This window comes from Phycisphaerae bacterium (genome assembly GCA_017999985.1).
Taxonomy (GTDB): domain Bacteria; phylum Planctomycetota; class Phycisphaerae; order UBA1845; family Fen-1342; genus JAGNKU01.
On record JAGNKU010000004.1, the window covers coordinates 1 to 115,343 of the forward strand.

Consider the following 115,343-nt stretch of genomic DNA (forward strand, 5'->3'; position numbering starts at 1 on the left):
CGTTGGGACACAGGTCGTCGCAGTCCGGTGTGCCGTCACCGTCGCTGTCGGTGTCGGGGATGCCGCAACCGCAGGCGCCGGGATCGGTCTTCAGCGGGTCGTTAGGACACAGGTCGTCGCAGTCCGGCGTGCCATCGCCGTCGCTATCCGTGTCGGGCACGCCGCAACCACAAACGCCCGGATCAGTCTTGTTAGGATCGGTTGGACAGCCATCAAGGCAGTCCGCTACGCCATCGCCATCTGTGTCATCATCCGCCACGCCGCAACCGCAGGCGCCAGGATCAGTCTTTAGTGGGTCATTGGGACAAAGATCGTCGCAGTCCGGTGTGCCATCGCCGTCGCTATCGGTATCTGGCACGCCACACCCGCAGATGCCTGGATCTGCCTTGTTTGGGTCGGCAGGGCAGCCATCACACGCGTCAATGAAGCCATCGCCATCGCTGTCGGCTTGGCACTCGTCGGGGATCCCGTTCGTGTCGCAGTCCTGACTGAAGCCGCTGAGAATGTCCTGCGTGTCGTCAATTTGATTCCCGTTGCAGTCGTTTGAAGGGCAGCCGTTCGGATCGACCGGCGTGCCGGGTGGCGTGTCTGGGCAGTCGTCGTTGCAGTCCGCAACGCCATCGCCGTCCGAGTCATCGTCCGCCACACCGCAACCGCAGATGCCAGGATCCGTCTTCAGCGGATCATTGGGACACAAGTCCGTGCAGTCCGGCGTGCCATCGCCGTCGCTGTCGTCGTCCGCGACGCCGCAACCGCAGGCGCCCGGATCAATCTTGTTTGGATCGGTCGGACAGCCATCGAGGCAGTCCGCAACGCCATCGCCGTCCGAGTCATCGTCGGCCACACCACAACCGCAGACGCCAGGATCCGTCTTCAGCGGATCATTAGGACACAGGTCCGTGCAGTCCGGCGTGCCATCGCCATCGCTGTCGGTGTCCGGTACGCCGCAACCACAAACGCCCGGATCAATCTTGTTAGGATCGGTTGGACAGCCATCGAGGCAGTCCGCAACGCCATCGCCATCTGTGTCATCATCCGCCACGCCGCAACCGCAGGCGCCAGGATCAGTCTTTAGCGGGTCATTGGGGCACAGATCGTTGCAGTCCGGCGTGCCATCGCCATCGCTGTCGGTGTCGGGGATGCCGCAACCGCAGGCGCCGGGATCGGTCTTGTTAGGATCGGTTGGACAGCCATCGAGGCAGTCCGCTACGCCATCGCCATCTGTGTCATCATCCGCCACGCCGCACCCGCAGACGCCTGGATCGGTCTTTAGCGGGTCATTGGGACACAGATCGTTACAGTCCGGCGTGCCGTCCCCGTCGCCGTCATCATCCGCCACGCCGCACCCGCAGACGCCTGGATCGGTCTTCAGCGGGTCATTGGGGCACAGATCGTTGCAGTCCGGTGTGCCATCGCCATCGCTGTCGGTGTCCGGCACGCCGCAACCACAAACGCCCGGATCGGTCTTGTTGGGATCGGCCGGGCAGGCGTCGCAGGCATCAATGGCACCATCGCCATCGCTGTCGAGCTGGCATTCATCGGGAATCCCGTTTGCATCGCAGTCCTGACTGAAGCCGCCTAGGATGTCGAGATAATCGGCGACGCCGTTGGTATTGCAGTCGGGGTAGTGTTCCAGACTAACCGGGTTGAGCAGCACCTGCGCCCACGGAATGATGCTGCGGCCGAGGGCCGCGACTCCCGTGCTGCTCGGCGCGGGCGTATACGTAATGGACCCGGCCTCGTCGGCGGTCACAGTCACGGTGGCAACACGTGCCCACTCCGGCTCGATGCCGTAAGGACTCAGGGTCGAGCCGCCCAACTCGTTGATGAAACCAGGACTGATGGTGCCAGACGGGAACACGGTGTAGATCGACCCGTGGCTGATCGCAGTCGCGGTCGCGGCCGCTGCGGGCCAGCCCAGGTCGACGTACATGGAGGAGACGCCGGTGTTGAGTGTGCCGACGTCGCTGGTCCACAACTCGAGGTAGTACGTGGAGCCGACCACCACCCCCGCGACGGAAGTCGGCAGCGTGACTGTCGTTTCGGCGCCGCTCGGGCTACCGACGGCAATCACCTGCAGAACGACATCCTGGCCCCAACACGCGCCGGCCGCCACGAGCAGCATGAGTACGATCGCAGTCGAATAATGCATGACCAAGTCTCCTCGAAGCCGGCGAACTCGCCGCCCAGACGGTCGGCCAGCCGCCGGTCATTCTCGTCTTCGCTACCTTTCAGTCCCTGGAGCTCCGTCGGTGGTTTCCTGGCCGGGCGCGATCCGGCGCGGGCGGCTCTGCGGATCGCCGGCTGCAGGCGCCTGGTGAGCCACACTGGTACCGGCCACGTTGACCGCGTCCTCAGGAATCTGCCCCATGCCATAGGCGGCCAGGCCAATCGCACCCGGCGCGGGCAGGTACACGGCGGTACCGGGGCCAGCCGCGCGGACACGCACCCAGGCCACCCGCGTCCACTCGCCGCTGCCGGTCCCAGGTTCCAGCGTGGAGCCGCCAACATCTTCAAGCACAGAGCCGGTGGGGCCGCCGCTGGCGAACAGTGGCCACAATGCGCCGACCTCAACCAGCTCCGTACGTGCCGTGTGCGTTGGCGGCAGCTCCACGTCGACATAGACCGACGTCAGCCCCTGCCCGCCGACGGTGTCGTCCCGGATCCAGACTTCCACGTAGTACGACTCACCGACCAGCACGCGGGCCAGAGGCGTCGGCAACTCCGCAGTCGCGTCCGCGCTGGACAGATTGGCCACCGGCACGAGTGCTACGCTGACCGCCGCCGCGCGGTCGCGCAGCCCGCCCTGTACGCCGCACGTACGGCAGGCCGGGAACGCCAGCGCCGGGTCAAGGATCGACTTCAGCCACGCCGTCGCGAAGTAGGACAAATCGCCCACCCCGATGAGCGCGTCGCAGTCGAAGTCATAGCTGGCGTCGGCTGGCGGCACGGTCTGCAGCCACGACGTCGCAAACAGCGAGAGATCACCTACGCCCACCACGTCGTCGCCGGTCCCCGGTGGGTCGATGTCGTACACCAACCGGGCGGCGAACATCTGGCCGGCTTGATCCGCAGTGAGCGGGCCATAGCTGCGTGACGGTGGGTCGAACAAGAAGCCGTCGCGGCAGGGCGTGACCGTCTCGGGCTGGCCATACGGCAGCGCCAGCTCGTAGTGGCCGTTCGCGTCGGTCGTCGCGCACAGGCCGCTGTTTTCGCCGCAGACCTCTACGTCCGGCAACGGCGCGCCGCTCGCCGAGGTAATGTCTCCTGCAACCGTGACGGGCGTCTCGCACTCGTCCGGAATGCCGTTGCTGTTGTCGTCCAGACTCGTGCCCGACGCAATGTCGCAGTCGTCCGGAATCAGGTTGATATTGCAGTCCTGGCTCGTGCCGTTGGCGATATCGCAGCTATCGGCAACGTCGTTGCCGTTGCAGTCCACGGGCGGTGGGGCCTCGTCAGCCCCGATGTCCGGCGGGCACAACGGGGCACGGGGCTGACCGTCGAAGTCGGCGGCCAAGGCCGTGTGGCTCGTCAGCGGCGCGGGCGTCGCCGCGTCAATGGCCGGCGAGCCATTCTCGAGGTGGTAATTGCCGTCACCGAGTTTCAGCTCCAGGAAGCGCACCGAGATGAAGTTGCCACCCTCGTCCAGCACCGCGGCGGTACGCAGCGTATTCTGGTATTCCGCGACCACCAGCGGGTCAGCGGAAATGTTGCTCGCGTCATAGCCCGAGGGGTCGGTCAGAAGGCAGTACTCCGGTTGCAGTTGGCTGCCCGGCACACCGCCGGCCACGTGCAGGTCCCAGTACGGCGGATCCCGCGGCACCAGACCACCGATGAAATCGTTCAACGTACCGTCCCACGAGAATGAACGGTTGTGCCACACAGTGTTGTTGACCAACGTGGGATCAGAGTAGTCTGGGTCGATCAGATTGCGCAACGCAGCGCCGTGTTGCGCGCCCGCCAGACCGGCAGGTTGCGGGTCGGAAACCAGGAGGTTGCCGGGCGGGAACGCAACCGACGCGGTGGCCGTGGAGTCGTTGTTGATGATCGTGTTATGAATGATGTTGGCCCGGGCCACATCTTGAAGCGCGATGCCACCGCCCTGATACGCGGACACGTTGTTCACGATCACGTTGTTGAAGATGTTGAGGACGTTCCACTGGCTGGGATCATTGGGCTCGGCCGCGACGTCGGCGCCGTTCACGCCAACGGCCCGGATTCCGCCGCCGCTGCCCGAGCCAGCCAGGTTGCCCATGAGCAGATTCGAGTTGATGGTGACAGAGCCTGTGCCGGGGCTCAGTCCGTCCGCGGCGAATTGCGTACCGACGTACACGCCGCCACCCTCGCCGCCGATGGGGCCGCCGTAGAAGATCTCGTTGAACGCGAAGGTGTTACGGGCAATGGTGCCCTCGTCGCTGAGACCGATATGCGCCAGGCCACCCCCGACGTTTCGCGTGAAGCACCCGCACACGAAGTTGTCTTCGAAGCGGTACGTGTCGGAGCCGCTGAAGATCGTCACCCCCCCGGCGCCGTTGATTCCCCCGTTTTTGGCGATGATGTTGTGGTGAATATACACGTGGTCATTCAGTCCGTTGTTGTCTGACACGCCACACGCAATGCCGCCCGCGTAGGTCCCCTGGTTATTGACGATCTTGTTGTTGCTGACTTCGAAGTCGTCCGCGAACGCCGCCAGGAAAATACCTCCGCCGGACACACCTCCCAACACCGTGAAGCCGTCGATCTGGCCCGGCCCGCCGGTGTCGTCACCCTCGCGGCCGTGGACCAGGATGCCCGGGGCCTCGGTGGCCTCGAAGAAGTCGCCGCCGATCGGCACGAGATCCCCGGCGGCGATCAGGGCGTTGATCTTGTTGTGCCACTGGATGATGCGCTCGGAAGGCACCGGACTGGCGTTGATGAACGTCGAACCGGCTCCGCTGCCCTGGAGCTTCACGTTCTTCCAAACGATCGGGTTCTCGCGGTACGTTCCGGGCTCGACGATGATCAGCGTGCCCGGTGCTGCGGCATCAATGGCCGTTTGAATGGGGGCGGGTGTTGACACCGGCGGCTGAGTCACGTGCACCACGTTGCCGCAGTCGCCGACGTGCAGCGTGATGCCGATGGGTGATGTGAAACCGGTGTCTTCCCGCGTGATCAGCAGTTCTCCCGTGCTGATCAGGTCTGTGTCGACGAGTGCGACAATCTCCGCGTCGCTCCAGCTTGAGATCAGGACCGGGACGCCGCCGACAGTCACCGTGCCCCCGCCGGCGCCAAATCCGAAGTCACGCGGCACCACCGGCTCGCTTCCGGGAACCTCGGGGTCGTAGTCCGGGTTTGACACCAAGATCGTGCCGACCGACGTGATCGTCAGCCCATCGTTGTCAGCGCATACCAGCGGCCCGCCCTGGGGCCCCATCACCGCCTGGATCATCGGTGTACCGGGCGCGGGTTCGCAGTCGAGCGTCCGGTTTGGATAACCCGCGAACGCCGCGACCGGGATGACGGGCGTATCCAGGTACGTCGTCCGACCGGATTCGAAATTGAAGGTGTAGGGCGTCTGGCTGTAATGCGGGTCGAAATAGGGGTCGACGATGAACTGGTTGGGATTGTTGGGGTCGCGGATCGGCCCCGGATGATTCAGCACGAAGTTGATCATGTTCGGCGACACGCCGGTCGGGGTCGGCACGTTGACCGTAAACGTCGAAGGCAGGAGCGCGTTGTAGACGCCGAACTCGTCGCAATACGTGCGCGTAATCTCGTTACCCGCCCAGTCCTGGAAGGAGATCGGCAGCCACGAGGGGGCCTGCTTCTCTCCGAAGACCGGGCTGGTCGGATCAAACTCGGCCGCCAGGTCATTATTGATGAAACCGACGGCGCGGGCCGCCTTGGGCACCTCGGTGAATACGAAGAAGTTCACCGCGGTGTTCTGGGTACCTGAGTGAAAGACCTGCTTGCGGTCGCACAGCGGGCGCTCTTCGCCGGCGAACGGTGCCTCCACGCCGGGGAACAGCGCCAGCTCGGGAGGGACGAGATGTGCGTCACCGACGCATGCCGGTGGCAGTGCCCGATCGCCGGGCTGGTAGGAATCGCCAAAATCGACGTTCTTATCCTCTTCCTTTACGGTTTCGTAACCCGCGGGCGGGACGGCCTCAACGATATAGGCACCCGGCGGAACTCCTGGGACTTCGACCGAATTGCTGGCCATGCCGCCGGGGAAGTGCGATTCGATGGCGAACCCGCCGTCAAATACTCCGGGGCGGATTTGGTTCCAGGTGCCGAAGTTGTCAAAACACTCCGGCGCTGGCTCGCCGTGCACGACGGGGAGATTCTGGATACAACCGCTGGGCAGGTTGTCATCCCAGCTATCCGTCCACACGATTTGGAGCGCGTCGCCAGGCTCAAACTCGCCGTTGCCGTTCCAATCCACGTCCTCGGGACCCTTCGGGCCGGAACCGTCGGCCCAGCCGAGGGGGTAGTTGTCGCGGTCCGCCCGGGTAGGTCCAGCGTCGCCGTCCAAGTCGTCGATTTGTCCGTCGATCGGCAGCAGGTCCTGGTACAAGACGACCTGTACCCGCGGTACACCAGGCTCCCAATCGTCACCGGCCGCGTACGCCGGATCGTCTTCCGCGCGGGTCACGGCATAGTAGACGATGCCGCTGATGCCACCACTCTCGCCCGGGCCGTAGTTGGTCTTCCCCCAATCGATCACATTCGTCTGGCCGAGATACAATTGCATGCCCTGGAGCAGAAATGCGCCGGGAGCCTCATCCGTCCGCATTGCCGTGCGCGACAGGTTGTTGCCCGTGTTTGGGTTCGCCTCTTCCTGCGGCTGAGGATTGAGCTTGCCGCGCGAAGGCATGTCCCAGCCGTCATCGGGCGGAATGTCGCCACCATAATCAACAATGTTCGTGTATCCGGTGTCTTTGAAGCGCGCGAAGTCCACCTCGACTACAAGCCACTTGAAGAACGGGAACACCTCCTCGAAGCTGTAGTCGCCCATCATCGTCGTCGTGGTTGCCTGGTAGATGGTGCCGTCGCGGAAACGGAGATTGACCGCCTGGTCCGGCATGCCCATCTCGCCCGGATCCCGAAAGCCATCCTGGTCTTCGTCAAAGAAGACACTGCCCTCGAGCGTCCCGAACCACGCGAATGCGAGCACATTGCTCAGATCGATATCCCAGTTCCCTTGGGCATCTGGAATCGTGACGGTGTTGAACCCGAAGATGGAGTCCAGGTACCGGTCCCACGTAACGAGCTGGTACGTTCCGGCCGGCACGCCCGAGATCACGAAGTTGCTGCTGTCGTCGCATGCGGCGGCGTAGACGCCGCGCCGCGAGAAACTCTCGTTCAGCCCGACCCAGGCGTCGCGTACCGGCGCCCCGGGAAAGAAGCCCTGCAGTTGCGGGGGGCGCGAGAAGTGATTGTAAACGACTCGGCCGCTGATGGTCCCCGTGGGCTCACCGGGCTGCTGGAGCTCGGCCAGCACGTCGAACTCACGTACGAAGCCCATGAAGACGTGATACGCGGCGGGCCCAAACTCGACAAACACCGGTGGTTCGTTCGCCTTCACCCAGGCATCAATGGTGGGCGTCCCCTCGATGGTGGTGGTCTGAATCCAGCCCTCACCCGCCGGCGGAACCAGCACGATTCCGTACTTGCCGGGCGGGAGGTACTTGACCAGCGCTTCACCGGACTGGTCGGTCGTAATGATGCCGCTGCCCATCATGTCCACGATGGGCGTACCATCATTCGGATCGAGCAGCGGCTGCCCCGCGCCGTCATATGCGTAGGTCGTGCCGAGCGGGTTGCCGAATGCGTCCTGGCTCAGCGCCCCCAGCAGATCCGAAATGACGACGGTGAATCCTGGCAGACCCTCCTCGGTCGGCACCTCGGGCGCGTTGTTGATGGGCCAGTTGTCGTGGAACGCGAGAATGGAGATCTGGGCGGTCGGGACCGGAAACGCGTTGACCACCACCCGGACACTCGTCTGGCCGACCGCGACTGCGGCCCCGCCCATCGTGAACCCTGCGTCGGGCATCACGGACAGGAAATAGCGGCGGTCCGCCGGCGCGTCGATGGAGACCATGCCGGAATCCGAGTGCCCCGCAGCCACCACTGGCGCGTAACTCTTGTGAATCAGGACCGCCGGCGGGGCAGTCACCAGCGCGCCGGCCACGACCGCATCGGTGTTGTCCTCCTCCAGCAGCCAGCGGAATCCACCAACAGGTATGCCCACCCGATCTGTGACCGTGACCTCCAGGGCGAACGCCGGCACTGCGAGCGCGGCCATTCCCAATGCGACAAGTGCCGCGCACGGCCCACGCGCTCGACGTCCGTGTCGCAGACGTCGTTTCGTTTCGGAGTGCATCACCATTACCATCCTTTCCGCCGTAACTCAGGAACGTCAGTGTCCGGTCCCTGAGCCCGGTCTCCCGTTCTGGGACGCCTGTCCTCAGGCATCCGCGGCACCATCGACATCGCCCCGCTTGAGGTGACCCTCCCATTGCGCCCGAGTATGGTGTGCCCGCGCCAGAGCCGCCAAAACCGGCGCGACCTGCTCCGGACTGGCGTTGGGCAAGTACACCGTCGCGCCGGCGGCGCACGCCCGCCGTTCAACGTGCTCGCTATGTGGGGCGCCAACGGCGATTATGTGGATGGCGCGCCAGCCACTTGCGAGGAACTGGATTAGCCGCACCGCTTCGTCCGCCCGGGTGCCCAGATGTACGATCACCACGCCCGCTTGGAGACGCTTGATGTCTCGGAAGGCCTGCTCTGCGTCGGTCGTGCACACCACAGTGCGATCCGCGGTGGCATCTCGGTTGAGCCCGACGCAATCCAGTCGTACCTCTACGATGGCGACTACATCAGGTCTGTCCTGCACTTGAATGTTCACTTTCTTTTCACCGCCACCCAATACCGTTTGGCCTTTCACACCGGGTAGCGGTGCAGCACACGCTGTGCCAACCGCGCGGAAATTGTCGGCGTTGATGCAAATCGCGTGCATTTAGCTGGTTAGCGCTCGATCGGCGTAGGCCCGTGATGGCGATCCAAGTGCCCGGTTGAGAACGTGATGTACCCTCAGCTCGCGGGCTGATTTGCGGAAGTGCCGCCAGACGTGCGGTTTAGTGTCGACTGGTAGGTTTCGTGCCCGTGGTGCGTTTTGTTCCAGGGGCGGGCGAGCGGGCGCCAGGATGGCTCCCGCGGTCTCGATGCGTCGCGATGTGATCGGCAAACAACCCCCAGAGCAGCCGGACGAAGTACTTCAGCGCCCCCGTGCGCCGCCGGGAGCTAGCTGGACCGCGCGCGGTCCAGGTCCTTCAGTTGATGACGCGCGAGCATACGGGCCAGGCGGTGGCGCTCAATGCCCAGCAGCTTGGCAGCGAGCGACTTATTACCGTGGGTTGTCCGTAGCGCACGACGCAGGAGGCAGCGTTCCGCGGCCTCCAGGGTTACGACGCGTCGCCGCCCACTGCTGGATTCCGCCGCCGCCGGAGCGCTGCGCCGGAATACGTCCCGCAGCGCGCGCGGCAGATCGGCAGCCGTAATACACTCGGACGCGCAGAATGCAACGGCGTGCTCGACTGCGTTCCGCAGCTCGCGCACGTTGCCCGGCCAGCGGTACCCGAGCAAGGCCGCCCGCGCAGTGTCCGCAAGTGATTTGGCGGGCTCGTCATACGTCTGTCCCAGCTCCGCCAGGAAGTGGTTCGCCAGCGGCAGAATATCGTTGGGCCGGTCCCGCAACGGTGGGACATCGAGACGGACAACGTTCAAGCGAAAGTAGAGATCTGGGCGAAACTGGCCACGGGTGACCATTTCGGCGAGGTCACGATTGGTGGCAGCGATGATGCGAACATCGACCGCGATCGGTGCCACGGCTCCGAGTGGCACGACCGCGCCGTCCTGCAGACAGCGCAGAAGCTTGGCTTGCAGGTCCAGCCGCAGCTCACCGACCTCGTCAAGAAAGAGGGTGCCGCCGTCGGCGGCGCGAAAGAGGCCCAGGGTGGCGTGCTCCGCTCCCGTGAAGGCGCCCTTGGCGTGCCCGAAGAGCTGCGACTCGAACAGCGTATCGCGCAGGGTGGTGCAGTCCACCGTCACGAACGGTTTGTCCCGCCGCGGGCCGGCCGCATGGAGGTGACGGGCAGTCAGCTCTTTGCCACTCCCAGACTCGCCGCAGATCAGCACGGTGCTGGAACGACTGCAGACCGCCTTGATCCCTGACCACAACTCCAGTACGCAGCCGTCGCTACCGACCAGCCTCGGCACCACTGGGCTGGACGGTGCGCGGGGCGACTCTCGCTGGGCGCTGACTGCGTACATGGCACCGCTCCTGAAATGTACCTGTGGCCATTGACAAGGGTCCGGACCGATGCTCCGCGGTGTTACCAGACCGCCGGCACCGGCTGAATCGCTGCCTGACCCTGCTGTTTCCTTCGACCCTCTGTATCGTAGCCTGAGCCAGACCCACCTCCACCAACCACCGGCTCGGAATATTGCCTAGGGCAACGCCCTAGCCCGACTACTTGAGACAGCGCGGCCTCCACGGCCCCCAAATCCGCGCCCGCCCGCCGGGACCTCCTCGTCCCCACCGCGCGGGAACCACGGCCAACGGGACGCCGCTTAGTGGATTGGCGGAGGCTGGTCGACGAGCGGGCCGGGCGCGAGGCCGGGGCGGACATCAGCGGCTCGCGACCGCTGCACGAGCTGCCCCAGCTCGATGATGGACTCCGCGCCGAGCTTGAGCATAATGTGACCGCGGTGAACGTCGACCGTCTTGCGGCTGAGGCCCAGCTCTGCCGCAACTCGCTTCGCAGGCATTCCGGTCACCAGCAGGTCCAGCACCTCGCGTTCACGGGGAGTGAGCGACCGCAGGCGCTCGGTCGCCGCCGTCCGCTGGGCTGCGGCCAGTCGCAGGCGCGCGTCGAGTTCCAGCGCGTCACGAACGTGTGTCAAAAGGACCTTGGCCTTGTAAGGCTTCTGAACGAAGTGCACCGCGCCAGCCTTCATGGCCCGGACGACCTGTTCCACGTTACCGTGGGCCGAAATGATGATCACCGGGATCGCTGCGCCGGCGCGCCGCAATACGTCTTGCAGCTCCAGCCCGTCCATGCCTCGCATGCGGATGTCCAGCAGCAGGCAGCCGGGCCGAGACGGATCGTAGTGCTCGAGAAACCTCCGTCCATCCGGAAAGGTTTCGGCGCGCATGTTGGTGGACTCGATCAGCCGCTGCAGTGACTCGCGCACGGCGTGGTCATCATCCACGATGAATACTGTCGCATCAGGACTCATCTATCGCGCCTCCCGCGTCGGCCGGCAACGTGAACCGGAACAGAGCGCCCCCGCCCGGCCGGTCGCACGCCCACAGGCGCCCCCCATGGGCCTCGACGATCGACCGGCTGATCGACAGTCCCAGGCCCATGCCCTCCGGCTTCGTGGTATAGAACGGCTCGAACAAGCGTTCGCGCGTCTCGGGGGGCAGCCCTGACCCTGCATCGCTTATTGCAACCTCGACCAACCCATCGCCGGTCCGCGTGGTCTCAATCGTCAGCCGCCGCGCCGCTTGCGGTAGCTCGGACATCGCCTCGATCCCGTTCTGCATCAGGTTGGTGATTGTCTGAACAATCTGGATGCGGGCGGCATGGACCGCAGGCAATCCCGCGGTCAGCCTCAGTTGCAGCCCCACGTGCCGGTACTGTAGCTCGAAGCTCAACAGCTCGACGGCCTCGCGCACGAGCGCGTTGACGTCGACGCGGCTCACTCTCGTATCACCCTTGCGTATGAAGGCGCGCAGGTGCTCGATGATTCCACCGGCGCGCTCCGCCTGTGCCGCAGCCCGAGCAAGGTCATCGAGCAGAATCTGTGGACGCAGCACCCCGTTCTGGATTCGTGCCCGGCACGCCTCGAGGTAATTCACAATGGCGACGAGCGGCTGGTTCAACTCGTGGGCGAGCCCCGCGGCCATCTCACCCATCGTGCCCAGGCGCGCCACGTGCGCCAGCTCGGCCTGCCGGCGGCGCGCTTCCGCCTCGGCACGCACGCGGGCAGTGACGTCCCGGCCGGAACCGATGATGTGCGTGACCTGCCCGGACTCGTCGCAGACCGGCGCCGCGATCAGTTCGAGCAAGCGCTCGTTGCCCGCGGCATCGGCACACGCGTGTGTAACGGAAACGGGTATGCGTTTTGCCGCTACCTGCGTCGCGAGGCAGGCTCCTTCCGCAGCCTTCGGTCCACCGGCGGAATCCCGCTCTGTGGCGCTGCAGGTGAACCAACGGAGACCCGCTGGCACGCCGCCGGGGAGATTCTGAGCGGCCCGGTTCGCGAGCGTGACGCGGTTCTGGCGGTCGATCACAAGCACCGCCTCCGGGATCTGATCAACGATCATCTGAAGAAAGCGCTGCGAGCGGCGCAGCTCATCTTCTGCGGCCTTACGCTCGCGGATGTCCGTTACCACCGCGAAGCTGCCGCGCCAGCTCCCATCGGCGTCCCACAGTCCGCGCGGCGAGACCAACACCATCACCGGCCGGCCCTGTCTGTCGGCGAGCACGAGTTCGTACGAACGCGACTGCCCGCGCCGGCGATCCTGGAGCTGGTCCGCGAGAATGGCGCGATTGGCCTGGTCGAAAACGATTTCGTCGGCCCGCCGGCCGATCAGATCCTGCGGCCGAAACCCCAACATGTCGCACAGGCGGTGGTTTGCGTAGGTGAGCGTTCCCGACTCGTCTTGCACCGCCAATCCCTCGTTCATCGTTGCTACGAGCGTTTGGAAGCGAGCCTCGCTGGCGAGTAGCTCGTGGGTTCGTGCTTCCGCCAGATGCCGCGCCGTAACCAGAGCCGGGGTCATGCGGCAGAGAAAGGCGATCGCGCCGCCAAGTAACATGACAATCGCGGCGATCCCCCAGACCGACCCACGCCCCGGTGCGCCGACGGCCGCGAGCTGCTCCGCTTCATCGTAGAACAGCGCAACGTACCACGGGTCGCCTCCGGGGGCTTTGACCGGAGCCCAGACCCCGGTGCGTGACTCCGCATGGAACAGCTGCGGCACTCTTGCGAAGAAGGCCCGGGGCCCGTGCTGCCGCAGCTCGTCGCGGAGCCACGTTTCCAGGTCGAACGACAAGCGGCCGTTTTGAAGCAGCGTTCCATCCGCGCCCACCAGCACGCAGGCCTGGCCCCGGTCACCGTGCTGCAGAATTTCCGTGAGGTTCGTCAGCGGCGCCATGCCCGCGACGATTCCCAGCAGCTCTTCCGCCGCGCGCCAGGGGACCGAAACGACGATCCCAGACGCGTCGACACAGAGATTGACCGGCATGCTGATCAGCGTTTCCAGCGTCGGGTCCGCGGCGAAGCGGCGGATGTGCTCAATGTGAACCGCATACTCCTCCTGCTCGCGTTCGAGAGCATGCAATTCTTCGACGCCGCGCAACTCGTCCCCTTTCTCAAAGGTCTTGAAAGGTCGGCGGGTGCCATCGAAGTAACGCTCGATCACGTAGATCTCGGCCAGCCGATGCCGACGGTAGTTGCCCTCGTAGATCGCCTGGAGGTGGCTGTGCGCGGTCGGAGACTGGTGCGCCAACTCAGGGTCGGCGCTGACCAGCCGAAGCCAGAGAACGACTTCATCCAGGTAGGCCGCGACTTCCTGTTGCGTTGCGCTGAGCCGAAGCTGGAAACGTTCTTTCGTTTGGGCCCGGGCGCTGGCACACTCCCGCTCATTCATGATCACGATGACGACGGCGACCGCGGCCGCTGACACCGCGCTGACCAATCCGATGCCGTGCAGCACACGTCGCCCCGCGGCCCGCTTCGCCGCCCCCGACACAGCACCGGTAACTGTGCTCGACGCCGCTACATTCCACATGGTCACGTCCTTCGGCGTGTTGACCGGCGACCGGCCCGGGTCCCGGCAAGGGGTAGAGAACGAAGATGGTGCTCGCACCTTCCAGGGGGCGGCCCCGGAGTCACGCTGTCAAGCCCTTCGACAGAGTATAGTAGCCCAGCCGGTGATGGACGAAGAATGGCGACTCGCTTCTGAGTACAACCGAAGCCCTGGAGGCTGTCGCCAAGCTCGACGAACCCCTGTGCATACGGAAAATGTCATGCGCGTCCGCCAGCCGGCGGACCCGGCGCCGGATGAGTCGCCGCAGCGGCGGCTGGTGTGGCCGTAGGGGTAAGCGTCCGGCGGACCCCATCTTCAATTCGACAATCGGTACGGGCAGGATGTCTCCGTGATCAGCGGAGACCGGTATGGCGCGCGGCACGCCACGGGATCTGAAGAAAGAAGAGTTCTGGCGACGGCGGCTGGGGGCGCAGGCCGGCAGCGGGCTGTCGGTGCGGGCCTGGTGTCGGCGGCACGGGGTGCGGGAATCGGCGTTCTACTGGTGGCGAACACGCTTGGCTCGCCGGGACGCGGCAGCACCGTGCGGGTCAGTCCACGTGCCGCCGCCGCTGGTGCCGGTGCAGGTCATGGCGGACACAGCGCCGGCAGCAGCGCAACGGATTGAGATCGTGCTGCCCGGCGCGCGGTGTGTGCACGTCTTCGGGCGTGTCGAGCGGCAGATGCTCGCCGAGGTCTTGGCGGTGCTGGCCACCAGCGCCCCCGCGGCGGAGGCGTCGGGATGCTGAGGCTGCCCAGCTTCGGAGAACTCGATCAGGGTCTGGGCGTGAGAAACCGGATACGGGCGTCACGACGAGCGGCGCCAGCTTCCATGTTGACGCGTGCGTCGTTTGCGCTCCCGAAACAGCCCCAATCGCAAGTGCCTGCGACAGCGAGAGTTAATCCGCCCGGTACTTGCGCCGATCATCAGAATCATCGGCGCAAGCACCCGCTGCCGGACAAGTTGATACGAGAGTCCGTTTGGACGCCTGTGAGGCCAGCGCTAGAGCCGCGACGGTCTGGACCGTTTCATCGTCACTTGAAGCAGGGCGAGCTGCTGTCAGGGGAGATAGTGCTCGGCCGTCAAGGTCGCGCGCGGAAGGAGGGCAGCGCGAAGAAAACCGAGAACCAGCCCGATCACGTTCGTCACTGCGCCTCCGTTCAGATTCTGTCAGGCGAAACCGTAGCTGATCGGGTAGCAAGAGGCGAAACGCGCAAGTCTCTGCCAGATTACGCGGAGCGAGTTTGGGGGAGGGGCAGGATCGAGACGCCGTCCACCGACACGGGCAGGCAAGCCACTGTCAAAAATGCGGCAAGATCGCTCGGGTGCCGCATAATCCCGAGGACTTGTACAATGTCAGAACATCCCCCGACAGCCTAGCCGGGTGGACGTCAAGTGAAGTGGCGAATCAAGGTTGAGACAAATCATGGCGCGAAGCCTGTCCGTCATCGTCGCGATGAGCGTTCTCGCGGGCGGGCTTGCCAACGCGACTCCACCGACGCCGGCCATAGCGCTGACGCTAATACCGTGCGATCCGCGACCTCTTCGAGCCGTTCCCGTGCCTGTACCTGCTGGAAGGCGGGTACAGCCCACGCAGCGTTGAGCTTGGAATTGACGCCATCTGCGAATAGCCACCGCGGGCGACGAAGACTGCCCCCAACGCCTGTCACCGGGCAGGTCAATTCGATCCTCACGCGCTCTCGGCGAAGGTCGATCGGCAGAACGCCGTAAGTCCTGGCCCACAGACGGGTCCGCAACTCGCGGGCGGGAGGCCGCGCCGGTACCGCAACCGAACTGCCGATTCAGGCAGGTTCCGGGCAATCGTCGGCCGGCCGACGCGCCTTGGCTTCCGGCCTGTACGTAGCTCCTCCACCCAGCGAGAATACGCTTGCGGCGTGACGATGCCGATCAATTCCGCGACGTTGTGGTTGAGCTCCTGGTCAATCGCCAGCAGCCGGGCGCGGTCGTCCGGGCCCGGGATGACCCGGTTGCCGCCCAACTTGCGACGGAGGATCTCGACTTGGGCTTTCAGAAAACGGATGCGGGCGTCCCGACCGGCGGCGCCCGCTTCAAGGGTGACGCGCGAGTCGTTTGCGCTCCCGAAACAGCCCCAATCACAAGTACCTGCAGCAGCGAGAGTTAATCCGCCCGGTACTTGCGCCGATCATCAGAATCATCGGCGCAAGCACCCGCGGCCGGATAGTGAGGTCTTGAAGGACGCCGTCGCGGCGGCGACGGCAGCGCGGTCACCAAGCACCGCCCGCAGGAAGAACGCGATCGCGCTCGCCACGCGCATCACGGCCTCTCCGTCCGGGTGATGTGAGACCGAAGCGTGCGGGGCCTGCCAAGCGCCCCTACCCGAGCAAAATTTGGGCTGATCGGGCTACTCGATCTCCAATATCGCCGCTGTCTCGATTCGCACCGGACCCAGCAAACCTGACTCGAGCAGCGGGGAGTCCTGCCTCCACAGGCGCCAACTGGTGAACGTGTAGCGACCCGTGGGACTTGGCTTGTCACCCTGGAGCCAATCGGGCCAGCGCTTGAGTGTTCCGTCCGGATTGCGCTCGCTGTCTTCGGGCAACTGCTCGTCGCCGATCATGCGGTTAGGCCATAGGTTGGTGACGCGGATTTCCAGTACGTTGGCGCCGGCCTGAACAGATGGCGTGACGTCGGCGCGATACGGTGTCTTCCAGAGCGTGCCGACATCCCTGCCGTTCAACCTGACCTCGGCGACGACGGCTACGCGGCCCAGATCCAGATAGAGCTTCCGGCCCGGGCTCAGCATCTCCGGCGGCACGTCGAAACTGCCGCGATAAATGACGGTGCCCGAGTAGTACCGAACACCCGGGTCATCGTGCAGAGTCCATGACTTCATCTCAGGAAGCGTTAACCGATCCGGAGCTCCCCAGCCCGCCGCAAAGCTCAGGTCCCACGCGCCTGTGACCTCCAGCGGCGGCGTGATGGACGGGACTTCGACCACCTGTGTCCGACCGGATGCCCAGCGCACCTCGTACCGACCCGGCTGCGAGGCCGTGAGCGTCAGGCGACCCTCCGCTGAAACGCTTAAGAGCGCTGGGGTCGGTGGCGGCACAATGAGGCGGATGGTCTCCGGATCGGTCGCGCTTGCCGCCTGCGCGACACCGTCCAACGTGTATTCCACGCGCAGGGTCTTCACGACCATGTACGCCGGGTCATCGCCTTCGGCCATCCGGCTCACGCGGAACTCGTAGACGCCTTCGTTCGCGAGCTGCTGCACCTTGGCAGTCACGTCCCGTGTGCGCTCCTTGTCGCCCGGCACGCCGTAACTCGCGGAGCGCACTGCGATCTCGTGGAGCGCAGTCTGCAATCGGATGGTCTGTGGATCAGTGCCGGTGGCGACGCGCGGCCGGCCGTCGATGGTGTACTCGATGTGCAGGGTCTTCACGATGCCGTAGGCCGGATCGCCATCACGGGCCAGCGAAGCAACCTGGAAGGCGCGCGTGCCGCGCTCGACCAGTTGCTGCACTGCCGCGGTCACGTCGCGGGTCCGCGCGGTATCCCCGGGGACGCCATACGTGGCTTTCTGGACCGTGAGCTTCGCCAATGGTGCGGCGGGCGGCGGAATGGGCTGGCCGTCGCGCGTCAACGCGACGGCGTGGTCGGTGCTGGCGGTGTCAGCCCGGAAGACAACGAACACGGATTCCGCCGGGCCAAGCCAGAGTGGCATGCGTGTCCGGCCGCCGACTTCCTCGTATATCGGTGCCGGCTCGATCAGCCCGGTCTCGGGCTGCCAGAGTTCGGGCCGCCGACCCTGCACGCGGAACGTGCACATCGCCGCGGTCGGGCGCGCGTCACCGTTTGCCACGAAGTAGAGCTCTACGTCGTCGAGCGTGCGATGGATGAAACGCGGCTCGACTGCACCGCCGGCGACCTGTGCCTCGAAGTCCGGCGGTACGCCCATATCGGCGAGGACCGCCTCGGCTGACTGGCCACACACGACCTTGCCGGCACCGACAGCATGCGTCACCTGCGTCTTGCCGTCGCACTCACCCCATAGCTCGCGGGCCAGCTCGGCCACTTCCGCGTCACAGCGCGGGTAGTCCGTCAGGCTCGGCGACTTGAGCGGGCGGTTGCCAAGCACCGTCAGGCCGGCCTCCGCCAGTTCCTTCACACGCCGCAGCAGCGTCGGCGTCATCGTGTCCACCGGCGGCAGCACCAGCAGCCGATAGCGCATGCTCTCGGAAAGGACGAGGCACTTGTCCTCCACCCGGCTGCGTGACAGCAGCACCTCCGGCGGACACGCGTCGAAGTTGTAGCCACGCCGGCGCGGCGGGTTGTCCGGCACCATGGCCGTCGGCGGGACAAAGTGTTGCGGTGAGCCCTCGGGGGCCAGGTAGCAGATGTCGGCGACGAACTGCCCTTGTTGCAGCAGGTATTGGCAGCGCGACAGGTATTCATGCCACGACCTGGACTGCTCCCACCACGTCTGCGTACGTTCATAGTGCAGGCCCCAGGGTCCCATCGACATGCCGGGGCGGCGATCCGCCCACGGCTGCAAGGCGTAGCGGTGGAACACAAACCGGTTAACGCCCTCGCAGAAGGCCCAGTCGCCCATCGCCTTGATCGAGCCGGGATGCTCGCGCCATTTCTCGTTGCTGTCCGCGGTGAACGCCTCGGCCCCCAGAATCGGCTTGCCGTACACGTGGGCCGCCGATGCCATCACCGTGCACGTGTCCGCGGCGCCGTACGGGGCGTAGGACCAGAATTCGCACATCGGTTCATCGGCGCGGCCAGCGTAGGCCATGTCGTCCGCGGGCTCGCCGTACGCTTCGATCGACAAGCGCAGGCCGTGCTGGTGCGCGAGCGTCCGCATGTGGCCGGCGTAGTTCTCCACGAGCAGATCCGAGATCGTCTGGCGCAGGTCCCACAGAAAACGCTCGGAGACCTCGAGGGACTCGACCACGCGGCCACTCAAGACCGGCAGAAATGGGAGCAGGTCGTAGCCGCGGAGGCGCTGGAACTCGGCACGCATGCGGGCCGTCCAGTTCTGCGAGCCCACCTCCCAGCTGTCGATATGCGTAGCCACCAGCGATTTGCCGGTCAACGGCCCAACATCCGCCACGAGCTTCGCCATCAGACCCGCGAAGTGCGCTTCGATCCCCTCCCGGCAGAGCTTGTCACACTCCAGTCCGCGGCCGACCGGCGGCGCGGGCAAGTTGACCGCCCCCGTCGTCGTGTGGCCGAAACGCATGATCAGCCATTTCCCCTCCGGCGCGGCCCAGGAGAGCTTGCCATCCGGTCCGCACTGGCTGGTCAGGTCGATGATCCGCTCGCGCGCGATGACGGCTTCCAGCGGACTCGCTGGCCACGCACTGCGCGGCGGGATTGGCCGCATCGCAAATGCGGCCTTGCCCTCGATGTCCTCGATCCGCTGTGGCGTACTGCCGGCGGCTTCGGCGCTGGGCACGGGAAACGCGAGCACGACGATATCACGATAGAAGTCCGCCAGCGCCTGGGGTTGCGGCAGCACCTCATCCAAATGGCGCGGCCCCTCGACCGGCATTTCCGACCAGACTACCTTCTGCATCGACTGCTCCGGCGTGATCCATGGTCCGCCACTGCCGCACCAGCCGGCGTCGTCGTTCATGTTGACCTCGAGGCCAAGGCGGGCGGCCTCCGCACAGACGTGCTTGAACAGCTCGCGCCAGGGCGGCGTCGCAAAACCCGCCGGCCCCTCCGGCGCGCCTTGATCCACCTCCATGATCAGGACGCCACCGATGCCCACGCGTGCCATCGCCTCCAGATCAGCCGTGATGCCCTCCCGCGTGATATTGCCGTTGAGCCAGAACCAGTAGACCCACGGCCGCGCGGCGGGCGGTGGATGCTGAAAGCCCTGCGCGAGTTGCACCGGGTCCGGCGCCGCGAGGGTGGCGTGCCCCAGCGCGAGACATACGGCCGCAGTGCAGGCGATCCCCAGATCTCGTCGCATTAACGCCATGGCTTGACCCTCGCGCGTGCCCGGGCGGCGGCCCCTGCAAAGCGGGATTGCCGGGAAGATGCCGACCGCGCACTTGGAACCCGGGCGTCGACGCAGTATAGCTGTTGTGGCGCACGTGCGCAAGCGTGATTCGGCGAGGCTATCTTGGCACCGGATGTTTCGGCGTCGCGAGGTGATCGGCATGCGTGATCGACGGAACGAAGTCCGTCCATCCCAATCACCAGCAAGTTGGGGGCATTCGGCGGCCCGGCCGGACGCTGCCCCTGTTCGTAGGCCTGCACGTCGGCGTCCCGCGCCCTGCGGACAACTTCGCTCAACGCCTCCGCCCAGCGTTGGACCTGCTTGCCGTCCAGGTGCGTGTCCCAGTCCTCGTTCAACGCCAACGCGGCCTGATCGAAGGAGTGCAGCGCGCCTTCGCGCGCCAGCCGCCGCGCCGCCCGCGGCGTCAGCGGAACTTCTCCGATCAACCCCCAATCACGCACCTGAGGGGAAAAAAGAACCGCCGCAAGCCCGACAACGCGCGTGCTGCTTACGCACCACCACCCGCCCGTGCCGTGACTGCACCTCCGGCTGTGTCTCTTCTTTCTCCAAGTACACCTGTCGATACTGAAAATGTCATCCGCCCCTTGTGGAGCAACGGACGCTCGGGTCGGCGCCGCGGCGCAGCCCGAGCGCGCCGCCCGGTCAGCGTCTCGAGGGCCGCGAAGCGGCTGTCTCTGCGGCAGAGGCGCGCAATGTCCGCGTGTCCTGACTTCAGGACCGACGAGCGCAGGCTGTGTCAGGCCGCTCGCGTGTACCGATGATGCTGCCCCCCTACCTGCGGAATCGCGATGACGCGCCCACGGCTGGGCAGCTCGACGTTACGCGGTTGGGCGCATTCCGTTCGAGCGACAAGTGGCTTCGCGCTTGGTGATAGTACGCGAAGTAGTCGGTGAGTATCCGCAATAGGTGAGCCTCATTGAAGACGATCACGTGATCCAAGCACTCGCGCCGGATCGAACCAATCAGTCGCTCGACATACGGGGATTGCCACGGCGAGCGGTACGCGATCACGACCTCGTCGATGCCCAGGTGCTTGACGCGCTCGCGGAAGTCTTGGCCGTAGATGCCGTCATGATCCCGGATCAGGAAGCGCGGCGCCTCGTCAAAGGGGAAGGCCTCGACGACCTGCTGCGCGGTCCAGCGCGCGGTCGGACACGGGATGACGTTGAAGTGCACGATCCGGCGCCGGTCATGCCGCAGCACCAGGAAGCAATACAACAAGCGCAAGCTCATGGTTGCGACCACGAAGAATTCGATCGCAACGATGTCCGGCACGTGGTTTTCCAGAAACGCCCGCCAGGTCCGGGAGAACGGCTTGCGGTGGCCGGCGGTGCGATTCCTCACGTTCGAATCGGCCACGTCGTGTTCGAGCAGAGTCGACTCGAACTGCGTCCGCGGCGCGCCCCCACGCGGCGCACAACCTGAATTGGCCGCTCCTTCCAGTTCGCGTCGCCCACGCGGTAGAATCGCCTTTGCCTGTCGTGCTCGATATCGCAGCGGAGGACGATCCGTGAACACTGCGCGCTGCTTGCTCGTTGTATTGCCATTGTTGCCGCCGACAATGGCAGCCGGGATCGAACCGTCATCACCCGCCATAGCGGCCAGCGAGTTTCTTGACGCTGCCCGCTTCGGCTGGCCACTATCAGTCCGTTGTAGAAGTCCTTTTTCTTCGCCGGCCTATGCCGCGCGCACGCGTTCGGCCGTCGGCGCGGGTGGAGCGCCGAACAGCGCCGCGAGTCGGTTCCATAGTCCGTCTGGCCGCCTCAGGGCACGCAGCCAGCCGGCGCAGGCCTCCGCGGCCGCCCGGGCCGCGTCCACCCAGCCACGCGGCGTCCCAAACCCGGTCACTTTCCGCATGATCAGCCCCAGATTGAACGCGGCCGTGTGGATCAGATAGCGTTTTGCGATCTTCACCCGCCCCTTGAGCCAGACCCGCCGCATGCCACCATCATCCAGCGCGTGTTCGAACGTCCGTTCCACATATTCGCCACGCCGGCGATGCAGGCGTTTGGAACGCGCCCGCTTTCGCCGCCGGCGGTTGCGGTACACCGCCTGCTGCCCGCGACGCTTGTATTCCTGCTCATCCGGATCCTCTGCCGTCCAGCGCTGCCGCCCGCGGTCCGGCTCGGCGATGTAGCCGCGGATGTCCAGCTCTTCCAGGTTCACCAGGGTCTGCGCACTGTGGTAACCCTTGTCCTGCACCGTCGCCTGGAGGTGCAGCTCGTCCTGTGGATCCGCCACCCCGTGGGCCTGGCAGGTCGCCTGCACCTGGGCGTCTTCGCGGACGTCCTGCAGCGAGGTCGCCGCCTTTTCCAGCGTACCCCACATCGCGGTCGTGGCCCCCTCGTTGGCCAGGTGAATTTCGGCCGCCACGATCGCCCCCGTGTCCAGGTCCACCGCGTGCTCGTTCTTGTAGGCGAAATGCGTGCGGCCATCCTTCATCTTGGTGATCTTCGCTTCGGGATCGTTCGGATTGAACCAGTCATCATTACTCGCGCTCTTGTCCTTCCGCTGGCGATCGAACTTCGCCAGCTCCTCCGCCGTCGGCGTTTCAATCCCCGACGCCTTCGCCAACTCCGTCAGGAACTCGCGGTAGCTCTGCCCGCTGTCCCGCCGCACGATCGACTTCAACGCCGCATCCGCCTCCAGCGTGCTGGCATCGATGCCCAACGTCTGCCCTTTCAGCAAACCCTGCTCCGTCAGCCGCTTGAGCACCCAGTCGAACACCGCCTGGTGCGTCTCCAGGTCGATCCGGTTCCGCGTCCGCGACAGGCTGGAATGGTCCGGCGCGCCTTCGTCCACCCGGTAGCCCAGGAAGGCCCGCAACGCCAGCGAGTCGGCACAGCGCCAGGCGATCTCCCGCTCGCTGTCGAGCTTCTCGAAATAGCCCAGCATCAGCATGTGGAAGTACACCCCCGGCGGAATCGACGGGCGCCCCAACTTCCGGGCGTAGAATGGCTGACAGGCCGCCGCACAGAACGGGTCGAACCCGGCCGCTGCCCGCAGAGCGTTGAGCTTCTGGTAGAACGGGTGGGCCGGCGCGGGGGCCAGCCGGTCGGTCGCGATCCAAAAGTCCGCCTGCCGCTGCGCGGGCCGCTGTCCCATCGCCATCACGCCATCCTCCGTAACCTTTCGAACGGGCCGCATCCTAGCATTTCTAGTGCCCGCCGTCAAGGGGACTTTTGCAACGGACTGCCTGGCAGACCCTGCAGGGGCGCGGCGAGACGCACGCACCTCTCGATTCATTGGGGAGATTGAGCGGCATCGAGCAGCGCGGTGACCCGCGCCGCTGTCTGCTGCACTTCGAATTCGCGCTGGCCACTTCGTTTTGCCAGGACGCCAAGGGCGGTGCGCAGCCGCGTGGCGGCTTCGTCGCGCTGCCCGGACAGCGCCAGGCATTCGGCGAGTTGAAGCTCGGACAGCGTCGAGGGAACGGACTCGGGGGCCAACTTCTGGCACTGAATCTCCAAGCTGTGGCGCAACAGCTCTTCAGCGGCAGGATACTCTCTTTTGTCCGTGAGCACGCTACCCAGCGCGGCGAGCGCGTCGGCGATGTCGGGATGCGCATCGGGGAGTCGGGCCTGCAAGATGGCGAGTGCTTGGCGCGCATGGGTCTCCGCCTCGGTCGTCTCCCCCTGAGCGCGATCGATCCTGGCAAGCAGCACAAGCGCCGTACCCACTTCAGGATGATCTGCACCCAGTCCGCTGCGAAACAAGGCCAGCCCCTCGGTAGCCAAGGGCGCGGCGCCAAGCACATTCCCTTTCTTGAACAGGATACCGGCCAAGTTCAGCAGGCTCGAAGCGATATCCGGATGCTGTGGGTGAAGCAGTTTTCGGCGAATTTCCAGAGCAGCGCGATGCAAGCGTTCTGCCCCATCCAGATCGCCGCGCGCCGTCATTAGCAGTGCCAAGTTGCTCATGATGGTGGCCACGAACGGATGTTCGGCGCCTTGGGTGCCCTGCCAGGCACCCAGGCCCTGTTCATAAAGCGGCTCCGCTGCGGCGTAGTCGCCACGGGCATACAGCACGGTGGCCAGGCTGTTCAGCGTCCTGGCGACGTCCGGATGCTGTTCACCGAGGAGGCTCTTGCGCATTTCCAGCGTGCGCCGTAGGAGGGTCTCTGCCCGCTCGTACTCCCCTTGGTTGAGCAGGCAGACGGCGAGGCTGTTGAGTGCATCGGCGATGCTCGTGTGCTGCTCGCCCCAGCGCGTCGTACGCAGCGCGAGCACCTGCTCGTACAGCTGCGCCGCCTGCGCGAAATCGCCCCGCGCGTTGCAGACCCGCGCCAGGCTGGCCAGGGCGTCGGCCCGTGCTACCGCGGCGCTGGCGCCAGTGGGGTAGCGTGCCAGGGCCTGGCGCAGCGTGCGCTCGGCCTCGGGGTATCGGCCGTTCTCAATCAACACGTCGCCCAAGTCCTTCAGGACGCCGGCCAAGGCGGCCGCGCCGGCCGCGTGTTCCTGGCGCAGCGCGACACTTTGGCGAAGTTGTCGCTCGGCGGCGTCGTACAGCCCAAGGCGACGGTAGGCCTGCCCCAGAGTCTGCTGCACATCGGCAAGGATCTCGGGCTGACCGCGCAATTCGTCGGTGGCGCGAGCGGCAGCGCGGTCCAGCAGCTCGCGGACCGGCACCGTGTGACCCGATCGCTCGGGGTCAATCGAAGTCAGCGTCTGCTGCAGAAACTGGCTGGCTTGCTGAGCGGCTCGCGCTTCGGACGCGGCGCGCCCGTACAGCCACGCCATGCCCACGCTGGCGACTACCAACACGAGAAGCAGCGCGCCGAGCAGCGCCGCGGGCGCCTTGTGGCGCGCGACAAGCCTACCGAGTAAGTAAAGCTGACCGGGTGGACGGGCCCGAATGGGGAGTTTTGCGAGGTAGCGCTCTAGATCTTCGCGCATGGCAGCCGCGCTGGCGTAGCGGCGCTGTGGTTCCCTTTCCAAGGCTTTTCGCGTGATGGTATCCAGGTCGCCGCGCAGCCGCCGGTCCACGATGCCGGGCGGCACCGGTTCATGCTCGCAGATCAGGCGCAGCGCTTCGCGCAGCGAACAGTCCGCGATCTCGACGGGCCGGTGACCGGTGAGGAGCTGGTAGAGGATCACGCCGAGTGCGTACACGTCGGAGCGCGCATCCACGGAGCCCGAGGTGCCGGCCAGCTGCTCCGGGCTCATGTAGGCGAGCGTGCCAAGGAGCTGACCGTCCTGCGTCATTTCGCCCACCGCGGGGAGCCCGTCGCGGGTTTCCCGCGCAATGCCGAAATCCAAGACCTTGGGCTGCCCAGCCGCATCCACAAGGACGTTCCCCGGCTTCAGGTCGCGGTGAATGATGCCGCGTTCATGCGCGTGTTGGACCGCGTCGCAGACGCGGGCGACCAGCCGAACCCGCTCGGCGAGGCTACATTGCTGGCCCGTGACGTATTCCGTGATGGGAATGCCCTCGACGTACTCCATCACGAAGTAGGGCAGTTGCGCGCGGCCGATCTGGGCCGTGCCGGCTTCGTAGATGTGGGCGACCCCCGGATGGTGCAGGCGACCCAGCAGCTCGACTTCGTGCGCAAAACGCTGTCGCGCCGCGGCCGCCGGCAGGCCCAGCCGGATGAGTTTGAGGGCCACACGCCGATGCGGCTGGTCCTGTTCGGCCTCGAAGACGATCGCCATCCCCCCCTCCCCGAGTTTTTTGATGATCCGGTAGTGACCGATACTCTGGGGTAGCTGGCTCTCGATCTCCTCTGGCGCGGCGGCCAGTCCCAACCACGCCTGAAGGCGCGCCGGGTCGCTCAGCGACGAAGGCTGGGCATCAGCCGCCAGCATCTCCGCGACGCTGTTGCGCATTTGAGGGTCGCGTGCGCTGAGTCGAAGCAGGTATTGGGCCTGACGCTCGGGCGGGAGTTGGCAGGCCCGCAAAAAGGCGTGTTTGACTCGCTGGTAGCGCTCAGGCGTCATCACTGCGGTCCTTGCGCAACTCGGCCCCCAGCCACGCGCGCGCCGTTCGCCATTCACGTTCGATGGTGGCCTTGGAGGACCCGATGACCTTGGCGACCTCGTCGACCGTTAGCCCGGCAAAAAAGCGCAGTTCAACGATTTGGGTTTGCAGCGGGTCGAGCGCCGCGAGCCGCGTCAAGCACTCGTGCAGATCAAGCAGATCGATTTCCACAGCCTCGTCGGGTGAAATCAAGCCTTCGAGCGCGACTCGGCCGCAACGCCGGCCACGTTTCGCCGTGCGTCGGGCACGTACATGATCCACAACGATCTGCCGCATCGCCTTGGCGGCGACGGCAAAGAAATGTCCCCGCCCTTCCCACCCACCCGCAGGCGAGCCAGCCAGCCGCAAGAACGCCTCATGAACAATGGCGGTCGCGTTCAGCGAACGCTCACCGCCGCGCTCGCGCAGGTAACTCTGCGCCAGTGCGCGAAGCTCCTGGTAGACTAGTGGCAAGAGCTCCCGGGCGGCCGCCTGGTCGCCGCGGCTGACCAGCTCGAGGCAGTGGGTCACGTCAGGATTGGGTCGCGGTGTTCCCATCGTCCATCTGCCACGTCGCACCCCGGGCAGCAACCATTTTACAGTGCTGGCCGCTCCGACAGGGCGCGGTTCGCGGCGGCCACTCGCCTCTTCGGAACCGCCGGGGCGACTTCCCGAGTCATTTTTGATGGGGTCTGGGCCTTGTTGACGTGATTGTCCTTGGAGCAGCAAGTCTACGCAGGCTTGGCGTATAAGTGTGTAACTAATTGTTCGTAATTGAGTTACAGCAGAGCGTCGAGGAGAGGAGTTATGAACAAGCGGATTGTTGGAGCGGTCCTCGGTATCGTGGCCGTCGCGTTTTCCTCAAGCGTCAGCGGGTTTGCGGGCCCAATCGGAGCAGTCGGAGACTTGTACCTGACCTCGCCCAACAGTGGGCAGGTCCAGCAGTTCGACGGAACGACGTACGCCTACGTGGGCCCCTTCACCCAGGCCGGCACGCTGAACGCCCCGGTCGGCCTGCTGTTCCGGCCCGATGGGAATTTGCTGGTCGGTGGCGCGGACCCGGTGTCCGGCAATAACGTCGTCAAGGAATACGACAATCTCGGCAACTTCATCCGCACATTCGCACAGGTAAACGGTCGCGACCTCGCCAACGGACCTGGATCGGATGTCCTGGTTGCCGCCGCCAGTGACGGCGTGCTGCGCTTCGATGGCTTGACGGGCGCGCCGCTCGGGTCCTTCACGAGCGGCTACACCTTCACATCGGCCCAGGGAATCGGGTTTGCCGGGCCGAGCGGCAACCTGTTCGCTCTGGACCAGATCGGCACGAGTCCCGCCAGCCGCATCGTCGAGTTCGACGGCAGCACCGGTGTGTACATCCGGACTATCGCGACCAACCTGGTTTTTCCCTTCGACCTGGGCGTCGGGCCGAACGGGAACGTGTTTGCCACGCAGCTTCAGGCGTTCGGCGCACCAGCGGATGTGACCGAATACGACCCTGTCAGCGGGGCCCTCGTCGGCAGTTACGATACGCCCAACAGCACGTTTGGAATTGGCTTGGATTTCAATCCCGCGTCGGGCCGTCTGCTGGCGAGCATGCGCAACCCCGACGGCTTTGCCGAATTCGCCGTCGGTGGCGGGTATCTCAATACGTACCTGACGGCCGGATTTCAGCCGAACAAGATCGCCTTCAAGGTTCCCGAGCCGGCTACGCTCGGTTTGCTGCTGGTCAGCCTGATTCTGGCCGGGCGGCGACACTAGCGGATCGTCGCGTCCCAGCTGCCGCACGGGACAACGCCGCATCAGTATTCGGCAGAGCACGAATGGAGATCTCAGCATGAGTGCGAGAGGAGTCGCTCTTTGCGCCGCTGTGGTTGGTTTTGTCCTCACGCCATCGACTTGGGCCAGCACGGTCGCGCTGTACCACCTGGATGAGCTGACAGGGATGACAGTGAGCGATTTCGTCGGCGGTCATTCGCTGACGCAACTCCAGGACGAACCGACAGAAGGTCAACCTGCGCAGCCGGGCTTCGGAACCGCGGTGGGCGGATGGACGACCTGGGCTGGGGCCTATCGCACGACCACGTTCCCCAACCTCACGGGAAGCTGGACCATTGAGTTCTTTTTCAACTCCTTCGGAAATCCGATCTTCGACCCGAACCCGGTCGAATTTGGTGCCAGCGCGGTCGATCGCTTCCGTATCGCGCCCAACCAGGGGCATGCCTTCGAGTATCGGACAAGCAGCTTCGTGCTTACCACGGGCTACGTGGACTACGACTCCAACTGGCACCATGTCGCGCTGACGTGGGACGCCGCGACCAGCCGTTTCACATTGTTCTACGATGGCGTGCTCAAAGCGTCGCTCATCGGCGTGGTCGCAGACACCACCTTCTTGTCCGTCGGCTGTGCGAATGACAGCCAATGGGTTTTCGCAGGGCGGGTCGACGAGGTGCGCGTCTGCGACACGGTGGTCTACACGGGCGACTTCACGCCCCCGGCCGTTCCCTTCGGAGAAACCGATCTCGGGGCCTGCTGCCACGCGGACGGTTCATGCAGCGACATCGCGGCGGCCGACTGCACGGGAATCTGGCTGGGCGCTGGCAGCGCCTGCGCGACGAATCCGTGCCTCATGACTGGAGCGTGCTGTCAAGGCGATGGCACCTGCATTCTCACCGAAGAATGGAATTGTCCAGGCACGTGGCTGGGGGGTGGCGCGATTTGCGATTCTCTCACGTGCCTGGGGGCTTGCTGTGCCGCGGACTACACCTGCAGCTTGATGCTACAGCCGGACTGCGGCGGGCAGTGGAACGGCGCCGGGAGTAGTTGCGAGCCCAACCCCTGCCTTGAAACGCTCACGGTCGCCCTCTATCACCTGGACGAGCCGTACGGAAGCACAGTCCTGCGGGATGTCCATGGGACTCTACCGCTCTGGCCTATCGCTGCCGGGAGTACTTGTGCTAAGCCCGGACAGCCAGGCTTCGGCACTTCCGTCGGGGTGTGGCAGGCCTATGATCAGGCGTATTGGACCCACGCCTTTCCAAACCTCACCGGCGACTGGACCATCGAGTTTTTTGTCAACGCGCTGGCTGATGGCGGTGCATCGTTTGGCGATCCATGTCCCGTCGAGTTCGGGCCATCGTCGGAGTACCGCTTCCGTTTTGCGCCGAACCAGGGCCACGCGTTCGAGTACCGCGGCAGCGAGTTCGTCGTCAGCACGGGGTACGTAGACTATGACGCCAATTGGCATCACGTCGCGCTGACGTACCGCGAAAGCACGACGGAGTTGTCGCTGTTCTGGGATGGGCAGCTTCGCGGGCAACAGATCGCGATTGTGCCGCAAACGGACTACCTGGCGATCGGAAATTCCGACGGATCGAACGACGTATTCGCGGGGCTGGTGGACGAACTGCGCGTCTCCCAGCTCGTGCTTTACAGTGGGGATTTCGTGCCACCGACGCAGCCGTTTGAGTTCCCTGGGTCCAGTGCTTGCTGCCTCGATGACGGTTGGTGCATGATGACTACGGAGGCCGCGTGCACAGGAACGTGGCTGGGCGCGGGAACCAGTTGCGCTACCAGTCCGTGCCCAGCGCCGACCGGTGCCTGCTGTCTGGTCGACAATACCTGCACGGTTACCACGCAATGGATGTGCGCCGGCGTGTGGCACGGTGCCGGTACTACCTGTGAAACCGTCCTGTGCCCCTTTAGCACGTTCGTGGGCGGCCTGGGGGATCTGCCGGGTGGCAACTCGATGAGCGAAGCCTGGGCCGTTTCCGAGGATGGGCTGGTGGTGGTAGGACGGAGCAGTTCCACTCCTGGGGACGCGGAGGCTTTCCGTTGGACTGCTCAATCCGGCATGTCTGGACTGGGCGCCTTGCCAGGCGGTGGGCTGCACAGTCTTGCCAAGGGCGCGTCGTACGACGGGTCCGTCGTCGTCGGTTTCAGCGCGTCGGCCAACGCATCCGGCGGCACGACAGAAGCGTTTCGGTGGACGGCTTCGACCGGCATGGTGGGCTTGGGCGATTTGCCGGGCGGTCCGTTCGACAGCGAAGCCTGGGGCGTATCCGGCGATGGCGCGATCGTCGTCGGCGGGGCGAACGGCCTGTACAACGGAGGTTCCTTGTCCGGGGAGCAGGCCTTCCGGTGGGCAGAGGCCGACGGCATGGTGAGCTTGGGAAACCTCTCCGGCAACCCATACTTCAGTGTCGCTCGCGCGATCTCCAACGACGGCGTCACGATTGTCGGCCAGAGTGACGAAAGCGATTCATGCCCGTACATGGCCTTTCGCTGGACAGCCCCCGAGGGGATGGTGGGCTTGGGCGATCTGCCAGGTGGCTCATGCCACAGCCTGGCACGCGGCGTGTCCGCGGACGGCGCCGTGATCGTCGGGTCGGGCAACGCCGATGCTGGAAACGGCGCATTCGTTTGGACCGCGGCGAGCGGGATGGTCAGCATCGGTGATTTGCCCGGTGGGTACGTGTACGCCGAGGCTTGGGATGTTTCTGCCGACGGTTCAGTGGTTGTGGGGCTAGGGTCCACGGACGACGGCGAACGGGCGTTCATCTGGGATGCGGCGCACGGGATGCGCGAATTGAGCATCGCGCTCGTCACGGAATTCGGTCTTGACCCGGTGAACTTGGAGGGCTGGACCCTGAACGAGGCCCGCGGGATTTCCGGTGACGGCAAGACCATCGTCGGCATCGGGCACAACCAACTTGGAAGAACGGAAGCCTGGATCGTTCGCCTGCCGGCCGCACGCGGTGATCTGAATTGTGACGGGCGAGTGAGCTTCGGCGACATCAATCCGTTTGTGCTCTTCCTGTCCAGCTACGACGCCTGGTTGAACGCCTACCCAGGCTGCAACCCGGTCAACGGCGATATCAACGGCGACGGCGTCTATCCCAGCTTCGGCGACATTAATCCGTTTGTCGCGCTGCTCGCGGGCGGGTAATGGCGTGGCACGTTCGGCGGGCTGCCGACGGTGGCGCCGCTCACAGACTTCAGGGGCTCATCGTGAAGCCGCAGTACGACCAGGATCACCATGAAACGAGCGCGTCAATTACGTCGGCCATCCTCGCACCGGACCAGGCGACTTCTTCTACTAGCTGCCGGGATCGGAGGGGTTGCCCTCGCCGTACACATGGGGTGCCTCGAGTCACACCCGCGACCGCGCGCCCGCGTCGAAGCGCAGGCGAACCCGCGGGCCGTGGATGTCGAGTCGATCCGCATTTGCTACGACCCACATCGCTACTGCAGCCACCCGCGCGAGGTGCTCTTTCAGTACTTCGGCGACGGCGAAATGATTCTCGGGCATTACCACGCTCCCTGCGCGTACGAGGATCCCGCCGAACTGGATCACTATGCCGTTCAGGACCGGTGCGTCGTTCTGATGCAGCGCAGTCATGACGGCGGACGCACGTGGCCTCAAGAAGACCAGACTGTCTTGTTTGATCAACGCCTGTCGCCGGAACGCAAGCAGGCGTTCCTGTTCCCGGCGCGCGCCCGGCGGCAGACGTTGAACATGTTCCAGCCGAATGCTGTCTTCTTTTTCGGTCGCACCTTCTATCCGCCGGAGCATGTCCAGACGCCAGTCTGTTTTGCGCTGCGTTCTGCCGACCGCGGCCGCAACTGGGAGGACGTGCCCACGATCATTACCTCTCCAAGCGGTCCCGGAGTTTGGGTGCATCGCCACGCGCCGCCGGTCATCCGCATGCCAGATGGCAAGAGGCTGCTGGCGGTCTTTCAGGCCGGAGACCCCGACCACCCGACGCTGGCGGGGGCCGAGCCCGCGATCTTCTCCAGCGTGGACAACGGCGAGTCCTGGCACTATATGAGCCGACCGATCATCGAGCGGTCCGGTGCCGGACGCTTCACATACGCCGCCCTGTTGCTGTTGCCGGGTGGTGCGCTCCATTGCTACACGCTCCACATCGACCCCGACGCTGAAGCAGTTAGCGGGCTCTGCAACGCCATCTGCCTGTCGACATCCTCAGACGACGGCGCTACATGGGCGCCACCGGTCGCCATCACGGACGGCCGTGCACTGTGCTGGGGTCGGCCGCGTACCGGGCCCTACGAGCTGGTGGCCGGCCAGCCACCAACACTCGCCGGCCGTTTCTATCGCTCCCCCTGGCCGATCCGGCTGCACGACGGGCGCATCCTCGTGATTTTTGCCCGGCGAAGAGTACCCTATGGGATTGGCGGCATCGTCAGCGCCGACGAGGGCCGCACGTGGAGCGCGGAGTTTGTGATCCAGGCCGACAGCGCCGGGCCTGACATGGGCTATCCGGTTGGTTGCGAACTCGAGGACGGGCAGATCTTCGTGGCCTACTACGCGCAGGCCGATGACGGTAACCGCCTGGGTGGAACGCGCTACATCGCTGGTGCTCGGTTCCGCATCGAGACGGTATCGGACGCAGGCGCCGTACCGCGCTGACCCGCGCAGGTTCCGGGTGTCACCGGACAGGTTAATTGCGCCACGTGACACATTGGCTTCAGGCAGGACGCCCCACCCCAGTTGTTTGTACACGGTGCGCGGCAGCTCGATGCGCTCGATCCCCGCCCGAAGTTCGACCACGAAGCCGTCCGGATCGTCGAGGTGGCGTCGCAACCAGTGCTCGGCCGTCGTCGCCTCGGCGATCTCCGCCAGGCTGAATCCCTCCAGGTCCAGGAATACCACCGGTCCGGCGAGCGACTCGCTGGCTGACTTGAGCACCGACCCTTGCGGTGAGCCAGTCAGCACGTACTGGCCGGGGGTTCGCTTGCGGTCCACGCGCCGCTTGATCGCCGCCACGAGCTCGGGCGCGAACTGAATCTCATCGAGCACGACTGGCGGAGGGTGGTTACCTGACGTTCGATCATCTTGATGTCACCGCCAGGAGTCCAGGCGTTAATGACAATCCATCAGCGGGTGGCATACCATTACAGAAACCGCTGGTAGCCCAGGGTCACCGAGGGTCCCGTCCGAATCTACCGTGGTGGTTGCCCAGCAGCACAACGAACACGGTCCGCGCCCGTGCCGAGCCCCTGCTTTCGGCCGACACAGTACAGTCGTTGGCTCGTTCGGATGAATAATTGGCCCTGGGCAACGGCGACTGTGGAGCGGACCATGTCCTCCTCATCCTCCCCCATCGGAATCGTCCGGAGGACCACGCCATTCTCGGCGTTCACCACCGACACCGCGCCGCTGGAGTTGATCAAGTAGACCCGCCCATCCGCACCGGTTGGGGAGGCCTCGTACTTGGCGCGCCCCGGTGCTTTGATCGACCACTTGACCTTGCCGGTGGCCGGTTCGACGCGCGAGAGGGTCTTGCGCAGATCGCTGAGCACGAAGAAATCGCCCTGATAGAACAAGGGCGTGGGCACGTCCACCGACATCGCCTCCTCGGCTTTCCAAACCACTTCCGCATCGGCAGTGCCCGTCGCCCCTCTTGCCCTGACGGCATGAACAGCAGCCCTCGGCGGGCAACCCAGAATGACCCCAGTCCCGGCCACGGGCGACGCGACCTGACGCCAAATAGTGCTGCGGTCGGGATTCCAGGAGGCGGAGCGCCAAAGCTCTTTGCCGGTGGCGGGATCATGGCCCGTGAGGCAATCGCCGCCGACCAACAACAACTCCGCCCGATCACCCACCGTAAACGGCAGGGGAGATGCGTACGACTCGCGCGATTCGGCTACGGCGTCGGTCGGACGGATGTGCCGCCAGAGTTCCTTACCTGTGTCGGGATTCATGGCCAACAGGTACGAATCGTTCGGACCATCCGCCCGTCCCCGGCCATTCACTGGGACGTCGCGCTGTAGAACCTGCAGATAAAGGACGTTCCCGAACAGAAGGGGCGTGCTTGAGAAGGCCCAGAGGAACGCAAACTGGCCGTAGTCGGTTTCGATATTGCGGGACCAGAGCTTGACGCCCTGGAAGTCGAAGGCGACCAACTCGCCATTCCCGTAGAAGAAGATGACCCGCTTGCCATCGGTGGAAGGGGATGGATTGGCCAAGGTGGTTCGCTCGTCGCGCCGAATTCCGCTGGCTATTTGACGTTGCCACAGCACGGAACCGGTTTTGCGATCCACGGCCACCGCCAGGAGCGCCTGGTTCTTCAAGTCGGTGGAGGAGACGAATACGTAGTTGTCCCAGATCACCGGTGTCGCGCCGCTGGGCCCGGGCAACGGCACACTCCAAGCGACATTCTCCGTTTTTGACCATTCGGCAGGCAAGCCGGTCTCAGCGCTGGACCCATTGTAGGCTGGGCCACGCCAATGCGGCCAATTCTCGGCCCAGGCCTTCACCGAGGCGAGCGGGAAGCACGCCGCGACCACCAACAGCCAGCGCAAACCGTGTCTCTTCGGTTCCATCAGCCGACATTTTCCATATGACCTGGACCTTTTCAACCTCCGCCTTGTGAGGTCGATGTACTCAATCGCGTGGTCGGTACGGCAGCACGTTTCGGCGATCTCGATGCAGGCCACGGTCCGCCACAACTGAGGTGAGCAGCGAATCCACTGCCGCGACTGGCGCGGGCGCTTGAGCTCGATTCCCGCGGGCCGGACGGAGCTAGTCGGCTGCGTCCGCCCGCGGCTCGGCAGGTGGGAGGAGTGTAGGACTGGGACGAGGCGCCCCCCTTCGTGCCTCCAGATGCGGGTGATACAGACCGGTCCCCAGGAAGCTCTCGGAAGCCACGAGGCCATCATAGAACCGCGCGCGCCGAGCCGCCACCGCTCGTGACGCGGACTTGGCAGCACGGGTGGATTCCATGCGCGCGAAGTCCGCCAGCCCGCGTAGCACATGACGCGTGCGGATCTGCAGTTTGCGTGCCGTGCGCAGGCACGCCCTGACCAGCTTCACCATGCCTGGGCCGGTCTGCGAACCACGCAACGCGAGCTTTTCAACGACCGCGAGCGCGTTCTCGAATACGCCCATGAGACGATTGAGCACGACAAGTTCCTTGGCCAGGGCCCTGCCCGTTTCGCGCGAACTACGCGCGGATACGCTTGGGATCGGCTTGCGCAGCAGTACGTCGGCCTTGCCCGTGGCGGCCTTCGCGCGCTGCAGAATGACCAACAGACGCAGCCCCGTGGGGACGTAGTTATACGTCACCCAACCGGAGCCCGTACAGAAGTCACACGCTGCCACGCCGACGCCGACACAGCGTTCGCAGACCTTCTGATCACGGTGATAGCCGCGACCGTCGCAGGCGTCACAACGATCGAGCCCGCTCTTGCAGTAGAAGCACTCCTTTAGCGCAAACGCCTTCGCGAGCCGCAGTGTCTCGGTCCGCCCAACGACCTTCATGAGCCAGCGCGCCAAGTCTGGGCGATCCGGGAGCAGCTCGTGCGCCACGCCGTCCATGAACAGCCGCACAGCCTCGTTCGAGCGTCCACGCTTGAGGCACGCCTTGAGACGCCGGGCGAATTTCTGCACGGGGTCCTGCCTGGTCGGTCGTGGTGCGTTGTCTGACTGCTCCGCCGACATGCCATGTTCCTCGCCCGCGGCTTGTCCACGATTCTACGAGCCGGCGCCGCGGCGCGGAAGGCCTCGCGCGAACGCTACACAGCCGGGGACCGGTCCGTAACCCAGGCGGGGACGATCGCGAACTCAGGGGAAGCGAGATACCGATCAGGTCGCGCTCCGCACGTCCAGATCGGCCCGGAGTTCGCTCTCCTCGTGTCGGTGATAGACTGTGCGGTGCGGAAACGGGATTTCGATGCCCAGTTCATCGAAGCGCTTCTTGATCCGCCGCAGCAGCTCGCGTTTCACCGTCCACTGCATCATCGGCCTGGTCTTGATGAAGAACTTGATGAAAACGGCCGAGTCACCAAGTTGGTCCACGCCCAGCATCTCGGGACTCTCGAGGATCAGTCCCCGGAAGTTCGGGTCGCGTCGCAGCTCCTTGGCCAGTTCAACCAACTCCTGCATCACGCGGTCCACGTCCTCCTTATAGGCCACGCCGATCTCGAACAAGGCCCGGGACCAGCCGTGTGTCAGATTGCTGACGGTGGTGATGTGGCCATTGGGGATGAAATGCACGACGCCTTCGAGGTCACGCAGCACGGTCATCCGGAGTGTGACGCGCTCGACCAGGCCAGCCGTGTCGGCGATCTTCACGACGTCGTTCACGCCGTACTGACTCTCCAGCAGGATCATGAACCCGGTGAAGTAGTCGCGGATCAGGTTCTGGGCACCGAAGGCAACCGCCAGACCCGCGACGGCCGCGCCGCCCAGGAGGGGCACGATGTTCACGCCGAGTTCCGCGATAATCATGAGAATCCCAGCGGGGATGATGGCCACGCGCACTGCGTTGTGGAACACGTCGAGCAGGGTCTTCGCGCGGTTCTCGCGTTCCTCCTTCGTGCCCTGCTCGCCCCGTCGCGCGACGAGTGCCACGACACGCTTCTCGACCAGCCGCGCCACCCAGAGGATTGCGATCATGCCGGCGATGATCCCCAGTACTCGCGGGCCGTGAACCATGCACCAGCGCAGGAGATTCTGCGGCGACAGCGGGTTTTCGAGTGCTTCGACCTTCTTGCGCGCCGACTCGGCCTCGCTCTGTTTTTGTTCGGCCGCCTGCAGCGCGGCGATCTGGTCGCCCTGAAGCGTGCTAAGTTCGGACTGTAGCTGGCCGATGCGATCCGTGCGCTCGCGGATTTCCGCGCGCGCTGCGCTCAGCCGCTGCCGGGATTCAGCCACATTCTGCCGCAGTTCGCCGAGCTCGGCCTGTGGTACGCCCTCCTCCCATTTGCGCTGCAGCTCTTCGTAAAGCGCACGCTCGGTCTCTTGCGCATTGTCGGCCTGCCGGCGCGCGGTTTCGAGCAACTTGTGCTCCAGCTCGATATTCTTGTGCAGCGCGCCGACGCGTTCGGTGATCGACTGGGCGTCCTGCTCGGCCTCCTGGGCCTCAGCCTCCTTCTGGGTCGCCTGTTCCCGGGCCCTGCGGAGCTCCTTGCTGACCGGGGCGGCGGACTGCGCGGCCGGCGGGTTTGGCCCGGCGTCGGCAGCCGAAGGGCCAGCGGGCGTCTCAGGACTCGCTGTCGGGGCCGTGCTCACCCCCGCCGGTCCGGGCGGCGTTTCTGTCACCGGTTGGGCGCGCTTCCGGTCCTCGGCAAGAGGACCGGCTGGCGGCGTGATCGGCGCTGAAGGCGTACTCTCGGCTGCGGCGGGTGGAGCGACCGTTGGTTGTGTCGACGCCGACGGCTCGGTTTCGCCCTTCAGTTTCTTGAGCGCGTCCACGTCCTTCTGGATCTTCTGCTCCAGCACCGCGAACTGCTGTTGAAGCGTCTTGCGCTCCTTGATCGCCAGATCGAAACGGTCCTTGGCCAGTCGCCATTTCGCCTCGAGAGCCGTCGCATCCGTTTCACGCGCGGTTACGGGCTCCTCAGCCCCGTCGGCGCGGAGGTCCTGCGACTTCCTCTCCTGTTCGAGCTCGCGGTCCAGGGAGGTGAATTCCGTTTCGGCCTGCGCGTATTCTCCTTCGGGGTCGTCCAACCTGGCACGCAAACCGTCCAACTGCGCGCGCGACTCGTCGACGGTGCGCTGCAGGCGGGCGATCCTCTCGGCATCGCTGAGTGGCTGCGCGCGCGCTTCGACGGATTCCTGTGCCACACCCGTCCCGGCCGGCTGCGTTGTGGCCACCGGCGAGCTGGCCGGCTCTTGTGCGCGCCCCGCCGCAGCGTGGAGCAACAGAGGCAGCAGAGACAGCGACATGATTCGGTGGGTCATCCGTTCAGCCCTCACAAGATCGCAGCGACTCAGAGGCCACGTGCTCCAGGCTGGCCGGCGTGCACAGCGCGCGTTCAGCCGGCGGTGGCGCACCATTGGGCATGAACGCCGGCTCACGAGCCCGTGCGGCGCGAACCACCCGCTTGCCGCCCCCGCCGCGTGTTGGACACTTGTGCTGTGATACCGTGCTCAACTCCTTGAGTTTCAGTAGGTCCTGCGGACGCAACGCGCGGTGCTGGACGGCTGTGCCGACGGCCGCACTTGTCCAGTCCCTTCGGATGTCGCTTACTGGGGCGCGGGCGGCGTTGTCTCCGCCGAACGGCGGGTGGCGTCTGCCGCTTTTGGCAGGGCAGCGCTTACGATGGCGGCCAGCCGTTGCAACATCGCGCGCATTAACGTGCGCTCCCACTCATCGAGCTTCGCCAGTTCCCGACGGACGCCCTCCTGCAACGCCGAGGGCGTCCCGCGCAGGACGCGTTTCCCCTCCTCCGTGATGGCAGCCTGCACCGTGCGGCGATCGGCGCCGCCGCGCGTCCGCGTGGCAAGACCGCGCTTTTCGAGTCGGTCGAGGATGCCGGTCAGTGTGGGTTGGCTCATCTGGAGTGCCCGGGCCAGCTCTCCGACCACGGTGATCCCGAGTCGATCCAGCTCCTGCAGCGTCGTGAACTGGGGTCCCGTCACCTGGGTCCGCAGCACGTTGGCGGCCGCAGCAGTGTCGCGCGTGGCAGAGCCCCCGCGCCGAATCAGCGGCTCACCCTGTCCCAGAAGTGCCTTGCGATCCATGCGAATCGAACTCACGCCGCTCGCAGCCAGCTCCGGCAGCTGAAAATCTAACGTCGCCAGCATTTTGGCCAAGATCCGTTCCAGCCCACGAGCGTTGGTGCGGTTGCGAATCGCGATGTCAACGATCGCGTCGAAGGCATCATCGGATAGCAGCAGTTCGACCCCGTGCTGCGCGAACCACCGGCGCTGCCGCACCAAGGGCGATTCCTCCGTGTCGCGCAGGATGCCCACCAGGTCGTCCCGACTCAGCGATGTGACCGTCGAGATCACCGCGAACCGTCCCAGAAACTCCGGGATGAAACCGTATGCCTCCAGGTCCTGCAGCTCACCACGCGCGAGCAACTCGTCGTCACTCAGGGCCGACGGATCCTCCTCGCAGACGCGGAATCCGAACGTGGACCCCGCGCTGATGCGACGCCGAATCAGTTCCGGCAGGCCGCTGAACGCCCCGGTACAAATGAACAGCATCCTGGACGTGTTGAGCGTGCATCCGGATACCGAATCGAAGCGAACCTCGACCGGGCAACCATCCAATGGTGCCAGCAGGCTCGTCTGCACGCCCTCGCCGGCGATGTCCCGAGAATTGACCTCCTGACGACGGACCTTGTCGATTTCATCGAGGAACACGATGCCGCGCTCGGCGAGCTCCGTGCTGCCGCGCGTCGCCGAAAGCAATCGGCGAAAAACGGACTCGAGATGTTCACCGACATAGCCGTTCTCGACCAGACTCGCGGCGCTGCCGAAGGCAACCGGCACGCCAAGATGCTCGGCGAGCGTGGTCACAAGGAAGGTCTTGCCCGCGCCAGTCGGCCCCAGTAACAACACGTGCCGCTTACCGAACGGAGATAGCGAGCCTGGGTGGTTTTCGCCATACGCGAGCGCGAGATAATGGCGGTAGACGCACGACGCGAGGTCGCGCTTGGCCCGCGCCTGTCCGCGTACAAAGCGATCGAGGTGCTGCACTATCTCCGCGGGAGTCGGCAGAGTCTTCCACGCCGGCATGGCCGTTTCCCCTGCGCTGCGCGGCACATCGCGACTCCTCATGGGCCGCCCAAGCCCGCCGAGTACGCGATGGCGAAGCCGCAGATCGCCATCCTACCCGACGCCGCAAGTGGAATTCGGCGCAGATGCTGGGGCTGTCACGGGAGCGCTTGCGTGGTAATTGACAGGCAGCGAAGTCCGAGATGTTCTCGCTTGAGCAACATCAGTTCCTGACAATTGTCCAGAGCGAAATGGTCGTTCAACCCCCTGGGTGTCAACGGCGGTTGCAAAGTGCAGCGCCTAGGGGGTTGCCGATGGTCGGTCGAGCAGTGCGGCGCCCTGGCCCCGTCGGCCGCGTCTGCCATCTCACGGTTGGAACACCGACTCCACTTCGCTCCCACTCTCGGTTGCCCGCCGCACCGTCGCTCGGAGCGCTGCCAGCTTCGCTCGCCAGTCGGCGGCCTTCAGCGCATACCCGCACTCCGGGGCCGCTGCGTTCCACTCCTGGTAGAAGCTCAGCATCGCGCTAGCGACTTGGTGGGCTAGGTCGGAATCAAGCCCGGTGGTTTGCTCGGCCGAGTCCGCCGCCGCCAGGAAATAGGTCTCCGCTTCCGCGTACTTGCGGCGCTGCGCCAGACACATGCCCAGCCCCAGCGAGGCGCGGGTCCGAATGAGAATCTCCCGCGAACCGCTGGCCTCCGCAACATTCTGCCGGAAGGCGTCTTCGGCTTCGTCCAGACGCCCGCGATGCTGCAGCACGACCGCCAGCACGTCGCGGGCATAAAGATTGTTGAAATGACCGGGCTGGAACGCGCGCTCGTAACCCGCCAAGGCGTGCCGCGCCAGGTCTTCGGCGCGCTCCAAGTCGGTGTCCAGGCGCGCCAGGATGCGGGCCAAGCAGCGCTCCGCGCGATACGTATCGAGGTTCTCATCACCGCTGAATCGTTGGTGGCAGGCCAGGGCCTTCTCGGCGACGTCTCGCGCCTCAGTCAACTGGTCGGCCTCACCCAACGAACGCGCCAGATAGACCATCTGGTAGGCGGTGAACGGATGGTCCTCACCGTACTCGGCTATGTAACCGTCCACCACCGCGCGGCTCGCCTCGGCGGCCTCGCGGTAACACCCCAAGTCGTAGAGCGCGTCAGCGGCACCTTCGGCGGCGCGCAGGTACAGAAGCCGCGATTGTGGACGAAGGGCCAAGACGCGCATGACGTCGCGGTTGATAGCCAGGGACTCGGCGGCGCGGCCGATGTCGCTGAATGCCGACGCAAGCTCGAAACGCAGTTCGACCACCTGCTCGTCGTATTCCTCGCGCGCAGCGGCCGCGGCGCTGGAGAGCTCGCGCAGGAATCCCACCGCTGCTTCGAAGCGCCCGTCGGCTGCGAGCGCGCGGGCCACGTGGGTGGCGAAGGTGCGGGTCATGACGTCGGCGGGCCCGCGCGCCGCCCGAACGGACTCGTAGTTCGGGCGGGCCAGCGCCAGGGCCTCGACGGTATGGCCGCTCTGGAACAGGGCGTACGTCAGTCGCTCGACGCTCGCGAGTGTGGCCTCCGCCTGAGGGCCCAACTGCGTCCCCTGAAGCGCGACCGCCTTCTGCAACTGCGTGACCGCCGGCTCAAACTGGCCGCTTTCCGCCAGTGTCTTGCCGAGGACGTAACGCAGCTCAGCCTCGACGAATGGGTCCAGCTCCGCCTCATCTAGACGCCGAACGGCCTCCTGCAGTAGATCCACGACCGTCGCAATCTCTCCGTCTTGGCCGGCATAGAACGTCCTGGTTCCGGCCGACGAGCCCCCGGCGGTACGCCGGCCACTCAGTGGGTTGGCGGAACCAAAAACATCCGTGAGACACGCGAGCACGCGCTGCTTGCGTTGCTCGGCGACCAACGCACGGTCGCGCTCTTGTGCGGCGCGGTGCTGCGCGACCAGCGCGATCGCCAGCGCGATCGTGAGCGTCACGAGCAAAGCGGCCCCAAACGCCACCGGCACACGGTAGCGTCCCAATGTCTTGCGCAACACGTACATCGCGCTATCGCCTTTGGCCTCGATGGGTTCGCCCGCCAAGTAGTGGCGGATGTCGTCGGCCAGGTCGGCGGCCGACTGGTAACGCCGGTCGCGCTCTTTGTGCAAGCACTTCAAGACAATGGTTTCCACTTCGTCGTCGATCTGTTTCGCGACCATGCTGGGGCGCACCGGCTCGGCTCGCAGGATCCGGTCCAGCACGTCGCGCAGGCCGCCCGTCACGTCGTATGGGAACTTCCCGGTCAGCAGTTGATAGAGAATGACGCCCAGCGAGTACACATCGGTGCGCACGTCGATTTTACCGGGTTGGCCTTCGGCTTGCTCGGGGCTGGCGTATGCCAGCGTCCCCTGAAACACACCGGGCTCCGTGAGATCCGTGTAATCCGCGCCAGGCTCCACGATGCGCGCCAGGCCGAAGTCAAGCACCTTCGGCTGCCCATCGGCCGTGACCAGGATGTTCGACGGCTTGAGATCGCGGTGGATGACGCCGCGCTGGTGCGCATAGTGCACGGCGTCGCACACACGCCGAAACAGCTCCAGCGTGTCGCGCGGCGACAGCTGGTGGTCCCGCACATAGTCCGTCAATGCGGTGCCAGCCACGCGCTCCATCGCAAAGTAGTACCAACCTTCCGGACTGCAGCCGGCTTCGTGAATGGCGGCGACGCCCGGATGTGCGAGCCGCGCGAGGGCTTGGCCCTCGCGGTGAAACAGGCGCGGCGTAAGCTCATCGAGGTAAGGCAGTGCCCGCATGACCTTCAGTGCGACGGTCCGGCGAGGGCAATCCTGCTCCGCCTCATAGACCACGCCCATCCCGCCGTGACCGAGAATCCCCTGAATCGTGTAGCCGCCGATGTGCGTACCGGCGGGAGGTGGTTCCGGGGCGGTGAACCAGGATGATCCGCGGGCGGACGACGGCAATTCAAGAAAACTGCCCGCGCGCGAGTCGCTGGCCAGGAGGTCCTGGAGCTCGGCTGCGATGGACGGGTCCTCCGCTTCTGCGTCCGCGAACAGCACTTGGCGCTCCGCGGGCTCGAGCTCGAGCGCCGCATGGTAGAGCTCGCGAATTCGTTCCCAGCGCTGGCTGTCCATGCACTCCTCGAATCCTCAGCCGACAATCAGCCCGCGTCCATCTCGCGCAGCAGCCACGCCCGTGCGAGGCGCCAGTCCCCGCGGACCGTGCGCTCGGAGACCTCCAGGAGCTGCGCGGTTTCCGCTTCGGACAGCCCGGCGAAGAACCGTAGCTCGATGATCTGCACCTGGCGCGGCGCGATCTGCTCGAGCTTCTGCAGCGCGTCGTTAAGCGCGAGCAGGTCGTGGGCGCTGTTCTCATACACGACAAGTTGATCCTCGAGCGGCAACGGTTTCTGGCCGCTACCGCGTTTGATTCGCCGGCGCCCGCGCGCGTAATCGACGAGGATGCAGCGCATGACCGCGGCGGCGGCGCAGAAGAAGTGCCGCCGGTTCTCCCACTGTGGCGGGGATTTCCGTGCGAGGCGCAGCCACGCTTCGTTAACGAGGGCGGTCGGCTGCAGGGTGTGCCGCGCGTCGGCGCGCAGGCGGTCGTTTGCCAGCATGCGCAGCTCGTCGTAGACGAGCGGCAGGAGGCGCTCCACGGCTTCGCGGTCGCCCTCGGCGACGCGCCGCAGGACGGTCGTGATCTCGCCGGGCAACGCAGTCATCTGCACGGTTCCTGAGCAGCCGCGCCACGCAGCCCCGGGGGCGTGACGACCCGAACACTCTTTGAATTATATGCGCTCCCGTCCGAGGCCGGCCCGTTTTGCGCCGTCACTCTTTGCCGCCCAACGCCCGCGACGTCGTCTGTACTGCCGAAGGGACCGCCGGCAGAGCCGTGACGTACGGCGCGAGGCGGTCCGGAGTTTGCCGAAGGGAAATCAGACATGTCAACGAAAGGCTTGTGGCTCGATTGGGGCGCGATTGCGCTCGCGATGGTAGGGGTCGCCGCCAGCGCCCAGGTGCCAGCGGGGAGTGCATTCACGTTTCAGGGGCGCCTCGATGTTTCCGGCGTGCCCGCCAACGGGACCTACGATCTCAGATTCAAGCTATTTGATGACGAGCTGGGTGGCGCGCAGATCGGTGGAAACCAGCTCGCCGCGGACATTGTGGTTGTTGACGGGCTTTTTTCGACGGTGCTTGACTTCGGTGCCTCCGCGTTCGATGGGGATGCGCGCTGGCTGGAGATCGGTGTCCGTGAGGGTTCGAGCTCGGGCGCGTACACGCTGCTGAGCCCGCGCCAACGCATCTACGCCGCGCCACTGGCGCTCAGGGCGCTGTATGAGAACTGGACGCTGACGGGTGCGGACCTGACGAACAGCAACAGCGGCAATGTCGGCGTTGGGGAGACGATCCCACTGGTAGAACTGCACGTGCAGGGGGCCGTGAACCTGTCCAACCTGGATGCGTCCGACCTGGGCAATGAACAAATCGTGATCGAAGGCGGCGAGGCGTGGCTCGGTCTCTACTCAGATGGGCTCGGCACGCCCGGCTCGGGCATCTCGCTCTCCGAGATTGACTCCAGTACCGGGGAGTTGACGAAGTGGTCGCTCATGCAGCGGACGACCACCAACGGCGACGACCTCAGCATCACGTACGGCAGCGATCGCCTGCCCAACAACAACGCGCGCTATTTCGTGATCAAGTCGGACGGGGACGTTGGCATCGGCGTGGAGAACCCGAACTCTCACCTGCATGTAAAGGCGATCGGCACAACGCCGTTCGAGCCACCCAACACGCTGCGGATCACGAGCGAGTTTCCGTCCACAACCGGCAACACGATTGAGTTCATGGACTTGAACGGCAACGAGATCCACGCGGTGCAGGACAACGTGTTCTCAACGCTCGCGTTGCAGCCTGACGGCGGCGACGTCGGCATCGGCCTGACGAATGCCTCGGCCAGACTCCATGTCCGGAATGGCGCCGCGGGCTTCTACAGCAGCGATCTGGCGTTCGAGGACGCGATCATCGAGGACGACGGCAATGCGTGGCTGGGGCTGTACAGCGATGACGTGGGCAACGTGGCCTCGGGCATCACGCTGGCCGAGAAGACACCCAACTCCGCCGGCGCCGATACGCTGCACAAGTGGGGCATCTATGCCCGCACGACGGACAACGTCGGCGACCTGGTCATCACCTACGGCACCGATGTCAACCCGACGGTCAATGAGAAGATGCTCCAGATTGACCGGGACGGCACCACGAAGGTGAAGGTGCTCGAGGTGCTTGGCGCCGACGTCTCCGAGCGTTTTCCGACGACCGAGCGCGTGGAGCCCGGTGCGGTGGTGATGATTGACGCGGACCAGCCCGGCCGGCTGTGCCTGTCGCGCGGTGCCTACAACACGCGGGTGGCGGGCGTCGTGAGTGGCGCGGGCGATATCCCGGTCGGTGCTATCCTCGGCAACCTGGAGGGCCTGGAAGATGCTCCGCCGATCGCGCTCTCCGGACGCGTGTGGACGCGCTGCGATGCGACGGCGGCGGGGATCGCGCCGGGCGACCTGCTCACCACCGCCGACACGCCGGGGCACGCAATGAAGGCCGTCGATGCTCAGCGCCGCAGCGGGGCCGTAATCGGGAAAGCCATGACTGTGCTGCCCAGGGGCGAGAAGGGTCTGGTCCTGGTCCTGGTCAATCTCCACTAGGCACAGCGGCCATCTGAAAGGCAGGTTTGACCATGAAGACGAAATTCGGCAGGGTCTTGGCCGCGCTCGCGGCGCTCACAATCGTGCTGGCCGCCGTCGGGCAGAATCCTGAAGGTCCCCGGACGCGCTACCCGCTGATCGCGGACGCGTCGCTGGCGGCCCGGGCCACGCGCCCCGTTCCGCCTGAAGCGCTGCCCTTCAGCGTTGACTTCGTCGCGTTGCGGGCGGTGCATGCCGGCGACCTGATCGCACTCGATAACCTCGTTCCTGGGTTCTTCGGTGTCGCCGAACGCCGCGAAGATCGGAGCGCAACGTCGTTCAGCATCTTCGGCCGCGTGAACGGCGATCCAGAGAGCCTCATCGTGCTGACCGCACAGGATGATGTAGTTGTGGGGGTCATTCAGTACGTGCACGCTGAAGTGAACTACAGGTTGCGCTACGCCGGCAACGGTGTGCACGTGCTGTTGCCCGCGATTGCGGGCAACGAGGGATGCGGCGCGGGAGATGTGGCGGCCGCCGGAACGCCGTCCCCGTCCGGCGCTCAAGCCCCACACGCCGAGGCCGACGCGGCGGAACGTCCGGGCTCCACGGGTCAGCCGCGCGCCTGCGCCGCGCCGCGCCGGCGGTTTGACCTTCTAATGTACTACACCGTCGCGGCCGCGAATGCCAACGGCGGCACCTCCGCCGCGATCGCGCTGTGCCAGACGGGCGTCGACCTGGCCAACCAGGCGTATATCGACAGTAACATCAGCGCACGCATGTTCCTGCTTGACGCGCGGCAGGTTACCTACACCGAGTCCGGTGATCTCGAAACGGATCGCGACCGTCTCCAGGACGACAACGACGGCTTTCTGGATTTTGCCCCGGTGCAGCGGGACGAGATCGGCGCGGACCTGGTCTGTCTGATGGTCGCGGAATCCGACGCAGCGCTGGCGGGCATCGCGTTCTGCACGCCGAACGAAGCCCATGGGTACTGTGTAATCGAAGAGGACGACGTGGACGACGGGACCCACGTCCTGGCCCATGAGGTCGGACATCTGCAGGGATGCGCCCACAACCACGGCGACGCCGGCACGGGCTGCAACGAGTACTGCTACTCGTTCGGACACCGGTTCACCGGGTCGAGCGGCACGGGTTGGCGCACGATCATGGCGTACGACGATGCCGGCAATAACTTCGCCAACGTTGTGCCGCGCTTCTCGAATCCCAACCAGACCTGGGACGGAGTGTCGCTCGGCGTGGATACATTCCCCTGCGGCGTATTCCCTTCGAACGACGATGCCGACAACGCGCGTTCCATTGACGACAATGCGATGGACGTCGAGGCGTTCCGCGATCCGGCGATCGAAGTCTGGGTCGACAATGGCTACGCCGGAACCGAACACGGCACCTGGTGGGAGCCCTGGTCCACCTTAGGTGAGGGGATTACCGCGATCTACGGCGGTTCCAATGCCCCGGTGATCACGCCGACGCTGAAGGTGAAGGCCGGCGACTACACGGCGACGCCTGTGGTTACGAAGCCGATGCGGATTGAATCGTGCGGCGGCAGCGTGCGCATTGGCGTCTGAGCCGTGGACAAGGAGATATCTTTCATGAGAACTCGCACTCGCGAACTGATCCTCATAGCCGCGGTGCTGGCGATCGTGCTCGTACCAGGCCGCGGATTTGCACAGGAGCTCAACTGGCACACGGTTGATAGCGGCGGAGAGCTCTGGACCGCCGGCGGGACATATGCGGTCTCCGGGACGGTCGGCCAACCCGACGCGGGCACGGTCATGACCGGCGGCGTCTACCAGGTAGTCGGCGGCTTCTGGGCGCTGCCGCTCCCCGCGCCGATCCTGATTGGCGACCTGGATTGCGACGGCGCCGTGAGCTTCACGGACATTAACGCCTTCGTGCTCTACCTGTCGAACAACTCGGCCTGGCAGGCGACGTATTCCGGCTGCCCGCCGCAGAACGGCGACATCGACCAAGATGGGATTTACCCGTCCTTCCAGGACATCAATCCCTTCGTAGCGCTGTTGACCGGCGGCTGATGACGATCGCGCTTTACGACTCCGGCCGGCGCCGGGCCAGCGTGCCCAGCGCCGGCCGTCTCGACGCACTCTGTCCATACGGGAGAATTCCCCCGGCCCTGTTTGGCGCCAGACAGGGGCCAGGACGAATCGATCGTTGGCCAACGCTTGGATCCATGTAACGCGCCACGGTCGACTCGGCGCCGTTGCAGTCGAGCAGCGCCAACTCGGACTGGATCCGCGGCGCGCCCCAGAGCGGGTTCTCCCGCGCCATCCGGCGAATGAGCGCGCGGATCTCCGCCTCGGTCCTCGGCCGAGCGCGCTTCTTGCGCGACTTCCAGCGCCAATGGAGCCAAAAGCCCGCGCGATGCCAGCGAATCACCGTCTCGGGTTTCACGATCATCAGGCACGAACGCCAACCCGACCACAGCCGGGACAGCCAAACCCAGAACAGCCGGTCACACTTCCGGAGCTTGGCCCGCTTCATTGACACCTGGAAAACGGCAAGCTGCCGGCGCAACGCCAGGTTCTCGGCGACTAATGCCGCGCGCGCAAGGAGGACAGCGCGAAGGAAGCCGAGCATGAGCCCGATCACGTTCACGGCGGCGCCTCCGTCTGGGTTCTGTGAGGCGAAATCGTAGCCGATCGGGCAGCGATGGGCGAAGTGCATAAGTGCTCGCGGCGCAACGCCGACAACGTTTTCGATAGGCACAGCCATGGAACGGCCAGCGGGGCCGGTGAACCAGGGAGATTGCCGATCCCGGATGGCCGCCTAGAATACGAGCGGCCGAAGGTTTATAGGCGCTGAAGTCAGGCATTGGGTGTTCGGGCCACGTGAATCGTTCCAGGTGATGGTTGCGCCACGTTGGCGCGCGAGTCGGTTGGTCGGCGGCGCGGCTGAGGGACGTTGCATTCAGTCGTGGCTGTGACCCCAGGAGAAACGTCATGCGGAGTTTCAGGACGGTCATTCGGTACACGCTCTTCACACTTTCCATGTTCTTTCAGATCGTTCCCGCCGGGTGCGTCTTCGGTCCGTCCGAGCCGCAACTAGCCGAGCAGCGGGACAACTTCGATGGGACCGTCGATTTCTCGACGGAGAAGACTTCGTCCTTCACTCTTCAGGGAACAGAGCTGCACATCGGAGAGTACACCGCCCGCGGCGAGGTCACATTTCGTGCCGGCGAGGCAGAAGGGACGTTGATCGGCGAGGGCGTCGCCGTGTTCGAGACCCCCGAAGGCGATCTGCTGGTCGCGGTCGTAACGTGGGACGTCGCCGCCGAGCAGGACGGCAACCGGGCGAGTGAGCTGCGATTCTCCTGGCGCGATTCCGTCGAGTTCAGCGATGGGACCGTCGTCGCGAGTACTGGGCGGTTCGCGGACGCGGAAGACCGTCCGCCGGGCCTAGTGGTCATCGCGATAATCGCAATCCTGATCGGTCTTCTGGTGCCTGCCGTTCAAAAATAGCGAGACATGGTCGCCCCGGCAATTTGAGGTAACCCCGCGCCGGGCCGGGCGAGCCAGCTTGTACGCTAACCGAGAAATCTCATTGACCCGCTGAGCACAACCAAAGGAGAAAGACCGCGATGAGGAAGTTTGGAGTTTAGTGCATCGCCAACGCGTTGCTGGCGATTCTGAGCGTGCCGACACAAGCCCAGACGCCACTGGGCACGCCGTTCGCGTACCAGGACCAGCTCAAGCCGTGCGGCCAGCCCTTCAACGGCAACGCCAACCTGGTGTTCCGACTCACCCGCCCCACCGCACACCGCTCCGACCAGGCCGGATGACATTTTCAGTATGGACAGGAACGGCGGCAGCGCGCACGACACCCGTCGCCAGGCTCCGATTGGAATCTTCTGGGGGGAAATTCGGCCGCCGAGCCTCGACAAACCCACGCTCCACGCTAAGCTGGTAAATAGGACCGAAGTCATCCTATACGCCCGTCGACCTCAAAAGGAGGAGCGGCGGGCGATTGCCAGCGACCGTATGGCACATCGCTGTAAATCCAGACGCGTGCATCCTTCGAGGGCGCAACGACGTTGTTCGTCTGCGCCGTCGGGGGTGGTCCGCTCGCGGTGCTGCGTGAACGCCACCAGCCCGCCGGAACAGTGAATCGAGAGGGTTCGTGGGCAACCCCCCAGCGGGCCCGGTGAACTTGCGTCGCGGCTTGATAGTCGGTCGCTTGGTGCGACCCGAAGGAGACCCCCATGTACAGAAGCGTTCTTTCCTTGAAACCCACGACGCCGCAGTGCGGCCCCTTGGGCCGCACAGCGATTCGGTTGTTCCACGCGTTCCTCTTGGTGCTGTTGGCAGCGCCGGCGTGGGCGATCCATCCGCACGTAGACTTTGCAGAATTGGTGCAGTCGGCCGATGTCGTCTTCGTCGGGACCGTGATTAGCACCGACGCCCACTTCGGGATTAACGACCGGGTGATCGTCACCGATGTCACCTTTCAGGTCGAGGCCCTGGTCCACGCTGGCAGCGCGGTGGCGGTCGACGCTTCCGAGCAGGTCGTCTTGACCTTTGCCGGCGGGCAGGTCGGCGACCGCGGCGTCACCGTCAGCGGCGTACCTGAATTCGAGGTGGGACAGACCTACGTGGTCTTCTCGCGACTGGATGGCCAATCGTACATGAATCCGCTGGTCGGGGGCGCTCAGGGGCTTTTCAAAGTCGCACTGGACGCGGCGACGGGCGAGGCCTATCCCCTCACGCCGGGCGGACTGGGCATCGCCGCGGTCCGCGATTCCGCACTGGAGTTCACCACCAAAGTCGAGCGTATCGAGGGCGGCGTGGCCACGCTTGTGGCGGGGGAATTCGTGATGGCTCCGCCGGGGCAGCCGGCGGCCGGCTCCGGTGACTCGGTGGAGGATTCGCTACGCTCCACCGGACCGACTACGCTCGTCAGCCTGAACCAGTTCATCAGTGAGATTGAGGCGGAACTGCAACAGCCGCCGCCGGCGGACGCCGTTCTCCGCGGTGTGTGGAACGCGATCGAAACGACGCCGAATCAGGGGCAGACGTCCAACAAGGTGCTCGTGGACACCGACCCGGACGAGGCGGTTGGGCACGCGGCCAAGGGGATCTCGCCTGTGCCGGCACTTGTTCCCGTGCCGCAAGATGACACGGTTGCGCCGGGCCCCTGGGAGTCGGGGAAAGCGAAAGGGGCGCTGCCCGACGCGACTGCAGACGCAGCCGTTGAAGGTCAGCCGGGTCAGCCCCCGGCGGGCGACGAGCGTGCGGCGTTGTGCTATTGCGGGGCGTTCAACCTGTTTCTGGTCATGGAGCAGGTCCCCACCAGTTGGTGGGAGTGGGGCGAGAACAACTACGCAATGGCGTTGTACAACTACTTCATGGACATCTACCGGTATGTGCCCGACGACGGAAGCTACGGCAACAATGACGAGAACGAGTTCGGTGGCTATCCTTCCAGCCAGGACCTGATCAACAATTACGGTCAGGGGTGGAACGGCGAGCTGGCCATCACCTGGACGTTCTGGAGTGGCTGCCAGTGCTGCACGATTACCCAGGCAGATGTCTTTTTCAACCCCGCCTATTCCTGGTGGCAGAACTTCAGCGACACATTCAATCAGAGCGGCCGGGTGCTCTACCGGCCCGTGGTGGACCATGAGCTGGGCCACAGTTGGGGCATGCAGCGCGGTTCCTGCACGGAGGACTACAGCTACTCCCAAATCAGCGTCATGCACGCCTACTACTTCAACATCGTGGAGGACGGCTACGGCATCCACCACCCCGAGGCGTATTCCATCCGGCAGACCTACCAGGGGCAGACCGGCATCCTTCCGCTCACTGACGTAGGGGTGGAGTCGTACTATGCCAGCGGCAGCCTGATCAATTCTACGACCGACACCACCTCCTACCAGGCCGGCGACAGCATCACGATTTCCAACGTCACCGTTGAGAACAACTCGCATTCGGCCGTCTACGGCATGCGCATTCGTTTCTATCTCGGCGGTTACCAGATGGGAAGCTACTGGTATTGGGACTCGTTCCCGGCCGAAACCTACAACACGGGCACGTACACGACGACGATACCCGATGTGCCGCCGGGAACGTACTACGTCTGGGCGGTCCTCACGCTCAACGGCGATGCGTATAGCTATGACGACCTCAGCTACAACAACACCACCTATCTGGCCAGTACCATTCAGGTTGCGCCCGTCAACGACTACTGCTGGGATTACACGGCAATCGGCCTGGGGACTTATTACGGTAGTACGAATGGCGCGGACTACGACTACTGGGGGGCCAGTTGTGGCTCCACCGCGTCGACCCCGGACGTGTTCTATTTGTTCACCGCGCCGTGCACCGGGACACTGGCTGTGGATAGTTGCGGCTCGTCTTACGATACCGTCCTTTCCGTCCTCACCACCTGCTACGGTACCGAACTGGCCTGCAACGACGATTGTTACCCTCAGGTTTGCGGCTTACGCGACTCTTGCCTCACGTTGTCGGTGGCTGCCGGTGAGGACTATGTGATCCGCGTCTCCGGCTACAACGGGGCGTCCGGCGATTTTGTCCTGAATCTCAGCTACGCTGCGCCGGCCAACGACGCATGCGCCTCGGCGACGCCCGTTTCCGACGGAACGACGCTGTTCAGCAACTGCGGCGCCACCACCGACGGTCCCGACGAGCCCGCGGCCTGCGATTTCTTCGGTTACACACAGATCGACGCCGACACCTGGTATCTCTACACCGCCTCGTGCACCGGCGATCTGACCGTCAGCCTTTGCGGCAGCACGTATGACACGAAACTGGCGGTGTACAGCGGCTGCCCGACCAACGGCGGCACCATACTCGCCTGCAACGACGACTACTGCGCGTACCAATCGCAGGTCACCTTCCCTGCCGTGGCGTCAACGTCCTACCTGATCCGCATAGGTGGCTACTTGGGAGAAACCGGCGAAGGCACGCTCGCGGTCACGTGTGGCGGCGGCGCATCCCTCGTCGGCGACCTGAACTGCGACGGCGTGGTTGGCTTCGGCGACATCAACCCGTTCGTGCTGTACCTGAGCAACTATGCGACGTGGGAGGCAACGTACCCGGACTGCCCGCCCGAGAACGGCGACATCAATGGCGATGGCGCGTATCCGTCGTTTGCGGACATCAATCCGTTTGTGATGCTGTTGAGTGGCAGCTGACCGTTCGTGCAAACTACAAATCGGGCCAGCGCCAGACCCTCGTGCCTGGCGCTGGTCGCTCTTTGGTGGTCACGTTCTTCTCTGGCACGAGCAGCGGCGGCCATACCGAGTATTCCATCCGCCGTGGTTGAGGCCGCGAGCGCGGGCTTGAACGGGCAGGCTGGGCTGATCGGGTCGCGCGAGAACGGCATCTGAAGACTGTTGGTGCAGGGTCTTTCCCCGCGTCAGCGCATCGCCAGCCCGCGAGACGAGCTCACCGGGCTGGCAGTTGCGGTCGAAACGGCGGGCGCGTCACGCCGCTCGCGTGTACCGGTGATGCAGCCCCCCTGCCTGCGGAATCGCGATGACGCGCCCATGGCTGGGCGGCTCGACCTTGCGGGGGAGCGGCGCGTTTCGTCCGAGCGACAAGTGGCCTCGCGCTTGGTGATAGTACGCGAAGTACGCGGTCAGAATGCGCACCAAGTGGGCTTCATTCAGCACGAGCATGTGATCCAAGCACTCGCGCCGGATTGAGCCGATCACGCGCTCGACGTACGGGCTCTGCCACGGCGAGCGGTACGCGATCACGACCTCGTCGATGCCCAGGTGCTTGACGCGCTCGCAGAAGTCCTGGCCGTAGATGCCGTCATGATCCCGGATCAGGAAGCGCGGCGCCTCGTCAAAGGGGAAGGCCTCGACGATCTGCTGCGCCGTCCAACGCGCCGTGGGACGCGGCGTGACGTTGAAGTAAACCACGCAATGCCGGTCGTGCCGCAGCATGAGAAAGCAGTAGAGCAAGCGGAAACTCACGGTGGCCACGACGAAAAAGTCGATCGCCGCGATGTCCGGCACGTGGTTTTCCAGGAACGTCCGCCAGGTCCGGGAGAACGGCTTGCGGTGGCCGGCGGTGCGATTCCTCACGTTCGAATCGGCCACGTCGTGTTCGAGCAGAGTCGACTCGAACTGCGTCCGCGGCGCGCCCCCACGCGGCGCACAACCTGAATTGGCCGCTCCTTCCAGTTCGCGTCGCCCACGCGGTAGAATCGCCTTTGCCTGTCGTGCTCGATATCGCAGCGGAGGACGATCCGTGAACACTGCGCGCTGCTTGCTCGTTGTATTGCCATTGTTGCCGCCGACAATGGCAGCCGGGATCGAACCGTCATCACCCGCCATAGCGGCCAGCGAGTTTCTTGACGCTGCCCCCTTCGGGTGGCCACTGGCCGAAACGGATGGCAAGTCGTTCGGCGCGCGCTGGGCCGAGCCAAGGAAGATCCGGCAACTGGCGATCGAGTTTGCCGACGGGACCGCGCTGCCGCCGACGGAACGCGTACGCGTCGAATACTGGCAGCGCGCCTGGAACGGTCACGCCGACCTGCCGTTGGGAGAGCGCAATGCCGGCAATGCCGGCTGGGAGTGGATGGATGACTGGTACAACGGTACGTGGAAGACCGCAGCCGCACACATCGTGGTCAAACAGTCCGCGTGGGTTGTCACCTTCGACCCGACGAGCGACCGCGAGTTTGAGCAGTTCACCGGTCCGGGCGTGACTTACCGCCAAACCATGCAGACTCGCCTGGTAGCGGATACGCCGCTGCCCAGGCCCCTGCGGTTCCGGGCCCTGACCGACGCCCGCCTCCAGACGTTGGCCGTGCGTGTGCAGTTCGGTACGCCGTTGGTCCAGGAGCTGCACTTCGGGGACGCGGAGTCCGGCACCGTCGAGGTCTTCAATGGCACACTGGTCGGGCTCAGCGGTCCCGGTGTGACGGCCCCTGGCGATTCCGTGGGCCACTGGAGCCTGTCCACGCCGCCGCGCGGCGAGCTGCGCGCCGACCTGCTCATGGCCGCCGATCCGGTGGACGCACGCTACGACCGCACGATTGTCACGGTCCGGTCGGCGGTGCGGCCGTTTTCGTTCGCGGCGGACGAAGTCGCCCGCGGCGACCGCATCCTGATCGACGACCTGGGAGTGCTCGTAACGCGTGCCGACGACCCCATTACGTTGGAAGAATGTCGTGCCCGGCAGCGCGAGCAGAACCACAAGACGGTCTATGCCCGTGTGTTCGACGAGCCCGAGCAAACACTGGCGCGAGCCTGGGCCGACATGCCGCTCAAACATCCGCTCTGGTTCGTCCACGGCCTGCCCGGCGACCGCAACACGGTCCGCCAGTACCCCGACGGCAGCCTGCTCATCGCGGCCAATCCGCAGTGGTTCAAGAACCCCGCCAGCCCGCGCGACAGCGAGCGCAAGCGCTGGAGTGGCGACCACCTTGGCCTGCACTTCGGCTTCCCAGCCGAGTTCGTCCCTGGCGGTCGCGCGCTGCGCGAGGGCTGGCTGCCCGTGCTGCGGACGTGGTGGCAGGCGGGCCCGCTCTACTATGAGCAAACGACCGTCCTCGACACGCTCACGGGCGACCTGACGCGCATCCCACTCGACGAGCCGACGGTCCTGCTGATGTCGGTGCGCATCGTCAACACGTCCGACACGGCGATCGGCACAGCTCGGCTGCGCTGCACAAGCAAGGGGCAGGACGCGCCGGAGAAGCTGACGCTCGCCGGCGATCGGGTGCTCGCCGATTTCGACGGCCGGCCGCGCGTACGCTACCTCCTGGACGCCGGCGGGCGCGGCGACTTCGCGCCAGACGGCGATGCCATCAGCTGGTCCCTGGCCCTCGCCCCTGGCGCCACCCACGAACTGCAGTTTCGCATTCCGACGATCACGTTGGCCACAGACGAAGAACTGGCGGCACTGCGCGGCACGAAGATCGCCGAGCGAACCGCACGCCTGTGCGCGTTCTGGCGCGACCTCGCTACCCAGGGCACACAGATCACGACACCCGAGCCCTGGCTGACCGACTTCTACAAAGCCCATCTGGGGCACCTGTTGATCAATTGCCTGCCGGAACTCGATTCCGACCGCCTGCACGCACACGTCGGCACCTGGTACTATGGCGTGTTCCCCAATGAGTCGGTCATGATGATCAGCGACCTTGATCGTCGCGGCCTGCACGACCTCGCGCGCCGTTGCTACGACAGCTTTGTGCACTACCAGGGAACCGTGCGGTTCGAAGGCGACTACGAAACGCAGGACGGCCTGTTCTACGGCGCCGGGGGGCACGAGATGGGTTCGTACAACAAGAGCCACGGCTACGTGCTCTGGGGTCTCGCGCAGCACTGGTTCTACACCCGCGACCGTGCCTGGATGGAATGCGTTGCCCCCGCGATGGTCAAAGGCTGCGAGTGGGTGATGCACGAGCGCCGCCGGACGATGACCGACGCGCTGGCCTTGTCCGGCCACACGGGTTTGTCGGAGCCCGCGACCGCCTCCCGGCTGGGAACGGCCGCGAGTGATGCACCGCTCGACTACGGCTGGCTGCCGAAGGGCGCGCTCGAGGATGTCACCGACTACTGGAACTGGCTCGCGACGAATGCGGCGATGGTCTGGGGCTTCGAGGCCGCCGCCGCCGCGCTGGCCGACTTCGGCCACCCGCGCGGCCCGGAAATGCAGACGGAGGCGCGGGCCTATCGCACGGATTTCCTGCGCGGCATGCAGGAAGCCCGCATCCGCGCACCCGTCGTCGGTCTGCGCGACGGTACGTATGTCCCCAAGTTCCCCTCGCGCCTGTACGAGCGCGGCCGGTCCGCCGGGTGGATTCGCGAGACACTCGAAGGGGCCATGTTCCTCCCGGCGTACGAGCTTCTCCCGGCCGACGCGCCGGAGACCCGCTGGATCCTCGCAGACTACGAGGACAACCTCTACATTTCCGACACGTACGGCTATAGCATTCCAGCCTTCGAGAGCTTCTGGTTCTCGCGCGGCGGGTTCTCCATGCAGGCCAATCTGCTGGATGGACCGCTGCCGTACCTGTACCGCGACGACATCAGACATTACTTGCGCGCGTTCTTCAACGGCTTCGCGTCGGCGTTCTACCCTGAGACGCGCATGTGTAATGAGCACTGCCTGCCTGAGCTTGGCTACCCCGCGGGTGATCACTTCAAGACGTCCGACGAAGCGCAAGTGACCTACTGGTTGCGGCTGATGTTCGTCCGTGAGTCCGGCCGCGAGCTGTACCTGGGCCAAGCCATCCCACGGTGTTGGCTGGCTGATGGTCGCACGGTTAGCATCGCGCGGGCCGCGACCCACTTCGGACCGCTGTCGTTTACGATTGAGTCGCACACCAGCGGGGGCGAGATCCACGCGACGTTGACGCCACCCGAGCGCAACCGGCCGGACCGGATCTTTGTTCGGCTCCGCCACCCGGACGGACGGCCCCTCCAGGGCGTGACGGTGAACGGGCGCGAATTCCGGGACTTCGACGTGGCCAGGGAGTGGTTGATCCTGCCCGGCGATGTCACCGGCGTGCAGCAGATCATCGCCCGCTATTGACGCCTGCGCGCTGCGGCCGGCCACTCCAGAACCAGCGCCAGCTGCTCACGGGGCCAACCGGGCTGCCACAGTCCATAGTCACTGGGCCGCCCGCGTACCACCTCGTCCAGTCGGCCAGAAACGCCTCCGTCAGCTTGTATGGCCCGTTGTCCTCCCGACGATCCAGCCAACCCGTCAGCCCGTGCGCCGCAAAACGCCGGATCACACGCGACACCCACAGGGGGTGGCTGGGCCTCGCAGGTCCGGGGCGCAAGATCGCCGGGTTGATGACGCTGACGGTCGTACGCCCGGACGACCTCGCCGACCGCATCCTCGATCGTGAGAAGCACCCGCAATGGCAGGGCGAGCGAACCAAGATGGTCTACGCCTGGCCCACGAACGAGGCGCTGTGGACCCGTTACGCCGAGCTATGGCGACTGGGTATGCAGGCCGATCGCGGGATCTCCGAGGCGACGGAGTTCTACCGCGCCTATCGTGAGGCGATGGACGACGGCGCAGTCAGCCGCACACACCTTCGGGGCATTGTCCATGCCCGCACGGCGACGGCGGCACGCGATCAGGATCTGCTGAGTACTCTGCGGGCAGTCCGGCCGTCGCCCGCAGTTCGCGGGCCAGGGCCAGGTACTTCTCGTGCGATCCGGCCGGAAGTGTCGCGTGGACGGCGCAGTTGAACTTCTGAAGAACCTCGGTCTTGTCCTGCTCAGTCATGACCCGATCGCCCATCACGAACAGAATCTCGTTCTCCTTGTAGATATGCTGGCGAAGCAGCGCGGCATAGGCCAGCGCCTCGCGCCGCACCAGCGCTTCGGCCGGCGCATGGTTGTTCGCAGTGGCCCGCAGCGCCTCGCGGATCGCGACCACGTGCGCGCGACCTGTGTCGTGCTCGTGCAGCATGCAACCGATCGGGCCGCCATCCTGGGGAATGCCCCGCTCCCGGAGTTTGGGAAATAGGTGTCCCTCTTCCTTGGCATGATGGCACTTGTCTGCGAACGTGGGGAAAAAATCGAACGCCTTCTCGTAGAAGTCCTGCGGAAATGGCAGCACGTTTTCACGCTCGGCCATGGTCTCCAGCGCTTCCAGTACCCCCAGAATTACGTCGTGCTCATCCGCCAGGATCTGAATCGCCGGTGAGTAATTCATGAAATCGTCCTTTCCATATTGCGTGTCACCGACTGTGGCGCGGGCGTGCAGTCAACGGTATCGCCTGATCCTCACGCGCGAGTCTGCCCGCCTGCGCCGGTCCACGAACCGCGGTGTCACACATAAAGCAACCCATGAACCAATCCCCAGCAGCCCGTGGCCCACCACCAGGCCGCGGTTGCCGCAACGAGTCGCGATGGGACAGCGTACGGCAAACGACGACGGAGCACTGTGACCAGCACCGCCATGACCGCACCCAATGCAGCGAGGACATGCAGGCCACCGAATCCCGTCAAGACAAAGAACATGCCAAAATAGTCCTGCGCATCGTCAGGGATCGCCCACTTGGGGCGCGCGAACCTGGCCAGGTAAGCTGGTGAGAGCCCGGGTGGACCCGGCGGTGCATCCGGGATGTAGGAGCGATGGACGATGAACATCGGCGGCTCCTCGACTGCCTGCGAAGTTGGCGGCTGACCAGCCACGCTGGTAGCGCGTGACGTCGGTTGCGTCACTACCCCACTACCAGTCGAGGCCGTCGACGTCGCCGCGAAGCGTTTCTGCATGTCGCGTAGGTACGCCACGACGTCGCGCAGATCGTCGTCGGTTACGCGCGGGTCACCACCACGCCCGGGCATCTGCACCTTGGTCGTGTTAGCAGGGTCCCAGGGTTGACGTCCCACCCTCAGGAAGTCGACGAGCTTCGCATCGTCGCGACCGGCCACAAACTCATTGACGCGCAGCTCCTTACCGGAGCCCGTCATGCCCTCGCCGCGCGGGCCGTGACAACTCGCGCAAACCCGCAGGAACAGCTCGCGGCCGCTAGTAGCGCTGATTTCGCGCTTGACGGGTGGCGCCGGGGTCGCCGCTACCACCGGCGTGGTTGGGGCCATGGATCGCGTGCTCCAGTCCTTGGGCAACCGCACGCCAAACCGCCGCGCTACGTAGCGTTCATTAGGCTTGAAGCGCTTGCCAGGAACGAGTCGTCGGGCGAACTTGCTGTCATAGTCGATGGCACCCAAGGCCAGAAATGCGCCGCCGGCGAGCACAGCTACAAGCAGCGCGACTGCGGACAAACGGAGGCGTCCGCGACGCGCGAATTGCAGCGCCGCGAGGAGTGCCAGGCCGCCCATCGGCAGGACCGCCAGCATCCACAGACCGCGTTCCTGGCTCAGCAGATGCTGGCCCCAGGCGAACAACTCGGGATCTCGAAAGCGTGCCACGACGTACGCGACCAGAACGAGCCCGGCAACAAACAGGTATACCAGCGCGAAGAGTACCCGTTCGAACCATCCCAGCCCCTTTGGCACCGAGTGCGCCTGCCGCGCAACCGTCGCCATAGATGAGGCAGAGGCCCCGCTCGCGGCAGCGCCGACCCCGTCGGAGCAAACGACCAATGGGATCGTTTCGGCTGTGTTCATGGCGCCTTGGCTTCCTGCCCCAGACCCTGGCTGGTCGACCGGGTGAATCGCTTGGCGACCTGATCGAATGTCAGGCGTTCGCCAGGATATCGCTTCAAGAGGTTCTCGGCCTCGTCTGCGGTTGAAGCCGCGGCGATCTTAGAGGCCATCGGTGTTTCCAGCTTATCACTGCGCACCAGGAAGGCCATTCGCGCGTTCAGCCAGGCGCGCGTATCCAGGTCGTGCGTGTACACGCTGTATGAACCGCCTGCCGGATGGTCGGACAGATAACTGAAGACGCAGTTGATGTCGTCGAATACAAGCTTGGTCACATGGCCGTCCCGCTCGAACACCAGCGCCGCGGCAAACCGCTCATCGCTCACCAACATGCGGCACGCGTCGCATTCCTGCTCGCCGTAACGGATCTGCGGGGGTGTGGTGTCGGGCTTTCGACTGCAAGCGCCCCCTCCGAGCACTGCGACAGCGGCTAATGACAAGCACATTAATATGCGGATCATCGCGAGCCCCTCCACGAGAACGCCAGCACAGCGAGTATCAGCGGAATCACAACCCAGCCACCGAGTATCATCCCGAGCAACCATGGCAAACGACCCTCAAATGTCTGTGCCGCGTAGATACCCGCTGGACCGAGCAGATCGAGCGAACGATGGATGCTGCTCACTGCGAGCAGCTTGAACACCTGGAGCGGGTTGGCGAGCGCCGCCGCGAGCAGCTCCTGCGCCGACAGCCGCAGGGCCATGGTGCCGCCCATCAGACCCAGATCACCCAAGAAGACCAGCGCCAGCCAGCCGAAGATGGCCACCCCCAGGGCCAGGGACGTGCTGCGCGCGAGCGTCGAGATGAGCAATCCGACACTGAGCATGGACCAGGCCAACAGGACGCTGAAGCCGAAAATCGTGGCATAGCGCCACAGGCCGGCCGAGGCGCCCCGGGCCCCAAGCAACAGTGCCGTAGCCCCGAAACCCAGTGCCAGGGCCGCCGCCAGGGCCAGTGCCAGCCCCAGCCACTTGCCAAGCAGTACCTCCCAACGGGTGACCGGCTGCGCCAGTAGCGTCTCCAGTGTCCCGCGTTCGCGCTCGCCGGCGATGCAACTCGCACCGGCAGTAAGTGCCATAAGCGGCACGATGAGCAGCACGAGATTGACCAGGCTGGCGGCCGTGCGGCCGAAGCCGGCGAAACCGTAGCGACCAGTGCCGGCCAGTGCGACAAACGACAGGCTCAACGACAGAAACGCGAAGCACAGGGCGTAGAGGAGAAACCAGCGATTCCGCAGGGCGGCGGCGACTTCGCGGGTCGCCACGACGAGCACGACGCCAGGCGCCCGGCGGGCGCGCGGCAACGCTGGCGTGAGGCACTCAATCGTGCTCATGACAATCTGCCTCCAGTTCAAAGTCGTTCACGGCGATGCCGGCGCGCGTCAGCACCTGAATAGGCGCGGCCTTGTTGGTGTACGCGATGGCCACGCGCAGGGAGCCGCAATTCGGCTGCACGACATAGCCAGCCGCCCGCAACACGGTCGAAGCCGCGTCATGGTGTTCACGGGCAAGCCTCAGCCGCAACATCGGACCCGAGGTAGTCCGGGACATGTGCGCCGCGGTTGGACCGTCGGAAATCACGCGGCCGTGCTCGAGCACGATGACGCGGTCCGCCAAGGCCGCCACTTCCTCCGAGCGATGTGTCGAGTAGAGCAGTGTCTTCCCGGCCTGTTTCAAGTGCCGCAGCAGGTCGAGGAAGGACCGTCGCGCGGCGACGTCGAGGTTGGAGGTCGGCTCGTCCAGCAGCAGGAGCGGCGGGTCGGCAAGTAGCGCGACGGCCAGCGCCAAACGCTGCTTCATGCCGCCGGATAGCGCTCCGACACGCTTCTCTGCGTGTTCCGTCAGGCCGACCTGAGAGAGCACTTCCGCCGCACGCCGCGTCGAGACGCGCTTGATCCGGGCGAAGAACGCGGCGGTGCCCAGGGTTGAGATGTCGGGGTCGAAGGCCAGCTCTTGGGAGACGTAGCCCACGAGTCGTCGAGCCTGTTTGCCGCGGCGCCGCGCGTCGATGGAGCCGATCTGAATGTCGCCCTGACTGCGGTGCAGACCGAGGAGGCACTTGATGATCGTGGTCTTGCCGGCGCCATTGGCACCCCACAGCGCCACCGCCTGACCGGGAGGCACGCTGAAGGACACATTGTCGACGGCCAGCAGGTTGCGGAAGCGTTTGTGCAGGCCTGCGACAGTGAGGATTGCTGCGCTGGGGACGACCGGCACACTTGTCGTCACCGTGTGTGCCGACCCGGCGGAAGCACAGCGCACGGAGATTCCGCGCGACGCGGCGAACACCAGGCTGCCGGCCGCGAGCAACGCCACCCCGAGAATGGACATCGGGCCCTGCACAGCGTGTCGCGGGGCCGCGGCGGTGGTCGCGACGGGTCGCATGAGCGGAGCTGTGTCGGTGAGGCGCGGCTCGGGGCGCATGACCGGGAACGCGCGGGCCGCGAAATCCACTGCCTGCTGCGCGGGACCGTACAGGAAGAGACGCAGCTTGGGCTCACGGTCCATGAGGTTTTCAAAGAGGCTGGTGTTGCGGTAGGGCACGTCGCCCAGGCCATCACCGTTGGCGTCGAAACCGGCGTAGTCGCTCCAGTAATTGCCTCGGCCGTCCACGGTGAAGAGGTTCTCCTTGAACTCCCCGCCGCCCAGAATCGTGATCTGGGCCACATTCTCAACGAACGCGTTCCGGAACACGCGGTTACGTCGGACGGATGGCAGGAATGCCAGCGCGATGTCGTTGTACGCGATCACATTGCGGGTGATGTCGTTCCACGTATCGATGCGCTGCGGCGAGTTGTCGTTGAAGATGCCCACGCGGTTGCCGACGATGAAATTCTCATCGGCCACGACGGAGTCCATGTCCTTCAAGCCCAATCCGTAGCCGCTGGGACCCCGATTCTGCGCCAGCGTGTTGCGGTGCATTCGGATGCCTCGGCTGTACATTAGGAACACGCCGACCGAATTATCATGCAGGTGGTTATCTTCGAGCACGCTGTCGTGCGCGTACATGAAGTGCATGCCGTAGCGGCTGTCGGAGACGTCATTACCCACAAGGTGCGTGCCGCGCGAGTACCAGATCACGAGGTCGCGACAGCCGACGATCGTGTTGTCCTCAATCCGCACGTCGTGGCTGTTCCAGAGGCGAATCGCGTCACCGCGGCGCCCCAGATCCAGTGGCTTGCCGCGGATCCTGTTTCCGCGTGCCAGCGAACCATCCGCGTCGCGGAAGATGATGCCCAACAGCACGTCATCGATTGTGCAGTTCTCGATCGTGGCCCGTGGACGATTGACCACCAGACCGGCGTTCTCGCGGTCCAGGCTGTCGCCGCTGCCGCGCAAGACGAAGCCGCGCAACAGGACGTCGGGCGCGTCGATCCGGACGATGTCGCCCTGGCCCCCGGCGTCAACGACCACTTCGCCATCGGCGACCAGCGTGAGCGGGCGATCAATGATAAGCGGAGCGGAGTAGCGGCCAGCCGGTACGCGCACGGTGTCGCCCGGCGTAGCCGTCCGCACCGCGGCGGGCAGGTCGAAGTCGGCCAGGGCGGGCACAGCCAGCAGCGCGGCGAGCGCGAGCGTCAACGTCCGTAGGCCGCTACGCATGCGGTGCTCCCTCGGCCGTGGTGGTTCGGGCAGCCCGGCGCTGCTCGTCCCGCAGCGGTTTGTAGGCCGCCCGATGAAACCAGAGGGCTACGAGCACGATGCCGGCCGCCGCCAGCGAGAGCCGCCAGCCATCGCTGACGCGGGCCACCGTCCGAAACTGGCCGATCAGGCCCTCGCCGAGGACCGGCGGCACGAACGGCTTGATCGAGCTGGAAAGCGCCGCAGCGGGGTCGAGATGCGTGCCAAAATGCGCCATCCATAGATGCAGGTCGACCAGGAATCCAAAGGGCCAGAGCAACGCCGGCAACGCGGCCAGCGCGGCCCACGGGCTGTGAACGAAGATCGCCGCGCACAACAGGCACGCCAACACACCAACCAAAATCGCCGACGTCCGGCGCTCCAGTTGCGCGGCCTCGTTCAGGCGGCGCATGCCGATGTAGTGGTTCAGGCCGTCGATCTCGCGCACGTCACCTTCCAGCCGGTTCAGGTAGGCCACGACGCGCAGTCCTTTCGGATACTGCGGGGCGTAGAGCCGCATGCGCCAATACGGCTGCCAGAAAGAGACCACCAGAAGGCTGGCCGCCACGAGCAGAAGCCCGCTGGGCAGCAAATACCGCCAACGGTGCGCCTTGAAGTTGGCGCCGGGCACCCGCGGTCCAACGATGTCCTCGATGGCGTGAATCATGCACCGCTCCTGGTCACCCGTGGCCTATGACCCGGCGTCTGCGTGCCGGGTTTCATGCGCGTGATCCACGGCCGCGGACTTCGTCGGCTCGATCAGCAGGTAGCCCATCATCTCCAGGTGCAGTGCCGAGCAGAACTCCGAGCAGTACCAGGGGAACGTACCGGCGTGCGTCGCATCAAATTGGAACGTCGCGGTTTCACCTGGCTCCAGCGAGAGATTGACGTTGTAGAGCGGTAGGGCAAAGCCGTGGATCGCGTCTTCGGTGCGCTCGACGTTGGTGATGCGCCAGGTCACCTTGTCGCCCTGCTTGATCTTCACGTGCTCCGGCGTGAAGTGGCTGCGCGTCGCGGTCATCATGACGGTGACCTGGTTTCCGTCACGCTGCACACCCTCCGCGCCCGGCTTGGGTGCGGTGGGGTCGACGGCCTGCTTGTGCGGGTCCCAGCCAATCTCCGGGTACACGTTCCACGGCTTGAGCTTGTCCGCCTTGACCATCTGCGCGTAGTGCGGCTCGCCGACGCCGAGCGGCATGTCGTAGAGCACCGGCATCCTGTCGCCCGGCTGCGAGATGTCGAGCAGTTGCAGGTTCTGCGGGAACAGCGGGCCGGGGTGGAAGAAGCGGTCAATCGACCACTTGTTCAGCGCGACGAAGTACTTGCCGTCCGGGCTGGCGGTGTCACCTTCCGCGGCGCACACGTGGCCGACGTTGTACTGGACGTTGGTCTTCTTCACGAGCGTCCAGGCCGGTTCCTTGTGGAGCGCCTGGTATGGCCCGCCGAGTGTCCAGCGGGCGATGGCGCTGTCGAGGAAGAGCGACGTATAAGCGTAGCCCTTGTCGTCAAACACGGTGTGCAACGGCCCCAGACCCAGCTCGACCTGTGCTTCCCGGGTGGCGTCGTAGTCGAGCACCAACACGCCGTATTGGTCTGGCTGGCCCTTCTTCTCCTCGATCGCCTTCTTGATCTTGGCGATGCTGTAGATCGAGACGTGCGGGTCGAGCTTGCCGCCGACGACGATGAAGTCGCCCTTCGGTGTAACGTCGACGCCGTGCGGGCTCTTGGGCTCGGGTGTGAAATAGAGCAGGCCCTCATCGATCGACGTCTGCAGCGGGATGACCGCGAAGTCGCGCAGCTTCTCCACCTTGCCGGCTTTGAAGACCTGCTCTGCCTTCTTCAGATTGATGATGTGCAGGTAGTCGTTGTCGCGCTGGCTCACGCCGGCCTCGAACGGCGGGCTCTTGCCGTCGACGTTGCCAACCGCCAGCTCGGTGTTGATCGAGTTGCCGAAGATCCAGCCGTCGCTCTCGAACTTGCCGCCGTCGAACAGGTCCTGCCAGTACGGCGGTACTTCCATGCAGAACGAGCGGGCGGGGTCGATGCGGCCCTGCTCGCGGTCGAACTTCCAGAACGTCACATAGCCCTTGTACGCTTTCTGGTAGTCCTCGATCGAGGCATATTCCCAGCCGCGCGGCGTGCCGTACTGCCCGCCCTCGACCACGTACTCGGTGTTGGGCGTCACGAAGCAACCGCCGTGATCGCTGATCGCGATGGGGTTCTTGACGATCTGCTTGGTCTCGAAGTCGCGCAGGTCGATGACGGCCACGCGCGAGCTGCTCTTGTCGCCGATAAAGAGGTACTGCCCGTCATACTCACCGTTGGTCTCGCTCAGCCCGGGATGGTGCGTGTCTGCCCAGCGAATCTCCCGGCCTTCGAAGTCGCCGCCTTTCAGCACCTCCTCGCCGGTGCCGAAGCCGTAACCCTGCCACGGCTCCGGCGTGAAGACGCCGATGGTCTTGAGCAGCCGCATCGACGGGACGCCAATGGCGAAGACCTGGCCGCTGTGCCCGCCCGAGGCAAACATGATGTACTCGTCGAGCCGGCCGCTGGGCATGTAGGTCTTCAGGGCCGCGACCACGTCGTCCGGGGTCAAGTTGCGCTCCCGGGCGATCTGGTCGGCCACGCCCGTGGTGGCCCCGGCGGCGGCCGGCGCTGGCGCCTGGCCGGCCGGGGCCGCCGGGGGCGGGTAAGTTTCGTCGTCAAACTCGTCCTCCCGGTCACAGGCGGACAGCATCAGGGTGGCCATGATGTACCCGGCCACGAGCATCCACTTCGCCATCGGTGATCCTCACTGCTGACTTCGGGCGGCCACGCCGGGGCGCTGGCCAGCGGTAACTGGATAAATGGACCCATCTGTCCACCTTGACAATTATATCATGCCCGGCGAGAATGTGGATGTCAACGTCCAGCAAAGCGTTCTTGGGGCCTGGACGAACCGATTTGGGAGCCGGCGACATGATCTCCATCACCGCCGAATACGCCTTGCGCGCCGTCGTGTTCCTCGGACGCGAGACGAGCCGCGCCTGGACCACCCAGCAGGTGGCCGAGGCCACGCACGTCCCGGTGAGCTACCTCTCGAAGGTGCTGCAGGCGCTGGTGCGGGCCGAAATCATCCAGTCGGTGCGGGGCATCTACGGCGGTTACCAACTGGCCGGTCCCGCGGCGCACCTGACGGCTCTCGCGATCATCAACAGCGTGGATCCCATCCGGCGGATTCGTCGCTGTCCACTCGGTCTCGAACAGCACAGCGTCCGGCTCTGCCCGCTTCACCGCCGGGTCGACGATGCGATCGCCCTGGCGGAAAAGGCCTTTGCGGAAACCACGATCGGCGAGCTGTTGGCCGAGCCCGACAAGCACGCGCGTTGCAGTTTTCCGGGCAATGGGAAACGGGCGCATCCGGACAGGCCCCCGGGCAAGGCGCCCACCCGCAAGCGGCGCGCCAGGGCGAACGCGCGGCCGAGGGCTGCTGATGCGCCACAGAAACGCGGATAACCGCATCGGTTCGTGGCGCCGGACATAATCGCCGAGTCTGACTGGCGAATGAGCACGGCCATGGGAAAGCGTCCTTTTCTCAAGCGAAAGCGGCAGCCGGCGGGGCGCGAGGAACTGGGACCGCCGACGGTTGCGAAGCTGCTGGAATTGCTCGGCAGCCAGGTGATCGACCGTTTTTCCCGCGTCGGCATGAGCGACCTTCAGGCTCTGGCGCTGGCGGTGTCCGAGCCCAACGAGGAGGACCCCGCGCCCAATCCCTCTCATCCGGCCTGCGCGGAATTCGCGGCGAGCGACTACTGCCGGGAATCCTGGCAACTGCATCTGGCTCAACTCAAACACCGCGCGGAGACACATTGGGGGACCTGCCAGCACCGCCGAATCTGTGCGATGATCCCGGTCGTGTTGGAAGACCGTTGCCTGGCAGCGGTGAAACTGGCCGGGCCGACGCCAGCGGACGATGCCGAGTTCAAGCGGCTCGTGGAAATTCTCGAGCTGCTGGTCCGCGACTTTGTTTCCGCGCACGCCGATTTCCTGCGGCGCGTGCCCGGCGGGCTTTCCAGACTCAACGCTGGAGCGATCTCGCCAAACGCTAGCACTACTGAAGTGGCTGAGCCTTCGCCAACGCACCCCCAAGTCGTTCGTGCATTGGAGTATCTGACAGCCCACTTGTCCGATCCGCGCCTGTCGGTCGGACACGTGGCCGCGGTGCTGGACATCTGCCCCACCTATCTCAGCGAACTCTTCGTTGCTCAAGTCGGGCAGCGCATGAGCCACTTCATCGCGCGGCGCAGGATCGACGCCGCCAAGCACCTGCTGATCACGACCGACTGGCAGATCAAGAAGGTCGCGCGCGACACGGGTTACGCCAATCCCAACTGGTTCTGTCATGTCTTTGCTGCTCATACGGGTCTGACCCCTGGCGAGTATCGTGCCGCAGCGCGGGCGCGGGCGACGGACACGCCGGATCGGTAGGCGCCGATCCCATTTCGACCTTCGCCGGGGTCACGACCAGCGCAGGATCCCTCGAAACTCGGCAGGATCTCTCGGACGCGATGGCTTTGTTCGTGGCAGTCACGCCACCACAGGGTACGCTCGCCTTCGCATCGTGACCGAGCGCTCCGGCGCCCGGCGTTTCTGGAGTCTGCGTACTTGGCAACTTGTCACGTGTTGATGAAGAGAGGTGTCTTGTGAATCGAATGTCCCTATTGAGTGTTCTGGCAGTCTCACTCCTGTCCTATTGTGTAGCGGCCGCGGACATCAGTGTAAGCCCAACGCGGGCTGGCTCGACGTATCGCAATTCAGCGGGTACTCCGCTGAACGTGTTTGCGCGCGAGCCCTATTCGCCGCTTTTTCTGGTTCACGGCGGAACGAATATTCACCGCGGATTCATGGTCTTTGACCTCTCGTCCGTGCCGGCCGGCGCCACGCTCACCTCCGTGAGCTTTGACTTCGTGCAGCAGGCGGTTGGCGCACCAACGGTCGAAATCTGGGGTAATTACCAGCCGGGCGAGCTCGCGTACGACACCTATTTCGGCCTGCAAGGCTTGGGTTGGTGGACTCAGGTATACGCGGACGATGCGCCCTTCGCATCCATGACCACCGATGGCAGCTTGTTCGGACAAATCGCTCTGAACGGCTCCAGTGGCAACGGCACCCCAGTCTCCGTGGCCCTGTCGAACAATGGTGGCTTGGCCTATTTCCAGTCCCAGATCGGCAATGAGGTGCTCTTAATCAGCCGCCTCTGGGGCGACATGGATGGCTACTATGGCCAGCACGGGGCGGATGGCGGCGGATACCCCACGCTCGAAATCGGATACATCATTCCGGAACCGGCGTCGCTAGGGCTGCTCGCCTGCGCCGCGCTGCTGCGTCGCCGTTCCTGGTGAGTCACGCAACCGCGCGTACCATCGTGGAGCCCGTCGGGCGGCGCTCCGCGTGCGCATGGGCCAGTTCAGCGCGAGGCGAGGGATTGACCGGGCCAGGCACCTGCTGGCCACGACTGACCGGCAGATCAAGCGCAATGCGATCGAAACGGGTTTTGCCAGTCCCATGGTGGTTTTGTCATGTCTTCGCCGCTCACACGGGTTTGACCCCCGGGCAAGTACCGCGCCAAGACGCAAGCTGCAAAGCCGCGCGCACTGGGTTCGTAAGCACGGCCTCGTCCGTTCGGCGTGTCGTCTATCGGCGCAGGGCTTCTCGGAACGCTATTGGATCTCTCGGGCACAGTGCGATCCTGTGCGGCGCACGCACTCCCACGCGCTACCATCGGTTCATGAGCTACGGTTCGGACCGCCGGCGTTTAATTTGCCGACGACACTGAACGATCGGGCCCGCCGGTCGTCTCGAACGCCTGATTGGCTGTGGCCTTCAGTTCGTTGCGACCGGCGCCATTTGAGGCCGGGCAGGACGTTCGTCGTCTGCTTCGGATTCGGAGGATTTGGATGATGCCGTTCACGTACATTCGCTCGCTCTCCACGCCGCGGAGCGTGCGACGCGGAACGCTGTTGCTGGTCTGCCTCGCGGCGGCCTGGTCACTCGTTCTTCCGGCCGCGGCGCAGGCACCGCGCCTGAGACTGGCTTCGATGGACAACGACCGTCCGGCCGCGGCTAATGGCGGTACCGCGGAAGGCGGCGGTCGCTCCTCGCCGGGGTGCCATAACTACCAGCGCGACGACGGTTCGCTGGAAAGCGCGCTGGGAGGTCCGAGTATCGAACTCGGCTGGCTGGTCCGATATGACGCCATCGCGGGCGCTGAGAGCATCGAGTCGGTTTCGACGGCCTGGGGTATCTCGACAAGCCCTCCGGCCAACGGCACACCCGCGAAGGTCTACGTTTGGGAGGATCCCGACGACGATGGAGACCCGCTCAATGCCGTTCTCATCGCACAGAAAGACGTCAGCGTCCAGGGTTCCGGGACCGGGACGATCATCGAGTATGCGCTGGACCAGCCTGTGCGGGTCAGCGGCATATTCTATGTCGGCGCGTCGGTGCAGATTGCTGCCGGTCAGTATGCGGGGCCCATGGACGCGTCAGTCATTACGCCAGGGCTGTCGTGGGCCTTCTACGACGCAACCGCGCTCGATCCGACCGACCTCGCAAACAACGATGTTCCGCCGGCAGACGCGGCGCTCGAATGGAACAGACTGCTAGTAGTACGTACCAGCGGTTGCCCGTACGCCTTTACGTATCAGGGTCGCCTGTTGCAGTCCGGTGCGCCTGTGAGTGGCGTCGCCGACCTGCGATTCCGGCTGTTCGACGCCCTGCAAGGCGGAACACAGGTTGCTTCTCAGGTTGAAAGGAGCGGCGTTCCCGTCACCGACGGGCTTTTCACCGTTGAGTTGAGCTTCGGGCTGAGCGCATTCGACGGCACCGCGCGCTGGATGGAAATCGACGTCGCGTTTCCGGCTGGCGGGCCGTACACCGCCCTTTCGCCGCGACAGCCGATCGGCTATGCGCCGCAGGCACTCTACTCCATTCGAACGGCTCCGCACACGCATTCGGCGAGCGAGTTGGAGCTGCCAGCCAACCTGGCCACGACCAACGGCGCGAATACCTGGACCGCCCCCAACACGTACAACACGATTCCGGCTTTCAACGGCGGGACGAGCGGCAGCACGGCGCCGTTCACCGTCGACAGCACGTTCAAGGTCGCCAGTCTCAACGCCGACTTGCTGGACGACTTAAGCGCCATCGCGTTCGCGCAGCTCGCGACAAGCAATGTGTTCGCCGGTGCAATGAACTCGTTCACCGGAGACGTCGGGATCGGCACGTCCATGCCGGACACGTCGCTGCATTTGGCAGCCGGCACCGACGCCAGTCTGGCCGCCGGCTCCGGCTACCTCGTACTCGGTATGGTCGCCGGAGCAAACATGGTCATCGACAACAATGAGATCATGGTCCGCAACAACGGTGCCGCGTCGTCGCTCTATTTGAACGGCGAGGGTGGTAACGTCGTCGTCGGCGATTCCACGGGCTATTCAACGCTACACGTTGAGGGCGCGAGCGGGAACTCCGGTTTCCGCGTCCGTTTCGACAATAACACAAAGGTGCTGGTGAGCGACAACGGGAGTACGTCGGTCGGCTCCGGTACGGTGGGACCCGCCAACGGGCTGCGCGTCGCCGGTGACTGCAACGTGATCGGGAGCCTCACCAAGGGCGGCGGGTCGTTCAAGATCGATCACCCGCTCGATCCTGCCAACTGGTATCTCTACCACAGCTTCGTCGAGTCGCCGGACATGATGAACATCTACAACGGCAACGTCGTGACGGATGAACAGGGCTACGCCGTGGTCGAGCTTCCGGACTGGTTCGAGGCGCTCAACCGTGACTTCCGATACCAGTTGACGGTACTGGACGATGGCAACAGCGACTCGTGGACTCTTGCGAAGATCGTCCAGGAAGTCGCGCACAACCGATTTACCATCCGCACCAGTGCCCCTCACACAAAAGTATCGTGGCAGGTGACCGGCATCCGCGAAGACGCCTGGGCCGAGCAGAACCGAATTCAAGTGGAGGTCGAAAAGGAACCGGAGAACCGCGGCCGCTACCTGCACCCGGAGGCCTTCGGGCTGACCCCGGAGCGGGGTGTCGATGCCAACTCCGAGCCGGATGCCCTCGATCAACCGGCGGCGACTCAGCAACGGTAATCCCGTTCAGCGTGTTCTTCCAGCATTGTCAAAACCAAAGGAAGTGTCACATGCTTGCAGGAGCCAGAAGACTCGGTGTGCTTGGGCTCGCGTGGCTTGCGAGCGGTTGGTGCGTGAGTTTCGCCGCGGCGTTTGAGATCGACTGGTGGACGATCGACGGCGGCGGCGCGATGTGGACGACGGGCGGGGACCTCGAGCTGTCCGGAACGATCGGCCAGCCGGACGCGGCCGTGGCCATGACCGGCAGCGACTTCAGCCTGACCGGGGGGTTCTGGGCCCTGTCGCCGGGGCCGGCGGTGCTGGTCGGCGACCTGAACTGCGACGGCGTGGTCGGCTTCGGAGACATCAACGCGTTCGTGTTGTACCTGAGCAACTTCGCGGTTTGGCAGACCACGTATGACGGCTGCCCACCGCAGAACGGCGACATCAACGGTGACGGGATATATCCGTCGTTCCAGGACATCAACCCCTTTGTCGCCCTCTTGAGCGGCGGCGTGTAAGGGCTGCCTGCCGGTAGGAAGAAGGTTGCGGAATTGCAGGCGCGCCAATCTCTAATCACGTGCGTTTCGGGTCGTCGTCGGGGGCGTTGCGTGGCCCCCAAAGACTCGGAGCCCGACGGGATCGTCCGGTGCCTGCGAACGTCGATTGAGCTGAAGGACACGGGCCATGCGGCTCGGTTTGCATACTACGAGTGCGCGGATTCCAGCCGTCAACAGAAGGAGAAGCAAGATGTTGGCACGTCGATACTGCAAGGGTTGGACCAGTTTCCCTACTTACTGTCTGGGAGGTCTGGCGACCTTCTTTGCTGCGGGTGTTGCGCAGGGTGTGCCTTGCACCGTGCCGGACAACGGCTCCGGGACCGCGGATCTGCCGGCGAACTGCCCATACACTTCGCCGAGCGGGACCATGGACATCATTGACGGGCTGCCGCCGGGCACGGAGATCCATTCCGTGCCGACGCTGCACAACTTCATCGTTACCAGCCAGGGCGCAGGCGGGTCACTGGGCGGCTATTTTCATCAATTCACCGCCATTCTCACGTTGGACATGACCGGTACAGGCGCGCTCAGCGGCTTTCGCCGCTCGATTGACATACCGATGAACGGGAGAATGGACTCCGCCCCGCACAGTCCTGGCGTTAGCGTGCAGACTTTTGACACGGAGATGTTCTACCTCCAGGGGCAGATTATTGGTGATCCCGACTTCGACCTGCTGCGCATCACCGCTGGCTCAGGGTTTGGCCTGCCCAGCCCGGGACACACGACGCTGACACAGCAGCCGGGCGGCAACTGGGCAGTCGACAGCTTTTTTGACATCACGTACCGCATCGACTTCATCGGCACGCCGGGTAGCCCGCTTGCCGGGATGTCGGGCTCCACAACGGCGACAATCCGGATGGAACAGGGTGAGCCGGCCCCCATGGGCTGTGTCGTGCCGGACAACGGTTCCGGGACTGCAGACTTGCCGGCCAACTGCCCATTCACTTCTCCAAGCGGGACCATGGACATTATTGATGGGCTGCCGTCCGGGACGGAAATCCATGCGGTCCCGATGCTGCACAGCTTTGTGGTCACCGGCCAGGGTGAAGGTGGGTCGCTGGGCGGCGAGTACCACCAATTCACCGCTATTCTGACACTCGATATGACTGGCACTGGAGCGCTGAGCGGTTATCAGCGCGTGGTCAATCCCCCCATGTCTGGAGAAATGCACTCCGCGCCACGGACGTCCGGGGACCCAGTGCAGTCCTTCGACACCGAGATGTTCATGCTCCAGGGTCAGATCATCGGCGACCCAGATTTCGACCTGCTGCGCGTCACCGGCGGTTCGGCGTTTGGTCTGCCCAGCCCAGGGCACCTGACGCTGACTCAGCAGCCGGGCGGCAACTGGGCCGTTGACAGCTTCTTTGACATCACGTATCGCATCGACTTCATCGGCACTCCAGGGGGGCCCCTCGCCGGCATGTCGGGCTCGACAACCGGCACGATTCGCATGCAGCAGGGTCAGCCGGGCACTGTTCACGCGGGAATCGACTTGTTCACGACCCCGCCGTGCGGCACGTCATGGCAGGATTTCGCGACCATGCCGATTCCACCGGATTTCTTTGATCCCGGCTCGGATCCCTTCCATGGCACGGTTGTGTTCGCCGGCCAGCCCCTCTCAACGACCCCGCCGGGCATTCTCGGGCCGACCGATACCGTTGTCCGGCGTCTGTCCGACGCTTCCCTTCCGTCGATCGGGACTCAAGACACGGTGCCCATTGAAATCGTTGCCCTCAACCTTGTGAGCGTAAACCCGATCACCGTGACCTATGGTGGCGGCCACAGCCCCGAACCCTGGAATGTCTATGTCTGTCTATCCGACGTCCCGCAGCAAACCGGCAGTATGACCATGACCAAAACGCATGCCAACGGTGGAACGTTCGCTTCGACGCTTCCGGTGTCGCCGCAGTTCATCTTCATCCGCCAGTCCGACGCTGCGATCCGTGTCCTGGACGTCGGCTTGATGGGCTTTCCGCCACTTGTCTTCAACACGAACAACGGGCACTGGGTCAGCACGCCCGACCCAGCGTTTCAGATCATCACGGCTCTGCCCGGGGTGGTGGTTGACCAAAACTGCGATGGGCAGTTTGACACCACGCTTCCGGGCACGTCCAACTTCGTCCCGGGACTGCAGATCGTGGAGTGCGGCGCAGGTGCATCGCAACGCAAACGGTTGACCGATGAGCAGGCCCTGTTCGCCCAGCATGGCGTACTCCCCACGCAGCCGCCCCAGCCCGATAGCGATGGCGACTGCATTCCCGACGACGCCGACAATTGCCCGGGGCACTTCAACCTGCTGCAGCAGGACACAGACGGCGACGGCGTCGGCGACGTATGCGACAACTGCCCGTTTGTCCCCAATCCCTGCCAGACAGACAGTGACGGCGACGGCGTGGGCGACGCCTGCGATCTGTGCCCGGGCACGCCGCCCGGTGAGCTGATCACCCCGAGCGGCTGCCTGATCGGTGACCTCAATTGCGACGGCTCGGTCAACTTTGGTGACATCAATCCGTTCGTCCTCTACCTGTCGAACTTCGTGACCTGGCAGGCCGCACATCCCGCCTGCCCACCCGAGGTCGGCGACATCAACGGCGACGGCATCTACCCATCGTTCGGCGACATCAACCCGTTTGTTGTTCTGCTGAGCGGCGGGTAGCGGTGCGCGGTTGAAATTGGCTGTGCCACGGAGTGCATCTGCCGCCGGCATCACTGCTCCGTGTTCGTCTTGAGCGCGGAGGCGATGCTGACTGGTTTCAAGGACTGTAGCGAGCAGGAGCGTTGTTAATTCGACCCCCGCGCTTTGGGGAGCGCGCCAGCCAAAGACGTCGCACGTACCGCCCCCCTGGGCGGGTACGCGGGGTGAACGACGCAGGATTTCTCAGATGAAGTGTGTTCTTTTCGGATCGGGGACCTCGTTCGTGCGACCTGCGTCAAAACTGAGATAGCATCGTCTACATGAGCGAGACGCGCGGTGCCTACGTCGCTGGTGGCAACGACGAACGCGCCCGACCCAGCTCACGCGATGCGAGGAGAAGAGTCTATGACAGGCCCGCTATGGAAGTCGACGTTGATCTGGTGCGTAGTGGCTGCCGCGTGCTTGGCTTCTTCGCCAGTAGGCGCCGCGATCATCACGTACGGTCCGACGCTGCACGATAATGGCGGCGCCGGGTACGGCAACGGCGCCACGGGCTCGTTCCTCGTCCCCCAGTTCGATGACCTGGCCGGGGCACTCACGCTGACGAAGGTCACGCTGACCGTGCAGATCGACGGCACGGGGGGCAGCAGGAATTCGATAATGAAAGCAGTGCCGGCGCTTTCGTTACGCTGGGCATCGGCTCGACGATGCGCGTGAAAGGCCCGTTGGGCGGCAGCCAACTGATCGTGATTCCGGACGCCTTTGTGACCGCCACCGGATGGGTTGACGCCGACAACGAACCTGGCGGCGCGGGGGCGGACTTCGCCGGAACAGACTACTGCTCCATCATCGGTGGCGCGGTCAGTGACGTCGAATCCGGCTTCCAGACCTCGGCGGCCTCCCTGGCGCCTTACATCGGCACAGGAAACGTGACGTTCGTGTTTGACGATGCGGGGACCAGCACGAGCGGCACCGGCGTCCTCCCGTCGCCCGGTGCCCGGCGGGTTACGATTGCAACGACGAACTTCAACTTCACGACGACTGTTCAGTATGAGTACGTACCTGAACCGGCGACCGCGCTGCCGCTGGCTCTGGGGGGACTGGGCGTCCTGCGGCGCAGGCGGGTGCGGCGCGTTGCACCGGAGGTCTGAATGCGAAGCGCCTGCGCGCGCCTGGCAAGCTGCGTTGGCCAGCGCAACGCTTTCGCAGGGCGCGGCCGGCGGAGCGAAGAAAGGAGGTGCATGGAGAAGAAGCACGGTGTTCGGGCAGCGCGAGAGCGCGTTGCGTACGTCAGGCAGTCCATCCGAACTGCCACATCAAGCAGATGACGCGTAGGCAATGACGGGCCAAGCGCCCGCGCATGGGAGAAAAACAATGAAAACCGCAAACGCAATCGGGGCTGCGATCGGCCTGATGATCTTCGTCGTCTCGCCGGCTGCGGCGGACTGGAACATCGGCGACCCACACAAGATGCACTATCCGCAGTTGCCTGACCCCTTCGGCTGGGACGTCAACGCGACCTGGCCGAAGGTGCTGGCGGATGATTGGATGTGCAGTGAGACGGGCCCGGTCACGGACATTCACTTCTGGGGCTCCTGGTACAACGACCAGCAGCTGCCCATCGAGTACATCCACGTCAGCATTCATGAGGATATTCCCGCCAGCCCGACCAATCCGTATAGCCGGCCCGGGGCACTGCTGTGGCAGCGGGACTTCTTTCCTGGCCAATTTACGCCTCGTTTCTGGGGCACCGGTGACCAAGGCTGGTACAACCCGAACACGGGGGAAGCTTACCCACACAACCACCATATGACGTGGCAGTACAACATGGTGGACATCCCGGATCCGTTCTACCAGAACCTAGGAACAATCTACTGGCTTGATATTTCCGTGAAGCTGCCGGACGGCACGCCACCGTGGTTCGGCTGGAAGACGTCGCTTGAGCACTGGAACGACGACGCCGTCTGGGGTGACTTCCCGTCGCCGGATTGGATGGAACTGCGCGATCCGTTCACGCAGCAATCACTCGACCTGGCGTTCGTAATCACGCCCGAGCCGGCGTCGCTGTGCATGTTGTTGATCGCAGGCGTACTCGGCCTTCGGCGGTGCCGGTGGGCATAGCCGCGGGCTGGAAAGGTAGCACAGTCAGGGTGTCACACCGGCAGATGCACGGGACTGCGTGCGTTTTGAGTTGGCCAGGGCCCTTGAGACCGGTTACCCGGATCAAGGGCCCCGGCCGATGTTGTTCCCTTGCAGGCGGATGCCAGCCCGCGGCGCGGAGCAACAGCATCGTAAGGCGCTGGCGTGAATCATGGTGCGGCCCGCGTTGAACGCCGTGGGATTGGCTAGCCCTCCCCGTTGAGAGGGCGGGTTGCTCGCCAGTCGGGCGAGCCCGGTCCATGAACCGAGTACGTTAAGGTGCGAAGATGCGTGCAGTGGTGCGATTGTCTGTCGGGCTGATCCTGGGCGCGCTGTCCGCGCCGAGCCCGACCTGGGCGGACGTGCGAGTGAACATCAGCTTCGGAAATTGGTCGATCGGAATGTGCGACACGCCGCACTACGGTCAATTTGACCTGGGCGACAGCGTTTCCAGCAGTTGCAGTCAGGACAGTGGTGGTGACACGCACTCCGCGTCGATTCAGGAATCGAGCAGCATTGTCATGGGTTCGCGCGGCGTGGATTCGATAGCGATGTCCGCCAGAATCGACGCTCAAGCGAACTACGACGGGGCGGGCGGCCACCTGGATCTCCATTGCAATTTCGAGGTCACGTCGCCGACGCCGTTCGTCCTCAACATCCAACCAAACGTTGGTGGACTACAGGCTCAGGGCCAGGTGAAATTCGAATGGGATAGTTGGTCTGGCCTGGGGTGTGAGTGCGTCGGATCGGATTGCGCCGACTTTGGTTGCGACCCCAATCAGGGCAATCTTGTCTTGCAGGGCGTGGTGCCGCCGGGCGTCAGAACGCTCACGGTTGACATGAATGTGAGGGTGTACGACGAATCGGGCCAAGGGGCCTCGGGTACGGCCGAACTTACCTTTAGCATTTCATTCAACCGAACCTCCACGACCTACAACTGGGTCAACCTCGCGGGCGGCGACTTTGCGGTGGACACGAACTGGGATCCACGGGGCGTGCCCACGCACGACGCACAGGTCAGCGACACCGCCATCTTCGGCCCGGGCCTCTACGGCGTAAACGTGGTCGGCGCCAAGGCCGGGCGCTTCATCATCCGGCAGGCCGACGTGGGCCTGGTCGGCGACGCCCAGGTCTTCGCGTCGACCACGTCGCCGGCGTCGCTTGAAGTGGAGGGCGACGGATCGCTCCAACTCGTCGGCGGCGCGTCGCTGCGGGGAGTGCATGCGGTCGTTGGGACGGGCGCAGCCGCCAACGCGAACGACTTCTCAGCCATCCTCCTGGACGACGCCGCGACCCGGCTCGTGCTCTCAGGAGATCTGAGCGTTGGGGAAGCGCTGGATGGACTCGTGGCGGTTGATGGTGGATTCGTGCAGGCTGCGGACTTGAGTCTGGGCGGTGCGGCCCGCGGCAGGCTGGAGGTCAGCGGCCCCGACGCGGACGCGCTGTTCGACGGTGTGGTCGTCGGCGGCAGCGGGGGCCTGGGTTTCCTGACCGTAAGGGACGGCGGTGAGGTGACCGCCACGGATGTCCGGGTCGGTAAGAACAGGTTGCAGGACACGCAGACCAGAGAGACGAACACCGTGCGGGTTGCCGCCGTGGGATCGGGCGCACGTGCGTCACACCTCGCCATCAGTGACGATCTTCTGATCGGAGTCGACGGTTGGGGAGACCTCTTCGTGCTCGACGGAGCGCTCGTCGAGGCGGGTACGGTCATCGCTGGCGTCGACAGTGTTGGAGACATAACCGTCAGGTCCATCGACCCTGCCCGGCCCGCGAACCTGAAGGCCGGGCAACAGCTCCAGATCGGTAAGGACAACGTCGGCCGGCTCACAATCGAGCCCGGCGGACTGGTTGAAGCCAGCAACGTGCGCCTCAACTTCGGCGGCCTGGTCGGCGGCGGCGAGTTGCTCATTGACGGGCAGGGCCAGAGCGGCGCGGCGCGCCTGGTCGCGTCCCGGGAGCTGGGCGTAGGTGGAGACCCCAATTCGATTCCGATTCTCGTCAAGAACGGCGGCGTATTGATCGCGCGCACCGCGATCATCGGGAACGACGCGCTTCTCACCGACGAGGCCGAGGTGCATGTCGGGACCTTCGGCGGCGGGGATACGAAGCCCGCGGAGTTCAACGTCGTCGACCCGCGCAGCAGCCAACCCACCGGTGGCGGAGGCACAATCGTGGGCGGCGCAGGACCGGGCAAACTCAATATCGCAGGCGGCGCAATCGCCCGACTCACCGGCGGCCTGGTCATCGCCGACCACGCGGAGGGCGTGGTGAGTGTGGACAATCAGGGCAGTGCCGCGGGATTGCGGTCTACGGCGATCGTGAGCGGGTTCACCCTGGTCGGCGTGGAAGAGGCCGGAGAACTCACGGTCTCGAACGGCGGACTGGTCACATCGGACAGCGATATTCGCGTTGGGCTCCTAGATCCCGGCCAGATCCGGGTCTTCAACGGGCGTGGTTTTGCGGGGGATCGCGCGGAGCTGCGCATGTTGGGCAGCAAGCTCGTAATCGGCGTTTATGACAGCGGCGAACTCAATGTGCGCGGAGGCGGCCTGGTGGGCTGCGCACAGATGGTCGTCGGCGACAACGACATTTCTGCCGCTGGTGACGTGCTCGTGGAAACGGGAGGCGAGATCCATTGCCTGGCCGACATGCTCGTTGGCGCAGCCGGGGATGGCGCCGGCTCGGTCGTCGTCGGGCCAGCGGGCACGCTGGTCGTGGATGGCGTCCTCACTGTCGGCGGAACAAGCGAGGGCGAGATCTCGCTGACTGACGCAACTGCGCGCGTTTCCGCGGGAGTCCTCTCGGGCGCCAGTACGTTCGTGAAAAACCACGGCAGCATTATCGGCGTCGGCACGCTGACGACCGCGCATCTCATCATCGAGCCCGGCGGCTTCGTCTCGCCCGGTCTGTCGCCGGGCACGCTGACCATCGAGGGCGACTACGAGCAGCAAGACGGGGCGACGTTGATCATCGAGGTGGCTGGGGCGGAGGCGGGTCAGTTCGACGTGCTGCACGTCACCGGTGACGCGGTGCTGGCCGGCGCCGTGGACCTGCGCTTCATCGATGGCTTCGTGCCCGAGCGCGGCATGGCAGTTGACTTCATGGTTGTGGATGGGGTGGTTACCGGCACGTTGACGGGCAGCAGTCAGGTCGACGTGCCCGGCACTGACACCGTTGACGGCGCCTCCGCGACGATCGCGGTTGCCGACGTGACCTGGGAGCTGACGTCCGACGGCTCGTACCGCCTGACGGTGACCGACGTACACCTAACGGGTGGGAACGACCCGGATATTCCGGCTGACGGCAGCAGCTTGGATGTCCCGGCAGCCGGGTGCGGCGCCGGTCTCTGCGGCGCCGGCGTTGTTCCGATGCTGCCATTGACTCTTGCTGGATTGGGCATCATGCGATGTGGATGGCGGCGCCGCACCTATAGGTGAACGTGCGTCCGTACAAACCACGCGGTCGGTGTGTGTCCGAGACGAACTGAAGCGTGTCGGTTGTGAGTTGCCGACACAGGCGAGCAAGGCACTAGGAGTCTATCGAATGGTCAGGAAAGTGGTCTTTCTAGCGGCGCTGTTGATATCGCTCCGAGGATGGGGCAACCGGGCTCTGGCACAAACGCCGTTAAGCACCGGATTCACCTACCAGGGGCAGCTCAAGGACGGCGGCAGCCCGGCCAACGGGACGTATGACCTGCAATTTGCACTCTACGACCAGCTGACCTTCGGCACGCAACAGGGTCCGACGGTCTGCGAGGACAACGTCGTGGTCGTAGAGGGGTTGTTTACACTGGAACTCGATTTCGGCGCGCAGTTCGCCGGCCAGGAGCGCTTCCTGGAAATCGCGGTGCGGGCCGACACAGGTCTGAACTGCGGCAATGCAACCGGGCTCGTCACGCTGAGTCCGCGACAGGCCTTAACCGGCACGCCCTACGCGCATTTTTCGTTGAACGCAGACCAGCTCGACGGCCTGGACTCCGCGGATTTCCTCCAATCGATCCCCATGCCGCTCACGCTGAGCGGGACGAGCCCGACGCACATCATCAGGGGAGAGAATGCTTCCACGGGCACTGCCTCCGTCGGCGTCTACGGCCTGTCTACCGCCGCCAGCGGCGAGACGTACGGCGTGCGTGGTCGGAGTGACAGCGCCGGCGGGTTTGGAGTGTTCGGCGATGAGACTGCGACCAGCGGAACCACCTACGGCGTCTATGGCCGGACAGCCAGCACAACCGGGCGCGGCGTGCAAGGGTATGCAAACGCCTCCAGCGGAAGCAACTACGGTGTATATGGCCAGAGCGACAGCACCAGTGGGACCGGCGTGTACGGCTTCGCGAGCACACTCACGGGTTCGACTTACGGCGGGCGGTTCATGACCATGAGCTCCAGCGGGCGCGCCGTGTACGCATCCGCCCTGGGGGGTAGCGGGACCACCTACGGCGTGTATGGGCTGAGCGAGAGCACGTCCGGACGCGGCGTCTATGGCACAGCCATGGCCGCAACCGGCTACGCCTACGGCGTGTATGGCGTGAGCGCCAGCACTTCCGGCGTTGGGACTGTTGGGCATGCCTCCGCCGGCACAGGCGATACGTACGGCGTTTACGGTCAGTGCGACAGCGCGGATGGAACCGGCGTCTTCGGCCTTGCCACTAACACCGGCTTGTCGGAGAACTACGGTGGGCACTTCGTGAGCAACGGCCAACTGGGGCGCGCCGTCTACGGTCTGGCCACCAACACCTCGGGCCTGACCTACGGCGGCTACTTCGAGACCGACAGTAACCAGGGAACTGGGATCTGGGCGTCCGGCGGCACGTATGGCGGGCGCTTTGAGGCCGCCAGCACTTCCGGGGTCGCGGTCTCCGGCACCGCCACGGCCACCAGTGGCAGCACGTACGGCGTGAAAGGATCAGCCGGTGCCTCGTCGTCGGGGATCGGTGTTTACGGCGCCGGCGGCGCCATTGGCGTGCAGGGCTGGAGCAATTCCGAGATCGGCGTCCTCGGGCAGGCCGGGTCGAGCGGCACCGGCGCCATCGGAGGGAGTTTCGAGAGCCTCAGCCCCGACGGGCGCGGTGTCACGGGCTGGGCCAGCGGCAGCGGCGACTCCTACGGCGGATATTTCGGCACGCCGAGCACATCCGGGCGCGGCGTATATGGTCAGGCTACGGCCACCAGCGGCAGCACGTTTGGTGGGTACTTCGAAAGCGCCAGCACCTCTGGCTACGGCGTCTACGCGCGGAACAGCGCCACGAGCGGCACGATCTACGGCGTGCGCGGGTACGCGAGCACCGCCGCCGGCGGGTATGCCGTGTATGCCGCCGGAGACATGGGCGCCAGCGGCACCAAACCATTCCGCATCGACCACCCCATCGACCCGGAGAACAAATACCTCCTGCACTACGCGACTGAATCGCCCGAGGTCCTCAACTTCTACTCCGGCAAGGTCACACTGGATGAGCGCGGCGAAACGGTGGTGGAATTGCCCGACTATTTCGCCAGCATCAACAAGGACCCACGGTACATGCTCACCGCCATCGGCGCGCCGATGCCGATGCTGCACGTGGCGGAGGAAATCAGCGAGGAGGCGCTGGCGGCCGGCGAGCAGGCCGGCCCCGGCGATGCGCCGCCGCCCTGCACATTCCGCATTGCTGGCGGTGTCGCAGGAGGCAAGGTGTCCTGGCGTGTCGAAGCCCTGCGCAATGACCTGCGCGTGCGCCTGCACGGCGCACCTGTTGAGCACGAGAAGACCGGCCCCGAGCGTGGCAAGTACCAGCATCCCGAATACTACGGCCTGCCGCTCGAGAAGGGCATGGACCACGAAGCCCTGCGTGCGCGCCCGCCTGGTGAACTTGAAGGCGAGGAGCAGGACTAAGCTCTCGCGGTCCTCAAAGGGCCGCGTGTTGAGCGAGCGCATTTCAGGCGAAGCCAATGCAGTAACCGGCTCGACATCGCGTGTCGTCACGCCCGCGCAGATGGGACAAGGGGGCGTTGAGGTCCACGGCGTGAACAGTCTCAGGGTAAGCGGGTCAGTGCTACACACACCGACCGCGATCGGGTGTGCGGTTCAGTCAACGGACACAGAGGTCCTCGACGCCCGCTGGCCCCCAGCGGAAGGTGAACACGGACGGGTTGGCTGCCGGTGCCGCGGTCAGGCCGCGTTTGGACGCCGTCCGCGGGGGTGGTTTACTATCAACGCTTGTCGCCCCGAGTCCGAAGTGCCGCCCGCATCCCTCCAGCCTGAACGCGATTGTCCGCGTCGGCGCGCGTCCGGTCCGCGCGGGATATGCTGTCCATTGTGCCCAAGCCAGCCACGACACCGTGCGCGGATGATGTCTCAGGAAATGGGTTCTCATGTTCCGCGTCGGTTCGCGGCGGGCCGCGCGACGCGCCGTCGCCATGATGCGCTCCGGCAAGATAACGCGGCGAGCACCATCGCCACGGGCACCAGAAAGCACGGCAAGCCGACCGCCGTGGCGTCGATTTCGTGGAATTGGCGGACCTGCGGCAAAATACCCGGCAACGCGGCGATGTCGCCCAAGCCGAACTCCTCGCGCTGCCCAAGTGTCACCCAGAGCTTGCCCGACTGGCCCGCAGGGTCATACGCAACCAGGTAGTAGCGCCCCGCAACGGTGATGGGAATCGTCTCGGTCAGCAGAATCCACGAGGAGGTGCCGCTGAATGGCTCATCGAATTCCACCGGCTCCGCGACCTGATCTGAGGGAAACCGCTCAGCACCCAGGCCCGTTGGCACTGCAAACGGCAGGCGGGCCTGCGGCAGTCCCGGACCGACCAGCACGAGCGCGGGGCGATAGTTCGTTAGCCGCTCAAGCACCGGCACGCCGAGCTGGAAGTACAGGGACTGGCCCTCGTTGAGATGAAAGGTAAGCCAGAGCTGGGGCGACTCAGCCGTGACCTCGTGGTACACCACCTGCGAGAGATCGACGTCCGAGATGTAAAACGCCGTAGAGGCGTCCCGGGCGGAGCCATCGCTCAACGTGGGCCGGTGTGCCCACGCGACCGACGGCACACTGACCAGCAGAACGACGCCGAAAACCAATGCAGGTGAACGCACGACGATTTCTCCTGGACCATTGCCGCGCCCGGAACAAGCAATTATACAACATGCTGTTCGCGCGGGGCAGCACAATCAGTCCTCGCTCGGTTGGATCTCGGGCAGATTGGTGAACGCCGCGCAGTCCGCGCGACAGCGCCTGGCGGCTGTGCAGGACGAAATTCAACTGCATCGAGCCCCCGCCGCGGTTGGACCAGTGCGCGCGGCGTGCGGCCGCGGCCGCAATTACGCCCTCCCGGGCGGAGCGGCGCGCATGATACAGCGCGGTGCCATCGCCGACGCACAGGTCCGATCGAAGCCACAGCAACGCCGCCATGCAACAACTCTAGCTGGGGGCAGCAGGACACTGAATCCCAAACTCCCGTCGGCGTTCCCGCGCCTGCGCTATTACGGTGGCGCGCTCGTCGTCCGTCAGGCGATCGACATGCCGCATGATCATGCGCATGCGACGATTGCCCCGAAATCGCCGCCGGTTTCGGATGAGAAAATCCCAGTAGAACGTGGTGAACGGACAGGCTGCCGACCCGGTGCGTTGGGCTGGGTCGAAGCGGCAGGTCGCGCAGTAGTTGCTCATGCGCGCGATGTACCTGCCGCTGGCGACGTAGGGCTTCGTGCCGACCACGCCACCATCGGCATGCATCGCCATGCCAAGCGTGTTCGGCAGCGTCACCCAGTCGACGGCGTCCACGTACATTCCCAGGTACCAGTCGCTGATCTGACGCGGAGCCACCCCCGCAAGCAGCGCGAAGTTGCCGGTGACCATCAGCCGCTGAATGTGGTGGCCATAGCCGTACTGGAGCACCTGCCCGATGCACTCTCGCAAGCACACCATGTCGGTCTGGCCCGTCCAGTAGAACTCCGGCAGGCTACCGTGCTGGTCGAGCTCGTTCCGCGCCTCGTAACCTGGGCCCGCGTGCCAGTAGATCCCGTGGATGAACTCGCGCCAGCCGATGATCTGGCGCACAAAACCCTCCACACAATTCAGCGGCGCGGCAGCGGACTCGTACGCCGCGCAGGCGGCGGCGATGCACGCGCGCGGGTCCAGCAGCTTCAGATTCAACGCCGGCGACAGAAGCGAGTGATACAGGAAGGGCTGCCCCGACCACATGGCGTCCTGGTAGGTACCAAAGTGCGGTAGCCGGTTCCGGATGAAGTCATCCAGCGCCTGGCGAGCCTGGACCCGCGTCACTGGCCAGCGAAATCGTGCGAGGTGGCCTGGATTGCGGGCGAAACGTCGCTCGACGAGCACGAGCACCTCCTGGGTGATGGCGTCCATCCGCGGCGCATACGGCGGCGGCACTTGCGGTGCGCGCCGAAACGAACCGCGGTTCTGCTGGTCGTAGTTCCATTGGCCGCCCGCGGGCGCGCCGTTCGGTTCCACCAGGATGCCGAGCCTGCGGCGCTGCCAGCGATAGAAGTGCTCCATCACCGGCTGCTTCCGCCCAGCCATCCAGCCGGCGAATTCCATATCGCTCACGAGGAAGTGCCGATCCGGGAACGTATGCAACGGAAGCCCGGTGGCGGCCGCGGCGTCGTCCACCACCCGCCGGACGCGCCACTCTCCCGGCCGTGTGCAGCTGAGCGCCGCGGGCTTGAGCGTTTTCGCGGCGCGCCGAATCTCGCCGCGCAACGAGTGCGTGTTGGCGGGATCGTCCAGGGGCACGTACTGGACGCGAAACCCGCGACACTGCAGTTCGATGGCAAAGTGGCGCATGGCGGCCAAGAACAGCGTGGTTCGTTGCTTGTGGCTGGGTACGTGTGTGGATTCGCCTGCGACCTCCATCATCAGGACCGCATCCGTGGACGCATCAAGCCCGGTCAAGGCAGCGGCGTGTGGGTCAAGCTGATCGCCCAACACGATCGCCAGATTCCGTACCGCTCCCCTGACTCTCAGCGTCGGAAAGCGCTGCGAACGGACGGTGGCGTGTTCAGTGCGCATGGTTACGTGGGGTGTGCTTGCCGAGGACCGTCCCCGCTGTCACAGGCACGCCGCGTTCGGCCACCTGGCGGATTCCCTGTAACATGCCGTTGAATACCAGACCGTGCAGCGGCATCACCGCGTACCAGTAGGCCAGCCCCAGCAGTCCCCGCGGCTTGAAACGCGCGGTCTGGATCAATGCGCATCGGGCCGCGTCCTGGTCATCCGGGCGAATCTCAAAGCTGAGCAACGCCTCGCCCGGCAACTTCATCTCCGCCCGCAGCTCGAGGCGACGATTCACTTCAACGCCCGTTACGCGCCAGAAATCCAGCGCGTCGCCATAGGACAGTCGCTGCGGGTCGCGCCGGCCGCGGCGCAGGCCCGGTCCGCCCACGAGGCGGTCAAGCCAGCCACGCACGCGCCACAACCAGTCGGCGGCGTAGTAGCCCTGATCGCCGCCGATGCGGGTGACGGCGTGATAGACGGTCTCCGGCCGCGCGCGCACATCCGACATCCGCCGATCCACGAAGACCCGGCCACCGGACCAGTCGGGATCACCCGGCAGCGGCCCGGCGTCGAACCAGGCCGTCTCGATTTCATGAGCCCGCGTCCTGCCCAGCGCGGCATCGATCGCTTCGCGGATGGTCAACAGGCGTTGCGGCATGAGGCGCGCGGCGTCATCGTCGCGGCACACCACGCGGTTGCGCAGTCCCTCCGCCAGCGGACGGGCGATGCGGTGGCTCAGGGGCGTCACCAGGTGAATCCACAGCGAGCTGAGTCGCGGTGTCAGCACAGGCACCGGAATGATCAGGCGCTTCCGCAGCCCGAGCGCGGCGGCCATGACCTGCATGATCTCGCGGTACGTCATGATTTCGGCCCCGCCGATGTCGAGCGTCCGGCCGCTGGTCGCCGGGCACTCCAGGCAGGCAACCAGGTAGTGCAGCACATTCTGAATGGCGATCGGTTGCGCCTCCGTGCTGACCCACCGGGGGGTGATCATCACCGGCAGCCGTTCGACCAGGTACCGCAGAATCTCGAACGAAGCTGATCCGGCCCCGATGATCATCGCCGCGCGGAACACCGTCACGGGTACCGACCCCGAGGCCAACGCGTCTTCGACCTCGCGCCGCGACTTGAGATGCTCGCTGAGCTGCGGACCGGTTTCTCCCAATCCGCCCAGGTAGACAATACGTTCCAGCCCCGCTTCGGCCGCGGCTTCGGCAAAGGTCCGCGCCAGCACGCGATCACGCTCGCGATACGCTCGTCCCGCGGCCACCATCGAATGGACCAGGTAATACGCCGGACCGCAGCCGCGCATCGCTTCGGCCAGCGGCTGTCGGTCGCCGACGTCGCAACGCACGCCTTCCACGCGGGGGTCGGTGCCCCAGGAGCGTGCCTCCAGCTTGCGCGGCTCCCGTGCCAGGCAGCGGACACGGTAGCCCGCCGCCAGCAGCCGCGCCACGAGCCGGCCGCCGATGTACCCGGTCGCGCCGGTGACCAGCACGGGTTTTCGTTCGTCGGCGGCAGTCATGGTTGCCCTCTGATCGGGGCGGACGATCGCGGCTCTCGCCGGTGCAACGTGCTGCTCACGACTCGCGGCGTCTTTCGAGACCGGCGCGCAACACGACGTGGCTGATTATCGTCGGCGACCGGTTGCACCGAAAGATGGCGGATCGCCTCAGGGCCTTTCTCACGAGCCAATGACGCCGGTAGCTGTGGTTGGTATACTGCGGTCCGCAGGAGGCCGACATGGCTGCGAAGTGGGACAACCGAGACGCCCAGACGCCCGTCGCGGATCGCATCCGGGCGCGCCTCGTCGCCGCCCGCCGGCGCTTTCACGCCAACGACAGCATCGCCGACTTCATCGAGCCCGGAGAGCTGGAAGCACTTCAGGGCGAAGTCCAAGCTAAGCTCCAGGACGTTTTGGACACGCTCGTGATTGACACCGCCAGCGATCACAACACCCAGGACACGGCCCGCCGGGTCGCCAGGATGTTCGTCAACGAGGTCTTCCGCGGCCGCTACGCGCCGATGCCGCCGGTGACCGAATTCCCCAACATCGCCCGGCTCAACGAGCTGATGATCGTGGGGCCCGTGCTCGTGCGCAGCGCCTGCTCGCACCATCTGTGCCCGATCATCGGCCAGCTCTGGGTGGGCGTGATGCCCAACGAGCACTCCGCGCTGATCGGGCTGTCGAAGTACGCCCGGCTGGTGGAATGGGTGATGGCGCGCCCGCAAATTCAGGAAGAAGCCATCGTGCAGTTGGCCGACCTGCTGCAGGAGAAGATGCGCCCGGATGGACTGGCGGTCATCATGCGCGCGGACCATTACTGCATGCAATGGCGCGGCGTGAAGGACATGGACTCCAAGATGGTCAACAGCGTCATGCGCGGCAGTTTCCTGAAAAACCCCAATCTCCGCCGCGAGTTCCTGGCGCTGCTGAACAACCGCAACCGGTCGTAAGGAATCTGCGATGCTCGTGCGCTTGATTTACGCCAGCCGATCCACGAAGCCCATCAACGACGACATGATCCAGAACATTCTGGACCAGTCCGGCAGGCACAATGTCGCCGCGGGCATCACCGGCGTGCTGTGCGTCTGCCACGGCGACATCTTCATGCAGGTACTCGAGGGTGGCCGCGAAGAAGTAAACCAGCTCTACGCGAAGCTGGTCCGCGACGCCCGGCACACCGACGTCACGCTGCTGGACTATGCGGAGATCAGCGAGCGGCGTTTCTCGAGCTGGCGCATGGGGCGTGTAGATCTGGACAAGCTTAACCTCGGCATCGTGCTGAAGTACGCGGAAAAACCGCAGCTCGACCCGTTTCAGCTCTCCGGACGCGTCGCCCTGGCCCTCCTGGAAGAGCTCATGAGCACGGCAGCGATCATGGGCGGGGGCTGACAATCGCTGAGGGGCCGTTTTCGGCGTCCGCCGTCCCGCCGCGTGCCAGGGGCCACAGTGCTCGTGCGAACTCCACGGCGTGGCGCAGATTGTCGCCGTACGCGGAATATTGCATGCGCTCCCGCAGCTCGGCCGTCAGCATGCGGCCACCGACGAGCACGGCGACTCCGAGATCCTGCGCGGCAGCATACAACGGCGTGAAGTTGGCCAGGAACTGCGGCTCAGAATCGAAAGTGCTCACGCTGAGCCAGAGCAACCGCGGGCGCTCCGCCTGCAGAGCCTCGACCAGAGTGCTGGTCGGCAGCCCGCAGCCGTAGGACTGAGCGCGCCAGCCGGCCTCGCGCAGCGCGAGTTCCAGCATCGTCGTGGGGAGCGAATACGGGTCGCCGGCCAGCGTGCCGCCGATGGCCTGCGGCGCGTCGGGCGCGGGGAGTGGAAGCAACGCTCGCAACTGAAACAGTACGCGGGTACAGATCTCGACCGCCCGGCGCTCTTCGTAGATTGCCAAATCTCCATGCGCCCAGCGCTCCCCGACCGCGCTGAAGGCCGGCCCGACCAAGTCGTCAAGGATGTCGGCAGCGGATGTACCGGCGAAATAAGACCCGAGCAGCAACCGGCACACGACGGGTTCGTTTCCTGATGCGAATGCCGCTTGCGTCGCGTCGCGCAGCGCCGCGTGGTCGGCAACGGCGGGAGGTGTGACCTCCGGCAGGCCAAGCAGACCGGGTCGCACGAGTTCCAGGCGACGTTCACGGACAAACTGAACGATGCCGCTCAGGGGGAGCCGGCGGTGTCCGCCGGGGGTTCGCACCGCCGGCAGAAGGCCCTGATCACACCAGCGCTTGAGCGAGGCCTCGCTTACCCCGAGGGCCTGGGCGGCTTGGCGAGTTGTGATCGTGCTCCCAGCCATGATCGTTATGAACGATTATATCAGTTTGATGGTGGACTGGCAAGAGGCGACTGCGGCGCTGGCGGGTGGAGATTCATGAAAATGTAAAGTTCTTTCCTCAATATGTTTATAGCATACACCCACAAAGCATGCCCGCCGTGACTTGACTCGTACAAAAACGGTGCTATATTTGAGGCATGAACGATTTGAGCGAATACAGGGCGACGATGATCCCGCGTACCGCAGCCAGCCTCCCCAGCATGGTCACCCCGGTGAGGCGCCGCGGGCGGGCGCCGGGGCACCGACCGAATCACTCCGCCGCACCGATGACCGTCGCCCGGCTAGCGAGCTGTTGCTAACGAGGAATGGACCAGGGACCTTTAACAGGAGAAACGTGATGATGACGAGTGCGAAAGTTGTTCCGACGTTTGCGAGCGTGGCGCTCCTGGTGCTCTTGGCGGCACCTGTCCGGGCCCAGGAAGCGTGCGGCGGTTCCAAGAACATCGTCCAGACGGCGGTCGCGGCGGGCCAGTTCAAGACACTGGTCAAGGCCGTGGAGGCCGCCGGCCTCGCCGACACTCTGAGCGGCAGCGGGCCGTTCACCGTCTTTGCTCCCACCGACGAGGCGTTCGCGAAGCTCCCGGCGGGCACGCTGGAGTCTCTGCTCCAGAACCCCGCGGCCCTTAAGAGCGTGCTGCTGTATCACGTGGTCCCGGGCAAGGTAATGGCCGCGGATGTTGTCAAGCTGAAGTCGGCCAAGACGGCACTTGGCCAGTCCGTGCGGATTGATGCCTCCCAGGAGGTGCGTGTCGGAAACGCGAAAATGACGAAGACCGACATCGCCGCGAGCAACGGCGTGATTCACGTGATCGACACCGTGATCATCCCGAAGAATGACATTATTGAAGCCGCGCGGGCCGCCGGGTCGTTTACCACGCTGCTGACGGCGATCGAGGCGGCCGGCTTGACCGACACCCTGCGCGGGGACGGCCCGTTCACGGTTTTCGCGCCGACGAACGAGGCGTTCGCGAAGCTGCCCAAGGAGACGCTCGACGCGTTGCTGACGGACAAGACCAAGCTGGCGTCGATCCTGACCTACCATGTTGTTCCGGGCAAAGTGCTGGCGGCCGACGTGGTCAAGCTGACCGAGGCCAAGACTGTGCAGGGTCAGAGCGTGAAGATCTCCGCAGCGGATGGCGTAACGGTTGACAACGCGAAGGTAGTGAAGACCGACGTGTCGGCCACGAACGGCGTGATTCACGTCATCGATACGGTGATCATCCCGGGTTAGTTGCGGGCCGCCTGGTTCACTGCAATCGGCTGCTTGTTCAGAAAGGACGAGATCAAACATGAAGACGCTGGATATCATTGCTGCGGTTTTGCTGGTGGTTGGTGGTCTGAACTGGGGTCTGGTCGGGCTGCTGAATTTCGACCTGGTCGCCACGCTGCTCGGTGACGGATCGCTTCTGGCCAAAGCGGTATACACGCTGGTCGGTCTGGCGGCGGCCTATCAGGCACTGACGCTGCGGGCAATTCAGAAGCGTTGGCACGTGAAGCCTGTCGTCGCGTGAGCCCGCTTGGAGACCCGTGTGCTGTCAGGGAGCGTCCGGTCGTTTACGCCGGGCGCTTCCTGACGCATTGCTGGACAGGGGGCGAGGAAGTGGACGCTGAAGCAGGGAGTCGCTCCCATGTTCAAGATCGCGGTTGTGTCAGGCACGTTGCTTTTAATGGTCGCGTTGCTGGGGGCCTTGGCCGTCCTGGTCGCCGGCTGCAGTCTGCACCGCCCGGTTTCGGCAGCGCGCGTTTCGAGCCTCACCGTTGCCCATGGGCCTGAACCGGCGTTAACCGGCACCGCGCAGACGCCTGATGCGGCCGCGGACATCGAAGTTGTGCGCGTCGGCGGGGACATGCACACGGCCATGGAGTTCATCAACGGCGAGTTTCGCAGCGGCGTGTGCCGGATTTCGACGCCGCTACCGGAGGGCTATCCGGCACCGACCCCGCCCAACACGATCGAGCTGAAGCGTTACCCCGCCGTCCGACGAGCTGGCATCGGTGGGAGCATGTCGCCGGACTGGGGTATGAACTTGGCGTTCTTCCCGCTGTTCAATCACATCAAGCGACGTGAGATCGCGATGACCTCCCCCGTGGAGCTGGACTACGCGGGGCTGGGCGCGCCCGGCGCGACCAAACCGACCGAGTGGACGATGTCGTTCCTGTACCGCACTCCTGAGCTGGGGCCGGCAGGCATTGATTCTGAGGACACGCGCGTCCTGGTGGAAGATGTCCCGCCGGTGACTGTCGTGGCGCTCGGCATGCGGGGACCTTACCAGCTCGAGCATGTGAATTCCGGCCTTGCAGCCCTGCGGGGCTGGTTGGCGAGCCAGTCCGACTGGGAGGAGGCCGGCGACCCGCGCGCCCTATTCTACAACGGCCCGGAGGTTCGTCCTCGCGATAAGTGGTCGGAGGTGCAGATCCCGCTGCGCCGAAGATAATGTGGTAAGCAAATGGTCAACCGGTGCGTCCTGTCCTCGGAGGGTACGACCGGCGCAGGCCCCGCATGAAAGAGCCATGTATACCGGCCCGAACCTGAAGCTGATTAACGCAAAGCAGGAGATCTCGAATGCTGACGTCATCCTCTCCCGTGGCGACCCTTGCGGCCTTGGCAGCGGGTTGCCTGCTTTTCTCCGGCTGCTCGATTCCGCTGCCCTGGCCGGAAAGCCCGCTGTATGAAACGCCCGCCAACGATCCGAACTGGGTCGCGCCCGCGAGCAAGGCAGAGGCCATGGCGGCCATGGCGGGACATTATGCCCACTACGACATCGTCGCCTACGAGGGCGAGACCGCCAATGGCCCGCTGTCCACGTTCATCGTCTCGTATGGCTTCACGGACCTGGTCATCGAAGACGGAGAGCTTGTCGCGTACGACACCTTCTGCTCTGCCAAGTACATCGCCAATCAAAACTTCGACACGATCTTCTCGGATGCCGCCACACAGGCCATTCAGCCCCCTGGTGCCATCGTCGACGTGTATGAGGAGAATGGGGTGTGGAAGCTACGGCGTCCCGCGACGCCGACGCTCAATGGCATTGGTGGCGACCCGAACGTGCCGCTTTCCACGGACCGCAACGATCCCCTGATCAGCGACGATGACCATGACGGAAAGCCTGGCGTGACCGTATCCGTGAAGCTGTTCGGCGTTATTGAGGGTGAGATCTATATCGCCCGGCGCGAGATATTCGCAAACGAAATGGCGCTCTACTCCGATGGCAGCCTGCGCGGCAATGTCATCGACGACTCGGAGCAACTGGTGATTGGGGCGTCGCTCGCGATTCTGGACACGCCCAACAACCCGCCCCAGCGGCGCGATCCCGGCCTGAATCCGATCATTCTGATACCGGTCTCGGATGACATCGACACCTGCGAAGAACTCATGGCCATTCGAGATTCGCTGTTTCCCCCCGAGCCGAAATTCTGAACCTGCGTAAGCCGTACATGGAGCGGCTCGGCCCAAACGCACCAGCGCCCACGCGGTCATAGCGGCATTTCGCCGGCGTGCCTTGGCGCTGGAAGAAGTAGTGCGTCATACTGGGCGCTTGAGGCAGGATTGAAGCAACGCTGGAATGCGAGGTTCCCAATCATGGTTGGTGCTGTCGCCATTTCTGAGCTTGCCTGGGTCGGGGCCCCCAAGGCGCTGCTGCGGCCCGTTGCGTTGTTCCTCGCGTTGCTCGCCTCGCCGGCAACTTGGTCTGCGTTGTCGGACCCCGGGCCATTTAGCGCCGGATGGGTCGAGGTTTCGGTGCCACGTCCGGGGGGCGGCGACTTCAACGCTTTGCTGTTCTACCCGGCCACCACTTCCGGGCAGGGAGCCGCCTACGATGGCAGCGGCGCCCCGTATCCGGGTATCACTTTCGGTCACGGCTGGATCACGGCGGTCACCCGTTACCAGAGTACGCTGGAGCATCTCGCGACCTGGGGCTACTTCGTGATCGCGAGCGAGTCTTACGGCGGGCTGTTCCCCGACCACTCCGCCTTCGCCGACGACCTGCGCTGGTGCCTGACGTATCTTGAGAACCAGCACGCGGATCCGGGCTCGTGGCTTCACCAGCAGGTGGACACAGCGAACTTCGGAGCTTCCGGTCAGTCCATGGGCGGTGGGGCCAGCATTCTGGCCACGCAGCGCGACCCACGAATCCGCGCACTGGCCAACATGGCCGCCGCAGAGACGAATCCGTCAGCAATCACGGCAATCGCCGGTATATTCGCACCCGTCTGCCTGATCGCCGGGGACGAGGACTCGATTGCGCCGCCGGTGTCACACACGATTCCGATGTATGACAACGCCCACGCCCCCCGCCGACTGCCGCTTCTTGACGGCGGCTGGCACTGTGGGTTCCTGGACAGCAGCTTCTTCGGCTGCGACAGCGGCGCGCTGCCCCGCGCGACGCAACTGGCCCTGACGCGGGGCCTGCTCACCGGCTTCTTCAACCTCTACCTGAAAAACGACCAAGCGGTCTGGCGGCACGTGTGGGGTCCCGAACTCTACGCGGAGCCGTTGATCAACAACACGTGCGTGGATCCGGGCATCATGCTTGATCCCAACCAAATTACTCTGCACGGGTTCGGCGGACAGACGGTGCAGGCCGAGTTCCTGCTGGTGAATTCCGGCCCACTCCCGACCAGTTACACGCTCCTGGTCGAAGACCACGCCTGGCCGACGACGGCCGCGCCTTCGCCGACGCCAGTGCTGAACCCCGGCGAGTCGCTGGTGGCGTGCGTAACGGTCCAGATCGCAGCGGGCGCGGGAACAGGCTCCGACCTGGCCTTGCTCAGCGCACGCTCGGATCTCGATGGCGGGACGCGCACGTACGCGACGCTGGCAACTCAGCGCTGGCTGCGCGGCGACCTGAACGGCGACGGCGACGTGGACGGGGCGGACTTTGCTGTTTTCAGTGGCTGCCTGACGGGACCGAACACCGACATTCTCGGTGGCTGTAACAACGCTGATCTGGACCTGGACGCGGACGTGGACCTCGCGGATTTCGCGTCTTTTGAGCTGAACTTCGGTGCTGGCCCGTGAATACCGGCAGCGATCGGGCCCAGCCGTAGTGCCGTGAGACAGATTGAGTTCCGCAGTTGTCGCCGTTGCGTCAGGCCAGCCATGGGCAGTCACACGCGAAGTGGCAGGATCCGTGAATTCGATCTCTGATTAGTGAGGAGTCCTGAGGGTTGCGGCCGGCAGCCGCTGCGGCTTGTAGTCGCGGCGGTTCGTCAGGATCCGCGCAGTCACGCGGGTCACCTTGAGCGCCACCGCGGTCACTGCGTCCAAGGAATGCAGGCCCTGGCCGCCTTTGCTGATGTGGCGTTTCACCTTTTGCCGAGCCGCGGCGGTGACGGCGACTGTGCGCAGGTCGGTGGGTTGCATCACCCGTACACGCGGGGGGCGTGACGCGACCAACCACCGCGACTTCCGGGAGCTACCCGCCCAAGCCGCTTTCCCGGCTCGACATGCGCCGACGCGGCGCAGCCCCGGCACGCAGCGTGCGAACTGTTTCCGCCTCACCGCTGCACCCGCGTCGTCAGCCCAGGAACTCGACGGTGACGATGCGCTTGCCCGGCACGCGCACGCGCACCCAACCGCGCGCGTCCAGCGTCAGATCGCGCTCCGGCATCTCCTCCAGCGTCACTTGCCGCACGCGCCGCCAGCGCTGTCCCCGCTCGGCCGGCAGCGCGAACTCGGTCCGCACGCGCTCCATCGGCGAGCGCGACGCAGGCGGTCCGCTCCACCCATCGTTCAGGCGCAGCGTGGCCCGCACGGCCGTCGGACGCGGATTGAACACCCGCACGATCCAACCGGCGCCGCTTTCACTCTGTTTCACCGCGCTGACGTGCAGTCCCTCGGGTTCGACTTCAAGAAACGCCCGCGAGCGCGGCTGCGAACCGTGCTGCGTGGGTCCGATCTGCGCCGCGAGCACCGGCACGTTGAACCGCTCCGCGGCCGCCCAGACGCCGCCGCGCGCCCAGTCGCCGGCGTGCGGCGAAACCGCGTAGCGGAATGTGTGCCGGCCGGGGCACTGTGCGCCGCGCGCCTGGTCCGGGTAGTCCGTGCGGTTCGGGACGAAGAACCGCAGCGCAAAGCAGCGCAGGAGGGTCAGGCTGAGCGTGCTCTCCGCGTCAGCGTGCGCTTCGTACGCCTTGAGCCCGTCGTTCAGGAGCGCCAACCCGGCCCGGCCATCGCTGACGTCTATGAAGGCGTCCATTGGCTGCTCGGGTTGCGGCGGCTCATCGAATTGAGCCGCATCCGGGAGTGCCGTCGGGCGCGTGACGACGTCGAACGGACTCTGCACCTGCACGGTGTCGGTCCGCAAGCCAGTCGGGAACGACACGCGCAGGTAGTGATCCTCCGCGACGTTTTCGAGCTCGGTCACGATCTCAACCCATGGTTCCCCGCGACGGAGCGTGACCCGGTTGACGATCGGATACGGCACGCGCGTCGCGCTGCGGGCCCGTCCGTCGGGCGTGAGTCTAGCCGGCAGCTCCCACGGCAGCTCGACGCGAAACGTCGTCTCCAGCGGGCCGTCGTGCACAAGCGTCACGACGGCGCGCACGTCACGGGTCGTCAGCAGCGTATCTTCCGCCGGGGCCTCGTGCTGCCACGGATTTCCCGCCGCGCCGGAGTCCCGGAAGTACCCGAGGCCCGCGTAGTGCCGGCGGGTGCGCTTGTCCGCGATGTCCAGCGTACCGTTGGCGTTGATCGTCACAGCCAGCAGGTCGTTTGCCATCGACTGCGGGCCGGTACGGAGCGACGCGTGGCGCGCCGGCCGGCGGCGCTGCGCGGGCCGCACGCGGAACGTGCGGTACCCCAGGCCGGGCAGTGCCGGCAGCAGCGCCCGCAGTTCCTGGCGCTGCACATTGAGAAACGTGAACACGTCGTGCGGGTTGTGCAGCCGCTCGGCAAAGGGCGCCGGCGGTCCGCAGCGCTGCACAGCAACGGGCCGCCCACGTTCATCGACCAGCTCGAAATCGGTCGACTTCCATTCGGCCGGTAGGTCCAGCACGAGCGGAACCACCGCGTCGCGCACCGACGGCAGCGGGTTGTAGGCCACCACGGCGACGTCTGTGGCGGGCCAGTCGCGCAGCTCAATCGCGCCGGCGATCTCGCGCAATGCCTGCTCCAGCACGCATTCCCCGATCTCACGCGCCTGCCGCGACCGATAGAGCATGTCGTCGTGCACCACGTCGCGCCCGCAGCCACCGATTGAATCATGACTGTGGTTTTCCAGCAGCCAGCGGCCCGCGCGGTCCAGGAACTCACGCGGGTAGGGCGCGCCCAGCAGCGCGGCGAACGCGGCCAGCGGCTCGGCGAGGGCAAAGAGCAACCGCTCCGTGTGGCAGTTGTCCTGCTTCAGGTATGTACGGGCCGAGATAATCCAGCCCAGCAGCGCGCTCGTGCTGCCGCGCGTGTAGGTGTGCCGCATTTCGCCGGTCACCACCGGCCAGTCTGCCCGCCTGTGCTGGCGCAGCCCGTCCTGAAACGCCGCCAGCGTACTGTGGTAGACGTCGGCCGTGCGGCGCAGCGCGCGGGCGGAATCCGCGATCAGGCGCACCTCGCGCACATCCGGGCAGGACAGGTCATGCCCGGCGGACCAGAGCCGGTGCGGCGTGCTCCAGTCGGCATCCTGCTCGCGGAGCGCCTGGCGCGCCGCGCGCGGCATGACGCGCGCGTCGTACCGATGCGGCGGATGCGCGAGTTGGTACTCGAATTCGGCGTGCGCCGCATCGGCAAGTCGAAACGGTGCCCCGCCGTGCGACCACGGGCGTTCGAAATCGTTCAGTGCGTCCAACGGCACGCCCCAATACGCCGGCCGCTGGAGTACATACCAGGCGTTGTAGCGCGGCCGCGCGCCCAGCCGCGACGCGATGAGCTCGCTGCCGTCGGGCCCGCGCCAAATGAACTCGGCCCGCGGCGCGACCAGCGTATTGACGCCCCGGTAAAACATCATCACGTCGATGCCGAAGCCGCGGTAGAGCTGCGGCATCTGTGAGATCTGACCCCAGGAGAACGGCGAGTACCCGGTCTTGGCGACGGCGCCATAGCGCCGTGCGATCCGGTGTCCGAGCAGCAGATTGCGGATGAGTGATTCACCCGAGACGCAGAACTCGTCCGGCAGGCAGAACCATGGTCCGACGATCAGACGACCTTGCCTGACGTGACGGCGCAGGCGCTCCTCCTGCGCGGGGCGAATGTCCAGGTAGTCCAGCAACGGCAGCGTCTGCGAATCCAGGTGGAACGACTCGTAGCGCGGCTCCCGCTCAAGAATGTCCAGCAGCATGTCCATCAGGTAGACGAGCATGTGCCGCGTGCGTTGCGCCGAGTGCTTCCACTCTCGATCCCAGTGCGTGTTGGAAACGAAGTGGCACTGAATGCGCTCCTGTGCTGCCCGGCGCTGTGCTGCTGCCCGCTTGGTCATCGCCGCAAGTCCCCTTGCCCCGTCACTCGATCTGCCGGAGCACGGCCTCAAAGCTCGTGCAATACGCCGCACACAGCTCGCGCGTGCCGCTCTCGATGATGTTCCCACCGGCCATGCCGAGTGGCGCGAAACCGGCCAGTCGCACAGCGCACACACCCGCGCCGCTGTCCTCCAGCCCTATTACCGTGGCGCGCTCCTCGAACGGAATGCCCAGCCCCACCCGGCACGCCTCGGCGTAGAGCCACGGGTGCGGCTTGGGCGAGAGCTCGCCTAACGTACCCACTTCGCCCGCGCGCAGTGCATGGCCGGCCGTGATGATCGCGTCATAGAACGCACGCGGATCGCCGAGATCCAGCGTGCGAAACGCCGACACGATCTCCGGCCACGCCTTCTCGTACAACCCCGAGGTCACCAGCGCGATGCGCACGCCGCGGGCCTTCAGCCGCAGCAGAAAATCCTTGAGTCCCGGCGCGGGCGCGAAGGCGTCCGCGCGGCCGCGCCCCGCCAGAACCTCGGCCAGTTCACGCCGCGTATGCTCGAAGTAGAAACGCCGGGCCTCTTCCACGGTCCTGTCCGGGCAGTACTTGCGAATTCCGTACTCCAGGTGCTCGGAGACACTATGCCCGGAGACACATGGTACATCCTCGTCTGCGAGCTCAAACTTCGGCTCGCCGCGCAGGCTGGCGAGCGAGAGCTGGATCATCCAGATCCAGAAGTGCTCGCTGTGGACGCTGGTGCCGTCCAGGTCCATGAGCACGGCCCGCACCGGCTTGCGGACAGTGACGGGGTGCACCGGGTAGTACGCAGGATAGCCGAGCTGCGATTTCACATACGCCAGCGCGTGGTCAGCCCAGGCGATGAACTCGACCTTGTGGTCGCCCGTCGCCGTGATCGACACCACGCCGTCGTGACCGACACGGTGCACGCCATCGGAGGCCGCCGCGAGCGGCACGCAGCCTGAGCAATCCGAGATGGGGCCGAGCGCAGGGATATCGACGAGTACGCCCATCCATCCGTTCCTGGCCCGTGCGGTGGGCCGCTGCCCCGGGGATCATCGCGACCGGCGCGGTGCTGTCAAGACTTGCCCGCCGAGGCTCCACTTGTATAGTGCCCGCGTGGCCGACACGTCAACTTCATTGCCGGCAAGCACGCTTGGGCGACGCGCGCACGCGCTCGACGCGCTCCGCGGCTTCGCGATTCTCACCATGGCGCTGTCGGGCATGCTGCACGCCTACGACCTCCCGGCCTGGATGTATCACGCGCAGCGCCCGCCGCCGAACTACGCTTTCGACCCGGCCTTGCCGGGACTGACCTGGGTCGACCTGGTGTTTCCGTTCTTCCTGTTCTCGATGGGGGCGGCGATGCCGCTGGCGCTGACCAGCCGGATCGCGCGCGGCGCCCGCGGGTGGCAACTTGCGGCGTATGCCGTGCGGCGTGGGTTGCTGCTCCTCGCGTTCGCCGTATATGTCGATCACATCGTGCCCTGGAAGTTCGAGGTGGCTGGACAAGTCTCGACGGGCCGCTGGCTGTGGTCGCTGCTGGCGTTCGCCCTGCTATTCCCTGCCTTGGCGCGGCTGCCGGGCCATTGGCCCACGTGGCGCGTGTGGGCGGCGCGCCTCGTCGGCTGGGGCGGAGCAAGCGCGCTGCTGGCGACAGTTCATTATCCGAACGGCACCGGCTTCTCGCTGGAGCACACCGACATCATCATCGTGGTGCTTGCCCACACGGCGACCGCCGGCATGCTGCTCTGGCTGATTTCGCGCGACAACCTGCCGCTGCGGCTGGGTTTCATGCTGGTCGTACTGACGATCATTCTTGGTGCCGGCCCGCCGGGCTGGCTGCATGAGGTCTGGCACGTGCGCTCGCCACAGCGGTCCTTGCTGCTCGCGGGCTACCTGAAGTACCTGCTGATCGTCCTGCCGGGGACGATTGCCGGCGATGGATTGCTGGAGTGGCAGCGCGGATCAATGCACGGTTCTCGCCCGGGCTGGAGCCGGCCGCGCTACCTGGCGCTGCTCGCGCTGACGCCGGCGCTATGCGTGCTGGTCTGCGCGGGATTGCAGGCGCGCTGGCTGCCCGGGACGACGTTTGCATCGTTCGCCCTGCTCGCGGCCGGCGCCGGGCTCGTCGCTGGGCCGCGCACGGACCTGGAAACGCTGCTGCGTCGGCTCTACGGCTGGGGTGCGTTGTGGCTGGTGCTCGGCTTGCTGGTCGAGCCGTTTGAGGGTGGGATCAGGAAGGATCACGCGACGATCAGCTACTACTTCGTGACCAGCGGGTTGGCCGTGCTTTCGTTGATGATCTTCCTGGTCTTGATTGATCGCTTCGGGCGCGGTCGTTGGCTATGGCTGCTGATCGCCAGCGGGCAGAACCCGATGGTGGCGTACGTCGGCATACGCAACCTGGTGCCGCCGGTACTGGGCCTGCTGATGATCGAGCGCACCGTCTCGCGGTGGCCGTTGACGGCGTGGCTGGGCTTTGGCTGGGCCTGCCTCAAGACGGGCCTCGTTGCGGCGGCGGCAAGCGTGTGCACGCGGTTCAAGATCGTGTGGCGGACCTGACCCGCGGGGTTCCGCCGCACGATCACCGTACCGGCGGCGCCGACCGCCGTCTGGCTGGCCCATATAATCGGTCCGGCCGCAGCGCGCTGGCGCCGTTGCCTGTTGATGAGGAACACGGATGAGCACATTCCTGGATGCTGGCGCGATCGAATCCGTCCGGCTGGCCTGGGCACAACTGCCGCCCCGCTACTCGGTCGATGTGCTCGTGGCGGGCGGTGGACCCGCGGGCTGTGCCGCCGCGATCGCCGCCGCACGCGAAGGCGCCCGTACGCTCGTCGTCGAGCAGTTCGGCTGCCTGGGCGGCATGGGCACCGTGGGACTGGTGCCGGCATTCTGCCCGTTCACAGATCGCCAGCAGACCATCACGCGCGGTGTCGGCTTCGAGATCCTGCAGGAGATGATGGCTGGCATGCCGCATCTCGACCGCGACAACGTGGACTGGGTACCGATCGACGCCGAGCTGCTGAAGGTGATCTATGATCGCCGGGTGACTGACGCCGGAGCACAGGTACTGTTCCTGACGCACTTCGTCGACACGGCGGCGGCGGACGGTCGCGTGACTTCCGTACTGGTCCACAACAAGTCGGGATTGCAGCGCGTCGCGGCGTCGGTGGTTGTCGATTGCACCGGCGATGCCGATCTCGCCGTCGCGGCCGGCGCCGCGTACGAAAAGGGCGACCCCCAAAGCGGCGAACTGCAGCCATGCACGCTGTGCTTCATACTGGCGGGGATCGACAACCAGCGGCTGCAGAAGTGGCTGTGGGCGGACAACGCGCGAAACTTGTTGCTGAAGGACGTGATCGCACAGGCCAAGGCGGCCGGCGACCTGCAGATCATGGAGGAAGGGGCGAATGTCGCGTACCAGTCGCCCAGCACGATCGGCCTGAACTTCAGCCATGTGTTCGAGGTCGATGCCACCGACGCCGAGCAGCTCTCCCGCGCGCACCTCGAGGGTCGCCGGCTGATTCGCCACCTCACCGACTTCATTCGCAAGTACTGCCCTGGTTGTGAACAGGCTTACCTCGTCCACAGCGGCAGCCAGATCGGCGTGCGTGAGACGCGGCGGATTGTCGGCGACTACGTGCTGACGTTGCACGATTACCTGGCGCGACGCTCGTTTCCGGACGAGATCGCGCGCAACGCCTACTACATTGATATACACCTGTCGCGCAAGCAGTGGGAGCAGCAGCTCGGCCACGAGATCGACTGGGAGGCGCAGACGCACCGCTACGCACCGGGTGAATCGCACGGGATCCCGTATCGCTGCCTGATCCCGCGCGGCCTGCGGAACGTGCTGGTCGCGGGGCGCTGCATCAGCACGGATCGCGCGGTGCAGGGTTCGACGCGCACGATGCCAAACTGTCTCGCGATGGGCGAGGCCGCCGGCTGCGCGGCAGCGCTGGCCGCGCGCCAACACGGCGGCGATGTGCGCGGCGTGGATACCGGGGCGTTGCGGAAACGCCTGCGGGACCACGGCGCGTACCTGCCGGCTGTCGACCGCCCGCGCCGCCAGGCGTAACCGCGTCAGCTCGTGCCCATGTCAACCAGCAGCGCGCAAGGCGTGGCCTGCGCCTGGCGTTGCAGCTCGATGCGCAGCACTTCCAGCACCTGCTGCATCTCCACCAGCCCGGACAGGTCGATGACGCGGTTGCTGAGCAGCACATAGCACCGCGGGATCGTCGCGCCCGCGTCGGAATAGCGCGTGTACGTCTCCGCGAAGTCCGCCAGATCACGCTCCGCCAGCGCCACCGTGCTGCCGCGGACGTCGGCGTGATTCGACGCCCAGCGGATGGTGCCCGCCTGATCCAGCACGCGCACCGCCTGTCGCGCCTCCGGCAGGAACTTCCACAACCGATGCACGACGCGCCGGGCAGTCCAGATCTCAAAGCCACCGGCTTCGAGCACCCGTTGCGCGGGTTGCCCGTTTCCGCCAAGGCTGGCCGCGACCAATGCGCCGCGCTCGGCCAGACTCAGTTCGGCCCGGCGCAGCTCCTGCGCGCGAATCTCGGTCGCCCCCTCCGCCGTGGCCCGCAGCAGATTCCGCTTCGCATCGACCTCGACGAAGACCTCAACCGTCTCCGCGGCCGCGCCCATGCGCAGGACGCTCGTGAAGGCCTCTTCGCGGATGCGGCGGATGTCCTCTTCGTTCGGCTCGATCACGGTCCGCTCGACGGAATCACGCACCAGGGCCAAGGCAGCACCGATTGCACTGATCACATCCGCGTTCTCGACCGTCTCGAACGGCAGCCCCATGACCCGGGCCACATAGGGCACGATGGCCGAGGCTCCACCGCCGCCGCCGATCAAACGCACTACGCCCGGATCCAGCTTGTAGTCGCGCAGCAGACCCTGAATGAGCACTGTGACCTTCCTGGCCGCGGTCCTCAGGATCGCGTCTGCCAGCGCAGTCCCATCCTTGAACTTCAGCATGTGGGCAAGCAGGTCGAACACGGGACGAATGCACTCCTGATGGCCCCGCGCCGGATCGCCTTCCGGAACGAGGCCCAGGTAGTTGCTCGCACAGGTCGGCGTGACCGCGGCTTCAATCAACTCGGCCTTGGGCAGCGTGTTCTCGTCGCCTGCGCGACACAAGAAGTCGCGCCGCGGACTCACACCCACCGTCAGAGCCCCGGAGCAATCCGTGGCCGGCCCCGGCGCCATGATGGATTCCGGCCGCGTCGGCAGAAAGCTCACATACGACAGACCCGCGATGTGCGCACTCCGCGGCCCTACGTCCACGATGCAACCGTCCCGGTACTGCACCAGCGACCCGCCGGCCAGCCCCACCGTGCGCACATCCAGTGTGCTGACATGCAGCTTCTGCCCGCCAATCTCCGCGCTGCGAATCTGGCAGCGCCCGTTCTTGATGACGCTGATGTCCGTGCTGGTACCACCCACTTCCAGGAAGACGCCGTCGGACACGCGCGCGTAGAGCAGCGCCGCGGCGACGCCCGCGGCCGGACCGGAGAGCATCGTCAGGATCGGCCGGCGCCGCACCTCGGCGATGTCCATCACGCCGCCGTCGCTGCGCATGATCATCAGGGGTGCCGTGATGCCCGCGGCGCGCACCGCCCGTTCCGTCAGCTCCGCCGTGTTGAGCATGCGCGGGATCATGCTGGCGTTGATGACGGCCGTGCGCGTGCGCACGCCCAGCCCGTGCAGCCGACTGACGTGATGTGTCGCCGTCGCCGGCAGGCCGCGCCGCGCGGCCACAGCGCAAACCAGTTCCTCGTGGCGCGGATCGTCCACGCTGAAGGCCTCGGCGGCCACGATCACTTGCGCGCCCGCGCGGCACAACTCGTCCAGGGCCGCAGCAACCGTGGTTTCGCTGACGCGCTCGGAACGGATGAAGCGTTGGCTGATCGCCAGGTGCCGCCCGGGGGCCAGCGCGATCGACGGCAGCGCCGTCTGGCGGCGTGCCAGCCAGGCCCCCGCGCCGCCGCCCATCCCGACGATCCCGACCGGCGCCACATCGCCTTCGAGCAGCGCATTCGTCGCCTGCGTCGTCGAGTGCGCGATCAGCACGATCTCGTCCGGCGCAATCGCACATCGCCGCAGTATTTCCTGCAGGCTCTCCACCACGCCGCGCGCCACGCCCTCTGCGGCGGTGTGGGTCGTCGGGACCTTCGACCGTCCCACCAGCGCGAGCGTGGCGGCGTCGATTGCGACGGCATGGGTAAACGTGCCGCCCACGTCGATGCCGATCCGGATCTTGCGCTGGCCGGCCATGCGCGGCTCACTCCCCCCCGACGAAACGCAGCCCGAATATCACTACGGCGACGATGGCGGCCGCCCAGATCGGCAGTAGCGTATAGCGCAGAATCCGGTTCACGGTGACGCCCTGGAAACCCGCGATCCATACGTTCGCGGTGTTTGTCGGGTCGCACACACCCTGCAACATCCCGGCGGCCAGGATCGCGCCGAGTATCGCCGGCGCGGGCAAGGCCGACGTCGCCAGCAGCGTCGCCGAAACCGCGAGCCCCATGCCCCACACGTTCAGCGGCCCGCGGTACAGCGCCAGCGGCGCCGCGAGCGCAAAGAGCACAATGTAGCCGACCCGCGAACTCGGCACCGCCGCCGAGAGCAGTGGCCGCAGGTAGCCCTGCACCGGCGGCGTAGACAACGCCATCACCAGCAGGCCGATGCCCACCATCAGCAACACTGGCGGCATCACGGTCTGTGCCCCTTCGATCAGCGAGCGGGCCAGCAAGCGCACCGCCCCGCGCCGCCGACAGACGCACACGAACATGTATCCCACGGCGATGGTGAACGCCGTGATTTCCTCCACGCCGGCAAAGTACACCAGCGCAACGGGGATCAGCGGGGCCAGCATGAGCCGCGCGGGCACGTCCGGCTGGGCCGGCGGCTCGGTCGCCGGCCCGGCTTGAAAGCTGCTCAGCAGACCGCGACGTGTGCCCCACCAGATCCAGCCGACGCCGCACACGAGATACAGCCCGACCATCGTCCAGAGCATCGTGTCCAACTGGGCCGGCGGCAGGCCGTAGAAATCCAACCACAGTCGGCGCGACACCGGCTGCAATGTGCCGCCCATCGCGATCGCGATGAGGAACACGCCCGCCGCCACGATCGCGCTGAGTCCCACCGAGCGCAGCACCGGCAGGATGATCGTCCCCAGCATGATCACCGTGCCCAGGCCGCCCACCGACGTGAAGATGCCCGCGGTCACCAGCAGCACCGCCAGACTGATGAAGAATGGCCGCTCGCCGGCATACTCCGCGGTCCAGTACACGAGCCGCTCGGCCACCTTGAGGTTCTTCACATACATGGCGAACATGCCGCCGAACACGGTGGCGATGATCGCCGCAGAGAGGTGCAGGCTGCCCGCGCGGATCACCAGGATGAAATACTCCTTGAGATACGTCGCGGCACTGAGCAGCCAGAACCACCACGACGCCGGCGCGGGCAGCGCGGCATGCCGCGTGGTCCATTGCCGGCTCTCGCGGCGCAGGTCGTCCACAAGCCGCTGCGCGCGCGACGCGGAGTCGGTGGAGAAAGGCTGTCCCGCGAGGCGCGCGAGCGGCTGGAGCCGCGCACTGATGGCCATGGCGGTGCTGGCGTCGTCGAAGCGGGCCCGCGGTCCGGCGTGGTGCGGCGGCCGCGCGAACACGTCCGGCAGCGCCGCCAGACGCGCGCCCGCCTGCTGCTGAAACTCGGTCTCACGTGTCCGGATGCGCGCGAGCTCGTCGAGCAGGCGTGTTGGCAGCGAATCGTCCGCCCGCGCGACCGCGGCCTCGAGCGCTGCGACGCAATCCGCCAGGAAGCGCGCCTGGTCGCGTAACACCGCCATTCGCTCCCAGCGCAGCGCCCGCCACTGCCCAAACCGCGACGGCCCCGCGCGCGGCTCGGCCTGCACCGTCCGGCGGCCGAACTGATCCACCTGCTCCGTGGTCACCAGCTCGACCACTTCGCCCGGCTGAAAAAGGTCCGCCGCCGCGGCCACCAGGAGGAACGCCAGCGCCATCAACGGCAGTGCCAGCAAGGCCGAGAGCCGCTCGAGGAACATCAGCAGCGCGAAGCCCAGGAAGATCAGCAGCAGGATCGTGCCGATGAGATAAGTCATGCACCGCCGTCAATGCCAACCACGTCCGATCGTGCCAGCGCGAGCGCGCGCAGCGCCGCCGCACAAGCCTGCACGTCCGCCGGCGGCAGGCATTGTAGCCACATGTCCGCGAAGCGTCGCGCGGCCGCTTCGCCGGCGTGGCACTCACCGTGCCTGCGACGCGCAGCACAACGCCGCGCGTCAGCCATCACGTGCCACAGCTCGTGCCCCAGGGTCCGGACCAGCTCCGCGTCTGACCGGGCCTCGCCGCACCCGTAGATTTCGATCCGTCGCAACACGGGATCCCACGCCCCGAAAACCTGTCGCCCCCGGCCACACAACGGCTGTGTCCGCACCAGCAATCCGACACCCAGCCGCGCTAGCGCGGCGCGCGGCTGCCGCAGCGCAAACGTCGCCGCCAGGCGCCGGGCCCACGCGCTCAGCACCGCGGCAGGCGGCACCAGTGCACAGGCCGCGGCGCGCCGCAGCAGACGTGCGTGCCGGCCACCTCCGCAAGAAACAGGCCGCTGTTGCTGACGCGCGTCACTCACGGCAGACCGAATCGCAACTGAAAGCTGGCCAGATCAGCGAGGTCCACGTCCGTATCGTCGTCCCAGTCAGCGAACTCGCACGTCGTGGCGGCCGGTCCCGCGTCGGGGCCCGTGATACACCCCGCCACCGCCGCAAAATCGGCCGCGGCGACCGTCCCGTTCCCATCGGCATCGCCCAGCGCATAGCCCGAGAGCACCAGCTTCACACCGTCACTGCTTGTGTACTCAGCCGCATCGCTGTCTGCGGTGGAGACGGTGACCCGCCGCGCGAGAGGGCCGGCTTCGAAGATCCAGCGGCCGATGGGCACCCATTGGCCGCCGTTGGCGCGCTGGTCGACCAGCACCGTGGACTCGCCGTTGTAGTGCGCGACCGTATAGCGCGCCGCGTCGTTGCGGTTGCTGGCCGCAGTGTACCAGACGTACACGCTGTAGCGGCCGTCCTTGGGCAATTCGGCGTGAAACTCCGCCGACTTCGTGTTGCCACCCGCCGCCACGCGTGAGCCGAGGCGCAGGAAATCCGGCTGCGCGGAGTTCGCCCAGGCACCGACCTCGACGTAGCGCGGGCTGCCATCGTGATCGTCGATGACGCGCTGCACGTAACGATCACTGACAAACGGGTTGTAGGCCGGCGGCTCCCACGGCCCACCGGGTGCCGGCAAGTGATCGATCTCATCCTGGATGGCGATCTGCGCTGTGTACTGGTGATAGACCCACAGGCAGCCGTGCGGTACGCCTTGGCTGACTGCGTACTCGATCTGGTCCGCGACGAGCGACCAGTCGTTATCCTCGGATGCGCGGTAGCCGACACCAAGCTTGTCCAGATGCGCCGGAGCCTGGGTCTTCTGCGTGTTGAACTCGGTGATGAAGCTGCTGAGCGTGGTCATGTACATCTGCGGCATCACCAGATCCATGTAGCCGCCGTTCACCCAGTCCGACCAGCGCTGCATCATCTGCGTGATGCCGTACGATCCCAGCGGCGAACTCGAGACGACGATCTCCGCATTCGCAGCCTGCACGCGGTCGTAGAACTGGTGCATTGCGTCGTTGACCAGCCCCTCACGGAACGTCACCCACGTCGCGTTGTTCACGTTCGTCGGCGGATAGACGCCGTAGATCACGTAGTAGCGGTTCTTCGTGCAGTCCTCGTAGCCGTACTCACGGCCCGTGTCCTTGCGCCCCCAGCGAATGCGGTCGAGCTGGATGTCGTCGAAGTCGTAGTTCTCGGCCAGCTCACGCACCATGCCCGCGATCATCGCCACGCCCGGCTCGGAGCCCGGACTGATGAACACGAACCCACCGTTCTCGCCGGTCACCGCGTCGCCGAAGCGATCCCGTGCCAGCCAGTCGGGATGCGCCACGGCAATGGAATGCGACTGTCCGCCGAGCGCAAAGCCGTATTCGAACCAGGCCCCGACCTTCAGTCCTTCATCGTGGAAGATGTCGAGCAGGCGCGCCGCGTAGTCCGTGGAAGCCGATGCCCAGCTCCCACCGGCGCTCTTGTACGCCTGCGACGGCCAATAGACCGTGCCGCCGGTGTACATGGCGATGTAAACCGTGTTCATGTGACCGGCGCGGATGTTCTGCGCCATCGCGCGCAATTGCGCCTCGGTCTTACCCAGATACGTATACTGCGTCAGCCAGCAGGCCCGCACTTCGGGCACCGCGTCACCCGGCGTCTGGGCGACGAAGCGCACCGCGTCCGCGACAATGCTCTTGCCCGCCTCCGCCGCGCTGGTGAGCGTCACGCGCCCCGCGGTGCCCGCCGCGAACTCATACGAGCCGATCGTATACCACTGCGACCCATTGACGCGCTGATCGACGTACACGTCCGCCGTGCCGGTCGCATGCTCGATCGTGTAGTGAGCGTTGCTCGGGCGGTCGTAACCACCACGGTACCAGACGGCGACCTCGTACACGCCGCCATGTGCAAGCGTGGGGCACCACTCCACTTCGCCCGGCGTCAGGCTGGTCGATCGATACCGATAGTCCGCCCCGTACTGACCATCGACCGAGGCCGTCGCCCAGATCTCCGAAAGCACGACAAACCCCGCATCGGTGTTGTCGATCGTGATCACCTGGGCCACCGCCGTGGGAGTCGCAACCAGGATCAAAACGCTCAAGAGCCCCTGGCGCCTGATGCAACCGCCTGCTTGCACGTGGAATGCTCCTGTCGTTGGGAAATCAGCCGCGCCGTAGCGGGGTGAGCGCAGACCCGTCACAAGCGACGCCGATTATTGTTATATAACAATCTAACGGCCATTTGCACTTGAAACAAGTTGGGCGCCGTCGCATCCACCGCCGTTCTGATGACATGCCTATCCAGCGACCAGCCGAACCACACGCGAGACAACCCTGGTCCACCACGAAACCCCAGGCGTTCGCTGCACCGGTTGCATGCTCGGCCCCCCGCAGCCGGCAGGCCCTTCGTCGGCATCTCCCCGCATCCAAGGTTACGCCGAGCGGGCACAGTGACCACTTGAGCCTGTTGAATAGGCACCACTCGAGCCAACACCTAGACTGCACGGTTGTAGTATGCGATATGGAACAATTATGCAATATATTATAGGACTCGCATAGTCACATCGTCTGCGCACTCCGCTCTGGTCGCCGCTGACCAACGAGCTGAGTTTCACTGGCAGCAGGCCGGTAAGCGCTTGCATCACGCTCTTCTTTGTTATATAATTATTTATCGAACTTACGACATTGGGGCGGGTGCGGGACTGGACCCGCATCCCGAGGTTTGGCGGGTGCGGTACGCACCATTTCTTGGACCAGGAGGAGAACATCATGCTGACACGTATCACACTCATGCTTGTCGTGGGGGCGCTGGCCAGCGCGGCCGGTGGGACCAGCATCACGCTCGAGCGCATCGCCACTGTGGACTTCACCGGCCAGATTCAGGGCGACAACCTGACCTCGGTCGCCTGGGACGGAACCAATCTCTATGTCGCGCCCTACACGAATACGGCGCGCGATGTGGCGATCACCGCGGCCGACAACGCCCTCACGGCACCCATGTTTCGCTCGTTTGGCGCCGTGACCGTCACCGCCTATCGCGGCTACAGCGGCCTGACGATCAACCAGTTCGGACAACTCGGCGCCGTCGTTTGCTCGACCGGGGCCGCGCTGGGCACCAACGTCGGGATCTATGACGCCGCCACCGGCGCCCTGATCACCAACGCCCCGTCCACGGCGACGACGGCGGGCGGCGGCGGTGCGCCGCGCACCGGTCCGGCCTGGGATCCGATCAAAGGCGGGCTGGTGTTCACCAATTTCGGCTCTGGCCGACACCGCCAGATCGACGCCGCCGGCAACGCGCTGTGGACGGATGCTGCCGGGCCGTACAACTACGACGCCATGTGGGGCACCGCCTGGATGGACACCGACATCGACGCGAATGGCAACGTCTATTCGCGCGAGGGCCAGCAGATCATCAAATTCACCCGCACCGGCCCGGACACGTTTCAGGCGCCGTTCACCGCGGATATGAACCTCACTCCGCAGTTTTACCCGAGCGATGGCGACGGCACGTTCGGCCTGAACCTGGCGATCCTGGAAGGCTTCGACGTGATCCTCTGGAACGACCGCACGGACACGGGCGGCGGCCAGCTCGCCGAGAACGTGCTCAAGGCGATCGACCTGGAAGGCAACGTCGTGGATCTGGTTTTCGCGAACAGCCCGTCGGACTTCCTGGGCAACGCGATGTTCGACTTCAGCTACGACCCCGTGTCGCAGACGCTGGCGGTCTCCGAGTTCAGCTCGAACCGGGTGTACATCTACAACGTGACGCCGGAGCCGGCGGCCCTGGCTTTGCTGGCCATGGCCGTTGGCCTGATCCGTCGTCGCTAGGTGGACGCGGGGCAGGGAGGCGTCGCCGGGCCCCGGTCGGCCCGGCGACGACCAGCCCCGGCGCGCGACGCGGATAACCGGCGCGGATGAGGTACTGCCGGCGCGGAGCGTGGCAGGCGCGCGGCCGAACCAGCGACGTGGGAGCAAGCGCGGCATTGATGCGTCACATCATGGAGAGCGTGGTCATGAAACGGATCGCCCGAGGCTTCACGCTGATTGAATTGCTGGTCGTGGTCGCGATCATCGCGCTGCTGATATCCATCCTCCTGCCGTCCCTGTCCGCGGCGCGGGAAAGCGGCAAGCGCGCCGTGTGCGCATCCAACCTGCGCAGCATCGTGCAGGCGATGATCGCGTATTCGATGGACAACCGCGACGTCATGCCGCAGCACGAAGGGGTCGAACCGAGCTACGTATACGTAAACAAGGGCTCGGTGCAATGGCATCTGGCCGAGCTGATCCTGCCCTACATGGGCACCCAGAACATCACCCGCAGTGGCCCCAATGGGACCTTCGCACCCATCGATTTCGAACTCTCGGCGCCACTGGGCAAGATTTTCCATTGCCCCTCCACCGGGAACGCCACACGCAACAGCGCGGCATCCTGGCAGAACCCGTCGCAGTGGGGCTCGTTCATGGATTATGCCCAGATCTGGAACTTCGTCGGTCCGTCCGCGATCGTCAGTGGCGACAAGGTCGAGGCCGCCACGGCCGACGGCCTGTACCGCGTATTCGACGACGATCAACTGACGATCATCCCGGACACCAGCAATCCCTATCGGCTTTTCCGCCTGCCGTACTCGGTAAGCCGACCGATCATGCAGCTTCCCAAGAGTGACGGCCAATCGCGGGTGCCGGTCATCCAGGACTACCTCGTCAGTGTCGGCAAGACGGCGGCCCAACTCCCCGGAGATTTCGACGCCGGCCGCCTGCGGCCCACTGCCGGCAATCATCGCTGGACAGGCCGCGCCAACGGCTCCGACACCGGCCAGCTCAAGGGCGGGAACTTCGGCTATGACGACGGCAGTGTGCAGTGGCGTACGCTCAGCGTACTGCGCCCCCGGTTGATGATCGATCGCACGTTCCAGGGCGGCTCGACGCGCCCAACGTACTGGTGGTGACCGGCGCGCCGGCATTGTCCGGTCCGCACGCGCCGCTCCAAGGAGGAATCCAGATCATGAAGCTATCGTGCCGCATCTTGATACTGCTCGGATTGACCGGCCTGATCGGCGTGCCGACCGCGTCAGCCGACCCCAACCAGCCGTTCGTGCTGGTGAATGTCATTGACCTGTATGAGTTCTTCAGCGCACCCGAGGGCGTGCCGCTGGATCCCAGCGACCCCAATTTCCCCAGCGCGTGGAATCCGGCCAGCGGCCCCCCGCCGAACTACGCCCTCTACCGCGCCGACCCGCGGCTGGGAACCAACCCAGGCGCGATCACCGTCGACGGCGACCGCCTGTGGATCAGCGGTTACCACAACGGCTACAACTATGAGGGCAGCACGCTCAACAAGCAGTTGGCGTGGTACAATTCGCTCGGCGTCGGCGAGGTACAGAACATCCTGACCACGTCCGGTTTCGACGGTTCGCTCGTCAAGTTCCTGAACACCGTGCATTTCGGCCCGGGGATTCGTAACACCGATTCCTTCACCGGAATCGATCTCGACCCGGTCGCCCAGATCCTGTATGTCGCTTTTGACGACATCATCGACCTCAACCCCACCTTGCTGCCGCCGGGTGCCGATCCACAGGTCGGCTCGTACATCGCGGCCGTGGACGTTGATCCGAACAGCCCGGCATATGGCCAATTCCTGTGGCAGCTCAGTGATCCCTTCCACCCCTTTGTCCCGCCCTTCGAGCCAGGCGACCGGTTCTACGGCGGTGTGGCGGTCGACCCGCTCGATCCGACCCGCCTGTTCGTGCCACAGAACGGCGGGCCCGCCGCCGCGGAGTTTGGGTTCCGCGTCATCGACGCAACCAACCCCCTGGGGCTGGACCCCAACGACCCGGCGACCCGCGTGAACATAAAGGACATTGACGCCACGTGTCCCGCGACCTTTTACCGGGGGATCGCGTTCGACGCGGTCACCGGCGACATGTTCGTCCGAAACGCCAATGCGGCCGAGCGGATTCCGCGCAATCCGAACCTGCCGACCGCGCCGTTTCGTCCGGCACCGCGCTTCATCGAGGAACCGGCCGGCGGGAACGGCGTGGCCAACACGGTGGCCACCGGCGACGACGTGCAACTGATCCCCGTGAACGGCGCGACGGCGCCCGGCGCCAACATCATCGCGGCCGGTGCCAACGGATTGATCGATAGCATTCCCGCCGGCGATGACGTGTACAGCGCCACGGAACTGGTGAATGAACGTCCGATCGGCAACAAAAACCTCCCGGACGACGATGGCGAATGCAACGAGGACCCGGTCAACGGCTTCCCGAATGGCCCGTTCGCGCAGGGCCAGGGGCTGGCCGTCGTGTCCGCCAGCAATCTGGTCAACCTGACCGAGGATCTGGTGGTGGCGAACAACCGGCCAACGTTCGGCGGCAATCAGTTGACTGACATCCGCTTTTTCAACCTGTCGGGTGCGCAGGTGGCACAGCTCCCCATCCCGTGCAGCCCGCTCCCGAGCGCCAGCACGGGTCTGGCGTATTACGACCTCGACTACGACGAAACCGGCGGCACGCTGGTCGTGTGCAGCCTGGAGGATCGTCTGGTCTATGTCTTCAAGGCACAAACCACGGACGGCCCCGCCTACCCGCAGTTCGACTATACGCGCAACGGCGTGACCGACATGCGCGACTTCTGGGGCTTCCAGGCGTGCTTCACCGGGTCGGAGCTGCCGCCGGATGCGCCGCGCCTTTCGCTGAACTGCATGCGGATGAACACGGACAGTGATTGTGACGTGGACATCGAAGATTTCTGGGCCATGGAGGAAGTCTGGAACACGATCGGTGGTCCCTAGCCCCGTTCGGCAGCATTCAGCCGGGCACGGCAACGACGTGTCGTTGGGTCGTGGGCGCTGGCGGCGAGCGAATCATGCAGGAACCTGGCCTCAATCACGGTTTGACGCTTCGGCGGGTCGACCATCAGAATCCGACCCCCAAGTATCTGCAGGCGCGCGAGATTCTCATCGGCGCCATCCGCGCGGGCACGTTGCCCCCAGGCACCAAGCTGCCCTCGACGAAGGAGATCGGATCGCTCGTCGACATCAGCCTGATCACGGCCCACAAGGCCCTGGAAGGTCTGGTGGAGACCGGCTGGTTACGCCGCGAAGTCGGCCGCGGAACCTACGTCCGCGAGGACGTTGACCCCCGGAACGGCGTGCAAAGACAGCTTTTCATCGGCCTGATCCTCGATCGACACGTGAACATCGACGACTACTACCACAGCACGATCATCAACGCGCTGCGGCGCGCAGCCTGGGCCGATGCACGGCGGGTCGAGTTCTTCTTCCACGACCGCTGCGACCTGCGCGACCGACGCCGAAAGGACGTCGGCGCCATCTGCGTGCACCCCGTCCTGGAGATGCAGGGGCAGGTCGAAGAGCTGGCCCAGCGTTGCCCCGTGGTTGTGCTCGGCGGGACGCTACCCACCAGTCGTGTCGTCTGCGTCGATTGCGACAACGCCAGCGGCGCGCGTGCCGCGGTCCGGCATCTGCTCGAGCTGGGGCACCGGCGGTTCATGCTGCTCTCTGGCCCGCTGAGCCTGAGCAACGCGCGCGACCGCGTCGTGGGCGCCACCGCGGAGCTGGCTAAGGACGGGATCACGCTGGAGCCGCAGGAACTGCAGGTCTCCCGGGACAGTGTGATACTGGACGACGACACAAAGGTCCGGCTCGAGCGCCGGCTGACCGGTCCCGACCGCCCCACGGCCATTTTGGCCGGTGGGTTCTACCTCGCGCTCGCGGCCATGCAGACAGCGCGCCAAGCGGGGCTGGTCATTCCGGAGGACGTGTCAATCATCGGGTTCGATGATCCACCCTCGGCCTCCCTGCTCGATCCGCCGCTGACGACCGTGCGGCAGCCGCTGAATGAAATGGCCGCCCAAGCTTACAGCCTGACCCGACGCTCCATCGTGGACCGGCAACCGGACGCACGCGCTTGTCTGTTGCCGACGGAATTGACGGTGCGCGGCTCCACGGGGCCCGCACCCTGTTGACGTCTTCTACCCGGTGCCGGACGGCAGTCGTCCGGCCGGAGAGACATGCAGGACATAAGAAGTAACCGCCAGCACCCATGCTGGGCACGTTGCCAGACAATGACTGATCGGCAGGAGGAAATCATGCGTAACATGCTCATCGCCGCACTCGGCATGCTCATGACCGCCAGCCTGGCCGTTGGCCAGACCGTGACGGTCAGCCTGGAATCGCCGCAAAACGGCCTGACCCTTGCCCCGGGCACGACGGTGGAGTGGACGATCAAGACCACCGTGTCCACCGGCGACAATGCGGGCTTGGCCCTGCTCGTCTGCGATCTGGTGCAGGACCCCAACAACCCGGCCAAGTTCGATATACCGCCGGCCGCCCTGTCCAGCGTGGATGCGACCATGGCCCAGTTCAGTCGACCGGCAGGCATCTGCAACCCTGGCGAAACCGTGCCGACCTCGGGTTACACGGGCGTGCAGCGTGGGACCCCCGGCGCCATGAACCTAGTCCAGATCGGCGGGAGCCAGAACACGTTCGGCCTGCCCGGCGCGACCATGGGCCAGGACGTCAACGTGCTGGGCGGCATCGGACAAAGTGGACCCCAGGTGGTGGCGGGCGGTTCGTTCGCCGCGCCAGGCGCGAGCGGCACCTACATCTTCCGCGTGGCGAACGTCCTGGCCAATGTGTTGGAGAGCATCAGCGCGCCGCCGAGTCACTCGCCGGTGCGGACGGCGACCACGACGCTGCTCAACGACGGGGTGATCACCTTCGCGGTGGGACCGCAGTACTGCCTGGGCGACTTGAACTGTGACAACCAGGTGAGTTTCGTGGACATCAACGCGTTCGTGCTGTACCTGTCCAACTTCACGGTGTGGCAAACCACGTACACCGGCTGCAGCGCGAAGAACGGCGACATCAATGATGACGGCACGTATCCGAGTTTCAGTGACATCAACGCGTTCGTGACGCTGCTCAGTACGAACTCCCTGCCGATCATCTGCCCGTAGGCCGATGGCAGGCGGGTTGTGAGCAGGGCGCAACTTCCGCAGACCGGTCGATGGAATCGCGCGGCGTGGTCGATCGCCGCCAATCTCGCCGAACGCAACGGCCGCTACACGAAAGCCGATCGCGGCACTTCTTCATGATCGCACGCGGCTCGGCGCAGGAATGCGGCCCGCTGCTCGAACTCGCCCGCCGGCAAACGCTGCTTTCCGACGACCGCCACAGCCAGCTCAAAGCTGCGCTGGAG

The 115,343-nt window shown here is 65.3% G+C and carries 74 protein-coding genes and 1 pseudogene (1 of these 75 running past the window's edge); 35 read left to right on the forward strand and 40 right to left on the reverse strand.

Annotated elements, in window-relative coordinates:
* The 6 genes from KA383_06605 to KA383_06630 all read right to left on the reverse strand — a co-directional run.
* Positions 1-2,152 (reverse strand): thrombospondin type 3 repeat-containing protein (locus tag KA383_06605; GenBank protein MBP7745788.1); only part of this gene is annotated, 2,152 nt, incomplete at its 3' end.
* 72 nt (positions 2,153-2,224) lie between these two features.
* Positions 2,225-8,287, reverse strand: coding sequence for a hypothetical protein (locus tag KA383_06610; protein ID MBP7745789.1), 6,063 nt, complete (start codon positions 8,285-8,287; stop codon positions 2,225-2,227).
* A gap of 162 nt (positions 8,288-8,449) precedes the next feature.
* Positions 8,450-8,890 (reverse strand): hypothetical protein, encoded by a 441-nt coding sequence (locus KA383_06615; GenBank protein MBP7745790.1) that lies wholly within the window; start codon positions 8,888-8,890, stop codon positions 8,450-8,452.
* 395 nt (positions 8,891-9,285) lie between these two features.
* Complete coding sequence (locus KA383_06620; GenBank protein ID MBP7745791.1) at positions 9,286-10,314, reverse strand: sigma 54-interacting transcriptional regulator; 1,029 nt, start codon at positions 10,312-10,314, stop codon at positions 9,286-9,288.
* A 300-nt stretch (positions 10,315-10,614) separates the two neighbouring features.
* Complete coding sequence (locus KA383_06625) at positions 10,615-11,283, reverse strand: response regulator transcription factor (protein ID MBP7745792.1); 669 nt, start codon at positions 11,281-11,283, stop codon at positions 10,615-10,617.
* Positions 11,273-13,846, reverse strand: coding sequence for a PAS domain S-box protein (locus KA383_06630; GenBank protein ID MBP7745793.1), 2,574 nt, complete (start codon positions 13,844-13,846; stop codon positions 11,273-11,275). Before KA383_06630 ends, KA383_06625 begins: the two co-directional genes overlap by 11 nt.
* Positions 13,847-14,232: 386 nt before the next feature.
* On the opposite strand from KA383_06630, the gene KA383_06635 reads away from it, so the two are divergent.
* Positions 14,233-14,610: a hypothetical protein gene (locus KA383_06635; protein ID MBP7745794.1), complete on the forward strand. Its 378-nt coding sequence runs from the start codon at positions 14,233-14,235 to the stop codon at positions 14,608-14,610.
* A gap of 1,635 nt (positions 14,611-16,245) precedes the next feature.
* Here the strand turns inward: KA383_06635 and KA383_06640 are convergent.
* The 5 genes and pseudogenes from KA383_06640 to KA383_06660 all read right to left on the reverse strand — a co-directional run bounded on the left by KA383_06640 (position 16,246) and on the right by KA383_06660 (position 26,394).
* Positions 16,246-19,839 carry a hypothetical protein gene (locus tag KA383_06640; protein ID MBP7745795.1) on the reverse strand — a complete coding sequence of 1,198 codons (3,594 nt, stop codon included), beginning with the start codon at positions 19,837-19,839 and terminating at the stop codon, positions 16,246-16,248.
* A 778-nt stretch (positions 19,840-20,617) separates the two neighbouring features.
* A pseudogene (locus KA383_06645) lies at positions 20,618-20,910 on the reverse strand (integrase core domain-containing protein).
* 648 nt (positions 20,911-21,558) lie between these two features.
* Entirely contained in the window at positions 21,559-23,028 is a 1,470-nt protein-coding gene (locus KA383_06650; GenBank protein ID MBP7745796.1) for a transposase, read from the reverse strand.
* Between the two features lie 95 nt (positions 23,029-23,123).
* Positions 23,124-25,817 carry a serine/threonine protein kinase gene (locus KA383_06655; protein MBP7745797.1) on the reverse strand — a complete coding sequence of 898 codons (2,694 nt, stop codon included), beginning with the start codon at positions 25,815-25,817 and terminating at the stop codon, positions 23,124-23,126.
* Positions 25,807-26,394 (reverse strand): sigma-70 family RNA polymerase sigma factor, encoded by a 588-nt coding sequence (locus KA383_06660; protein ID MBP7745798.1) that lies wholly within the window; start codon positions 26,392-26,394, stop codon positions 25,807-25,809. Before KA383_06660 ends, KA383_06655 begins: the two co-directional genes overlap by 11 nt.
* A 249-nt stretch (positions 26,395-26,643) precedes the next feature.
* Here KA383_06660 and KA383_06665 point away from each other — a divergent pair, with 249 nt between their 5' ends.
* Both KA383_06665 and KA383_06670 read left to right on the forward strand, forming a co-directional pair.
* Positions 26,644-27,594: a PEP-CTERM sorting domain-containing protein gene (locus tag KA383_06665; GenBank protein MBP7745799.1), complete on the forward strand. Its 951-nt coding sequence runs from the start codon at positions 26,644-26,646 to the stop codon at positions 27,592-27,594.
* Between the two features lie 76 nt (positions 27,595-27,670).
* Complete coding sequence (locus KA383_06670) at positions 27,671-30,781, forward strand: hypothetical protein (GenBank protein ID MBP7745800.1); 3,111 nt, start codon at positions 27,671-27,673, stop codon at positions 30,779-30,781.
* A 204-nt stretch (positions 30,782-30,985) separates the two neighbouring features.
* On the opposite strand, the gene KA383_06675 is transcribed toward KA383_06670, so the two are convergent.
* From KA383_06675 to KA383_06710, 8 genes are all read right to left on the reverse strand, one after another.
* Positions 30,986-31,744, reverse strand: a complete 759-nt coding sequence (locus tag KA383_06675; GenBank protein MBP7745801.1) for a hypothetical protein — start codon at positions 31,742-31,744, stop codon at positions 30,986-30,988.
* A 75-nt stretch (positions 31,745-31,819) separates the two neighbouring features.
* Positions 31,820-32,656, reverse strand: coding sequence for an AAA family ATPase (locus KA383_06680; protein MBP7745802.1), 837 nt, complete (start codon positions 32,654-32,656; stop codon positions 31,820-31,822).
* A gap of 143 nt (positions 32,657-32,799) precedes the next feature.
* Entirely contained in the window at positions 32,800-34,182 is a 1,383-nt protein-coding gene (locus tag KA383_06685) for a PQQ-binding-like beta-propeller repeat protein (protein MBP7745803.1), read from the reverse strand.
* 199 nt (positions 34,183-34,381) lie between these two features.
* A complete protein-coding gene (locus tag KA383_06690; protein MBP7745804.1) occupies positions 34,382-35,299 on the reverse strand; it encodes a hypothetical protein in 918 nt (305 codons plus the stop codon).
* Positions 35,300-35,443: 144 nt separating this feature from the next.
* Positions 35,444-37,528 carry a mechanosensitive ion channel gene (locus KA383_06695; GenBank protein ID MBP7745805.1) on the reverse strand — a complete coding sequence of 695 codons (2,085 nt, stop codon included), beginning with the start codon at positions 37,526-37,528 and terminating at the stop codon, positions 35,444-35,446.
* A 300-nt stretch (positions 37,529-37,828) separates the two neighbouring features.
* Positions 37,829-39,328, reverse strand: a complete 1,500-nt coding sequence (locus KA383_06700) for an AAA family ATPase (protein MBP7745806.1) — start codon at positions 39,326-39,328, stop codon at positions 37,829-37,831.
* A gap of 345 nt (positions 39,329-39,673) precedes the next feature.
* The gene (locus tag KA383_06705) at positions 39,674-42,415 is read right to left on the reverse strand and encodes a serine/threonine protein kinase (GenBank protein ID MBP7745807.1); all 2,742 of its coding nucleotides are present in this window, start codon (positions 42,413-42,415) and stop codon (positions 39,674-39,676) included.
* 26 nt (positions 42,416-42,441) lie between these two features.
* On the reverse strand, positions 42,442-43,005 hold the full coding sequence (locus tag KA383_06710) for a sigma-70 family RNA polymerase sigma factor (GenBank protein MBP7745808.1): 564 nt from the start codon (positions 43,003-43,005) through the stop codon (positions 42,442-42,444).
* A gap of 219 nt (positions 43,006-43,224) precedes the next feature.
* Here KA383_06710 and KA383_06715 point away from each other — a divergent pair, with 219 nt between their 5' ends.
* Genes KA383_06715 through KA383_06725 form a run of 3 tightly spaced genes read left to right on the forward strand, consistent with a single transcriptional unit; the run spans position 43,225 to position 47,015 of the window.
* Positions 43,225-44,979 (forward strand): hypothetical protein, encoded by a 1,755-nt coding sequence (locus KA383_06715; protein ID MBP7745809.1) that lies wholly within the window; start codon positions 43,225-43,227, stop codon positions 44,977-44,979.
* A 32-nt stretch (positions 44,980-45,011) separates the two neighbouring features.
* The gene (locus tag KA383_06720; GenBank protein ID MBP7745810.1) at positions 45,012-46,547 is read left to right on the forward strand and encodes a hypothetical protein; all 1,536 of its coding nucleotides are present in this window, start codon (positions 45,012-45,014) and stop codon (positions 46,545-46,547) included.
* A 24-nt stretch (positions 46,548-46,571) separates the two neighbouring features.
* Complete coding sequence (locus tag KA383_06725; protein MBP7745811.1) at positions 46,572-47,015, forward strand: hypothetical protein; 444 nt, start codon at positions 46,572-46,574, stop codon at positions 47,013-47,015.
* A 13-nt stretch (positions 47,016-47,028) separates the two neighbouring features.
* Here the strand turns inward: KA383_06725 and KA383_06730 are convergent, their stop codons facing one another.
* Entirely contained in the window at positions 47,029-47,595 is a 567-nt protein-coding gene (locus tag KA383_06730; protein ID MBP7745812.1) for a helix-turn-helix domain-containing protein, read from the reverse strand.
* Positions 47,596-47,939: 344 nt separating this feature from the next.
* Between KA383_06730 and KA383_06735 the strand changes: the two genes are divergently transcribed.
* From KA383_06735 to KA383_06745, 3 genes are all read left to right on the forward strand, one after another.
* Entirely contained in the window at positions 47,940-48,458 is a 519-nt protein-coding gene (locus KA383_06735) for a hypothetical protein (protein ID MBP7745813.1), read from the forward strand.
* 173 nt (positions 48,459-48,631) lie between these two features.
* Positions 48,632-48,778 (forward strand): hypothetical protein, encoded by a 147-nt coding sequence (locus KA383_06740; GenBank protein MBP7745814.1) that lies wholly within the window; start codon positions 48,632-48,634, stop codon positions 48,776-48,778.
* A gap of 420 nt (positions 48,779-49,198) precedes the next feature.
* Entirely contained in the window at positions 49,199-52,150 is a 2,952-nt protein-coding gene (locus tag KA383_06745) for a hypothetical protein (protein MBP7745815.1), read from the forward strand.
* A 291-nt stretch (positions 52,151-52,441) separates the two neighbouring features.
* Here the strand turns inward: KA383_06745 and KA383_06750 are convergent, their stop codons facing one another.
* On the reverse strand, positions 52,442-52,963 hold the full coding sequence (locus KA383_06750) for an integrase core domain-containing protein (GenBank protein ID MBP7745816.1): 522 nt from the start codon (positions 52,961-52,963) through the stop codon (positions 52,442-52,444).
* A gap of 253 nt (positions 52,964-53,216) precedes the next feature.
* Between KA383_06750 and KA383_06755 the strand changes: the two genes are divergently transcribed.
* Positions 53,217-56,513, forward strand: coding sequence for a hypothetical protein (locus KA383_06755; protein ID MBP7745817.1), 3,297 nt, complete (start codon positions 53,217-53,219; stop codon positions 56,511-56,513).
* 498 nt (positions 56,514-57,011) lie between these two features.
* Here KA383_06755 and KA383_06760 read toward each other — a convergent pair whose 3' ends face one another.
* The 7 genes from KA383_06760 to nosZ form a co-directional block, all read right to left on the reverse strand.
* Positions 57,012-57,653 carry a hemerythrin domain-containing protein gene (locus KA383_06760; GenBank protein MBP7745818.1) on the reverse strand — a complete coding sequence of 214 codons (642 nt, stop codon included), beginning with the start codon at positions 57,651-57,653 and terminating at the stop codon, positions 57,012-57,014.
* Positions 57,654-57,769: 116 nt separating this feature from the next.
* On the reverse strand, positions 57,770-58,960 hold the full coding sequence (locus KA383_06765) for a c-type cytochrome (GenBank protein ID MBP7745819.1): 1,191 nt from the start codon (positions 58,958-58,960) through the stop codon (positions 57,770-57,772).
* Between the two features lie 107 nt (positions 58,961-59,067).
* Entirely contained in the window at positions 59,068-59,568 is a 501-nt protein-coding gene (locus KA383_06770) for a nitrous oxide reductase accessory protein NosL (protein MBP7745820.1), read from the reverse strand.
* On the reverse strand, positions 59,565-60,440 hold the full coding sequence (locus tag KA383_06775; protein MBP7745821.1) for an ABC transporter permease: 876 nt from the start codon (positions 60,438-60,440) through the stop codon (positions 59,565-59,567). Before KA383_06775 ends, KA383_06770 begins: the two co-directional genes overlap by 4 nt.
* Positions 60,427-62,709 carry a nitrous oxide reductase family maturation protein NosD gene (nosD, locus tag KA383_06780; GenBank protein ID MBP7745822.1) on the reverse strand — a complete coding sequence of 761 codons (2,283 nt, stop codon included), beginning with the start codon at positions 62,707-62,709 and terminating at the stop codon, positions 60,427-60,429. The genes KA383_06775 and nosD overlap by 14 nt, the downstream gene beginning before the upstream one ends.
* Positions 62,702-63,394 carry a cytochrome C gene (locus KA383_06785; GenBank protein MBP7745823.1) on the reverse strand — a complete coding sequence of 231 codons (693 nt, stop codon included), beginning with the start codon at positions 63,392-63,394 and terminating at the stop codon, positions 62,702-62,704. The genes nosD and KA383_06785 overlap by 8 nt, the downstream gene beginning before the upstream one ends.
* A 24-nt stretch (positions 63,395-63,418) precedes the next feature.
* Positions 63,419-65,464 carry a Sec-dependent nitrous-oxide reductase gene (nosZ, locus tag KA383_06790; protein ID MBP7745824.1) on the reverse strand — a complete coding sequence of 682 codons (2,046 nt, stop codon included), beginning with the start codon at positions 65,462-65,464 and terminating at the stop codon, positions 63,419-63,421.
* A 221-nt stretch (positions 65,465-65,685) separates the two neighbouring features.
* Here nosZ and KA383_06795 point away from each other — a divergent pair, with 221 nt between their 5' ends.
* The 11 genes from KA383_06795 to KA383_06845 all read left to right on the forward strand — a co-directional run bounded on the left by KA383_06795 (position 65,686) and on the right by KA383_06845 (position 82,049).
* Positions 65,686-66,222, forward strand: coding sequence for an Rrf2 family transcriptional regulator (locus KA383_06795; protein ID MBP7745825.1), 537 nt, complete (start codon positions 65,686-65,688; stop codon positions 66,220-66,222).
* A 48-nt stretch (positions 66,223-66,270) separates the two neighbouring features.
* Positions 66,271-67,194: a helix-turn-helix transcriptional regulator gene (locus tag KA383_06800; GenBank protein ID MBP7745826.1), complete on the forward strand. Its 924-nt coding sequence runs from the start codon at positions 66,271-66,273 to the stop codon at positions 67,192-67,194.
* A 347-nt stretch (positions 67,195-67,541) separates the two neighbouring features.
* Positions 67,542-68,108: a hypothetical protein gene (locus KA383_06805; GenBank protein MBP7745827.1), complete on the forward strand. Its 567-nt coding sequence runs from the start codon at positions 67,542-67,544 to the stop codon at positions 68,106-68,108.
* 555 nt (positions 68,109-68,663) lie between these two features.
* The gene (locus tag KA383_06810) at positions 68,664-70,868 is read left to right on the forward strand and encodes a hypothetical protein (protein MBP7745828.1); all 2,205 of its coding nucleotides are present in this window, start codon (positions 68,664-68,666) and stop codon (positions 70,866-70,868) included.
* Positions 70,869-70,918: 50 nt separating this feature from the next.
* Positions 70,919-71,368, forward strand: coding sequence for a hypothetical protein (locus tag KA383_06815; protein ID MBP7745829.1), 450 nt, complete (start codon positions 70,919-70,921; stop codon positions 71,366-71,368).
* 1,882 nt (positions 71,369-73,250) lie between these two features.
* The gene (locus KA383_06820; GenBank protein MBP7745830.1) at positions 73,251-74,063 is read left to right on the forward strand and encodes a thrombospondin type 3 repeat-containing protein; all 813 of its coding nucleotides are present in this window, start codon (positions 73,251-73,253) and stop codon (positions 74,061-74,063) included.
* Positions 74,064-74,447: 384 nt separating this feature from the next.
* A complete protein-coding gene (locus KA383_06825) occupies positions 74,448-74,759 on the forward strand; it encodes a hypothetical protein (protein MBP7745831.1) in 312 nt (103 codons plus the stop codon).
* Positions 74,732-75,193: a choice-of-anchor E domain-containing protein gene (locus KA383_06830; protein ID MBP7745832.1), complete on the forward strand. Its 462-nt coding sequence runs from the start codon at positions 74,732-74,734 to the stop codon at positions 75,191-75,193. Before KA383_06825 ends, KA383_06830 begins: the two co-directional genes overlap by 28 nt.
* Before the next feature lie 223 nt (positions 75,194-75,416).
* Complete coding sequence (locus KA383_06835) at positions 75,417-76,163, forward strand: hypothetical protein (GenBank protein MBP7745833.1); 747 nt, start codon at positions 75,417-75,419, stop codon at positions 76,161-76,163.
* Positions 76,164-76,582: 419 nt separating this feature from the next.
* Positions 76,583-79,621, forward strand: coding sequence for a hypothetical protein (locus tag KA383_06840; protein MBP7745834.1), 3,039 nt, complete (start codon positions 76,583-76,585; stop codon positions 79,619-79,621).
* A 106-nt stretch (positions 79,622-79,727) separates the two neighbouring features.
* The gene (locus KA383_06845; GenBank protein MBP7745835.1) at positions 79,728-82,049 is read left to right on the forward strand and encodes a hypothetical protein; all 2,322 of its coding nucleotides are present in this window, start codon (positions 79,728-79,730) and stop codon (positions 82,047-82,049) included.
* Between the two features lie 477 nt (positions 82,050-82,526).
* Here KA383_06845 and KA383_06850 read toward each other — a convergent pair whose 3' ends face one another.
* From KA383_06850 to KA383_06860, 3 genes are all read right to left on the reverse strand, one after another.
* The gene (locus KA383_06850; protein ID MBP7745836.1) at positions 82,527-83,249 is read right to left on the reverse strand and encodes a hypothetical protein; all 723 of its coding nucleotides are present in this window, start codon (positions 83,247-83,249) and stop codon (positions 82,527-82,529) included.
* Between the two features lie 325 nt (positions 83,250-83,574).
* Positions 83,575-85,188: a cryptochrome/photolyase family protein gene (locus KA383_06855; protein MBP7745837.1), complete on the reverse strand. Its 1,614-nt coding sequence runs from the start codon at positions 85,186-85,188 to the stop codon at positions 83,575-83,577.
* On the reverse strand, positions 85,178-86,698 hold the full coding sequence (locus KA383_06860) for an SDR family oxidoreductase (protein ID MBP7745838.1): 1,521 nt from the start codon (positions 86,696-86,698) through the stop codon (positions 85,178-85,180). The genes KA383_06855 and KA383_06860 overlap by 11 nt, the downstream gene beginning before the upstream one ends.
* 218 nt (positions 86,699-86,916) lie before the next feature.
* Here KA383_06860 and KA383_06865 point away from each other — a divergent pair, with 218 nt between their 5' ends.
* Both KA383_06865 and KA383_06870 read left to right on the forward strand, forming a co-directional pair.
* Positions 86,917-87,630: a GTP cyclohydrolase I gene (locus KA383_06865; GenBank protein MBP7745839.1), complete on the forward strand. Its 714-nt coding sequence runs from the start codon at positions 86,917-86,919 to the stop codon at positions 87,628-87,630.
* A gap of 10 nt (positions 87,631-87,640) precedes the next feature.
* Complete coding sequence (locus KA383_06870; protein MBP7745840.1) at positions 87,641-88,069, forward strand: BLUF domain-containing protein; 429 nt, start codon at positions 87,641-87,643, stop codon at positions 88,067-88,069.
* On the opposite strand, the gene KA383_06875 is transcribed toward KA383_06870, so the two are convergent.
* A complete protein-coding gene (locus KA383_06875) occupies positions 88,053-88,979 on the reverse strand; it encodes a helix-turn-helix domain-containing protein (GenBank protein ID MBP7745841.1) in 927 nt (308 codons plus the stop codon). The genes KA383_06870 and KA383_06875 overlap by 17 nt on opposite strands.
* 379 nt (positions 88,980-89,358) lie before the next feature.
* Here KA383_06875 and KA383_06880 point away from each other — a divergent pair, with 379 nt between their 5' ends.
* The 5 genes from KA383_06880 (at position 89,359) to KA383_06900 (ending at position 94,038) form a co-directional block, all read left to right on the forward strand.
* Complete coding sequence (locus KA383_06880) at positions 89,359-90,249, forward strand: fasciclin domain-containing protein (GenBank protein MBP7745842.1); 891 nt, start codon at positions 89,359-89,361, stop codon at positions 90,247-90,249.
* Between the two features lie 58 nt (positions 90,250-90,307).
* The gene (locus tag KA383_06885; protein ID MBP7745843.1) at positions 90,308-90,529 is read left to right on the forward strand and encodes a DUF378 domain-containing protein; all 222 of its coding nucleotides are present in this window, start codon (positions 90,308-90,310) and stop codon (positions 90,527-90,529) included.
* A 117-nt stretch (positions 90,530-90,646) separates the two neighbouring features.
* The gene (locus tag KA383_06890; protein MBP7745844.1) at positions 90,647-91,453 is read left to right on the forward strand and encodes a heme-binding protein; all 807 of its coding nucleotides are present in this window, start codon (positions 90,647-90,649) and stop codon (positions 91,451-91,453) included.
* Positions 91,454-91,581: 128 nt separating this feature from the next.
* On the forward strand, positions 91,582-92,436 hold the full coding sequence (locus tag KA383_06895) for a hypothetical protein (protein ID MBP7745845.1): 855 nt from the start codon (positions 91,582-91,584) through the stop codon (positions 92,434-92,436).
* A 162-nt stretch (positions 92,437-92,598) separates the two neighbouring features.
* Complete coding sequence (locus tag KA383_06900; GenBank protein ID MBP7745846.1) at positions 92,599-94,038, forward strand: hypothetical protein; 1,440 nt, start codon at positions 92,599-92,601, stop codon at positions 94,036-94,038.
* A gap of 129 nt (positions 94,039-94,167) precedes the next feature.
* Here KA383_06900 and KA383_06905 read toward each other — a convergent pair whose 3' ends face one another.
* The 3 genes from KA383_06905 to KA383_06915 all read right to left on the reverse strand — a co-directional run bounded on the left by KA383_06905 (position 94,168) and on the right by KA383_06915 (position 98,438).
* Positions 94,168-94,383, reverse strand: a complete 216-nt coding sequence (locus KA383_06905; GenBank protein MBP7745847.1) for a hypothetical protein — start codon at positions 94,381-94,383, stop codon at positions 94,168-94,170.
* 154 nt (positions 94,384-94,537) lie between these two features.
* Positions 94,538-97,429, reverse strand: a complete 2,892-nt coding sequence (locus KA383_06910; GenBank protein ID MBP7745848.1) for a hypothetical protein — start codon at positions 97,427-97,429, stop codon at positions 94,538-94,540.
* A gap of 22 nt (positions 97,430-97,451) precedes the next feature.
* Complete coding sequence (locus KA383_06915) at positions 97,452-98,438, reverse strand: HAD hydrolase-like protein (GenBank protein ID MBP7745849.1); 987 nt, start codon at positions 98,436-98,438, stop codon at positions 97,452-97,454.
* Positions 98,439-98,544: 106 nt separating this feature from the next.
* On the opposite strand from KA383_06915, the gene KA383_06920 reads away from it, so the two are divergent.
* On the forward strand, positions 98,545-99,990 hold the full coding sequence (locus KA383_06920; protein ID MBP7745850.1) for a DUF5009 domain-containing protein: 1,446 nt from the start codon (positions 98,545-98,547) through the stop codon (positions 99,988-99,990).
* A 118-nt stretch (positions 99,991-100,108) separates the two neighbouring features.
* Complete coding sequence (locus KA383_06925; GenBank protein MBP7745851.1) at positions 100,109-101,509, forward strand: FAD-dependent oxidoreductase; 1,401 nt, start codon at positions 100,109-100,111, stop codon at positions 101,507-101,509.
* Between the two features lie 5 nt (positions 101,510-101,514).
* Here KA383_06925 and KA383_06930 read toward each other — a convergent pair whose 3' ends face one another.
* From KA383_06930 to KA383_06945, 4 genes are all read right to left on the reverse strand, one after another.
* Positions 101,515-103,719, reverse strand: coding sequence for a hypothetical protein (locus KA383_06930; protein MBP7745852.1), 2,205 nt, complete (start codon positions 103,717-103,719; stop codon positions 101,515-101,517).
* Positions 103,720-103,726: 7 nt separating this feature from the next.
* The gene (locus tag KA383_06935; GenBank protein MBP7745853.1) at positions 103,727-105,571 is read right to left on the reverse strand and encodes a hypothetical protein; all 1,845 of its coding nucleotides are present in this window, start codon (positions 105,569-105,571) and stop codon (positions 103,727-103,729) included.
* Entirely contained in the window at positions 105,568-106,011 is a 444-nt protein-coding gene (locus tag KA383_06940; GenBank protein MBP7745854.1) for a hypothetical protein, read from the reverse strand. Before KA383_06940 ends, KA383_06935 begins: the two co-directional genes overlap by 4 nt.
* An 86-nt stretch (positions 106,012-106,097) precedes the next feature.
* Positions 106,098-108,221, reverse strand: coding sequence for a family 10 glycosylhydrolase (locus KA383_06945; protein ID MBP7745855.1), 2,124 nt, complete (start codon positions 108,219-108,221; stop codon positions 106,098-106,100).
* A 667-nt stretch (positions 108,222-108,888) separates the two neighbouring features.
* Here KA383_06945 and KA383_06950 point away from each other — a divergent pair.
* The 5 genes from KA383_06950 to KA383_06970 all read left to right on the forward strand — a co-directional run bounded on the left by KA383_06950 (position 108,889) and on the right by KA383_06970 (position 115,101).
* The gene (locus KA383_06950; GenBank protein MBP7745856.1) at positions 108,889-109,950 is read left to right on the forward strand and encodes a hypothetical protein; all 1,062 of its coding nucleotides are present in this window, start codon (positions 108,889-108,891) and stop codon (positions 109,948-109,950) included.
* Positions 109,951-110,135: 185 nt separating this feature from the next.
* Positions 110,136-111,068, forward strand: a complete 933-nt coding sequence (locus KA383_06955; protein MBP7745857.1) for a DUF1559 domain-containing protein — start codon at positions 110,136-110,138, stop codon at positions 111,066-111,068.
* Positions 111,069-111,124: 56 nt separating this feature from the next.
* Entirely contained in the window at positions 111,125-112,912 is a 1,788-nt protein-coding gene (locus tag KA383_06960) for a hypothetical protein (GenBank protein MBP7745858.1), read from the forward strand.
* Between the two features lie 74 nt (positions 112,913-112,986).
* Entirely contained in the window at positions 112,987-114,108 is a 1,122-nt protein-coding gene (locus KA383_06965; protein ID MBP7745859.1) for a GntR family transcriptional regulator, read from the forward strand.
* A gap of 123 nt (positions 114,109-114,231) precedes the next feature.
* A complete protein-coding gene (locus tag KA383_06970; protein ID MBP7745860.1) occupies positions 114,232-115,101 on the forward strand; it encodes a hypothetical protein in 870 nt (289 codons plus the stop codon).
* Positions 115,102-115,205: 104 nt separating this feature from the next.
* Here KA383_06970 and KA383_06975 read toward each other — a convergent pair whose 3' ends face one another.
* Positions 115,206-115,343 carry the 3' portion of a hypothetical protein gene (locus tag KA383_06975; protein ID MBP7745861.1) on the reverse strand. It continues 45 nt past the right edge of the window, so only the last 138 of its 183 coding nucleotides appear in the window; its start codon lies off the right edge, out of view; its stop codon occupies positions 115,206-115,208.

Bases quoted from the DNA above. Each gene is read 5' to 3' on its own strand.
- KA383_06610 (MBP7745789.1), bottom strand. From the start codon at position 8,287: ATGGCCGCGCTCGCAGTGCCGGCGTTCGCCCTGGAGGTCACGGTCACA.
- KA383_06620 (MBP7745791.1), bottom strand. From the start codon at position 10,314: ATGTACGCAGTCAGCGCCCAGCGAGAGTCGCCCCGCGCACCGTCCAGC.
- KA383_06625 (MBP7745792.1), bottom strand. From the start codon at position 11,283: ATGAGTCCTGATGCGACAGTATTCATCGTGGATGATGACCACGCCGTG.
- KA383_06630 (MBP7745793.1), bottom strand. From the start codon at position 13,846: ATGTGGAATGTAGCGGCGTCGAGCACAGTTACCGGTGCTGTGTCGGGG.
- KA383_06635 (MBP7745794.1), top strand. From the start codon at position 14,233: ATGGCGCGCGGCACGCCACGGGATCTGAAGAAAGAAGAGTTCTGGCGA.
- KA383_06640 (MBP7745795.1), bottom strand. From the start codon at position 19,839: ATGGCGTTAATGCGACGAGATCTGGGGATCGCCTGCACTGCGGCCGTA.
- KA383_06650 (MBP7745796.1), bottom strand. From the start codon at position 23,028: ATGCGGCCCGTTCGAAAGGTTACGGAGGATGGCGTGATGGCGATGGGA.
- KA383_06655 (MBP7745797.1), bottom strand. From the start codon at position 25,817: ATGACGCCTGAGCGCTACCAGCGAGTCAAACACGCCTTTTTGCGGGCC.
- KA383_06660 (MBP7745798.1), bottom strand. From the start codon at position 26,394: ATGGGAACACCGCGACCCAATCCTGACGTGACCCACTGCCTCGAGCTG.
- KA383_06665 (MBP7745799.1), top strand. From the start codon at position 26,644: ATGAACAAGCGGATTGTTGGAGCGGTCCTCGGTATCGTGGCCGTCGCG.
- KA383_06670 (MBP7745800.1), top strand. From the start codon at position 27,671: ATGAGTGCGAGAGGAGTCGCTCTTTGCGCCGCTGTGGTTGGTTTTGTC.
- KA383_06675 (MBP7745801.1), bottom strand. From the start codon at position 31,744: ATGGAGCGCACCACCCGGCAACAGCAACAGGGCGGCGTATGTGAAGCG.
- KA383_06685 (MBP7745803.1), bottom strand. From the start codon at position 34,182: ATGGAACCGAAGAGACACGGTTTGCGCTGGCTGTTGGTGGTCGCGGCG.
- KA383_06690 (MBP7745804.1), bottom strand. From the start codon at position 35,299: ATGTCGGCGGAGCAGTCAGACAACGCACCACGACCGACCAGGCAGGAC.
- KA383_06695 (MBP7745805.1), bottom strand. From the start codon at position 37,528: ATGTCGCTGTCTCTGCTGCCTCTGTTGCTCCACGCTGCGGCGGGGCGC.
- KA383_06700 (MBP7745806.1), bottom strand. From the start codon at position 39,328: ATGCCGGCGTGGAAGACTCTGCCGACTCCCGCGGAGATAGTGCAGCAC.
- KA383_06705 (MBP7745807.1), bottom strand. From the start codon at position 42,415: ATGGACAGCCAGCGCTGGGAACGAATTCGCGAGCTCTACCATGCGGCG.
- KA383_06710 (MBP7745808.1), bottom strand. From the start codon at position 43,005: ATGACTGCGTTGCCCGGCGAGATCACGACCGTCCTGCGGCGCGTCGCC.
- KA383_06715 (MBP7745809.1), top strand. From the start codon at position 43,225: ATGTCAACGAAAGGCTTGTGGCTCGATTGGGGCGCGATTGCGCTCGCG.
- KA383_06720 (MBP7745810.1), top strand. From the start codon at position 45,012: ATGAAGACGAAATTCGGCAGGGTCTTGGCCGCGCTCGCGGCGCTCACA.
- KA383_06725 (MBP7745811.1), top strand. From the start codon at position 46,572: ATGAGAACTCGCACTCGCGAACTGATCCTCATAGCCGCGGTGCTGGCG.
- KA383_06735 (MBP7745813.1), top strand. From the start codon at position 47,940: ATGCGGAGTTTCAGGACGGTCATTCGGTACACGCTCTTCACACTTTCC.
- KA383_06745 (MBP7745815.1), top strand. From the start codon at position 49,199: ATGTACAGAAGCGTTCTTTCCTTGAAACCCACGACGCCGCAGTGCGGC.
- KA383_06760 (MBP7745818.1), bottom strand. From the start codon at position 57,653: ATGAATTACTCACCGGCGATTCAGATCCTGGCGGATGAGCACGACGTA.
- KA383_06770 (MBP7745820.1), bottom strand. From the start codon at position 59,568: ATGATCCGCATATTAATGTGCTTGTCATTAGCCGCTGTCGCAGTGCTC.
- KA383_06775 (MBP7745821.1), bottom strand. From the start codon at position 60,440: ATGAGCACGATTGAGTGCCTCACGCCAGCGTTGCCGCGCGCCCGCCGG.
- nosD (MBP7745822.1), bottom strand. From the start codon at position 62,709: ATGCGTAGCGGCCTACGGACGTTGACGCTCGCGCTCGCCGCGCTGCTG.
- KA383_06785 (MBP7745823.1), bottom strand. From the start codon at position 63,394: ATGATTCACGCCATCGAGGACATCGTTGGACCGCGGGTGCCCGGCGCC.
- nosZ (MBP7745824.1), bottom strand. From the start codon at position 65,464: ATGCTGTCCGCCTGTGACCGGGAGGACGAGTTTGACGACGAAACTTAC.
- KA383_06795 (MBP7745825.1), top strand. From the start codon at position 65,686: ATGATCTCCATCACCGCCGAATACGCCTTGCGCGCCGTCGTGTTCCTC.
- KA383_06800 (MBP7745826.1), top strand. From the start codon at position 66,271: ATGAGCACGGCCATGGGAAAGCGTCCTTTTCTCAAGCGAAAGCGGCAG.
- KA383_06810 (MBP7745828.1), top strand. From the start codon at position 68,664: ATGATGCCGTTCACGTACATTCGCTCGCTCTCCACGCCGCGGAGCGTG.
- KA383_06815 (MBP7745829.1), top strand. From the start codon at position 70,919: ATGCTTGCAGGAGCCAGAAGACTCGGTGTGCTTGGGCTCGCGTGGCTT.
- KA383_06820 (MBP7745830.1), top strand. From the start codon at position 73,251: ATGACCATGACCAAAACGCATGCCAACGGTGGAACGTTCGCTTCGACG.
- KA383_06825 (MBP7745831.1), top strand. From the start codon at position 74,448: ATGACAGGCCCGCTATGGAAGTCGACGTTGATCTGGTGCGTAGTGGCT.
- KA383_06835 (MBP7745833.1), top strand. From the start codon at position 75,417: ATGAAAACCGCAAACGCAATCGGGGCTGCGATCGGCCTGATGATCTTC.
- KA383_06840 (MBP7745834.1), top strand. From the start codon at position 76,583: ATGTGCGACACGCCGCACTACGGTCAATTTGACCTGGGCGACAGCGTT.
- KA383_06845 (MBP7745835.1), top strand. From the start codon at position 79,728: ATGGTCAGGAAAGTGGTCTTTCTAGCGGCGCTGTTGATATCGCTCCGA.
- KA383_06855 (MBP7745837.1), bottom strand. From the start codon at position 85,188: ATGCGCACTGAACACGCCACCGTCCGTTCGCAGCGCTTTCCGACGCTG.
- KA383_06860 (MBP7745838.1), bottom strand. From the start codon at position 86,698: ATGACTGCCGCCGACGAACGAAAACCCGTGCTGGTCACCGGCGCGACC.
- KA383_06865 (MBP7745839.1), top strand. From the start codon at position 86,917: ATGGCTGCGAAGTGGGACAACCGAGACGCCCAGACGCCCGTCGCGGAT.
- KA383_06870 (MBP7745840.1), top strand. From the start codon at position 87,641: ATGCTCGTGCGCTTGATTTACGCCAGCCGATCCACGAAGCCCATCAAC.
- KA383_06875 (MBP7745841.1), bottom strand. From the start codon at position 88,979: ATGGCTGGGAGCACGATCACAACTCGCCAAGCCGCCCAGGCCCTCGGG.
- KA383_06880 (MBP7745842.1), top strand. From the start codon at position 89,359: ATGACGAGTGCGAAAGTTGTTCCGACGTTTGCGAGCGTGGCGCTCCTG.
- KA383_06885 (MBP7745843.1), top strand. From the start codon at position 90,308: ATGAAGACGCTGGATATCATTGCTGCGGTTTTGCTGGTGGTTGGTGGT.
- KA383_06890 (MBP7745844.1), top strand. From the start codon at position 90,647: ATGTTCAAGATCGCGGTTGTGTCAGGCACGTTGCTTTTAATGGTCGCG.
- KA383_06895 (MBP7745845.1), top strand. From the start codon at position 91,582: ATGCTGACGTCATCCTCTCCCGTGGCGACCCTTGCGGCCTTGGCAGCG.
- KA383_06900 (MBP7745846.1), top strand. From the start codon at position 92,599: ATGGTTGGTGCTGTCGCCATTTCTGAGCTTGCCTGGGTCGGGGCCCCC.
- KA383_06905 (MBP7745847.1), bottom strand. From the start codon at position 94,383: ATGCAACCCACCGACCTGCGCACAGTCGCCGTCACCGCCGCGGCTCGG.
- KA383_06910 (MBP7745848.1), bottom strand. From the start codon at position 97,429: ATGACCAAGCGGGCAGCAGCACAGCGCCGGGCAGCACAGGAGCGCATT.
- KA383_06915 (MBP7745849.1), bottom strand. From the start codon at position 98,438: ATGGGCGTACTCGTCGATATCCCTGCGCTCGGCCCCATCTCGGATTGC.
- KA383_06925 (MBP7745851.1), top strand. From the start codon at position 100,109: ATGAGCACATTCCTGGATGCTGGCGCGATCGAATCCGTCCGGCTGGCC.
- KA383_06930 (MBP7745852.1), bottom strand. From the start codon at position 103,719: ATGGCCGGCCAGCGCAAGATCCGGATCGGCATCGACGTGGGCGGCACG.
- KA383_06935 (MBP7745853.1), bottom strand. From the start codon at position 105,571: ATGACTTATCTCATCGGCACGATCCTGCTGCTGATCTTCCTGGGCTTC.
- KA383_06950 (MBP7745856.1), top strand. From the start codon at position 108,889: ATGCTGACACGTATCACACTCATGCTTGTCGTGGGGGCGCTGGCCAGC.
- KA383_06955 (MBP7745857.1), top strand. From the start codon at position 110,136: ATGAAACGGATCGCCCGAGGCTTCACGCTGATTGAATTGCTGGTCGTG.
- KA383_06960 (MBP7745858.1), top strand. From the start codon at position 111,125: ATGAAGCTATCGTGCCGCATCTTGATACTGCTCGGATTGACCGGCCTG.
- KA383_06965 (MBP7745859.1), top strand. From the start codon at position 112,987: ATGCAGGAACCTGGCCTCAATCACGGTTTGACGCTTCGGCGGGTCGAC.
- KA383_06970 (MBP7745860.1), top strand. From the start codon at position 114,232: ATGCGTAACATGCTCATCGCCGCACTCGGCATGCTCATGACCGCCAGC.